Origin of the sequence: Allotamlana fucoidanivorans, assembly GCF_006265225.1 — a bacterium.
GTDB classification, from domain to species: domain Bacteria; phylum Bacteroidota; class Bacteroidia; order Flavobacteriales; family Flavobacteriaceae; genus Allotamlana; species Allotamlana fucoidanivorans.
The window spans coordinates 1-115,343 of sequence record NZ_VDCS01000013.1 but is presented as its reverse complement, the minus strand read 5'-3'; the positions used below and the strand labels follow the sequence as shown (position 1 = coordinate 115,343).

Here is a 115,343-nt window from a genome sequence, read left to right as displayed (position 1 = left end):
CTGGTGACATCAAGATCTTCATAGGTTAAAGCATCTGTTATAAACCACGTTTCAAAAGCACTTGGCGCAATATATATACCCTCATTTAAAAGGCCATGAAAGAATGCTTTAAATGTATCATTATTTCCCTTTGCAGCAGACTCAAAATCTACCACTTCAGCAGCATCAAAATGTACAGAAATCATAGATCCTACTCTATTTATGGTATGTGTAACATTATTTTCCGTTAATACCTTAGCAATACCCGTATGCAAATATTTTGTTTTCTCCTCTAATCGGTTGAACACCTCATCATCATTATTTAATGATGTTAACATAGCCAAGCCCGCTGCCATGGCTAAAGGATTTCCACTTAAAGTTCCAGCTTGATATACAGGACCTAGTGGAGCCAAATGATTCATAATCTCATTTCTAGCCGCAAAAGCACCAACAGGTAGGCCTCCACCAATAACTTTTCCGAAGCAAACAATATCTGCTGCAATACCAAAACGCGCTTGAGCACCTCCTTTTGCTAGGCGAAACCCTGTCATTACCTCATCAAAAATGAGCAAAATGTCGTTTGAAGTACATAAATCTCTTAATGTTTGTAAAAATCCTTCTTTTGGAGGTACACACCCCATATTTCCTGCCACTGGTTCTATAATAATACAAGCTATTTCATCCTTATTGGCTTCAATTAGTGCTGCCACATGCTCTGCATCATTATATCTAGCTAATAATGTGTCTTTTGCGGTGCCTTGGGTAACGCCAGGGCTATTGGGTACTCCAAACGTACTAGCGCCGCTTCCTGCTTGAATTAAAAAGGAATCTGAATGCCCATGATAACATCCAGCAAATTTTATGATTTTATCTTTACCTGTAAAACCACGTGCCAAACGTACAGCACTCATACAAGCTTCGGTACCTGAATTTACAAAACGTATTTTATCAATATTGGGCACCATAGCAACTGCTAACTCGGCTATTTCTGTTTCAATTTCGGTGGGCATTCCAAAAGACGTGCCTTTTCTTGCTTTCTCAATCACAGCATTTACTACAGGTTCAAAAGCATGCCCCAAAATCATGGGCCCCCAAGAATTAATATAATCTATCAATCGATTATCATCTTCATCATATAAATACGCCCCTTTAGCCTCTTTTACAAATATGGGTGTTCCACCTACTCCTTTAAATGCCCTCACAGGAGAATTAACCCCTCCAGGAATTACCTTTTCTGCCTCTGCAAATAAGGCACTGCTTCTTTTATATATCATAAATAAATTATTTTAATTTTAAGGTTGTACTATTAACACCTGACCAATACTGAGGTTGGTATCATGTAACCCATTTAATTTTTGAAGTTCTTTTACGGTTATATTATACCGCCTTGAAATAGAATATAAGGTATCTCCTTTTGAGACTGTGTAAACCATTTTATCACTTGTATCTGAAACTTGTTGTGATTTATAGGATTTCCCCAAAACAGCCTTATCATATTCATACAATTTATAACGCTCGATTAAACTAATAAGCTTGGCTGGATATTTTCTATCTGTAGCATACCCTGCCGATTTTAATCCTTTTGCCCAACCTTTGTAATCATCTTTTCTTAATTGAAAAAGCTTTTCATAACGCTTTCGCTCTGTTAAAAACAACGAATGATCTCTAAACGAATACTTGGCATCTTTATACTTTCTAAAGCATTCCTGATCTTCATCATCATCGTGGTAAATCTTTGCTCCAGTCCAACCATGGCATTTTATACCGAAATGATTATTGGCTTCAACAGATAACCTTCCTTTACCTGAACCCGATTCTAAAATCCCCTGAGCCAGAGTGATACTTGCAGGAATACCGTACAATTTCATTTCTTGTTGGGCTGTGTTTTTATGCAAATCAATGTAGTGCTCTGTACTGCTGGCATATACTTTAGGCGTTACCTCAATAACATCTTTTTCTTTATCTTCTTCAATAACCTCTTGAGGTTTTTCAACGGAAATACTAGTTTGATTTGACTTTTTTGTAACGATGCTTTTCTTTGACTTACAGTTCACCATAAGTAAACCCAAGCAAAAAATAAATACAATTTTTTTCATTAATCTATTTCTATTAACGGTAGTTTTTTTCTTTTCAATGCTACATTCATCCCAGTAATACCTTGTAATCCTCCTGTGTGAATGGCTAAAATTTTTGATCCCTTTGGAAAATAGCCTGTTTTTATTAAATCTACAATACCAAACATCATTTTTCCAGTATAAATAGGATCTAGCGGAATGCCTGTCTTTGATTTAAAGCTATTAATAAACGTGATTAATTCCTCATTTATTTTGGCATAACCTCCAAAATGGTACTCTGAAATCAGCTCCCAATTAGATTTTGTTGCAAATTTAATAATATCTTCTTTTAGAAAATCACCTTTTAAAGCTGGAAAACCCAAAACTTTCTGATGACTAAAAGCACTGTTGATTATTCCTGAAATAGTACCACCTGTTCCTACGGCAGAACAGATATAATCAAAATGAGAATCATCTCCATTCAAAATTTCTTCACAACCCTTAACAGCTAAGGGGTTTGTGCCTCCTTCAGGAACCAGATAAAATGCGCCAAACTCCTTAACCAAATTATCTATAAATGCCTGTGATGTTTTATCTCTATAATCGGTTCGGGAAACAAACTTAAATTGCATACCTTGATTTTGAGCAAATTGTAGTGTAGCATTATTAGGAATTTGTTTTTCCAACTCATCGCCTCTTATAATACCTATTGTGTTTAATCCAGACATTTTTCCTGCCGAAGCTACAGCTGCAATATGATTGGAATAGGCGCCACCAAACGTAAGCAACGTTGTATACTTTTTATGCAACGCTTCTTGTATGTTGTATTTGAGCTTTCTGTATTTATTGCCAGAAACAAAAGGATGTATGTCATCCTCTCTTTTCACAAATAACTCAACCCCTTGAAAAGGTAAGTTTACTTCTTGGTTTATGCTATTATTTGTATTACATATCACAAGTGCGAAGATACTTTAAAAACGCCAAAATAGGGCATTGTAATCTTTCTTTACCGCTGCTCACCATCAAAGTTTGTTTAAAATTGATTTATCTTTGTGTTCATGAAAAAGATTATTCCAATTGAAGAAGGCGATTATTATTTAACACCTGAAGGTTACCGCTGTTTTACAGAAAAATATCATTTAAAACGTGGCTATTGCTGTGAAAGTGGATGCAGACATTGTCCGTATGGTTACAATAAAAAAACAAACAGCATTAATAAGTAGTATATGCTTAGGGTTTACCACTGTAATTTGGTACGATTATTGCAGATTTTAAAAGAAAAATTGCACTTAAAATCATCTATATTAAATTTGATTTAAACCTATTATTTGAAAATCAAAATAACTATCCCTATGAAAAATTCACTAAAACCTGTTGCTTTTTTGCTTTTAACACTGCTTGTTATGTCTTGTAGTTCTATTCGCGTTACTGCAGATTATGATACCCAAGCCAATTTTGAAGACTACAGAACGTTTGCCTTTTTTAAAACAGGTATAGACCGCGCTGAAATTAGTGACTTAGATAAACGTCGAATTTTAAGAGCCATTGAAGCTGAGCTTTTAAGTAAAGGGTTTACAAAATCTGAAAACCCCGATTTATTGGTGAGTATTTTTACAAAATCAAGTCAACGTGTTGATGTTTACAATAACGCCTGGGGTTATGGTGCCTGGGGCTGGGGCGGCTGGGGACCTTATGGTGGTTTTTATGGCCCTGGTTGGGGGTGGGGCTGGAATCAGCCTAGCGTTTCAACAAGCACTGAAGGCCAGTTATTTATAGACCTGCTTGATGCTAAGAAGAAAGAATTGGTATGGCAAGGTATGGGTACCGGGTACCTAACCAGAAATATGGAAAAGAAAGATGCCCTTATAAAAGAGTTTGTTTCAAAAATTATGGAAAAATATCCGCCCCAATTAAAAAAATAAGATTTACATAATAATATCATTCTGCCAAGTGTAGGGCTTGGGTATATTGGTATCATCTATTAATTGCCTAATATCTATCTCAATACCTCTGCTTAAATCTGTAATAGGTACATCATTGGGGCCTCCTTCAAAAGGATTTTCGGTATTTTCTCCAATAATTTCCATGGTATGAAAAACCCATGATATTAAAGCACTAAATGGTACTGTAAACCAAACAAAATGTTTGGCCATAAACTCTTGCCCTCTATGAATCCAAGAGACTTGGTGTTCATGTTGATTTAACAACTCAAATATTGTGGTACCAAATGCATCAAATTCCTGCATCATACCATAAGGCAAGAATAGAATAAATACCCATACAAAAATATAATTGAGTGTTGCAAATTGTCTGGGGTAAGGAAAATTCTTAATCCGCTCACTCTTTCCTTGTAAATCATAAAATTCTACCAGCATATTCATCATTTCCATATGCCTAAAATCTTCAATCAATCCTGCTTCCATTAAGTCTTTTAGCCTCCTTGACTGAATACCCAATATTTGAGATGCCTTATTTCCTTTTGCAAAAACCTCTCTAAAATCTGAAGTGTCTAAATAAGGCTTTATAGCATTTTCTAGAGGGACACTTTCTTCTAAGACCTGATACTTGGAGTCTCGAAACTCCATATTTGAGCGTTGTTGCTTTATATGCATTTCCCATGGTCTTTCAGCTCTTAGCTGATATCTAAGTGCTGTTAACCAAGCAACATGCCTATGTACAAGCTCTTTTTTTATACTTTGCAAATCCTCATCACTCAAATTAGAAAATGTATGGTCATTGGTTATAAAATCTTTAACCATAATGGTCCAAGAACGAGAAGCATTAACTATGCCTCCCCAAATTTTCCTTGCCTCCCAGAGTCTATCATAAGAAGCATTGTTCTTGAATCCAATAATGAAGGCTACGGCAGTACCTAAAACACCGAGTGGTAACCAAGGCGCATGTAACCATTTTAACTGTAAGACATCATACAAAATCACAGGAATAGCTCCTAGAAAAAGAAATAAAAGAATATGCCGACGCGTCCATTTTAAAACGACACTTATAGGAAAAATTCGTTTCGTGTACATATTGTGCTTTTGTTATAAATATATAGAATAACTTTTTAAAACAGCCCTTAAACCACAAATTCTTAATCTAAAGAAACTCTCTGATATTTTGTATTTTTACTAGAGTACTTTATAGACTTAATCATGGAAAATCATTTTGAATCAAATGACATTTTAAAGCGATTACCCAAACACTTAAAGCAATATATAAAACCTCAGAACTATGCTCATTATTCTGCCATAGATCAAGCGGTTTGGCGCTATGTGATGCGAAAAAATGTTAATTTTTTAAGCAAGGTTGCACATGAATCTTATTTAGAAGGTTTAAAGCAAACAGGCATTTCCATTGATGCTATTCCTAACATGTATGGTATGAATAGAATTCTAAAAGATATTGGTTGGGCCGCAGTAGCTGTTGACGGATTTATTCCTCCCAACGCCTTTATGGAATTTCAAGCTTATAATGTTTTAGTGATTGCCAGCGACATCAGGCAACTTGAACATATTGAATACACACCAGCTCCCGATATTATTCATGAAGGAGCTGGTCATGCGCCCATTATTGCCAATCCTGAATATGCAGAATATTTAAGACGTTTTGGTGAAATTGGATGCAAAGCCATTTCATCAGCTAAAGATTACCAACTTTATGAGGCGGTAAGGCATCTATCTATAATTAAGGAAGCTGCAAATACCTCCCCAGAGGCTATTACAGTTGCTGAAGCTAAGGTTAAAACCCTTCAGGATAACATGGGAGAACCCAGCGAAATGGCAAGAATTCGAAACTTACATTGGTGGACGGTTGAATATGGTTTAATTGGTTCTGTTGAAGGTCCTAAAATTTATGGTGCCGGACTTTTGTCTTCTATAGGAGAAAGTGCTTATTGCATGACAAATGAGGTAAAAAAACTTCCCTATAATATTCAGGCAGCGTATAAGGATTTTGACATTACAAAGCCACAACCACAGCTTTTTGTTACGCCTAATTTTGCTCATCTCAGTCTTATTTTAGAAGAATTTGCTAACACTATGGCTTTAAGAAAAGGCGGACTTTCAGGAATAAATCAATTAATTACATCAAAAGCTTTAGGCTCTGTTGAGCTGAGTACGGGCATACAAATTTCTGGCATCTTCACACATGTTATTCCTTTTGAAGGTAGGCCCATATATGTTCAAACCACAGGAAAAACAGCGCTGGCCTATAGAGAAAAAGAACTTGTAGGTCATGGTTGTAAAACACACCCTGAAGGTTTTGGTTTTCCAATTGGGAAGTTAAAAGGTATTAATTTGGCTATAGAAGACATGAGTCCCAGGGATTTGGCTGCTTATGATATATTTGAAGGCAAAACAGTAGCTTTAGAATTTGAAGGCGGTATAACCATTTCTGGAGAAATTATTACGGGTAAACGCAACCTACAGGGTAAAATTATTCTCATTAGCTTTAAAAACTGTACGGTAAAATATCATGACACCGTTTTATATCATCCTGATTGGGGGATTTATGACATGGCTGTTGGTAAAGAAGTAGTATCTGCTTTTTCTGGTCCTGCCGATTTAAACAGTTTTAATCTTATTACACACACACCTTCGTCATCAACCATTCACATAAAAAAATCAAACGAGCGCTTAGCATTGGAGGCATTATATCAAAAAGTGCGTGATTATAGAACAAAAAAAAAACCTGATGTATCTGTCACTAAGATTTTAAAAGAACTTCAGGCATCGCATCATAAAGATTGGCTCTTAGCTATTGAACTTTACGAATTAGCCTTTCAGCATGAAAACCAACAACTTTGCTCAAACATTATGCATCATTTAAATCATGTAAAACAACAGCGTCCTGAAGTTGGTAAATTAATTGATGACGGCCTGCTTATTATTCGTCAAAAATTGTTAAAAAACTAATTATCGGAAACGCTTCAAGGTCTTTTTAGTAAACTTGCTTAACACCAAGGTTCCACTAATTTCGGCACGTTCTGTAAGCAAACTATCCCAATGTTCCGTATTTTTCCAAAAAACGGTTTTCATTTCTTTTAAAGCTTCAGGATTATACCCTGCTAACTTTTCAGCAAGGGCTTTCACGGCTTCATCTAAAGCATTCGTTGTTTCAAAAACCTCAGCAAACAACCCTTTTTCTCTAGCAAAACTAGCTGAAAAAAATGTTTCGGCATCTATGGTCATTTGAGACATAGCTGCAACACCAATTTTTCTTGACACCGCCGGTTCTATCACAAAGGGCCCTATACCTATACTAAGCTCACTCAACTTAATAGAAGCATATTGATTGGCCAAACAATAATCTGTTGCAGCTGCCAAACCTACACCACCACCAACTGCTTTTCCTTGTATTCTACCAATAATAATTTTGGGGCAGGTACGCATGGCATTGATCACTTTAGCAAATCCCGAAAAGAATAACTTGCCGGCCATAGCATCTTCTATAGATATCAACTCATTAAAACTGGCTCCTGCACAAAAGGTTCTATCGCCACCACTCTTTAAAACAATAACTTTAACCGCGTTATTCGTTCCTGCTTCCGTAATACAAGTTTCTAAGCTTGACAAGATATCACTAGGCATTGAATTTCTATTAGGATGATAAAACTCAATATATCCTACGTTGTTTTCAACCGTCATAGTCACATAAGGTTCCATAGCTTTACTTTTTTAAACCATGAATATACATAAAAAAAATGGGCGCACATCCTTTGGTAACCCATGTTACAAAGAGATAACGATATAATAACTTAATTTGCAAGAAAAATAAAGTTATGGGATTGTTAGATTCACTATTTGGTAAAAAAAATGATAAAATAAAAACGTTAAATGCTCAAGGAGCCATCATCATTGATGTGCGTACACCAGGCGAATATCAACAAGGCGCTATTCCTGGTTCTAAAAATATGCCTTTGCAAACCATTCAATCAAAAATAGCATCGATAAAAAAACTAAATAAACCTGTTATTACCTGTTGTGCCAGTGGGATGCGATCTGCCAGTGCTGCCTCTATTTTAAAAGCTAACCAAATAGAAGCTATTAATGGTGGTGGTTGGCATAGTTTATATAAAAAACTAGGGATTTAATTGCTGCAAATCATCCATACTATTCAACGATGTATCGTGATACTGAAGTGTCCAGCCCAATGAATTAGTGAGTATATAGAATTTAGCTAATTCACTGACCAATCTGTTTTTTGCATTTTGCTTTAAGTTGGATGCTTCAATTTTTTTATGGAGTGATGCTTTAACAATAGCCTTAATATTGTTATAATCTTTAGCCTCAAAAGGATTTAGAAAATCGGCCTGAACATCATAATATTCAAAATCGGGACTAATCTTTACTTCTGCTTCAGGCAGCCTTAAAACATGAAGTGTTTTAGCTTGTTCATCAACACGAAACTCAATTTTGTTTAAATCGTAGGCAATGGTTACATCAGCATTAACCACTACCAATGCTTTCTTTTCGGAAGTAAAATAATCACTTAAGATTTCTTTGGAATTTTTATAGTTAAAAACCTCACTAAAATGCCCTTCGGTTACAACGAGTTTACCTACGTTGTTAATTTGTTCTAAAATGAGCTCTGAACTTTGCTGAAGCTGGGTTGCTTTTTCCTTTTTCTCATCACAATACTTAAAAGAAAACAGCACAACCAAAGTTATAAAAACACCAAATAAAATTTTTCGCATGTACTAATTTAGGAATTATTTTTAAGTAAAGAAGCTATAGCTAAAAAACAAAAAAACATCAGTTTCCTTCGACATAAGAAGACTAACCAATGTATTTAATAAAATTTAAACTAACACCCCAAAATTACAGCTATTCTAGATTAAAAAGTTTAAATCTTTGTTAAGAAATCTTTATACAAAAAAAGCACCTGTTGTTTCTCATTTATCTGAGAATGTCAACAAATGCTTTTTAATATGAACTGATTAATAGCAAAAACTAAAATAACTTTATTCATATAATTACCATTATTTCATCGATGAAATGTTTTATAAAAAAGATTAAAAGCTAAAGACTACGCTCAGAAAAACTTAAACCTCTAACGTGTCTAAATTTTGACTAAAAAATATAGGTTTTAAAAACGAATATGTTCATATTGTCTCTGAATTTTATCTATTTTTTCTTCAAGATTATTCAAAAATTTTTGATGTGATTCTGAAGATGGATGAAACGGTTTATGCCTTAATCCTTTCTGAATGGTATCAACAAGACTCATTGTTTTATAAGATGCCTCTGATATCCAGACATCTTTAAAGTGATTCCATATATAATTGATGGCTAATGCAGATGGATGCACCATATCTTCTTGATAAAAACGATAGTCTCTCAATTCATCAAGCATAATCTCATAAGATGGAAAATAATTCGCTTTGCATGCATTGTCTTGATTATGATACGCTAAGAACTGATGAACAGCCGTCATAAGATGGGCTTTACTTTGTGTGTTTTCCACAAAGCCATCTTTCAAATGTCTAACAGGAGACACCGTAAGCAATATGGTCGCATCTTTATTCTCGTCTCTTATTAAACGAGATATATTTTTTAGCGCTTCCACGATGTCTGCAACAGACAAAAGTGTTTTTTCAAAATGTGCTTGAGGCACTTTATGGCAATTGGCTACTGCCTTTTGAGATGCAACGTGTTTATACACCCAAGCTGTACCCAACGTAATAACAATGTGGGTTGCCTTTGCCAAGTGTTGCTTAGTCACCTTTAGCTGTGTGTTTAAATGCTTAACTAAGGCTTCTTTTGTTAAATCACTTAACCTAGAATGTGCATCAAAACAATGCCATTGTTCGTTATAGAAAAACACATCGGTATCTGTATAATGTTCATGACGTATGGCGCGTGAAATTACATTTTCTATGGCCAACGGATGGAATAAAATACCAAACGGATTCTGAAAATGTTTAAACTTAAAATAGTTTAACTGTGCGGCGATATTTTCAGAAAAACAGGAGCCAAACAAAACGATATTAGAATGATAGTCTATAACATTCTCAGACCTTTTTTCTAATAGTATTTTTGTTTGGAGTTGCAAGGGTTATAAAATATACTCTTTTGCCTTTACCAGTGCTTCATCAATACCTTCTGGATTTTTACCTCCTGCGGTAGCAAAAAACGGCTGACCACCGCCACCACCTTGAATATATTTACCAAGCTCTCTTACTACTTGTCCTGCATTTAAACCTTTTTCGGCTACTAACGCTTTAGAAATATAACAGGATAATAGTGCTTTACCCTTTTGCTCGGTTCCAAAAAGCAAAAATAAATTATCATACTGGCTACCCAACTCAAAAGCGACATCTTTTAAACCACCTGCTTCTAAATTTAATTTTTTAGCTAAAAATTGAACCCCATTTATCGCTTCTAATTCATTCTTTAAATTTGCCTTTACATTTTTCGCCTTATCTTTGAGTAACGCATCAATCTCTTTTTTCAATGCGGTATTTTCTTCTTGTAAATTTTTAATTGCTTTTACAGGCTCCTTGGCATTATTGAGCAGATCTTTCATTTCAAAAAACAATCGGTTATTTTCAAAATAAAAATCTTTTACAGCATCATTGGTAATAGCTTCAATGCGTCGTATTCCTGCTGCAACGGCTCCTTCAGAAATAATTTTAAAATGCCAAATATCAGCCGTATTTTTAACGTGTGTTCCACCACAAAGTTCAATAGACTGACCAAATCTAATAGAACGTACGGTATCTCCATATTTCTCACCAAACAGACTCATAGCTCCATCGGCTATAGCTTCTTCCTTAGGAATATTTCGCTTTTCTTCTAAAGGTAACTTCCCTTCAATTCTTCGATTTACAAAATTTTCAACCTCACGCAATTCGTCTACTGTTAGTTTTGAAAAATGAGAAAAGTCAAAACGTAAATATTTTGAATGCACAGCACTTCCCTTTTGCTCCACGTGGGTACCTAGCACTTCCCTTAAAGCCTGATGTAATAAATGTGTTGCGGTGTGATTGCATTCTGTTCTGTGACGTTGTTTAGAATCTACAACTGCCTTGAAAGATTCATTAAGATGTTCTGGTAAATTCTTTGTGAAGTGAATAATAACATTATTCTCTTTTTTAGTATCTAGAATATATACTACATCTCCATGTGTATCTTCTAAATACCCTTTATCTCCTACTTGCCCACCACCCTCAGGATAAAAAGGTGTGGTATTAAAAACCAACTGATACATATCACCATCTTTTTTTGATGATACTTTTCTGTATCGGGTTATGTTTACGGTGGCTTCGAGTACGTCATAGCCTACAAAAGTTTCTTCTGATGCTTCAGATAAAATAGTCCAATCATCAGTAGATATTTCACTTGCCGCTCTAGATCTTGCCTTTTGTTTTTCTAATTCTTGATTAAACGCCTTCTCATCAAGGCTTAAACCTTTTTCCGATAAAATTAACGCTGTTAAATCTATAGGAAACCCATAGGTATCATAAAGTTCAAAAGCCTTCTCTCCTGAAACTACATCGCCTGATGTTTCTTCAACAATTTTATTAAGCAATACTAAACCTTGCTCTAGTGTTCTTAAAAAAGACTGTTCCTCTTCTTTAATAACATTTTCAATTAAATGCTTTTGCGCCTTCAACTCAGGAAACGCTTTTCCCATTCTATTACTTAGTACACCTACCAACCTGTAAATAAAAGGCTCCTTTTTATCTAAAAATGTAAATCCGTAACGAATAGCACGTCTTAGTATTCTTCTAATAACATACCCTGCTCCTGTGTTACTTGGCAATTGACCATCGGCTATTGAAAATGCTACGGCTCTCACATGGTCTGCTATAACACGAATGGCAATATCAATTTTTTCTTCCTTTTGATAAGTCTTATTGGTTATAGTTTCAATTTCTTTAATGATAGGAGTGAAAACATCTGTATCATAATTAGACTGCACCCCTTGTAACACCATGCACAGCCTTTCAAATCCCATACCCGTATCAATATGTTTATTGGGCAATACTTCCAGAGAGCCGTTTGCTTTTCTATTATATTGCATGAATACCAAATTCCAAATTTCAACAACCTGAGGGTGATCCATATTTACAAGCTCTTTACCTGAAATTTTAGCTTTTTCTGCTGCTGAACGGATATCTACATGAATTTCACTACAAGGACCACAAGGCCCTTGGTCTCCCATTTCCCAGAAATTATCTTTTTTATTTCCTGTTAAAATACGGTCTTCAGAAATATATTTTTTCCAAATATCAAAAGCCTCGGTATCCATCCCCAAACCATCTTCTTCACTGCCTTCAAAAACCGTTACGTATAATATATCTTTATCAATTCCGTAAACCTCGGTTAACAGTTCCCATGCCCAAGCAATAGCTTCTTCTTTAAAATAATCACCAAAACTCCAGTTTCCAAGCATTTCAAATAAGGTATGGTGGTAGGTATCATAGCCTACTTCCTCTAAATCATTATGCTTTCCAGAAACGCGTAAGCACTTTTGGCTATCTGCAATTCTGTTATTTTTTGGTTTAGCATTTCCTAAAAAATACTCTTTAAAAGGTGCCATTCCTGAATTGACAAACATCAATGTAGGATCATCTTTTAACACCATGGGAGCAGAGGGTACTATACTGTGCTTCTTTTCTTCAAAAAAACTTAAAAACTTTGAGCGTACTTCTTGTGACTTCATGTAATATTCTTAAAATCTTGCTACTAAATTTTTATTGCAAGTGTAACAATCTTTATTTTTTTGCTACAAATTTATTGTAAATTTAGAACAGCGTTTACATACAAATCGATTATTATTACAATAAGGGTATAATAATTTTTTTGTAGGTTTGTTCGTTATCAAAATCGAAGCTTTTGCATCGCTTTAATTTTCAGCAAAAATAGCATAATTTAAGAAATGAGTAAGGTAAAATATTATTACGATCCAGATACACTGTCTTACCGTAAAATAGAACGTAAAAAACGTACCACGTTTAAATACTTGGTATTTTTCCTTTTGGCTGCCGCTTTCTTTGCTTTTATTTTTGTTTTTGTTGGTAGCCAATATATTGAATCACCCAAAGAACGTGCCTTAAAGCGGGAATTACAAAATGCACAACTACAGTTTCAATTGTTGAACAAAAAAATGGAACAAGCAGAAACGGTATTGGCTAATATTGCCGAAAGAGACAATAATATTTACCGCGTTTATTTTGAGGCCAACCCCATTCCTGAAGAACAACGAAGAGCAGGTTTTGGTGGGATAAACCGATACAAAAACCTTGAAGGTTTTGATAATTCAAAATTGATTATTGAGAGTAATAAACGCTTAGATATTTTACAAAAGCAAATTGTTGTGCAATCAAAATCTCTTGATGAAATTGCCAAATTAGCGGAAGAAAAAGAAAAATTACTGGCCGCTATACCTGCCATTCAGCCTGTAAACAATGTAGACTTAACCCGAATGGCATCAGGGTACGGTATGCGCTCTGACCCTTTTACTAAAGTAAGAAAAATGCATTGGGGGATGGATTTTACGGCACCAAGGGGCACGCCTATTTATGCCTCTGGAGATGGTGTTGTGAAACGTGCCGATTCACGGGCTACGGGCTACGGAAAACACATTAGAATAGATCACGGCTATGGATACATGAGTTTGTATGCACACCTTTACAAATACAATGTTAGAAAAAACCAAAAAGTAAAACGTGGTGATTTAATAGGATTTGTGGGAAGTACAGGGCGTTCTCAAGCACCACATTTACATTATGAAATATGGAAAGATAAAAAACGAATTAACCCTATAAACTTTTACTACGGCAGTTTAACTGCTGAAGAATTTAACAAACTACTGGAGCACGCTTCACTAGAAAACCAATCATTAGACTAATGCATATAGACTTACCAGAAAAACGATATTACGCCATAGGTGAAGTTGCCAAAGCGTTTAACGTTAATGCGTCGCTCATTCGTTTTTGGGAAAAAGAATTTGATGTATTAAAGCCGAAAAAGAATGCTAAAGGCAACCGAAAATTCACGCCAGAAGACATTAAAAATTTAAAGTTTATTTATCATTTGGTAAAAGAACGTGGGTTTACACTTGAAGGCGCAAAAACACATCTGAAAGAAGAAAAAAAACAAGCCCTGACTAATTTTGAGATTATCAGCAAGCTTGAAGACGTAAAAAATCAACTAATTAAAATAAAACAACACTTATAAAACTTACTATCATGAAGAAATTTTTACCATGGATTATTGTAGCCCTTGTCGTTTTTGGTCTTTACTCTTGGGTAAAAGGCTTTAATAATACGGCTGTAGATTTAAAAGAAGACGCAACTAAAACCTGGGCTAACGTTGAAAGCAGTTACCAGCGTAGAAATGATCTTATTGGAAATCTTGTTAAAACAGTTCAAGGCGCAGCTGATTTTGAACGTGGCACATTAAAAGATGTGATTGAAGCTAGAGCCAAAGCCACTTCTATGAACATTGACCCCTCAAATCTTACACAAGAACAAATGGCTAAATTTAGTGAAGTTCAAAGTGGATTATCTGGCGCTTTAAAAAGCTTATTAGTTACCGTAGAGCGTTATCCTGATTTAAAGGCTAATCAAAACTTTTTAGAGTTACAGAGTCAGCTAGAGGGCACTGAAAACAGAATTAATGTGGCGAGAGACCGCTTTAATGAAGCCGTAACACCATACAACAAGCACATTAAAACTTTCCCTAATTCTTTATTAGCTGGCGTTTTAAATTTTGATGACATGGCCTATTACAAAGCTGAAGCTGGAGCTGAAAAAGCACCCGATGTTGAATTTGATTTTAAATAAGATTAAACGAGTTGAGCATGTCAAAAATTGAAGCGTTTTTAACACCCGAGGAAGAACAAGAAATTGTTGAGGCTATTCGGCTTGCAGAACTCAACACTTCAGGTGAAATACGTGTTCATATTGAAAAAACTTTGCAAGGTAAGGATGCCAACCATCGTGCTCTAGATTTATTTTATGCCCTAAAAATGGACAATACTAAACTTCAAAATGCGGTATTGATTTATATCGCTGTTGAAGATAAAACCTTTGTTATTTATGGTGACAAAGGGATAAATAACGTTGTGGAGAACGACTTTTGGAACTGCACCAAAGACATCATGCAATCACATTTCAAAAAAGGCCTATTTAAGCAGGGCTTGGTTGAAGGTATCTTGAGGTCTGGTGAACGTTTAAAACAACACTTTCCTTATTCAGACGATGACATTAATGAACTTACTAATGAAATTTCAAAAGGATAGAACGCCCCTCTACTATGCAGCAACTCGCCTATTTTAAATCATCATTTTTAAGCAGCAAAAGATTTCGTCTTTTAGTGCTCCTTTGGTTGGGTATTACATCTGTAGTATTTGCGCAGTTTGACATACCCAAAAAACCTGAATTTCAAACCAGTGTTTATGACTATGTTAACTTGCTTTCTTCAGCCGAAAAGAAACAGCTTGAACAAAAGCTCATAAAATATTCTGACACAACCTCAACGCAAATTGTACTCGCTATCATTAGTTCAACCAAAGGCGAAAATATTAATTACCTGGGAGCAAATTGGGGGCAAGCTTGGGGTATTGGGCAAGCCAAGGAAGACAATGGTATTTTAATTCTTCTTGCTAAGGATGATAGACGCATTGCTATTAATACAGGTTACGGCGTTGAACACCTCTTAACGGATGCGCTTTCAAAACGTATTATAGAACGTAACATTATACCTTATTTCAAAAAAAATGATTATCCCGGTGGATTAAATAGCGGTATTGATGCTATTTTTCAAGTCCTCAATGGCGAATACAAAGGCAGTCGGAAATCAAAAAAAGAAGAACCTCCTTTAGGCTTCATCATTTTTCTGATTATCATATTTTTCATTATCCTTATTTCCATATCTAAAAACAAACGTGGTGGCGGAGGAAAAGGCGGCCATAGACTAGACAGCAGGGATCTATTTGATGCTATTATTCTAAGCAACATGGGCAGAGGTAACTACCGTAGAGGTGGCACCAGCGGTTGGGGTGGTAGCTCCGGCGGCGGTTTTGGTGGAGGATTTGGCGGTGGTGGCTTTGGCGGTGGCGGTGCTTCTGGTGGCTGGTAGCGTAATTACAATTTAAGGCAAAGCATTATCAATAGTGGTTAAATCAACACCCAACACTTGTATGGCAATAGCATTAAGAACGTCTTTTGTGCCCTCAAAATGATAGGTTTCATGCACATGAGACAAACTTTCTCCAACCTTTAAAGTCTTAGCAGGTGATGATGTTTCTAACTCATAAAAAGGACCAAAAGGCCCGATATCTCCCCAAGTACCATCATTAAAAACATTAATAACGTCGCCCCTAAAAGGCTCCGGATTCTCTGGATGCGCGTTTACATAGTCCTGCTCTCCAGCAAATCTAAACCGAACAATGGTAAGCAAATCAAGTTCTGGACTATAGCTACCAAAATATGGCATAGTATGCTCTGGCAGCGTGCCTATTTTGTTTAAATAGTTAGCATCTGCCTTATAGAATAGGATATTATTCTTTATGTTCAGCCTAGTACTATCTACTGGTGTAAAATAAACTGTTGCATCTGTTGCCTTTCCTCTTAAAGGAATCACTACAGTAGTTTGAGGAGTAGGCTGCATACAACCTAATTCCCAAAGTGAAATAAGCCCTTGATTTTTGGACCAGTTAACCTCTCCTATATTAGTCATTGTGGTTTTAGCCTTAAAAGCAACATAATCTACTTGATTTAAATCGATTTTTAAGCGCTCTATGATTTGATTCCTTTTAATGAGTGCTATGTCTCGGACTACATCCACGTAAAAATCAAAACCTTTCACGTTCTTTATATGCATTTTTTCGCCTAAAACAATGGAGGTATTTGTTTTTTCTAAAACCTTAAACGGAAGTTCATCCAAATCTTTTGGTGCTTTCCTTACCTCTTTCTTCGTATCTGGATGAATTTCAGCAAACACATTATTCTCCCCTTGATCTGGGCCAAACCAAATTCTACTAGCGCCCCCTACTTTACTCATGTTTTGCTTGGCACTATCACTAGCCATAATACGTTTATTAAACCAACCATAACTAGTTCCATTTATCCCTTTTGATGTACTAGAAAACACTCTACCTTGAAAGTTTGGAGATACTATGATTTGTCTATCCCCATCAGCTAAAACTATTGGATTTGCATATTGTTTTAAAAAGTTTAAATCGTCTCCAAAACGCCCTGTAGGATAGGTTTTATTACAACTAGAACTTACAAGCACTACGATTAAAATCAGCGGATAAAAACAACTTCTTACTACAATCATAAATTTTAATTTATCGGTTAAAACGACCTGAAACATTGCCTTCAAGTATTCCTGTAACTTCAGCTATAGTAGCGTAATTGACATCTCCTTGATAGGTATGCTTTAGGGCACAGGCGGCACTTGCAAATTCCATAGACTTGTAGTCATCATAATGCTGTAATCCATAAATTAAACCAGCGGCGAAGGCATCACCGGTTCCTATTCTATCTACAATATGGGTAATATCAAAATCCTGTGTTTCTCTAAACTCTTTGCCATTCCACATTCGGGCTCTAATTTTATGCCAAGACGAATTTATGGATGTTCTTATTTTATCAAACACTTTGTTTATAGTTGGAAACTTTTCCATTAATAATTTACTGGCTTGAATAAACTCATCATTACTATAACTATAGTTGGTTCCTAACACCTCATTCATTTCATTAATACCGCCAATAAATACGGTTGAACATTCTAACAACTCGGTGAGTGCTTCCTTGGCATTAACACCATATTTCCATAAACCACTTCTATAGGTAGGATCTGCCGAAACTTGCATACCTTTGGCTTTGGCTAATTTTAAACCTGCTTTTAAAGTGTCATAGCTTCCTTGGGTTAAAGCGGGTGTAATCCCCGTCCAATGAAACCAGCTACCTTGTTTCAACGCTTCTTCCCAATTCACCATATCAGGCTGAATACTTGAAAATGCCGAATGTGACCGATTATAAGATATAGAGCTAGGCCGCATCACCGCACCCACCTCTAAAAAATACACCCCTAAAGGTCTGTTGGAACGGACTATTGCGGTGGTGTCAAGATCAAATTTATTTAAATAGGAAATAGCCGTGTCTCCAATAAAATCGTTAGAAATACAAGTAATATGTTTCACATGACCACCAAAATGAGCAATGGACAAACCCACGTTTAATTCCGTTCCTCCAAAATAGAATTCTAAGGTATTGGCTTGTATAAATTTTTTGTTTCCAAATGGCGATAAACGCATTAAAACTTCTCCGAAGGTAATGATAGTACTCATGAAAAATGGTATTGATTGCTAACCAAATGTAGCAATAAATCTAGTTTTAAGCACAGTTACTCATGAGTATTCAGACTAAAATTATACAAATTTTAGGGTTTGAATATTCAAATTAAGATGCAAACGGTGATGCTACGATGAATAACAGCTTGCATTAAAATAATTATGTTTTATTTTAGTATACCTTGAAACTATTTCAAAGTTAAGTTTACTTTTCCAGCTCTTCTTTTAAAATTCGCCTCAAGGTTTCATTTGACCTTGGTCTCATTTTAGACTTCACAATTGCTCCTTTTTTATCAACCAGGGTATAATGTGGTATTCCTCTGATATTAAACTTTTGTTTTAAATAATTCCATTCATCATTCGATACCCTGTAATGTTCGCCTTTAATATTGGCAATGGCATTTTTCCAGGTGCCTTCTGGTGAACTTGGGTTAGTTATGTACAAGAACACAACATCTTCATCTTTCATCATTTCTTTTAAGGGTGCAACTCTTTTTATACCCGATTTACAAGGCCCACACCAGGTTGCCCAAAAATCAACGTAAACCACTTTACCCTTAAACTTTTCAAGCATGGCATCAAACAGTTCATCGCCTTCTGTTCGCTCAACATTATGAACAGTATAGCCGCCTTTAGTTTTATTCACCGCAATAGCTTGCTTAGTCTGCTCATTCAAGCGTGCTAAATAGGTTTTAATAAAAGGCGTGTGAATACCTTTTTGAATTCGATTGAGAGTTTTATCACTGAACACCTTATAATCTTCAAAGTTTCTGTAGAAAGCCTGCATTTGCACGACATCTTGTAAAAAGGATTGTTTGGTTTCAAAATAGTCTTGAAGTTTTTCTTCTGTAATCCTCATTGATCGTTCTCTGAAAATATCGGAACTATTTGCACTATATTTCTCACGGAACAATTTAAGTTCGTTTGCAAATTGTTCATTAAACAACCGTTCTTCCTCTCTTTCTTCTGGTGTTTTTAAAGTTCTCAAAGCAGAGACCATCGCCGCTTCATCTTGGGTAATTTCTATATCTTTGGTTTTTAAATAGGATGCTGCTTTTACGATAAAAGGTTCGTTGGGATTATCCAGAGCTTTTAAGAAGTCCCCCATGTCCTTAAAGTGTTCCTTATAGTTCTTGAAAAAACCTTGTTCTATCTCACCATATATCTCTCTATAGGCGCGAACCTTGGCAAGTATTTCTGGTGTTTCTATGGTCTTACTAAACTCCACCATATTCAATTCTTCAACACTTAGTTCAATATCTAGTTCTTGAAAAAATTCAGCAATTTCAACCTTTGATAAATCTAAAGAACTCATTGATCCTGATCTAAATAAGTCTGAATAAATCAATCGATTAGTAAAAAAATAATAGTTATTTGATAAAGTTAATAGGGTATTATCTGCAATAGTTTTGGGTAGAAAACCATAATAATCATTGCTAACCTCAAACTCTTCAAAAGGCATTTTATCTTCTTCTTTTTTTGCCTTTTTATTTTGATATTGCAATGACCGCCTGTACATACCATAACCCAATAGTTGATTGTAATGTTCTAATTCAAGCTCAATATTTTTTATTTGAACTGCCTTTTTACTCAAGCTGTGTTGCCTTTGAGAATCGGATAGTTTCTTGGTGGCTGCGTCGTACAAACCGTTGCAAATGATCTTATAAGCCTCTGGTGATAAGGTGCCTATTTTCTTTCTTACATCGATATCCAAACTCAAGCGAATATCTTTTAATGCCTCAAGGTCTGTATTAACACGGGCGTTATCGCCCATAAAGAGCGAGTTCTTGCCATTAACATAATGAAAGGTTTCTGTATTTGGCTCTAAAAAAACGGTGTAAGTCCCTGAAAACATAGGTACATAAACGGTTTGCGGATGTGTTAAAGGGAATTTTACTTTAAAACTTCCATCCTCGTTAATTTTTATTAAATATGATTCTTGATCTCCTTTAAAAAGATTATTCACATGAACCATGGCGGTTTTTTGCCCCAATTTTTCAGTATAACCTTTAATAGCACCCGCGTATGTTGTAGAATCTGTTCCAAAAGTTACGGTTTCAAACGCCTTATTATTGACGAAACTATACTCCGGATTTACACTTTTAGATAGACTATACGTATTTAAGGCTTTTGACGAGCTACCGAAGGCTACATGGCCGTTTTTAGATTTTTTGGCATAAATGGTTTTTAATTGTCCTTCTCTTTCAAGTAGAATGGTGTATTTCTTTCCTTTTTGGGTTACCGATTTGTAATTCCAAACTGCAGCATCCACCAAGGCGTTTTCCCTCTGAAAAGCAAAATCCCAACGGTTACTGCCATCAGCTAAAAACCAGTTCCCTATCAATTCCTTAGGTAAGCTATTGGCGTTTTCATCTTCTTGTAAAATGATATTGTAGACAAACCAATTACCTCCTTCATTGGCTTCTCCAAAATCGATTTGTTTCACAGATTCATCGAGTTTAGGAAAATACAAGGCATATGTGACTTCTCCAGATTCATCCATTGTATGCTTTACCCCAATTTCAATGCCTTCGGCTTTTGTAACAAATAGTTTTTCACCATTATTAACATCTTGAATAAAAGATTTTTTAGGCACTGAAATCCAAATACCTGGTTTTACTTTAATGTGAAAATGTAAAACTGTGTTGGAATCATTTAATTCTATTTTAGTGATTGTACCTGGGATACCATTTAACCCACATTCAGGGTTATCTATGCTTTTTTGTTGAGCAAATAGGCAGGTGCTCAAAAAAGCCATCACTAGGGCTACGACATTGTTTTTCATGTAAAGGTGTTTAGATGATTAGTATTGATTTTTTTGTATTTATAGCTTTATTTCAAAGTCTTCATATTCCTGTATACATTGTTGGTTATCGCAGGTCATAAATTCAATTTCTCCAACTATTGCAAATGGCTTATTAGTTAAACGTTTAACCTTTTGTTTAAAAACAGCTTTATTCTCAAAATAAGTCACCTTCATTTCAAAAACTGCTTCATATACGGTTTTACCTTTCTGTTCAGCAGGTTTGCCTATGAGCTTAATATTTGAATTGTTTTCAAATACAAAAACTGTAGGGAGCGGTCCGTTTTCAGGAACCGTTTGACTGTACAAGTGCCAATGATCATCAATATTTGCTATGAATACCAGGTTGAATTCAGATGCTGAAAGTGTTTCAATAGTAGTAGTCCACTTGACAGGCTTTAAAATTTGAGCTGAAACGGTAGCCGAAAATAGAACAAATAATACCAATAGCGGCTTCATAGAGTAAGTTACTTGCATTTGTTGTTGTAGCGAATATATTACTTAATTAGTGAAATATTCTTAAACAAAACTTAAATAATGAAAATATTAACTTACAAGTATATGAAGGGTGAACTGTGAACTAAATGCTAAAAACCATCAACCAATAAATTACTTCTTCCGCATGTAAATACTTATAGGCACACCATGAAAACCAAAATTATCTCGAAGTTTGTTTTCTAAAAATCGTTTATAAGGATCTTTTATGTATTGTGGGAGGTTACAGAAAAATGCAAACTGCGGCTGTGGTGTAGGCAACTGCATGATGTATTTTATTTTCACAAACTTTCCTTTATATGCTGGTGGTGGGTAACTTTCAATAATAGGTTGCAAAACATCATTTAACTCGCTCGTTTTAATTTTTTTACTTCTATTATTATATACCTCAACAGCGGTTTCTATGGCTTTAAAAATACGCTGTTTGGTTAACGCCGAAATAAAAACAATAGGCACATCTGTAAACGGTTCCATTTGTTTACGTATCACCTTTTCATATTCCTTAACCGATTTGTGGTCTTTCTCTACTAAATCCCATTTATTAACCAAAACCACAATACCTTTTCTGTTGCGTTCTGCCAGCCAAAAAATATTTTGAACTTGACCATCAAAACCTCTATTGGCATCAAGTACCAGCAAACAAACGTCGGCATGTTCAATGGCACGCACACTGCGCATTACAGAATAGAATTCTAAGTCTTCTTTAACCTTTGACTTTCTTCTGATACCTGCCGTATCCACCAAATTAAATTCAAATCCAAAACGATTATATTTGGTATCAATGGCATCTCGTGTTGTTCCGGCAATATCAGTAACAATATACCTATCTTCACCAATTAAGGCATTTATAAAAGAGGATTTTCCGGCATTTGGACGACCAACAACTGCAAATCTTGGTAAATCTTCTTCAACAACATCTTCTTTCTCTGGCAAGGCTTCCACTAAGGCATCAAGCAATTCGCCTGTACCACTACCATTTATACTCGCAATGGTGTAGTACTCACCCAATCCTAAGGCATAAAATTCAACAGCATCTTCAGCCCGCTTCGCATTATCAACTTTATTAACCGCTAAAAAAACGGGTTTACCAACCCTTCTGAGTAGTTTTGCTACATCTTCATCCATGCCCGTAACTCCAGACTCTACATCAACCATAAAAATAATAGCATCAGCCTCATCAATAGCCAACTCAACCTGTTTATCAATTTCAGCCTCAAAAATATCATCACTCCCTAAAACGTAGCCTCCTGTATCAATCAGCGAAAACTCTTTACCATTCCAATCACTTTTACCATAGTGACGGTCTCTAGTAACTCCACTCACGGCATCAACTATGGCTTCTCTACGCTGAATTAATCGATTAAAAAATGTTGATTTACCAACGTTTGGCCTTCCTACTATTGCTACTATATTACTCATATTCTATTATTAGAGGTAACAGGTTAACACCTATAAACTTATGGTTTCCTGAAAACTTTTGCAAAAATAGGAAATATACTTAAGGCCTCATCTTTTTTAAGTGAAAGAATAAAATTTATGAATATGAAAAAAAGTAGTATTTTACCCTAAACTAAACGCATACCGTATGGCGCTTTCTAATGATATTGTTTTAAGACCTCGATTTAAAATTAAAGTGGAACGTTACAACCAATCCATTTTAAGTGATTTTAAAGCTGCTAAAACCACGCAAACCGATTTTATAGTCACTCAAGTAGATGACCATGTGTTTATTAAATTTCCAAAACATAAACAAACATTTTGGTCGCCTCAACTGCATTTAGAAATAAATAAAATAGACGATAATAGCAGTATCATTTATGGCTTATTTGGCCCCAATCCTACCGTTTGGACCCTATTTATGTTTTTACATTTTGTGGTGGCCTCCATTTTTATTGCCTTTGGTATTTGGGCGTATTCCAATTGGACTTTGGAAAAAGATATTGCTATTCAGGTAAGCATGATGATGTTTATGGTGATAATTTGGATTGTGCTTTATTTTGCTGGTAGTATTGGAAAAGCTTCAAGCAAACAAGAGATGCATGCCTTGAATGATTTTATGCACCAAGTATTAGGAACGGAACAAAAAAAAACGCCTTAACTGGCGCTTTTTCACTAATTCAAATTTGAAACGCTTTTGGCTTTTACTGAATATTTTCATAGAAACTTACCGTTCCGCTAACCTCATTTGAAATAACAAGTAAATCCTTTCCGTTGGGACTGTCGGCCGCAGGAATAACCAATAACCCTTCAGGACCTACATCACCGGTATGAGACAAAATATCCATAAAAACAGGCGCTACAGGATTGGTTACATCATACATTAACACTTGATTATTGCGTTCTAAACCAACAAATAAAATATAGCGCTGATTGCCCATATTTAATACAGTTACTGCTTCTGGCTCAGCACCTTTATCATCACTTCGTTTATCCCCACCATTAAAAGCTTCTGGTGTTTTTGCTAAAGTTTCTTTTGAAATGCTATTTCCGCTGTCATACAGTAAATTTCCAGATTCAGACCAAACACTAAAGGAACGTGCCCCGTAGTTGTATATTTGATCTACATCACCATCATTATCAATATCACCCAACGTACTCGTGGTTTTCAATCTTCCTAAATTGATTTCATTTTGAAAATCATCTGCCAGCGGATACGCTGTTTCATCTAAAGTTAAATCTTCTACTCTTAGCTCTTCACTATAGCCACCATAATCTCTAGCATCACCTTCATTGGCTGAAAAGATATACGTAGTTCCTGAAATATTTATCGACGTTATAGCATCGGGTTGATAAATACCTAATACAGGCCAATTCCTTAAAGCCTTTACCCCATCTTTATCACTGGCATCAATTGCATTTCCTACGGCATTAAAATCTTTAAACCCTAGCGGATAAATAGCTTCAATGGTTTTAGTTTCTATGTTCACCTTTGCCATACCATTATTTTCTTGCAACGATACCCACGCCGTTTTTGAATCATCAGAAACAGCTACATATTCTGGCTCTACATCTTGTGCTAATGTGGCTCCTGGGCCAAATACTCTAAACCCTTGATCTGCCAAAGCAGCTTCTTGACCGTTGAATACAGAAAAATCTAAAGTTGTTACAGAATCATCAGACAAATCTATAATGCTTACCGTTCCTAAAGGATCTATGGTATAACTATCATTAGGCTCACCTTCATTGGCTGAAATAATAAGTTTACCATCTTTTGAGAAAATGACCATATCAGGTAAAGCACCTACGATAAACTCATTCAATAACTTTAGATTAGCTGTATTATACACTAAAACTTTACCTGGATTTTGTTTTGGATCAGCCTCAACAGCCACAGCCAGTTTTCCTTTATGAACTGCTACGCTATTAGGCGCACCATATGCAGATAAATCAATTAATGCTTCTGTTACTGGGGCACTTAGGTCTGAAATATCATGCACCGAAATGGCTGTTGATTCAACATTTACAGTAAATAATCTTTTTGAAATAGGATCATATGCTGAAATTTCTGAAGCGCCCTCACCTCCTACTTTTATTGAAGATTTGTACTTAAAATTGACTTCTGTATTTACTACAGGCCCTTTAGGCACTTCGCCATCTTTTTGACATCCGAAAATTGCAGCAACGCATACTGCACTGATGATTAGTTTGTTAAATTTCATCTGAATACAATTAAATTTTAGTTATTTCACAGATGGAATTCTCCAAATTTAACTTCAGAGCATTCATATCTGCTTGTTTGTTTTAGCAAATATGAAACCCAAAGTTTATGTAAAAGTTACCGTATTAAAAAGGTTTTATTAGGATTTACTGGTTATTGTAACCAAAACGTTTCAGCTGGCTTTGATTACTACGCCAATTCTTGTTAACCTTAACGTACAATTCAAGATGTATTTGTTTTCCAAAGAAGGTTTCTAAATCCTTTCTGGCTTCTACACCAACACGTTTAAGCGCACTCCCTTTATGACCAATGATAATGCCTTTTTGTGTGTCACGCTCTACCATAATGACAGAACGCACTCTTATAATACTGTCTTCTTCATGAAATTCTTCGGTATCCACTTCTACGGCATAAGGAATCTCCTTCTTGTAATGCAGCAATATCTTTTCACGAATGGTTTCATTTATAAAAAAACGCTCTGGCTTATCAGTCAGTTGATCTTTAGGGTAAAATGGCGGCGACTCTGGTAATAATTCAATTATTCTGTTAAACACTTCTTTTACATTAAATCCTTCTAAAGCCGATACGGGATAAATCTCAGCATTAGGTACTTTCTCTGCCCATAACTGCACTTGTGTTTCTAACTGCTCTTGATCTGATTTATCTATTTTGTTTAATAGTAATAGAACTGGTATTTTAGAATGAATTATTTTATTAAAAAATGCTTCATCCTTTAGAGATTGTTCGCCTATTTCAACCATATAAAGTAACACATCGGCATCTTCAAAGGCAGATTTTACAAAATCCATCATGGAGGTTTGAAGTTCATAGGCAGGTTTTATAATTCCTGGTGTATCACTTAGCACAACCTGAAAATCATCGCCATTAACTATACCCAAAATACGATGCCTTGTGGTTTGAGCCTTTGATGTGATTATAGATAATTTTTCACCAACAAAAGCATTCATTAATGTTGACTTGCCAACATTAGGATTTCCAATGATGTTGACAAAACCGGCTTTATGACTCATTTTCATTTATTTTTTCTGGTTGCAAAGTTACAACTTGATAGAGTCTAAATTAAAATTAAGACAAAAAAAAAAGCAGGAAGCGTTGAACTTCCTGCTTTGTAAACGTTTATTTTAAAGAGATTACTTTATCTCTAATAACTCAACATCAAAAATTAAAGTCGCAAAAGGCTCAATAGCTCCTCCTGGTCTTGGGTTAGCACCATAAGCTAAATCTTGAGGAATAAAGAATTTGTATTTTGCACCTTCTTTCATAAGTTGCAAGCCTTCTGTCCAACCTTTTATCACTTGATTAACACCAAATTCTGAAGGCTCTCCTCTATCTACAGAGCTATCAAACACGGTTCCGTCAATTAAAGTACCGTGATAATGTACTTTTACTTTTGACGTTGCTGATGGCTGAGCTCCAGTTCCTTCTTTTAAAACGATATACTGTAAACCAGACTCGGTAGTTTGAACACCATCTTTTGATTTGTTTTCGCTTAAAAACTTTTCGCCTTCGGCTTTATTTTTTTCACCAGCCTCTTTTCTTTTTTCAGCCTCAGCTTGTTGTTTCTTTTGAAAATAGGTTCTTATAACCTGTTGTGCTTGAGCTTCATCCATTAAAATATCTGTTGAATCCAAAACATTTTTAAAGCCTTGAACAAACAAATCATTCTCAAAATCATCAAAACTAGCTTTAACATTTCTAGCCACATCCATTCCAATTGCATAACTTACAGAATCCAATTCTGTTGTAATTGGTTTCTTTGTTGCTCCATTCTTATTACAAGACACTACTAGTAAGACCATTGCTACTAGACTTAAAAATTTCATTATTTTCATTGTTACTTAGTTATTTTTATGAGCGCCAAAAGTAACAAATTTATAGTGAGTAAAAAAAGAATTTAAATTTTGGCTAAGTATTTAACTTTTCATTATTAAAACACAGACTACCAAACGTGTTTTTATTTTAATTTTTTTGAAGATTCTCTTACAATTAATTCTGTATCCAATACTATTTTATTCAACTTAACCGCCTTATCTGGATTATTGATTCGATCTAAAAACGTTTCAGCCGCCAACCGCCCAATCATCTCACTATGTTGTTCTATACTTGTAATTGACGGGGTAATTAAAGAAGTAAAAGGTTCATTACTAAACCCAACCAAAGCAATATCATCTGGAATTGAAATGTGATTCTCTTTAGCAACTTGCAGGGCTCCAAGTGCCGCAAAATCACCAGCTGCATAAATGGCATCGGGTTTATTGGGGAGTTTTAAAAGTTCTTCCATGATAGCTCTACCATCTTCAACTTTTAAGTTACTTTCAGAAATTAAACTTTCCTCTAATGGCAGGTTAAATTTTGTTAAGGCATCAATATACCCTTCTACTCTACTTTCATAAATTCTAGTATGCCTGTAACCACCAATATGAGCAATGCGCCTACAACCTTGATTATATAAATGCTCAACCACCTTAAAACTACTTAAATAATCATCAATACCTATATAATCTACATTTAAACTATCTTCACCCCTATCAAAAATAACAAGAGGTACGCCGTTAGCCTTTATCTTATTATAGTATTCTAAATCAACTGTTTCATTCGCTAAAGATGCTATAATACCGTCAACCTGAGTATACAACAACGACTCAATATTCTGACACTCTTTTTCATAAGATTCGTTAGATTGTGTTATAATAATATTATAACCTTCAATACTCAATCGATCTCCAATAGCTTTAACCACTGAAGAAAAAAAGTAACTATTTGCACGTGGAATAATCAAGCCCACCAAATTACTTTTTCCTTTTCTCAAAGCACTGGCTAAATAATTGGGTTCATAACCTAATTCTTTTGCTGTTTGTTTTACTGCTTGCTTTGTTTTTTCACTAATTCGACTATTGTCATTTAGCGCTCTAGAAACCGTTGAAGATGTTAAATTCAGGGCTTTAGCTATGTCTTTTATGGTTATTCTTTTTTTAATATCAAAAAATTTTATAAGTTTGTGCAAACGATTGTCTAAATTAGCATCTTTTTGATAATTACGCAAACTTATTTTTACTACAAAGCAAGTAAAATAATGAGTTTTTAATTTAAAACCATTGCGCAAACGATTGCGCAATATAATAAAATTTATGATGAAATACATTGTTTGTGAAAAACCAGGAGAATTTCAATTAAAAGAAAAAGAAGCTCCTACAAGACAAGCAGGCGAAGCCTTATTACAAATTAACAGTGTTGGAATTTGCGGAACCGATTTACATGCCTATGGCGGTAATCAAGCGTTTTTTACGTATCCAAGAATTCTAGGACACGAATTAGCTTCAGAAGTTATTGAAATTGACGAAAATGAAAGAGGTATTAAGGCGGGTGACAAGGTGGTTGTTATGCCTTATGTGAGCTGCGGTGAATGTATTGCCTGTAGAAACGGAAAAACAAACTGTTGTACTAACATAAAAGTTCTAGGCGTTCATGCTGATGGTGGTATGCAAGAGCAAATTACAGTACCAGCAAACATTTTACTTCCTGCTAACAACTTATCAAACAACGAAATGGCCATTGTTGAGCCTTTGGCTATTGGAGCACACGCCATAAGAAGAGCCGACATTAAAAAAGGGGAAACTGTTGCTGTTGTTGGATGTGGCCCCATTGGAATTGGCATCATGAAATTAGCACAAATTGCTGGCGCTAAAGTGGTTGCTATAGATATGAATGAACAGCGTTTGGCTTATGCTAAAGAACAAATTGGTGTTGATTATATTGTGAAAGCAGGAGAACAAGCTGTTGAAGCCATTTCTGAAATTACAAATGGAGATCTTTGCACGGCAGTGTTTGATGCTTCGGGCAACAAATTTGCCTTAGAAGCTTGTCCGGATTACATGTCACATGGTGGTAGATTCATTTTGGTAGGATTATCAAAAGGTGAATTAACCTATACCCACCCAAAAATACACGCCAAAGAAATGACTTTAATGTGTAGCAGAAATGCCACTACTGAAGATTTTGAACATGTTATTAGTGTGCTTAATCAGTTCCCTACGGAGTCGTTTATTACTCATCAGGTGCATTTTACAGAAATGATAGAACATTTTGACAGCTGGTTAAAACCAGAAACAGGAGTCATCAAAGCAACCGTTAGTTTCAATTAAAAAGAAAAATGTCTAAAAATTACGTTCAAATAGATCCAAAGGACAACATTATTGTTGCCATTAATCCGTTAGAAAAAGGAAAAATTACTCAAGTAGCTGGTAAAAAAGTTGTCTTAAAAGAAAATATTAAGCAAAAGCACAAATTTGCGCTTAACGATTTCAACGTTGGAGACTCTATATATATGTATGGTGTTTTAATTGGTAAAGCCACCGAACCAATTCAGGAAGGTGAAGCCATTACCATTCATAATGTAAAACACGCTTCAGCAGATTTTAACGACTCCAAGGAAAAATTTAGCTGGACACCTCCAAATGCTTCAAAATTTGAAGGGCGTACTTTTAATGGCTATCATAGAGAAGATGGCAAAGTAGGAACTGCTAACTACTGGCTAGTTATCCCCCTTACTTTCTGTGAAAACAGAAACTTAGACGTTTTAGAGGGTGCGCTTTCCGAAAAACTAGGGTATGAAACCAAAAAAGATTTTGCTGTTGATACCGATGCTTTAATTAGCAAGTTTAAATCTGGAGCCTCTTCTGAAGAACTTTTAAATACGCCTATTATCACCACAAAAGAGGAAATGTCTAAAAATAGAGTGTTTCCTAATGTTGATGGTATTAAGTTTTTAAAACATGATGGAGGTTGTGGTGGTATTCGTCAGGATTCTGAGGTGTTATGTAAACTATTAGCTGGTTATATTACTAACCCTAATGTAGCGGGTGCAACGGTATTTAGTTTGGGATGTCAAAATGCGCAAATTGAAATGCTTCAAGAAGCCATTAAAGCCATTGACCCTAACTGCAAAAAAACCGTTCATTATTTAGAGCAACAACGTAGTGCCAGTGAGCGTCATTTAATTGAAGAAGCTGTAAAGCATACGTTTATTGGGTTAACCGAAGCCAACAAAATAACCAGACAGCCTGCACCACTTAGCAAACTAGTGCTTGGGTTAGAATGTGGCGGATCGGATGGATTTTCAGGAATATCGGCAAACCCAGGTCTTGGCTATGCCTCTGATTTATTAGTAGCGCTTGGCGGAAGCCCTGTACTTTCTGAGTTTCCTGAACTAAATGGTGTGGAGCAAGAACTCATCAACCGATGTGTGACAGATCATGATTCTAAAAAGTTTTACAACTTAATGCGTGCCTACTCGGCAGCCGCAGTCGCTGTAGGTTCTGGTTTTGAAAACAATCCGTCTCCTGGAAATATAAAAGATGGCTTAATTACCGATGCCATGAAATCGGCCGGAGCGGCAAAAAAAGGAGGTACGTCTCCCGTAGTTGAAGTACTAGATTACACCGAGCAGGTAACCAAACCAGGATTAAATTTATTATGTACCCCAGGAAATGACGTGGAATCGACAACAGGACTTGTGGGTTCAGGGTGTAACGTTGTGGTTTTCACCACAGGTTTAGGCACCCCAACAGGCAACCCCGTTGCGCCAGTGTTAAAAATGTCAAGCAACACCGATTTATACAATCGCATGAATGATATCATAGATATTAATGCAGGAACCGTCATTACTGGCGAAGATTCCATTGAATCTATGGGTGAAAAAATACTAGACCACATTATAAAAGTAGCAAGTGGTGAAGTAGCGTCAAAAGCTGTACTTCACGGAAATAACGATTTTATTCCTTGGAAACGTGGCGTTTCCTTATAAACATTAAAAATGAATACATTAAATAGAACTACAGTAAACGCGAATACTTATACTGAGCGTATCATTCAATTTGGAGAAGGTAATTTTTTAAGAGCCTTTGCTAACTGGATGATTCATGAAATGAATAAACAGGCAAATTTTGATGCAGGCGTAGTAGCCGTTCAGCCTATTAATCAAGGTTTAATCAAAATGTTAAATGATCAAGATGGCCTGTATACCTTATACCTTAACGGCATAAAAAATGGTAAAGCCATTAGTGAACATGAAATCATAGACTGTATTCAGCGAGGTATCAATCCTTATGAAAATTATAGTGACTATTTAGCTAATGCAGAAAATCCTGATTTACGATTTGTAATTTCAAATACTACCGAAGCCGGTATTGCTTACAATGCTGAAGATAAATTAGACGATGCACCTCAAACCAGTTTCCCTGGAAAACTAACCGCTTTACTATACAAAAGATTCAAAACGTTTGGTGGTGCTTCCGATAAAGGTTTAATTATTATTCCATGCGAATTAATTGACCGTAACGGAGATAACCTAAAAAAGATTATACTTCAATACGCAGCCAATTGGAATCTTGGTGAAGACTTTGTTGAATGGATTAATGAAGATAACATTTTCTGCAACACGCTAGTAGACAGAATTGTGCCGGGATATCCCAAAGACAAAATAGAGGCCATCACAGAAGAACTAGGTTACAAAGACAATCTTGTTGTTGAAGGAGAGCAATTCCACTTATGGGTTATTGAAGGCCCTAAATCTGTTAAAGAAGAAATTCCTTCAGAAGTTTGCGGACTAAATATTGTATTTACTGACGATATGGAACCTTACCGTACCCGTAAAGTTCGCATCCTTAATGGCGCACACACCAGTTTAGTACCTGTAGGTTATTTATACGGCATTGATAAAGTACGTGAATCATTAGAAGACAAAGTAGTTGGTGCTTTCTTAAAAGATGCTATTTTTAATGAAATTTGTCCAACACTTGATTTATCAGAAGAAGAACTTAATCAATTCTCAAATGATGTTTTAGACCGATTTAAAAACCCGTATTTAGAACATGCTTTAATGAGCATATCATTAAATTCCATTTCAAAATATAAAACCCGTGTATTACCTTCTGTTTTAGAATATGTAAAACGAAAAAATGCACTTCCTAAAAACTTATTGTTTTCACTAGCTGCCTTGATAGCGTTTTATAAAGGCGACAGAAACGGAGAGCCTATAGCCCTAAAAGATGATGAAAAAGTATTAGCGTTCTTCAAAGACCAGTGGACCAATAATAGCGTTGCTGAAGTAGTTAATGCGGTTTTATCAAACACTGATTTCTGGGGTACCGACTTAACCCAAATTGCAGGTTTAGAAGATGTTGTCTTAACAGATTTAAATACCATTTTAGAAAAAGGGATGAAAGCCTCCCTTGATGCAAGACAATAATTTAAAGCCCAATGAAAGTATCGCACTTATGTATTACTGTTGCTGCCTCACTGCTTCTAAATTTTAGTTGTGAAAAGAAAACGGCTGGTGACTCAAAGGATAAGGAGGAAGCTAAAAACATGGCATTTACACCAGATTGGGAATCATTAGGCAAACATAATGAATCGCCCCAATGGTTTAAAAATGCAAAGTTAGGCATCTATTTTCATTGGGGCTTATATTCTGTACCTGCCTTTGGCAATGAATGGTATCCAAGATGGATGCATTTTAAAGACCATAAAATTCACAAACATCATGTTGAAAATTATGGCGACCCTTCTGAATTTGGCTATCATGATTTTGCTCCTATGTTTAAAGCAGAACATTTTGATGCTAAAGCGTGGGCCAAATTATTTAAAAATGCTGGAGCGCAGTTTGCTGGTCCTGTGGCAGAGCATCATGATGGTTATGCCATGTGGGATAGTGATATCACACCCTGGAACACCATGGATACGGGACCAAAAAGAGATATTACTGGTGAATTAGAAACCGCCATTAAAGCACAAGGTTTAAAATTCATTACCGCATTTCACCATGCCAAAAACCTGCAACGTGCAACCGAATTAGGAAAAGAAGTCAGTATTAGTCACTATCCGTATTTTGAAAATATGCCACCAAGCTCTGATGATCCTGAACTTCAGTTAATGTATGGTAATATGGAGCCAGAAAAATGGTACAAAGAAGTATGGTTAGGCAAAATGAAAGAAGTCATTGATAATTATCATCCTGACATCATTTGGTTTGACTATGTTTTAGGAGATATTCCAGAAGCTTACCGAAAAGCATTTGCTGCCTATTACCTCAACGAAGCCGCGCTTCAAAACCAAGATGCTGTTATTGTTAGAAAGCAACATGACTTGCCTCTAAATATGAGTATTGAGGATTTAGAACAAGCTAGAAAAAATGAAATAGGCACTAAAACTTGGATGACTGATGCTACCATTAGCAATGGTAGTTGGTGTTTCACAAATAACTTAGGTGTAAAAACTCCTGAGGATGTGTTACACATGCTCATTGATATAGTTAGCAAAAATGGGGTTTTACTTTTAAATGTTTCTCCTAGAGCCGATGGTATCATCCCTCAAAATCAACAAGATGTCTTGCTTAAAATAGGAGACTGGCTAAAAAAATACGGAGAAGCTATTTATGCAACGGAAGCTTGGTATACATTTGGTGAAGGACCAACAAAAGAACCACAAGGTCACTTTAAGAATCATAAAGCCTTTATGGAACTTAAGTACAGTAATAAAGATGTGAGGTACACCACTAAAGACTATAGCATTTATGCCATTATTATGGGCCAAGTTGAACCTAATCAACACATAACACTTACTTCGTTTGCAAAGAATAATATTCATGATATGACCTCCATTGAGCAGGTTGCATTTCTTGGAAGTGATGAAACAATTGAATGGACGCTATCAGAAGAAGAAGGTCTTACGCTTAAAGCACCTTCAAAACCAATAAACGACATGGCCACTGTCATAAAAATTGTAATATCTCAATAACCATATGATAATAGATTCTCATCAACATTTTTGGAACTATCAACCACAAAAACATAGTTGGATTGATGATGATATGGCCGTTATTAGACGTGATTTTCTGCCAACCGATTTAGAAACGGTCTATAAAGAAAATAATATTCAAGGATGTGTTGCAGTACAAGCCGATCAAACCATTGAAGAAAATGAGTTTCTATTAAACTTAGCAGCCAAACATGACTTTATAAAAGGCATTGTGGGTTGGGTGGATCTAAGAAGTGAAACACTTGATGCGTATTTAGAAAAATACAGTACGGAAAGCAAAATTAAAGGTTTCAGACATGTGATTCAGGGAGAGCCTGATCATAATTTCATTTTAAGACCTGATTTTACAAAAGGTATTTCAAAATTGGAGTCCTTAGGATTTACTTATGATATTTTAGTATTTCCGCATCAACTTGGAGCTGTTTTAGAATTTGTAAAACAATTTCCAAATCAAAAATTTGTCATTGATCATATGGCAAAACCTTATATAAAAGATGGGTATTTTGATGGTTGGGCTGTTTTGATGAAGGAAATTGCTAAACATGAAAATGTATATTGCAAAGTTTCTGGAATGATTACAGAAGCCGATTTTAAAACATGGCAACCAGAAGAAATTCACCCTTATATGGAACTTGTGTTTGATGCTTTTGGCACGCAACGCGTGATGTATGGTTCAGATTGGCCGGTTTGTTTAGTAGCAGGAAACTATCGCAAGGTAAAGCATTTAGTAACATCATTTATTTCAAATTTATCAGGAAATGAACAAAAAGGCATTATGGGAGATAATGCCATCAAATTTTATAATCTATAGAAAAAAATAATAATGGATTTAGAACTTAAAGGAAAAATAGTTGTAGTAACAGGTGCTGCAGGTATAAAAGGAAGTATAGGAGAAACTATTGTGCAACATTTAGCTAATGAAGGTGCTGTTCCTGTATTGGTTGACCGAAACGACAGAGGTTTTGGTTATGCAGATGAATTACAAAAAAGAGGCATAGACAGCATTTTTATTCAAACAGATTTAGCAGATTATACACAAATTGAAAAAGCAGCTCGTATCATTGAAGAGAAATATGGGCGCATAGATGCTTTAATTAATAATGTAGGTGTTAATGACGGTGCAGGACTAGAAGCATCTATGGAAGAGTTTATGTATTCCCTAAAACTGAATATGGTTAGCTTTTTTGCTATGACTAAATTCTGTTTACCGATGATAAAAAAGGTTAAAGGCAACATTTTAAACATTGGTTCAAAAGTAGCACTTACTGGTCAAGGTGGAACTTCAGGTTATGCAGCATCAAAAGGCGGGGTTCTAGGTTTAACCAGAGAATGGGCCGTTGATTTAATCAAAGAGGGTATCAGGTCAAATGCCATCATTATAGCAGAAAGCTGGACACCAGCTTATGATAGTTGGATAAAAACCCTTGAAAATGGCGAAGAAAAATTAAAATCTATTGTCAAAAAAATTCCTTTAGAAAACCGTATGACAACACCTGCAGAAATTGCAGACGCTTGCTTGTTTACCATTTCAAACAGATCATCACATACCACAGGACAATTTATTACCGTTGATGGAGGTTATGTACATTTAGATAGGTCTTTGTTAACTGAATAACAAATCATTTGTTCTGTTATAAAAACCACAGTTATCATTTTATATATGCAGTCTAGAGTATATTGCATTTCTCAAACCAAAACTAAAACTAAAAACAAATGAGTAAACAAAAAAGTATACCCGTAGTTAGAAAAGAACTACTCTTTCCTTTTATTATCATTACCTCACTATTTGCTTTGTGGGGAATAGCTAATGATTTAACAAATCCCATGGTATCTGCCTTTAAAAAAGTAATGCCAGAATTATCAAACGTACAAGCATCTTTAGTACAGTTTGCGTTTTATTTTGGTTATTTCTTTATGGCATTACCAGCTGCTTTATTTATCAGAAAGTATAGTTATAAATCTGGAATTATTTTAGGACTATCGTTATATGCTTTGGGAGCATTTTTGTTTTATCCAGCAGCAGCCTATGAGGAATTCAACTATTTTTTAATCTCGCTTTGGGTTATTACCTGCGGATTGGCATTTTTAGAAACCACTTCAAACCCTTTAATATTAGCACTTGGGGACAGTGAAACGGCAACACAACGCTTGAATTTGGCACAGGCCTTTAACCCTGTAGGCTCGCTTACAGGCATGATTATAGCTCAAGTTTTTGTTATTGGAGCTTTACGCTCTGATGACTATACTACTGAAGCCTATAACGCATTAACATCTGATGAATTAGCTGCTATAAGAGAAAATGATTTGGGGGTTATTAGCGTACCGTATATTGCCTTAGGAGTGTTAGTTTTAATCATAATGGGTGTCATTATTGCTACCAAAATGCCTAAAACCGCAGAGGAAGATAAAATGTCATTGTCAGAATCCTTTAAAAAATTAAAAAGTAACAAAAATTATATTTTCGGAGTTGTGGCTCAGGCATTTTATGTTGGGGCACAAATTATGTGTTGGACTTACATTTTTCAATATGTAGACAATATCAATGAAACTTATGGAACAGATTACACAGCTACCTACTTTAATGTAGCTGCCATGGTATCATTTTTAACAGGTAGATGGATTGGAACCGCTTTAATGAAAAAAATTAACCCTTCTAAACTACTAATGTTTTTTGGCATTGGCGGCGTTATTATGTGTACTGGTGCCGTGCTATTATCTGGATTACCAGGTTTACTATCCTTAGTTGCTATTTCAATATTTATGTCAATTATGTTCCCAACCATTTACGGTATTGCTTTAAAAGACATGGGAGATGAAGCTAAAATAGGCTCTGCAGGTTTAGTAATGGCTATTGTTGGAGGCGCTTTAATGCCTGTTTTACAAGGAAGTATTTTAGACTGGGGAGGAAGTGGTTTTTCTGATGTAAAAATATTTGGCTTTATTCCTGAAGTCAATTTTTCTTTTATTCTTCCGTTAATTTGTCTAGGTGTTGTAGCCTTTTATGGTTACACCAGTTATAACCGAAATTTAAAAAAATCATGAAAACAAAACGATATTGTTACGCCTGTGACTTAAAGGACGATTCTAAATTAATTGCCGAATACAAAGCCTATCACGACGAAGGAAAAGCATGGCCAGAAATCACCAAAAGTATTAAAGATGCAGGTATTGTTGACATGCAAATCTATCTAACAGGCAATCGTATGTTTATGATTATGGAGGTAGATGATACCTTTGATCCCAAGAAAAAAGCAGAAATGGATGCTAACAATGCAAAAGTTCAAGAGTGGGAAAACCTCATGTGGAACTATCAACAAGAGCTCCCTTGGGCTGAAAATGGTGAAAAATGGATTCCTTTAGAAAGAATCTTTAAACTCTAACAAGGTCAACAACAACTTAGTTATATAAAAAAGCATCCACTATGTATATATTGGATGCTTTTACTTTTAATAATTCTCCTCCAGAGTAAAGTCTCATATTATCTCTATCATAGCAGTCAAATGTAGTTATAAGCCTATCTCTTCATCTCAAATACTTCATGGTTTTCCACAACAAAAACCATACACCCCTTCTGCTAAGCATTAATTTTACTACCTTAGTAACACTACAAAAAACTAAATAACATTGAAACAGCTAACTATTTTTGTTTGGTTCACGTTTTTATGCCTTACTTTACCATTACAGGCACAAGAACATCCTCCCATTAAAATATATCACCCCAAAGATTATGGTGCAGAGACACAAAACTGGGGCATTTCACAATCAAAAGACAAGTTTATATATGTTGCTAACAACAAAGGCCTTTTGGAGTTCAATGGCTCCGTTTGGTCACTTTATCCTTCACCTAATGAATCCATTATGCGTTCTGTTAATGTTATTGATGATATCATTTATACTGGCTGCAATAACGAATTTGGCTTCTGGAAGAAAAATAAATTTAACAAACTTGAATACACATCGCTTTCAAATCAGCTAAATATTAACTTTCATGAAGATGAAGAATTTTGGAATATCATACATCTAGATCACCATATTCTATTTCAATCTCTTAAACGCATTTACATAGTTAATAAAAAAAATAACACCTACAACACCATAGAGTCTGATGATATTATTTACAAGGTCTTTGTAGTTAACAGTACCATATATTTTCAAAAGACAAAAAATGGCATCTATAAAATTGAAAACGGAAAAGCAATTCTGATTTCTGATGACAAAATCATAAAAAACAGCAGATTGGTCAATATTTTTAAAATGGACGAATCACTTCTGGTTCAAACAGAAAACAACGGATTTTACATCCTTAATAACCAAAAACTATCTAAATGGGATATTCCCGCAAATAATACCCTTAATAATTATAGTGTTTTTAGAAGCACTCAACTTTCTGATGGTAGTTATATTTTAGGCACTAGGTCAAGTGGTATACTGCGTATGACTGCCTCTGGAGAAATAGATTACAATATTAATATGATTGACGGGTTAGGAAACAATACCATTCACTGGATTTTTGAAGACCTTGACAAAAACATATGGCTTGCACTTGAAAATGGCATAAACTGCATCAACATTCATTCCCCATTTAAAATATACAATGATGAGAAAGGCAAATTAGGCACCGTATACACATCAAAAATTTTCAAAGACTACTTATATCTTGGCACCAACCAAGGACTGTTCTACAAGCCCTTAAATAAAAATATTGCGTTTAAAGCCGTTACTAATATAAATGCCGCTGTATGGAATTTAGTTGAAATTGATGGCTATCTGTTCTGTGGGCATGATGGAGGAACATCAATCATAAACGATGGACAATCAAAAAAAATAAATGGCACACTACAAGGCACCTGGAACATAAAACCAATAAAAAACAACCCTAATCTACTCATACAAGGTTGCTACAATGGATTAAACATTATTGAATTACAAAATGGCCAATGGACTTTTAGAAACAAAATATCGGGCTTTGAGCTGTCTAGTCGGTATTTTGAATTTTATGATAACCACATCTTTGTAAGTCATGAATACAAAGGGGTTTTCAAACTAAAATTGAACAACGATTTCACACAAGTTGAAACGGTTGAAAAGGTTCCTAACATAGACAAAGAAATCAATTCGAGCCTGATTACATACAACAACCAATTACTATTTTCTAGCAAAGAAGGCGTTTTTAAATATAATGCAAAGAGCAACCTATTTGAAAAAGACAGTCTTATAAGTTCATTATTTAATAAAAACACCTTTCTGTCTGGTAAATTAATACACAACAAAGACACTAAAACATTATGGGCTTTTTCTAAAAACACCTTAAACTATTTAGCGCCAGGAAACTTAAGCTCTGAACCTAAAATTAATACAATTGCTTTCTCAAAACTCTTACCCAAAGGGCTCACTGGATATGAAAACATATCACATATTAGCAATAAATCCTATCTTATTGGCACCTCTTCTGGTTTTGTCATTTTAGACTTAGATAAGCTAAAGCAAAAACCGTATTATTTAAACCTCAATGAGGTTGTAGTTCGAAACAACAATTATCAAAGTAGAGTCATTAACAAAAATGAAAATGGCCTTTTTAAAAACACAGAAAATGATATAACTTTTCAATATGGCGTTCCTCAATTTCAAAAATATCTAGACACCGAGTACCAATATCAATTAAAAGGCAGATACAATAATTGGAGTGAATGGAGCACAAACACCGCTGTGCTTTTTGAAAATTTATCGTTTGGGGACTATATCTTTAAGGTAAGAGCTAGAATTGGTAATGAGTTAAGCCAGAATACCATACAGTATAATTTCAAAATAGAGCGCCCATGGGCACTTAGTAATTTAATGTTAAGTCTCTATGCGCTGGCTTTTATTTTGTTCTCTTTCTTAATGCACACACTTTACAGACGATATTACAAAAAACAAAGAGAACAATTGCTTAAAAAATCGGCTCGTGAATTAGAATTAAAAGCATTAGAAAACCAGCAACAGCTTATGAAGTTTAGAAACGATAAGTTAAGACAAGATATTGATAACAAAAACAGAGAATTAGGAATTTCTACCATGAGCTTAATCAAGAAAAATGAATTTCTTAATACTATAAAACAAGAACTCTTAAACACAAAAGACTTAAAAGGCATCAAGCAAGTAATTCGTATCATCGACAGAAATTTAAATAATACTGACGACTGGCATACCTTTGAGGAAGCGTTCAACAATGCTGATAAAGATTTTCTAAAAAAGATAAAAGCATTGCATCCCAAATTAACCTCTAATGATTTAAGATTATGTGCCTACTTAAGATTAAATCTAACCTCAAAAGAAATAGCGCCTTTACTCAATATTTCACCAAGAAGTGTTGAAGTAAAACGCTACAGGTTAAGAAAAAAGATGGATTTAGAGCACGAATCGAGTTTAACCGACTACATCCTTCAAATTTAATACCCAAACACAAAACAAAAACACCTATACAATACCACAACATTTACTAAGTAAGTAGCCCTAACACTTAATTACGTGTTTACTAGCCATCACACCAAAGCCCTTTATTTTATTGGTTTTTTCTTAAAAAATAATACCATTTTTTGCATTGTATGTTTTTTGTAGAGGCTGTTTTTACCAAATCAACAATTCTGTTTTATAATTTTAAACAAAACTAAAACTGACATTTTATGAAACACATGTTAATGAAAATTTTAACCTTATTCTTCATAACATACTCTAGTGCTCAAGAAATTGGCATCAAGGGAAATGTACAAGATGAGTCTGGATTTCCCATTCCAGGAGCTAATGTTCTTGTAAAGAATACAACAAAAGGTACCACCACAGACTTTGATGGTCACTTTATTTTAGATGGGGTTGAAATTGGCTCGACAATTTCAATTAGTTACATAGGATATGTAACTCAAGAAATGATTATTTCAGATAATTCTGAATTAACTATTCAATTAAAAGAAGATTTAGCCCAACTGGATGAAGTTGTGGTAATTGGTTATGGCGCACAAAAAAAGAAAGATGTAACTGGTGCCGTAGCTATTGTTGATTCCAAAACCATTGAAGATTTAAAACCAGTTGACGCGGCACAAGCTTTACAGGGTACTTCTGCTGGTGTAGCCGTTTCTGCTCCTTCTGGATCACCAGGTGGTGGCTTTAATATTCTTATTAGAGGGGTAAGCTCAAATGGTGATAATGGCCCACTTGTCATTATTGATGGTTATAAAGGTGACCTTAATACAATTAACCCAAGCGATATTGAAACCTTCTCTATTCTAAAAGATGCACAAGCCGCTATTTATGGTATTGAAGGCGCTAATGGTGTTGTTTTGGTAACTACCAAAAGTGGAAAGAAAAACGCTGCCTTAAAACTAAGCTATAACGGATTTACGGGAGTACAACAAACAACTAGAAAATTACCTTATTTAAACGCTACAGAGTATGCTTTACTATTAAATGAGAGTCATGCTGTAAACGGCGAACCTTTACCCTACCCAGACGTAAGTGGTTTAGGTGTTGGTATAAACTGGCAAGATGAGGTATTTAGAACTTCCCCAATCATGAATCATAACTTAAGTGCTTCTGGTGGTGGTGATAAAAGCACCTATTATGTTGGAGCCTCATACATAGAACAACAAGGTATTGTGGCTCCTGAAAAATCAAATTTCCGAAGAGCAAATGTAAAAATTAAGTTAGGTTTTGATATTGGCAAGAAACTTCAATTTACAACCTCAGCCAACTATTTCAATTCTAACAGGAAAAGCATTGGTGAAAATGCCTTGGGAACACCGTTATTTAATGCCCTTAATTATGCACCTACCTATGCTATAGACCAAGAAGATACTACAGGATTTTTAGGTAACGAAGTAATCAATCCTTTGTCTCAATTGGCAAACACATATAATGCTTACACAGGAAATGCTATTGAAGGCACATTTCAACTTGTTTACAAGCCTATTGAAGGCTTATCATTTACCTCGCGTATTGGTATAAGATCATATAATGACAAAGGAAAAACATTTAATCCTATTGTTGAATATGGTTCGGGAAAAGTGTTTAATAATCCAAGAAGTACTGTAAATCAATCTCGAAACACAAACAATTCATATACTTGGGAAACCTTTGGTAACTACAAAAAGACCTTTGGAGAAAACCATAACACCGAATTCACCCTAGGTACCAGTGTTATCAGAGAGTGGGGAGACGGATTAAGTGGTACCGGTTATGATGTCCCCAATAATTCATGGGATTTTGCTGATATCTCATTAGCTGATGGCCTTAATGAAACTAAAAATGCCGGTTCATTTCTATATGATAGTAGGTTATCTTCCTACTTTGGAAGAATTCAATATGACTATAAAGGAAAATACCTTATATCTGGAATGGTTCGTAGAGATGGATCTTCAGATTTTGCCCCTGATAACAGAATCGATTACTTTTCATCAGTTACAGCTGGATGGAAAATTTCAGATGAAGCCTTTTTAGAAGATTCTAAAACCATAAACTTCCTAAAACTAAGAGGTAGTTACGGTACTCTAGGTAATAATGTTGGGGCAGACTTATACAGATCGCTTCTAAATGGTGAAGCCACTTATGTTTTGGACGGAAGTATCACAAATGGTAGAGCTGGGGGTAGAATTCCTAATCCAGATGCTACTTGGGAAACAGCAAAGAAATTTGATGTTGGTTTAGACTTAAATATGTTTGACAACAAACTAACCATTGTAGCTGATTATTTTATAGAAGACAGAGCCGATTTACTCATTGAAAACTTTCCAGTTTCTGGTATATTAGGCGGTTTTGCTCCAGGAGCAGGCTTACCAACAGTTAATGCTGGTACAACCCGAAACACAGGTATAGAACTAGCTGTTGGTTATAAAAGTCAAATTTCTGAAAATGCCTCTTTCGGTATCAATTATAACGTCACTAAAATTGATGGTGAAGTACTTGAAGTTAGAGATAACATCCCTTCAAGAGGAGGTAATTTTAGTGTAGGTCAACCTCCCATTTCTATTTTAGAACCTGGTAAACCGGTTGGTTATTTCTTAGGATATAAAACAAACGGCATCTTTCAAAATGAAGCAGAAGTGCTTAATTCGGCACAAGCGGGTACAGCAGCTCCTGGTGATATACGGTTTGTTGACATGAATAATGATGGGGAAATCACAGATGCTGATAGAACCTATTTAGGAAAACCCCAAGCAGATTATATTATGGGGCTTAATTTAAGTTTTAATTACAAAAACTGGGATTTTTCAACCTACATGTATGCTGAACTTAACAAAGAAACGGTTAGAAACTATGAGCGTGACCAAACCAATGTTAACCGATTAAAACTCTATTTAAACAGATGGACGGGAGAAGGTACTAGCAATACAGTTCCAAGGGTAACAAACGGGGCTACAACCAATAGATTGTTTTCAGACTTTTTTGTTGAAGACTCTTCATTCTTACGAATTCAAAATGTTCAATTAGGATATTCTTTAGCTCCCGATGTTATTGAAAAATTGGGGATGCATAAATTTAGAATTTATGCCTTAGTAAATAACCCTTTCACCTTTACTAAATACAATGGTTATGACCCTGCAGCCACAAATGGTGCTGCTATTGGAGGAGGTATTGATTATGGTTTTTACCCGGTAGCAAGACAATTTATTATTGGCTTAAATCTTTCAATCTAAAAAAAATACAAGATGAAAAAATACATATATAACATAACAAAAGCAGTAACAACCGTACTACTTGTATTTGGAGCACATTCTTGTGGAGATGCTTACTTAGAGGAAGTACAACAATACGCTATAGATTCAGAAAACTACTTTAATTCTGAAGCTGACTATTACAGTGCCTTAGTAGGGGCCTATGATTTGTTACAGTCTACCTATTTAAATGCCATTCTTGGTGAAATAGCCTCCGACAATACACTTTGTGGTGGCGAAAGCGCAACAGATGTTATAGGATGGCAACAAATTGACGACATGATTCATACACCAGTTAATGATAATCTTAGAGATTTATGGAACTGGATGTATGCTGGGGTTAGCAGAACAAATTTTATTCTTGAATTTCAGGATAAAACAGACTTTGAAGGTCGCATAGGTCTCATTGCCGAAGCCCGTTTTTTAAGAGCCTATTATTACTTTGAATTAGTAAAATGGTTTGGCCCTGTTCCTTTAAAAGAAACACGATTTGAAATTGGCGACGAAACAATTATTCCGCGCTCACCCGTAGCAGATGTTTATGCTTTAATTGAAAAAGATTTAAAATATGCTATAGAAAATTTAACCTACACAGCACCTCAAGTAGGTAGAGCAACAAAAGGTTCTGCACAAGCCTTACTAGGTAAAGCTTATTTGTTTCAAGAAAAATTTGCTGAAGCAACATCTGTTTTAGATAACTTGATAGAAATGGGTCCATATGATTTAGTTGATGATTATGAAATGCTCTGGGAAGCTGAAGGTGAAAATAGTGTTGAATCTGTATTTGAAGTTCAATATACAGATATTGAAGGAGCTAGTTTTGATTGCTTGCAGTGTAGCGAAGGTAATGTGGCAATTGGTTTTAGCGGCATAAGAAATTATTCTGGCCCTTTATTTTCTTCCGGATTTAGTTTTAACGTGCCTACACAAGAATCTTATGATGCTTTTCCTAATGACGATTTACGTAAGGATATTGCCATTTTAGATATTGTAGCCTGGGCTGCTCAGGAAGGTGCTGAATATAAAGAAGGTTATGAACATACCGGATATTTTAACAGAAAATACATCCCAAGAAAGCGAAGTGAAGATGCCGCTGGAGATTTAAATCTTACCAACCCTGGCAACTATAGAGCTATCCGATTTGCTGATGTTCTGTTAATGGCTGCTGAAGCCTATAATAGAGGCGGCATTAATGATACGAAAGCTCAAGAATATGTTAATAGAGTAAGAAGACGCGCTTATGGGGTTGATGATAATTCAAAAGACATTGCAACTACTGGCACGAATCTTACAGCCGATATAGCTAGAGAAAGACGCTTAGAACTAATGGGCGAAGGTCATCGCTTTTTTGATCTGGTTCGTACGGGAGAAGGCACTAAAATCCCTGGGTTTACACCAAATAAGAATGAAGTTTTCCCTATTCCAATTGAAGAAATTCAGTTTGCAAATGGGAACTGGGATCAAAACGCGAATTATTAAAAAAAACAGACTATGAAAACATTTAAATATATAACCCGTTTTTGTTTCATCGTACTGCTCATGGTTATGGGTTGTGAGAATGACGAAAACATTGATTTTGTAAATAATATCGCTGCGCCGTCTAACATTGCGGCTGGTGTAAATGTTATTCCAGACAATACAGGGCTTACTCAAATCAGTCCAACCGGTAATGGTGTTGCTAGCTTTATTGTAGATTTTGGAGATGGATCTGAAGTCTCAGAATCCATTGCTCCTGGCGAACTAGTAGAACATATTTATACTGAGGGCACTTATGAAGCCACGATTACTGCAACGGGTATTAATGGCAAAACAGCCACAGGGACACAAACCGTTAATGTATCGTTCAGAGCACCTGAAAATATTATAATTAACACGGCTATAGATGGTGGAAACCCCTTTTTACTTAATGTGTCTGCCGAAGCTGATTATGCATCTTCTTTTATTGTATTTTTTGACACAAGTAACCCTGAAGAAGAAGGCACGCCTTTAGAAATTGGCGGAACTGTAAGCAACTTATACCCAGGTGTTGGTGATTATAACATCAAAGTCGTAGCGTTAAGTGGTGGTGCCGAAAGCAGCGAGTTAGAACAAGTAGTAACTATTTCTGCTCCCGTTGTTTTCCCTATTGATTTTGAAGCTTTTGATGAATCTGCTTTGATTAGTTTTGGTGGAGCCTCAAGTGCGGTGATAGATAATCCAGACACAAATGGCAACCCATCTGCAAAGGTAGCAAGAATTGTAAAAGATGCTCCAGAAGTATGGGCTGGTACCGTAATCACCATGTCTTCACCTATAGATTTTAGTTTGAAAAAAGCCATGAAAATGAAAGTTTGGTCTCCAAGAGCAGGTGTTAAACTTTTATTCAAACTTGAAAATTTAAGCGATGGCAATATTTTTATTGAAAAAGAAGCCACATTAACGGGTACTAATACTTGGGAAGAGGTAACCTTTGATTTTTCAGATATTGATGAATCTCAATCATATCAAAAAATAGTATTCTTCTTTGATTTTGGAACCGTTGGTAGCGGAGGCTCAGATTGGACATTCTACGTAGATGATATCAACCAAACTATTCCTTCAACCGGCGCAACCGGTTTACCTGGAAAATGGGTTATGGCTCCTGAAGCTGGGGCATTAGGCGTAGGACCAACTATTGGAGACATAAGCTGGTGGAACTGTGATGCAAGCTGTGTATCTGACAGAGCATGCTATTATGACGATGTTTATATATTTGGTAACGATGGTTCTTTCCAAAACGATTTGGGATCTGAAACTTGGACCGAAGGCTGGCAAGGTGGTGGCGATTCTTGTGGAACACCAGTAGCCCCGCACGACGGATCAAATTCTGCTACCTATGCATACAATGAAAGCGCAGGCACCCTAACGCTTAACGGTGTTGGAGCTTTTATAGGCTTAGCAAAGGCATATAACGGTGGTGAACTATCAAGCCCTAGTAATGCCCCTGAATCAATAACTTATAATATTGAATTTTTAGATAACGACACTATCGCTGTAAATATCGATGTTGGTGGAGCAATCTGGCAATTTAAATTGATAAGAGCTGGCGTAGTAACAACTCCTCTAACTGGAACATGGCAAATAGCTCAAGAGCCAGGTGCTTTAGGCGTTGGTCCTTCTCTTGGTGATACTAGCTGGTGGAATTGTGATGCCAGTTGCGTTCAAGATAGAGCCTGTCATTATGATGATTTATATGTCTTTGGTGCCGATGGTTCCTTTAAAAATGAACAAGGCTCAGAAACCTGGATTGAAGGTTGGCAAGGTGGCGGTGACAATTGTGGAACGCCCGTAGCTCCACATGATGGTTCCATCCCTGCAACCTATAGCTATAATGCAGCTGCAGGAACATTTACTATTAACGGAAAAGGCTCTTACATTGTTTTACCCAAAGCCGTAAATGGCTCTGAGCTTTCCAACCCAGCAGATGCTCCAGATGCTGTTGTTTATAACGTTGAATTTATAGATAGTAATACCATTTCTGTTTATATAGATGTAGGCGGCGGTGTAATTTGGCAATATAAACTGGTTAAAATTTAAAAAGGAAAGATTATGAAAAATATTAAATTAAAATATGGCATCGGTCTAGTATTGGCATTGACACTTGTTTTTACAGGATGCCAGGATGATGATGCCTCTTTCGGGGACATAAAAAGCCCAACCGATGTAACATTATCTGCTGACGTTATTTGTGAAGACTGTAATGATCCTGAAGGAGACGGAAGTGGCTTGGTTAATCTTGTGGCAACCTCTAGTGGAGCCTTAGCTTACAAATTTGATTTTGGTGACGGATTTAGCGAAACCAATCAATCAGGACGCGTAACTCATCGATTTACAAAAGTAGACGTAAATACATATACCGTTGTTGTTAATGCCGTTGGCACTGGAGGTGTACAATCTAGCACGTCTATTAATGTTACTGTAAGAAGTGACTTTGAAGATCCTGAGGCCAAAGATTTTTTAAGTGGTGGCGCAGGTAGTAGCAAAACTTGGTATTGGGCCGCTGACAAGCCTAGTAATATTGCTCTAGGAAGCAACGTAAAAAATGTTCCAAACCCTGGAGACCACACCTTCCCTACCTACTTTAATTCTGATCCTTTTCACCCAGACAAATTATGTATGTATGATGCCGAGTTAGTATTCACTCAGGATGCAGATGGAAATCTCACATTTCAGCAAACCGTTGGTCAAGCTTATATTCCTGGAACGGTAGCTGGTAGCATAGGCGTAGATGGAGATACCTGTCATGGTAAAGATATTGTTCCGTCATTAGGAGAAACTAGTAATGTAGCATTAATTCCTTCAAGCTCAGTAGCTACTGAAGATGCCAAAGATCCTGAATACAGAGGTACCACCATCTTATTGTCTGATGATGGTTTTATGAGTTGGTATTGTAAAAATAGTTTGTTCGAAATTATTACAATTACAGATAGTAAGCTATATGTAAGAGTTGTTGATGGGGTTGATCCTGGTTTAGCATGGTATTGCACGTTCCAAACTCAAAACCCTAATGAATCTGGAGGTTTTGAAGATTTAGTATGGTCTGATGAATTTGATGTTGATGGTGCACCTAACGCTGCCAACTGGACCTATGATCTTGGCTCTGGTGGTTGGGGTAATGGAGAACTTCAAACCTACACAAATAATGCTGAAAACGTGATTGTTGAAAATGGCGTTCTAAAAATAACGGCTAAAGCTGATGGTAGCGGTGGGTATACCTCTGCCAGAATTAAAACAGAAGGCCTTCAGGAATATAAGTATGGAAAAATTGAAGCCAGAGCTAAACTTCCTGCTTCACAAGGTACTTGGCCTGCCGTATGGATGTTAGGTGCTAACTTTGCTGATGTAGGTTGGCCCAACTGCGGAGAAATTGATATTATGGAGCAAACAGGTCAGGACAAAACAAAAACGTCTGGTGCGCTCCACTTTCCTGGTAACTCAGGAGGTGATGCTATTGTTGAAGAAACTACAGTTGCTAATACAGCAACAGAATTTCATGTATATACCGTGGAATGGACAGCTGAATCTATAAAAATGTCTGTAGATGGTGACTTCTTCTTCTCGTATGATAACAATGAACAGCTTCCATATAATGCAGATTTCTTTATGATTTTAAATGTGGCCATGGGTGGCTCATTAGGCGGAACGGTAGATCCTAATTTCACCGAAGACACCATGGAAATTGACTATATAAGAGTATACCAGTAAATTAATTAATAGCACTCCGTTTGGTCTAAAAAAGTTCAGACCAAACGGAGTTAATAAAAACACTAAGAGAAATACCTCTTACAAACTAAGACTTTAAACCAACAAAAGTAGTATTCGCCATTTTTGAATTCGATTCGCTTGAATCAAGCGTTGGTTTCCTTTGAGAATAGCTTTTGTAATAATACCATAAGGTAAATGAATTCAAATACTTTAACAGCAGAAAATAACAAGCTTTCAAATCAGTACGAAAGCATCAAAGGAGAATTAATCACTTTTGAAAATGAATCTTATTATAAAATCACTAATAGTGATCAAATGAGACCATTTTTCATGAGTATTGTAAGTGACTCAAATCACTGGATGTTTATATCTAGCAACGGTGGATTAACGGCTGGTAGAAAAAATGCAGAATATGCCCTATTCCCCTATTATACAGATGATAAAATTACCGAGTTAGCTGATACAACAGGAAGTAAAACCATATTTCAAATTCACACACCACACGGTATTAAAGTTTGGGAACCATTTTCAATCAGACAAATGGGCTTATACAACACTAGAAACAACCTCTACAAAAACAGCTATGGAAACAAAATAATTTTTGAAGAAATAAATGACGACTTGGGGTTAACCTTCAGATACCAATGGTGTTCTAGTAATGAATTTGGTTTTGTAAAAAAATCGACCCTCACAAATGATTCTGAAGAAAAAATTGCCATTACTGTTCTTGATGGGTTACAGAATATTTTACCAAGTAATGTATCTTCAGAGCTACAAAACAGTAGAAGTAACTTAGTTGATGCCTACAAAAAAAGTGAATTACACCCTGAAACTGGTGTTGGGGTTTATGCTTTAAGTGCTGTTATTGTTGACAAAGCTGAACCAAGCGAATCTTTAAGTACCAATATGGTATGGTCTCAAGGGTTTACCAATCCTACCCGTTTAATATCGTCTTTACAACTTGATACATTCAGACGAGGCCATTCTGTTGAAGAAGAAATAGACATCAAAGCTGAAAAAGGCGCCTATTTTATTTCTGATACCATAAATTTAACTTCAGGTGCCAATAAACAATGGTTTTTTGTAGCCAATGTAAATCAATCCATCTCAGATATTGTTCAAATAGAAGCGCTGATTAAATCTGATGCTGAGATTGTAAAAACCATAGATAAAAGTATAGATGCAGGCACGCAAAATCTTGTAAGATTAACAGGTAATGCAGACGGATTACAAGTAACGGCTGATCCCCTAACGAATAACAGACACTTTGCCAACACCCTATTCAATATCATGCGTGGCGGTATTTTTGATAACAATTATAATATTGAAAAAGAAGACTTTACAACCTATTTAGGTAAAGCCAACAAACTTGTTTTCAAAGAAAAAACAGCCATTATAAACACGCTTCCTGAGTTATTTACACTAACGCAATTAAAAAAAATAGCAGAGGCGGATACCAACCCAGATTTTAAAAGGCTTTGTTTTGAATACTTACCTTTAAAATTTAGCAGAAGACATGGCGACCCAAGTAGACCTTGGAATAAATTCTCAATTAATACCAGAAGTGAAATTGATGGCTCAAAAATATTAGACTATGAAGGCAACTGGCGCGATATCTTCCAGAACTGGGAAGCGCTTGCCCACTCGTATCCTGAGTTTATAGAGGGCATGATTCATAAGTTTTTGAATGCAACAACATTTGACGGCTACAACCCGTATCGTGTTACAAAAGATGGTTTTGATTGGGAAGTCATTGAAGAACATGACCCTTGGTCGTACATAGGTTATTGGGGTGATCACCAAATCATTTATCTGTTAAAATTCCTTGAATTTATTGAAAACTATCAACCCAATACTCTTGAAAAACGTTTTAATGAAAACATATTCGTGTATGCCAATGTTCCTTACAAAATAAAAGGATTTCAGGATATTCTAAACAACCCAAAAGACACAATTGACTTTGACTATAAACTAGATCAAAGTATTAATGAAAAGCGAAAAACACTAGGTGCAGACGGTGCATTGTTATCAGATGGTAATTCAAATATATATCGAGTTAACCTTATTGAAAAACTCTTGGCTACTGTTTTAGCCAAACTATCAAACTTCATTCCCGAAGGCGGTATTTGGTTAAACACCCAACGCCCAGAGTGGAATGATGCAAATAACGCGTTAGTTGGTAATGGTGTATCCATGGTAACACTTTATTACCTCAATAGATTTTTTAACTTTTTTGAAAACATTATTGCTAATGCTGAAACTTCAAAAGTATCCATATCACAAGAATTATTCGAGTTTTTTAATGGCATAACAACCACCCTTAAAAACCATGAAAACCTATTAACTGGTAAAATTTCAGACAAGGACAGAAAAAACATTCTTAAAGGCTTAGGAAAGGCTGGTAGTCAATACCGAGAAGTCATTTACCAGAACGGTTTTTCTAGTAAAAAGATGGATTTAGATTTTAATACCATTTCGTCCTTTATTAAAACAACAAAAAAATTCTTAGCTCATAGTATTGAAGCTAATAAACGGGATGACAATATGTATCATGCCTATAATCTAATGACCTTAAAAGCTAATAATGAGGTATCCATATCTTACCTTTCTGAAATGCTAGAAGGTCAAGTGGCTGCTCTAAGTTCAGGATACCTATCTCCTTCTGAAGCGTTAACCCTATTAGACGGCTTAAAAAACAGTACTTTATTCAGAGAAGATCAATATAGTTATATTCTTTATCCAAATAAAAATCTTCCGCGTTTTGATAAAAAGAACAATATTCCTAAAGATAAGGTTGAAACAAATGCCCTTTTAAAACAGTTGATAGCTGATGGCAATCGTCAAGTTATAGAACAAGATGTACTTGGCAATTATCACTTCAATCAAAATTTCAACAATGCTGACAGTGTAAAAAAGGCCTTAAATGATTTAGGACCAAAATATGCTGCTTTAGTATCCAATAATATCAAAGACACTTTACAGGTTTTTGAAACTATTTTTGATCATAAATCTTTTACGGGACGATCAGGCACCTTTTTTGGATATGAAGGTTTAGGTTCTATTTATTGGCATATGGTATCAAAACTTCTATTGGCCGTACAAGAAAACTGCTTGTTGGCCATAAAATCAGGAATTGACAAGCAAATCATAGGACGATTACTTGATCATTATTATGAAATCAGTGCGGGCATTGGGGTACATAAATCACCTGAATTATATGGCGCATTCCCAACAGACCCCTATTCTCATACACCCGCCACAAAAGGTGCACAACAACCAGGTATGACAGGTCAGGTAAAAGAGGACGTGTTAAGCAGATTTGGAGAACTTGGTGTTTTTGTTGAAAACGGTCTCATCACATTCATGCCAAAACTGTTACAAACCAAAGAGTTTTTATCTAAAAACTCTGTATTTCATTATACGGCTATTAATGGTCAAAAGGAAAGCATTCCATTAAACGCCGGATCACTTTGTTTTACATATTGCCAGGTTCCTGTGATTTATAGGCTGTCTGACAACAATGATATTGAAATTATTTTTAATAACGGAAGGCGCATTGTTTCAAATGAACTCTCTCTTGACTATGCAGCTTCAAAAACCATATTTGAACGTAAAGGTGATGTAAAACACATAACAGTTTCCATCAAACAGTAAGAACGAAACATATGTTAAAACTGAAAAGTTTCATATCACTTTTAATTTTTGTAATGATGCTAGGATGCAATAAAAAATCAATAACAGCAGCTGATATATTGGGTAACCCAAATTATTTGGCTATATCTTATGGTGGCTATCGCCATGACACCAGAGATATTCAACCAACTATTGCTGAGCTAAAAGATGACATGAAACTTCTCTCTGCTATGGGTATTAAGCTATTGAGAACCTATAATGTGCAGCTTCAGCAAGCTTCTAATCTTTTAAAAGCCATTAAGCAGTTAAAAGAAGAAAATAGCAACTTTGAAATGTATGTTATGTTAGGGGCTTGGATAGATTGCCAAAATGCATGGACAGATAAAACACCTAATCATGATATAGAAAGTGAACAGAATGCAGGTGAAATAGCAAGAGCAGTAGCTTTAGCAAAACAATACCCAGACATTGTAAAAATAATCGCTGTTGGTAATGAAGCGATGGTACACTGGGCAACAAATTATTTTGTTCAACCCAAAGTGATTCTAAAATGGGTGAATCATTTACAAGATTTAAAAAACCAAGGTGATTTACCAAAGGATTTATGGATTACCTCTTCTGATGATTTTTCTTCATGGGGCGGTGGCGATCCGACCTATCATACGCCAGATTTAGAAAAGTTAATAAAAGCAGTTGACTACATTTCCATGCATACCTACCCTATGCATAACACATACTACAACCCAGAATTTTGGTTGATTCCAAACGGTAAAGAGCATACCCCAAAAGAAGAGCAAGTAAAAGCTGCCATGTATAGAGCTTTAGAGTTCGCTAAAATGCAATATGATAGTGTGTTTAATTATGTAAAAAGTCTTGGCATTAATAAACCCATTCACATTGGTGAAACTGGTTGGGCCACCACTTCAAACGGGCATTATGGCAAAAACCTATCAAGAGCTGCTGATGAATACAAGTCGGGTTTATATTATAAACTCATGAGAGAATGGACGAACACTTCAGGTATTTCTTGCTTCTATTTTGAAGCTTTTGATGAACCTTGGAAAGATGCCAAAAACCCCAATGGGTCTGAAAACCACTTTGGGCTCATCAACCTTAATGGACAAGCCAAGTATGCTATTTGGGATTTAGTTGATAAAGGGATATTTAACGGACTGACTAGAGATGGACAACCCATTACAAAAACATATAATGGTCGTTTTAATGACTTGATAAAAACAGTTGAAGCGCCGCCCAAGGTGAGTGAAATGTGGACACATTAAAAAAGTATGAATACACTTAAATACATATCAATTTGTCTTTTATCAATGCTAGTCTTAGCCTGTAGCAAGCAAACTCCGTTGGTAAAAGTTTCAGGGAACCATCTGTTAGTTGATAATACGCCTTACCTCATAAAAGGCATTTGTTATCACCCTGTTCCAATAGGAAGTAGCACACGGAATTTTGATAATTTAAATCAGGATATAGCGCTCATGAAAGAAGCCGGTGTAAACACTATAAGAGTATATGCCCCTATTGATGATATAGCTGTTTTAAACGCCCTTAACGATGCTGCAATAAAAGTTATTATCGGGTTTGGTTATGACCAGAATGGGTTTTATGATATTGTGTCTGGCTCATATCTCAATTATATAAAAAAGTACAGCAACCATCCTGCTATTTTAATGTGGGAACTGGGTAATGAATACAACTACCACCCCGAATGGTTTGAAGGAGATTTATCAAATTGGTATAAGGCACTTGATAAAGCAGCTATTCAAATTCACAATACAGACTCTAATCATCCTGTGGCTACGGCACATGGTGAGCTTCCAGATAATACCGTTTTAGCATTCTGCCCTAATATTGATGTTTGGGGTATGAATGTGTATCGTTGGGATAATCCAGAAACTATCTTTAAACAATGGAAAGCAATGAGCAACAAACCCATGTATTTATCGGAAGCTGGAGCAGATAGTTATATGACTATTACCGCCGAAGGTTTTAATCAAGGTAGCAATGAGCAAGCTCAAGCACAGGCCAATGAAAAAATTCTAAAAGAAATATTTAAGAATCTTGATGTTTGTTCGGGTGTTACTATGTTTTCGTTCACTGATGGTTGGTGGAAAGCGGGAAACCCTGATAAACAAGATATCGGAGGTTGGGCTCCAAACAGTTCAGGGGTTCCTTATGATGGATCACCAAATGAAGAATTTTGGGGTATGGTTGATATCAACAGAAATAAAAAAATGGCCTTCACTGTTCTTAAAAACATATATACTAAAGAAAATCATTAAACATGAAGCATCTTAAAAACATAGCAATGGTCTTGTGCATGACACTCGTACTCAATAGTTGTAAACATGAAAAACAAGAATTAAAAATGGAGGTGTTTGAAACTTCTGAGAGTGGTAATAGACTAAAGCAACTGACTAGTTTTCAACCAGCCAAAAACAAAGCAACCATAGAATTATTCCCAGAAATCACATTTCAAAAGATTACTGGGTTTGGAGCTGCTTTTACTGAGTCATCTGCTCATCTATTAAATCAATTAAGCAAAGCCAACAGAGACACCATACTTCAGGCATATTTCTCAAGAGAAGGCGCGAACTATTCGTTAACACGAACACACATGAACTCCTGTGACTTTAGCCTAACAAATTATTCATATGCCCCCGTTGAAGACGATTTTTCCTTGAAACATTTCAGCATTGAGGAAGACATGGATGATCTTATCCCCATGATAAAAGAAGCCATGACTATTTCAAAAGACGGATTTAAAATTTTTGGTTCTCCATGGACAGCGCCACCATGGATGAAAGACAACAACCATTGGGTTGGCGGTAAACTATTACCTAAATACTATGACACCTGGGCCTTATTTTTCTCAAAATACATAGACGCTTATAAAAAAGAAGGTATAGACATTTGGGGGTTTACTGTTGAAAATGAACCCCATGGCAACGGAAACAACTGGGAAAGCATGCATTTTACGCCAAAAGAAATGACTGACTTTGTAGAATTTCATTTGGGTCCCAAACTGGAAGCTGATGGTTATGGTGACAAAATTATTTTAGGTTACGATCAAAATCGAGCCGGGTTAAAAGAATGGGTTGATGAAATGTACCGCAGCCCCTCCTCTTCAAAATATTTTGATGGTACGGCCATTCACTGGTATGAAAGTACCTATGAGGTTTTTCCAGAAGACTTGCAGTATGCTCATAATAGAGCCCCAAGCAAATATTTAATAGAAACCGAAGGCTGTATTGATGCCGAAGTTCCAGTATGGAAAGATGATGCTTGGTACTGGAAAAAAGAAGCCACAGACTGGGGTTATGATTATGCTGAAGAAAAAGACAAACACCTACACCCAAAATATGCTCCAGTAAACAGATATGCCAGAGATATTATTGGATGCCTTAACAATTGGGTTGATGGTTGGGTAGACTGGAATATGGTTTTAAACCGCCAAGGTGGCCCCAATTGGTTTGAAAACTGGTGCATTGCCCCTGTTATTGTTGACCCTGATAAAGATGAGATTTACTTTACACCATTGTATGATATCATGGTTCATTTTAGCCGATATATTAGACCCGAAGCTAAAGTAATTAAAGTAGAAAACACTGATAAGGAGTTAATGATAACCGCAGCTAAAAACCCTGATGGTTCCATTGCTGTAGTCATTTTTAATGAGGGTATGACCAATAAAAGTTTCACTATAAAATTATTTAATCAATCAAAAGATATTCAAATAAGCAAACAAGCTATTCAAACCATTGTAATTCCCAAAACATAAACGTTTTGAACCTATAAACAAACTAAACACTAAAACCATGTCAAAATCCACATCCAAACCACAAGTTCCTTTAGGACAAAAAATAGCCTTTGGTATAGGTATGTTAGCCAATCAAATGTTTCCTGCCATTTTAGGAATATTCATGGTTGTATTGGTTCAAGACCTAGGTTTTCCTGGGTGGATGTGGGGTGTTCTGTTTTTTATTCCCCGTGTTTTTGACTCTATCACAGACCCTATCATGGGATTTATTTCAGACAACACAAAATCACGTTGGGGACGCAGAAGACAATACGTGTTTATTGGTTCCATAATTATGGGGATTTCGTTCGTAATTATGTGGCAGCTCTATCGTGAAGATGGTATAGATTACAACTTTTGGTATTTTTTATTGTGGTCTTTTGCTTTCTACTTGGGCTTAACCATTTTTAGTGTACCATATGTCGCCATGGGTTATGAAATGAGTACTGATTTTCATGAGCGCACAAATATTATGGCCGTAGCGCAATGGATAGGTCAATGGGCATGGGTCATCGCTCCGTGGTTTTGGGTTATTATGTATGACAAAGGTTGGTTTGAATCGGCCGATGTGGCCACTCGAGAACTGGCCATTTGGGTAGGTATTGTTTGCATGCTCTTTGCAATGGTTCCCGCTATTTTTATAAAAAGTAAATCCACATTGAATGAAGAAAGTTATTCTCCACTTAATTTAAAAAACATTGGAGGTAGCTTAAAAGAAATCCTTGTTGGTTTCAAAGAAGCTTTTAATTCTGTACCCTTTAGAAAATTATGCATTGCCACTTTTTTGATATTTAATGCCTTTAATACCATAGCAAGCTTTTCTTTTTTTATAGTGGTTTATTACCTTTTTAATGGTGATGCTGGAGCCGCAGGAGTTTGGCCTACCTTGTTTGGCAGCATTGGAGCTCTAGTAACCACTTTTTTAGTTATTCCTGTAGTTGCCAAAATGTCTAAAGTCATGGGTAAAAAAAGAGCGTTCATAGCCTCGCAAGGTATTTCTATTTTAGGTTATATTCTATTATGGTTTCTCTTTGTCCCTGGAAAACCATATATGTTCATTTTTGCTTTACCCTTCTTTTCTTTTGGTATTGGTAGCTTATTCACTTTGATGATGTCAATGACCGCCGATGTTATTGACCTCGACGAATTAAACACTGGACAGCGGCGAGAAGGGATTTTTGGCGCCATCTATTGGTGGATGGTTAAGTTTGGTTTAGCTATAGCTGGTTTGTTAAGTGGTGCTATTATGACTCTTGTTGGATTTGTTCCAGCCGCTGAATCACAACCCGAAAATGCCATAACAGGTTTACGCATATTTTATTCTGGCCTACCTATTTTAGGAACCTTACTTGCTATGTATGTTATGCGAAATTATGATATCACCGAGAAACGCGCTAATGAAATTAGAGCCGAACTTGAAAGTAGAAAAAAGCATTTAGAATCAGATAATAAACCAAGCTATGTCGAGTAAAAGAAATCATAAAATTATGTCGTTATCTGGCGGCAATCTCAATAACAAAACAACAAAAGGTCTTCAATATCTTTTTGAAAAGACACTAAAACAAGGTATGCACGGGTTATGCTTTAGCCCTTATGAAGAAGGTCAAAAACCAGGCACACATATTTCAGAAGAGCAAATTAGGAGACGTCTTGAATTGATTCGTCCATATACAACATGGATTCGTTCGTTTTCTTGTACAGAAGGGAATGAACTTATTCCTAAAATAGCTAAAGAGTATGGCTTAAAAACTTTAGTTGGTGCTTGGTTAGGAAAGGATTCGCAAATTAACAAAAAAGAAATAGACGGTTTAATAAGATTAGCCAAAGCGGGTTATGTAGATATTGCCGCTGTGGGCAATGAAGTCCTTTATAGAGGTGATTTAAGTGAAACTGAATTACTTGTTTTCATGGAAAAAGTTAAACATGCACTTCCAAACACTCCAATGGGTTATGTAGATGCCTATTATGAGTTTACAGATCGACCAAACATAACCAAAGCCTGTGATGTTATTTTAGCCAATTGCTATCCGTATTGGGAAGGCTGTAATTTAGAATATTCCTTAATATATATGAAAGATATGTATAGGCAAGCTCTAAAAGCGGCTAAAGGTAAAAGAGTAATTATTACAGAAACAGGCTGGCCCAGTGAAGGCACAGGACTTTATGGCGCCATACCCTCTTATGAAAGCGCCATAAAATATTTCATTAACGCGCAAAATTGGTCGAAAGCAGATAATATTGAGATGTTCTATTTTTCCTCGTTTGATGAATCCTGGAAGGTTGGTGCTGAAGGAGATGTTGGTGCATTTTGGGGTCTTTGGGATAAGAATGAAAAATTAAAATTCTCCCTTAATTCTATAAAAAAAATTTCAAGACGTCTCATTAATTTTATTTCTATAGACCCTCAATAGTAAAAACGCATAAAAAACAAGTCACCATACACCTTGAGTTTTTCGCTCAAGGTTTTTTTTATATTCTATCAAAGCACGCCATAATAACAGATAAAATTAAAAACACTAATACTACAACCTAACTCAATCTGTTGCTGCCCTATTTTATACCACAACATTACCACAACACTTAGCAAAAACACCTCGTTAACTATCAGATGCAACTCGCTAAAACCTCTTTTTTTTTGCGACTTACGCAATAAATCATTGTTTTTTTTGAAATGTATGTTTTTTGTATTGGACAAAAATAGCAATACCACAATACGCATCATCTAACTTTACAACAACTAAATAATTAAATAATTCTAAATAAAACATTATGAAAAAAATTACCTTTTTATTGATTTTAGCGATAACCTCGCTATCATTTTCTCAAAATATTCCGGTTGATTTTGAAAGTAACATTACTATTGGTGATAATTGGAAGGCCGATAGTGGTCTGGCTTCTGTTGCTGTAGTAGATGATCCTGCTGCCTCTGGAAAAGGCAAGGTGGGACAAATAAATGCCTCTGATGCCGGACAACCTTGGCAAAATGCTCAATTAAGAATGACCACAAACTACATTGACTTAACCGATGCAACAGGTAGTAGTTCTATCACCTTTGATTATTATAGCACTGTTGCTGGTGGTGGACTTTTAAAGTTAGAACAGTCACTCAATGGTGGTGGCAATGTTGAACGTGCTTTTACCACCTCAGGGACGGGATGGGAATCTATTACAGTAGATTTAGACAACCCAGATGTAGGAGATCCTGTTAATGACCAATACAAACTTCTCGTTTTCTTTCCTGGTATAGGTAACGGAAATGGAGCAACCAATGAGGTTACTTATGTAGATAATATTTCTGGTGTTGTAGGAAATCCTATTGCTCCAACAGAAACTACTAGTGTTACTGTTGATTTTGAACCTGGAGGATTAGGTCAAGATTGGTCATGGACCCCAACAGAAGTTGCACCTTCATTTACTTTAAAAACGAACCCTAACCCAAGTGGCATTAATACATCTGATAATGTTATAGAATTTATCGCTAGAACCACAGATAATAACTGGGCCTTAGCATTCACAGATGATATAGGTCAGTTTACTTTTGATGAAACAAATGCTATTGTTAAGATTATGGTTCACAAACCTAATACAAGTAAAATAGCCATAAAATTTGAAGGATTAAGTCCTGCCCATGAGATTCAAATTGCCAATACCACTACCAATCAATGGGAGGAAGTAATCTTTGATTTTTCAGGGCAAATTGGAAATACTTACAGCAGAATTGTAATTATTCCAGATTTTATTGAGCCTTATGTTAATGGAAAAGACCGACCTGAAGATCATACCCTTTATTTTGACAACATAGTGGTACCTGAAGGAACCATAGTAAATTTACCAGAACCAACAGTAGTTGCTCAAACACCCTCTCATGATGAAACGGCCAATCAAGTCATTTCTATTTTTAGTGATGCCTATGCAAATGTTCCAGATAGTAACTACAATCCAGCTTGGGGTCAATCAACATCTGCAACTATTGAAATGGTAAGTGGTGAAGAGGTTTTAAAATATGCTAGCCTGAATTATCAAGGTACGGAATATACCAAACAAAATGTTTCTGGCCTTACACACTTGCATGTTGATTATTGGACAGCAAACTCAACAAGCTTAGAATTTTTCTTGGTGACTAATAATGGGGCTGCAGCCGAATTTGGATATCCATTACCAATTACAACTACAGAATCTTGGTTAGGCGTAGATATTCCTCTTTCTGCTTTCCAAGGCGTAGACTTGGCTCACGCGGTAGCCTTTAAAGTAGTAGGTAACGGAACCGTATGGTTTGATAATTTCTACTTCTACAATGAAGTTAGTTTAAGTACTAGCACCTTTACAAAGGATGTCTTAAAAGTGTATCCTAATCCATCTAAAAATGTTTGGACCATTAAAGCTAAAGATTTAAACATCACTTCTGTTTCACTGGTAAATATTTTAGGAAAAACAGTTTTAACAAAAACACCAAACTCAGGAGAAATTAGCATCGATGCCTCCTCTTTGAATACAGGATTATACTTTGCAAATATTATAACAAGTCAGGGGTCTCAAACCATTAAACTTGTTAAGGAGTAATATTCTAAACCATATTACTTACAAAAAAATAAACTTAAGCGAATGCATTAGTAATTTTTTAATGTATTCGCTTTCTTAATATTCTTAAAAATGAAAATAGCATCTCGATCCAAACAACTTCTTTTTCTTAGTTTACTATGCCTTTCTTTTACCATTGGTGCCCAAGTTACTGTAGGCAATGGAAGTTATACTACTAATTTTCCAGGTACGGATGCCGCTGGTAGAAATGGGTATCCCTCAGGAACACCTCAATTATCAGGAAACGCCATAGGCAAACCTGTTCCAACAAATGACTGGTGGTCTAAATTAGTAAAAGATAATCATGCCGATAATTTATTCAACTATCCCATGACCATGAAAACCACTAATACTGGATTAGTGGTTACCTATATTCCTTTTGGTGTAATTGGAGACTCCGCCCCTATTAAAGTTGGACTATCTGGACTAAATGCTTTGCAAGCAACAGTTTCAGATTATTCAGATTGGACCGTTACTATGAATTGGAATGACGGTTCACATGATTTAAAGGCTACTTCGGGAATTGGTATGCCTTTTCTATATTTTGAAAAAGAATCGGACGATGTGCTAGAAATTCAAATTAACGGTGGTTCGATAACCGTTTCTTCTGAAATGCTCATCATTGAAAACGCCAGTGGTAATGCTGATTTTGTGTTTTATGCCCCATCAGGAAGCACGTGGACCAATACTGGAAACACCTACACCTCTACCCTAAACGGAAAAGATTATTGGTCTATGGCCATGCTACCACAAGATAATAGCAATGCAGCCACCGTAGCCCAAGAATATAAAAAATATGCTTATGTATTTCCTACCAATACTACAACCAGTTGGTCTTACAATGAAAATACAGGTGTGGTACAAACCAATTTTTCAGTAACCACAGAAACAAAAGAAGGGGTTGAAACGAATATTTTACAAGGACTTTTACCTCATCAATGGGCTAATTTATCGGCCATTTCAGCCACTCCAAATGGCTACAGTTACAACGGTATAAGAGGCGAGATAAAAACGCTTGATGGTAACGGTTTCATCGTTGAAAACGTTTTTCGCGGTATTCTGCCTACCATGCCTTATTTAGCAAATTATAGTGCAGGGTTTAATCCTTCTGATTTAGATGCTAAAATTGCTCAAATTGAAAATGATGGGTTAGCCACCTGGACAGATTCTTATAACGAGGGGCAAGTAATGAATCGATTGATTCAATCGGCTAGAATTGCCGATCAAACCGGAAACATTGAGGCTCGAGATAAAATGATAGCTACCGTAAAAGAACGTTTAGAAGACTGGCTAAGCTATCAATCTGGAGAAAAAGCCTTTTTGTTTTATTATAACAATGATTGGTCTGCTATGTTAGGTTATCCTGCTGGTCATGGGCAAGACACCAATATAAACGATCACCATTTTCACTGGGGTTACTTTATACATGCGGCTGCTTTTCTAGAACAATTTGAACCTGGGTGGGCTAACAACTGGGGAGAAATGATTAATCTTTTAGTTAGAGATGCTGCCTCTGACAGTAGAAACGATGCACAGTTCCCTTTCTTAAGAAACTTTAGCCCGTATGCTGGCCATTGCTGGGCAAATGGTTTTGCTTCCTTTCCACAAGGTAACGATCAAGAATCGACTTCTGAAAGTATGCAATTCAATTCCTCGCTAATCCACTGGGGTACTATTACAGGAAATGACGCTATTAGAGATTTAGGAATTTATTTATACACTACCGAGCAAACAGCTATTGAAGAGTATTGGTTTGATATGTATGAACGTAATTTTCAACCTTCACAACAATACAGCCTAGTGTCTCGTGTTTGGGGGAATTCTTATGATAATGGAACATTTTGGACCAGTGATATTACAGCATCTTATGGTATTGAATTATACCCCATGCATGGTGGTTCTTTATACTTAGGTCAAAACAAAGCTTATGTTCAAAAAATTTGGGATGAGTTAAAAACATACACTGAAATATTGAGCACCTCAAGTACCAATCCTAACCTTTGGCATGATACCATCTGGAAATATTTAACTTTTATTGATCCTCAAACAGCTATTGACCTGTACAACGCATACCCAGATAGAATTATGAAATTCGGTGTATCTGATGTTCAAACCTATCATTGGTTACATGCCATGAACGCCATGGGAACCCTTGACGCAACATTAACCGCTGATTACCCTATTGCCGCGGTTTTTAGTAAAGATGGCGACAAGACCTATGTAGCGCATAACTATTCCAGTGCTCCCATTACGGTTACCTTTTCTGATGGTTTTAAACTAGATGTACCAGCATATCAAATGGCAACCAACAAAGACGCTAGTGTTTCAGGAATCATGTCGTCAGACTTCAACCTGGCCTTTCCTAATGGCAGTGTTAATTTAACTGTACAAACATCGGGAACTGGAATTACAAAAGTTGAATTTTTTGATGGAACGAATCTCTTAGGCGAAATTCAAAATAGTCCATATGAAATGAAAGCTTCAAATCTTACCCTTGGTAATCACGGTATGTATGCCAAAGTGTATGACGGATCTAAATTTAATATCACAAATATTATTACTATTCAAGTTGGAGATCAAGTTCCTTATTCGGGAACGGCTATAGAAATCCCAGGAACTATTGAAGCTGGGCACTATGACAAATTTGAAGGTGGTGTTGGTCAGGGTATTTCTTATGTAGATGTGTCTCAAAACAACGAAGGTGATTTCAGACCAGAAGAATATGTAGATGCCGCTACGGACACTTCCGAAGGTGCAATTATTGGATGGATTGCATCGGGCGAATGGGTAGAATACACTATTGACGTGCAAACTGCTGGAAACTATAACTTGGATTTTAGATATGCCTCAGGTAACAGTGCTGGCGGTGGACCATTTTATCTTGAAATAGACGGAGATAAAATCAGTCCAGACATTTCTGTTCCCTCTACAAGCACCTCCAATTGGTCTACCTGGGCCACCAAAACCGTTAATAATATAGAACTAAACAAAGGAAAACATGCATTAAGATTAGCCTTCACAAATGGTGAATTTAACTTAGGAAAATTAACCTTTAGCTATTCTAGTCCGTTAGCTTATAATCCACCTGTAGCCCATGCTGGAGATAACGTATCTGTTATTTTGCCCGCAACAACAGCAACTTTAGATGGTTCTCAAAGTACCGATGCAGATACTCCTGTTTTGAATTATGCTTGGGAACAAATTTACGGACCATCGGCTATAAACTTCTCTAGCTCTACTGTTGTGTCTCCTAATATTTCTAATTTAGAAGAAGGTATTTACAAGCTCAAGCTTACGGTTGATGATGGTTCACATACATCGAGTAGCACCGTTTTAGTCATGGTTACGCAAACGGGAAATACCACTCCAACGGTGTCGTTAACAAGTCCGGCCAATAACTCCTCATTTAAAGAAGGAGATGACATAGCAATTTCGGCTACAGCCAGTGACCTTGACGGTACTGTATCGTTAGTTGAGTTCTATGATGGCATAACAAAAATTGGTGAAGATAGTACTGCTCCATTTAATTTCGTTTGGAGTAATGCAAGCCTTGGCAATCACCAACTTTCTGCTAAGGCCATTGATGATGCTGGAGGCCAAGGCACATCACAAACGGTAAATATATCGATTGATGAAGTAAAACGCTGCGAACAAACAGGAACCGGAGCCCTTCAAGGATCTTTCTCCATTGGTTATAAAAGTACTTTTGAAACCATTGGTACAGATGTTATCGTCACTTTTGAGCTACTTGATAATGATAAGTTCTCTGGAAATGCTTACCTCTGGCAGCAATCGCCTTTTGCGGAGTCAGGCATGGACTTTGTTGAAACCAATAAATTCACCAAAACTCTAAGTGGATTAACTAATGGACAAACCATTAGCTATGCCTGTAAATTTGAATTCACAGGAGGCTTAGCCGTTACAGAATATGTAGACTATGTAGTTGGTTCAGATTGTTCAGGTGATAATGACACAGAAGCTCCGACAAATTTTACAGCTTCAATTGGTACTGTAACCTCAAACTCAGTTGAGCTGCTATTAAACGCAACAGACAATTCTGGTACGGTAGTTTATAATGTTTCTTTTGACACAGGATCTGATGGCTTAACTGGTGAATCTGGCGTTCAAAAAGCTTTAGTAATAGCCGCCTTACAACCTGAAACCTCTTATACGTTTTCTATTTCGGCTTCTGACTTAGCTGGAAATGAAGCCACCAACAATCCTATTATCCTTCAAGCCACTACTTTAACCAGCGCTAATACCGCTTGCTCTGGAATAAGTGCTGATGCCCAGCAAGGTTCTTTTGATATTGGTTACAATTATAACTTTGAAACTTCGGGTACAGATGTCACGTTTACCTTTGAATTATTAGATAATAAAGACGGTGTTATTGCCTATTTATGGAAAGAATCACCCTTTGGTGAAACCCCAATGAGTGCGGTTTCTGGTGAACCTAAAACATTTACAACCACCATTTCTGGACAAACACCAGGAGCAACCATTAGTTATGCTTGTAAATTTGCATTTGCAGGCGGTTTAGCCGTAACTAAATATTTTTCTTATAAAGTTGGTGACAACTGTACTTTGGGTCTTGATAAACCAAAATTAGAAGATTTCAAGGTGTATCCTAATCCAAGTTTTAGTATGTGGACTATCAACAGTTCAACAAACATAACATCCATTCAAGTTTATAACGCTTTGGGAAAACAAGTGCTAAGTTTAAACGCCGATAACAGCATCACAAATATTGATGGTACACCACTCCCTTCTGGTTTGTATTTCGCTCAGGTAAGTACAGAAGCAGGCAGTACAACCATTAAATTGATTAAAAAATAGTTTTTTAGTTTAGTAGTTAGAAGAAAGTCTATCAGGTATACGCTTGGTAGGCTTTTTTGTTATGGTAGTTTTATAAGGCATAAGCTCATCTTAAAAATGGCATCTAAAGCTAACATTTGGTGTCAATCCTAACGATTTATTTTCAATCGCTATAGCAGAACTTGAATCCTCAGGATTAACTTCATAGTAGGTATTTATAACATTCTTTCTATTCAAAATATTAATAACGCCAACACGCACTGAAGATATCATACCTTTACTGAGGTTAAAACCATAATTTAATGAAGCATCCAATCGCATAAAATCTTCAAGGTTGTCGCGATTAGGATCACCATAATTCACAACAATATCATTACCATTCTGAATGGTTTCATGACCTTCAACGGGTTTGGTATAAGGTTTTCCCGAACGCCAAATACCTCCTAAAGAAATCTCTAATGGTTCTAAAATATTATAATTAAAAGCTAAGGACACAGAATGCCTGATATCCATATTATTGGGGAACACGGGCGGATTTAAAATTTTAAACTCATAATCATTTACACTATAAGTATAACTCAGCCACGTACTGTAATGACTCGCTGTTTTATTAACAAGAAACTCAAGCCCTTTTACCTTATAACGGCCCGAAGCCTTTAAATACTGAAAATTATTATAAAACCCCTCATTAGAAAGGGTAATACCATTTACCACCTTATAATAGCCCTCAACATCCAAAATCCAATTACGATGATTGTACTCAAAACCCAAAGAAGCCTGTTTACTTTTTGAGATAGGTACATTTTTAGTATTGGCTAAAATCCATCGTCTGTTTTCAACCCCTAAAAAATCATCTTGAAAGTCTATAATCTGTGTAACCGATTGGTTTTTAAACTCACCTTGTAATTTAACAGCAAACAGATGTGACAACTTCTGCCGTATATTTAATCTTGGTTCAAGGATAAACGCATTAAACTTTTGAAAATAATTAGCTCTTATATCCAATCTAGCATAAGTCTCTTGGTTGTTGAATTCCAGTTCTGAAAAGAGTGCTTGACTAATCAACACCTCTTTTTTTACCTTATCATAAGAAAACAAAACACACCTGAACAGCTAACTTATTATTTTTCGTTGTTTAAAAACAGCTGCAACTAACAATTATAGTTTTTACTTAATAAGATATGGTCAAATATCGTTATAACCCAGATGATTTTACATGATTTTTTTAAAACTTGCGTTATTTTTATCTAGTTTAAAAAACCAATATTTTTTAAACTTTTATAACGCAGTATAAATCAAAGAAAGAATGAAAAAAATCATATTGTGCATTATCTTAATAATTGCAGTACTACCAAAATTAGTAGCTCAGAAAAACAAGAAGCCAAACGTAATTATGATTTACACTGATGATCATCGATTTACAGGTGTTCATGCGCTTGGAGGTCAAGCTTTAAGTACTCCAAACTTAGATAATCTGGCTTATACAGGAATCAGCTTTACAAACGCCTATTTAATGGGAGCTTTTAGTGGAGCAACCTGCATACCAAGTAGAGCTATGTTACTTACAGGGCGGCATTTATTTGACTTAGATGGTATAGGCAACAATATCCCAACAAATCATACCATGATGGGAGAAGCTTTTATGAATGCTGGATATTACGCTTACCATGTTGGTAAATGGCATCAGGACACGCAATCTCTTGCCCGTGGCTTTACTTCTGGGGGATTAGTTATGGGAAAACCTGTCTATCTACAAGACCATTTCAGAATGCCTTTTTCTCAATGGAACAAAGCTGGCAATTATCCAAAAGAAAACGCATTTCTTATTAATTGGGATGAAAATGGTAAAGAAGTACGAAGACCCGTTACCAAAAATGATAAAAGAGGCCCTACAGGAACAGAAACTGATGGGCCACACAGTTCTGAAGTCATAGCGAATGGCGCCATAGATTTTATCTCTTCCTACAGCGAAAAAAAGAAACCGTTCTTTATGTACTTAGCCTTTCATGCTCCGCATGACCCACGACAGGCTCCAAAAGCATATAAAGATATGTACCCTGAAGCTGACATAGCGTTACCTCCATCCCATATGTTACAACACCCTTTTGATAATGGACATATCGTTTTACGTGACGAACAATTAGCACCTTGGCCAAGAACAAAGCAAGTAGCCCAGAAACAGCTTTCAGACTATTATGCCATCATCACGCATCTCGATGCTCAAATAGGTCGGGTTATTACAGCCTTAAAAGAAAGTGGTCAATATGACAATAGCATCATTGTGGTAGCAGGTGATAGCGGCTTGGCAGTTGGTAATCATGGATTAATAGGTAAACAAAATATTTATGATGAAGATGGCATACATATTCCATTTATTATTTCTGGTGGTTTCCTTGATACCTCAAATAAGGGACGACGAGAAAAAGCCTTTTGTTATAATTATGATATCTTTCCAACACTGTGTGATATGGCTGGTATAAAAACACCAGGCTCTGTTACGGGTAAAAGTTTAGTGCCAATTATAAATCATGAGGTCAATCAAGTTAGAGATTATACTTATCATGCCTACCGCCAACATCAACGAGCCTTTAGAAAAGGAGATTATAAACTCATAGAGTATGTAAGGGCTCCTGACAGCAACAATAAGAAGGGAGATTTTATTGCCGGATCAAGAGTAACACAATTGTTTAACATCACAAAAGATCCTTGGGAGACATTTAATTTAGCCGATTTCCCTGAATACACTGAACTAGTAGAACAGCTTAGAAAAGAAATGAAAACAAAAGCTGTTGAACTGGGTGATTTAGCGGACGGAAAGAGAACCCAAGTTGATTTTTGGAAATACTATTGATTGAGCAGAAAACCATGCTGTCCAGGTTTCTCATGAACTTTATCACTACTCTATTGTTCAGTCACAATAAACACCTAAGCTCTGGATGATTCGGTTGATATAAAACACATTCCGTTTTCTTTATTAAGACTGGTCAAATTAAAGGCATTCATTTTTATTCTACATATGCCACTCTCTCACTAGATATATAGACATAAATGGAACTATAAAAAAAGAGAACCTATTTCTAGATTCTCTTACTTTGTAGCGGGAACTGGACTCGAACCAGTGACCTTCGGGTTATGAGCCCGACGAGCTACCTACTGCTCTATCCCGCGATATTGGACTGCAAATATACAATCCTTTTTAGATTTTGCAAGCATAAATTAACAAAATATTATTGTTCAATACTTATAGCCTGAAAACCTGTTAGTTCTGAATTTTTAAAACGTATTTTTAATAGAAATGGGTTACAACATACTTCACAATCTTCTATGTATTGCTGTTCTGAAATTGTTTTATCTATAAGAACAGAAATACGTTGCCAGCAATGAGGACAGGTAAAATAATGCTCAATTATCATATTACCCAATATAAAAAAAAGCCATCTAAACGATGGCTTAAAAACTAAATTTATAATGTAATTACTCCTTTTCTATGTCCATGGTTGCAGTAGCACTTTGCAAATCCATTTTATTAAATACAGGCTGATTACCTGATACACTAATATATTCCATATTCAAGTTGTTGTCACTTACCATAATAGTACTAAGCTTATCCATTTGCATGAATTCAATTGGTAAATTTCCAGTAAATTGATTTGTAGACAACAATAGTTCTTGCAGGTTTTTTAATTGCGCAATTTCAACTGGAATTTCACCATCCATTTTGTTATCCATTAAACTCAATTTTTCTAATTTTGATAATGCATAGATTTCATTGGGAATATGACCTGTTAAATAGTTGCTTCCTAACAACAGTTCTTTCAGGTTTTTTAGTTCCATGAGTTCTGTTGGTATTTCTCCCGAAAACTTATTGCTATACAGTTTTAGTGATTCTAAATCTCTTAATTTACCTAATTCCGAAGGGATTTTCCCTTCAAAACCATTCATGAATAATTCTAATACTTTTAAATCAAGTAAGTTTTTTATACTTGAAGGAATAGTGCCTTTTAATTTATTGAATCCTAAATTCATTTTTCTTAAATACAATAAATCGCCTATCTCATTTGGTAAATGACCATCTAGATTATTGAACTGAAGATTAATTTCAACCACTTTTTCGCTGTCCAACTTAACGCCGTGCCAAGTTTCTACAGGAGCTTCTAAATCCCACGTGGAATTCCAGTTATGACCGTTTGTTGCCTTATATAAAGCAATTAACGCGTCCTTTTCTTTAGGTGACACATTAGCAAATGAGTGTGTAGATACAAAAAGGCATAATAAAATAAGTTTTAAGGTCTTCATGTTTTTAGTCAAATTTGGGATTAACTTTCCTACGAAACTAGATCAAAACTCGCTTAAAAACTATTTTATTCGACAAAACGCATGTTTTTTTAACATTTCAATACCTTTCAACGACATATATTAATCAAAAAAGGACTAAAAAATTAGTTAATCCTTTTGACTTTTTTAGCTCCCTAAGATATTTTTTACTACCAACATGTTCTTTATTTAATCTGAAAACACCACAACACTTTCTATCCTTCTATTAATGCCATGCTTAGCGTCAGTACAAGGTTTACTTCCATCACAATCATTTAATAATTGTGATTCTCCAAATCCTTCACTTTCTATTCTGGAATCATTTATTCCTTTACCTATCAAATAATCTTTCACAGCATTTGCCCGTGTTTCTGAAAGTTTCTGATTATATTCTCTAGTACCACGAGAATCCGTGTGTCCGTTAATTTTCAGATTAACTTCTTTATGATTTTCTAAAATTGAAATCAATGCATCTAACACTTGTTTTGAATCATTAGTTAAAGTAAACGAATCAAATTTAAAATACACCACACCCAAATTACTTATATCATTCTCAACCTGCTCCTTACGAGCTAGGATTTCTCGCTGCCTCTCTTCCTCCTTTTCTTTTGCTAACTGTTTTTTTCTTTCTGCTTCCCTTTGAAAGGCTAAAGCCTCAGCTTCTTTCTTTTTATTAATACGTTCAATAGAATCTAATTTTCTTTGATTTTCTTTTGCTATAGATTCCTTCAATTCAGCTTTTTGAAGGCCTTTTTTCGTTAATTCTTTTTTAATGCCAAACCTATAAACTACACCTGCGGCATGCTGTACATGATCTGTACCTACCCCGCCTAGTCGCCATTTACCTGAAGAACTAAAATCAAAACCCCAATGATCAGACAACCAAGTTCTAAATCCAACAACACCATTAAATGTACCTTTGGGTGTATTATCAGAATCGGTATACCCTAAACCTACCCCGACATAAGGATCAAACCAGCCTGTTTCACCAAATATTTTATTCAAATCATAGGACACCCTAGAATCTATTCCGTAATAATCAGATTCAACCGGATTAGGATTTCCATTAATATTTTGACCAACTTTATACTTATTATAAGTTCCTATTAATTCAATTCCTAGACCATTTTCAAAATAACGTCCAATACTAATTCTTGACGGAAAAGCAACCGCGTTTAAATGATTATTCACCTCTAAAGGCTTAACATAAATATCTCCCGATTCATCTACAAAATTGTAACCGAGTCCAACCATCCAAGAACTTGTTACCATGCTATCTTTAACCGTTAGTTTTAATTCTTCCTGTGATATGACCAAATTAAAACATAAAAAAACACCTAATACTATAGGCCTTAAAATTAACTTCATGATGTGCTTGGGCTTAAAATTTTACCAAAAGTAGAAAACCGCTAAAAAAGTGATTTATAAAATCTATAAAATGCTTTTTTATTCGCTCTGAAACAGCGTATAACACCTTTAAAAAGAAAACCCAAAAGCCCCAGTTATTCCAAATTTTCTAGCCATAGGGTTTTCTATTGGATTTAAATAGTTGCCTCTAAAATTAAAGTCTAACCTAAATACTTTAAAAATATTACCAACACCAAAACTATATTCATAATAGGGCACTGAAGACGGGGCTTTGTACACTAACCCTGAAGCATTAATGGCCTTGTTTTCATCGGACACACTACCCATTACTCCTCTAATACCCGCTATAGCCCTAAGGTTATATTTTTTTAAGAAAGGAATTCTTGAAAAAATACGTCCGTTAAAATTGTGCTCAATATGTACAGACGTATAAGTATCTGCAACAAATTCATAAAAGTCAAGCTGAGAAAATGTATTATAAATGGAAAAGTAACTTTGATTACCAGGTACCACACTCATTAATCCCAAAGGCACCACACCAAACGTTTTACCAGCCTCGAGTGTGGTGTATAACCGTCCAAACCCACCAATCTGCCAAGGCTTTATAAACCTAAACTGAAGTTTGGTATAGTCAAAATTATCTCCCTGCTTCCCTTTATGCCCTTTACTAACTTGAGCAAAAAGTTGTGCAAAATCATCATTAGCCGTCAAGCGTTCCACGCCGTACCCTGTCATCTTTCGATTTGGAAAATAAGCCATTAAAAAGGTACTTTCAAACTGCTTTATTTCTGAAGAAATCCCTGTAGGCGAATTAGCGTCATAATAGTCTAAACTGAAGGTAGGCGAAGCTGATTCTAATGTACGATAACTTCCTCCTAATTTTAAAATTAAATTTTTAGCAGGCTCAATTTCAAGTCCTATAGTAGATAAATTTATGTTAGTCAACTTATCATTGGTGGCCGTGGTAAACACACCTGACGACGCAAAACTTCTTCCTAACACATCATTTGATGTTGTTAAACTCGCCCCAATTTGCTCAACATCTCTTCTGTTTCCTCCTGAAATAATTAACCTAGTACGTTTATCTAGCAACCACTTACCTGAAATACCATATTTGAATTTATTGTCATTAAAACCATAGGCCATGAAACCTTCAATACGCCACAAATCATTTCGACCAAAATAGGTTCTACCACCAGCTCGTAACCGCCAGCCTTCAACATCATTATAACCCACCGTAGAATATATAGGTCCATAATCTAGAGGCAATGAATTAAATTCAATATATCCTGAAGCTAAAATGCTTCCTAAATTATAAAGCCTCTTAAATTTTTTGACAGTTTTTAAGGTATCTAGCATTTTATATACCCCTTTCTCGTCTTTGTTAAGTTTTTCTAATCTATTTTCAGACCAAAAATCATCACTTCTATCATAAACATCTTTATCAAAGAAGTTAACCTCCTTTTCATAAAACTTTTTATCCTGTTTAACATCAAACTTATAATTATCATAAAGCGTGGTTCGTTTTCCGTAAATACCCCGTGACTTCTCTTTCTTATTAAAAGCAAAATCAGACATCATATAATCGCGCTTCACTAAAAACAGCGAGTCATTTAGCACTTCAAATTCTTGTTCAATATAAATCTCTTTAACCCAATTTATATTAGCACTTTTTGAAGCCTGCATATTAATTTCTTTAATAGCATAGGTAGTGTCTGCTACCCAGAAATCGCCTTTAAAGGTCAGCTCATTTTTTCTTCTGGGATAATAAATAATATTGTAACACCACTTATTATCTATGAAAGCACTATCAGAAAGCACATAGTTGTAGGTACTGATTCCTGTTCTAGAAATGGGACTTACAAAGCTTTTATCAAAGAACTTCAAATAGTTGTCATAAACGTTAAAATCTGAATATAAATCTTTTATAAAATCAATAATAATTTGATTATCACTAAAGCCAGAGTTCTTATTACCTTCAAGAGTTTCTTTAGTTTTATGAATAACATTATCACCATATACCTTTGAAAACGACTCATTTATAAAAATAGGCAAATAGGTTTTACCCGTTACGCTCGAGGTGTCAACTTGATCAAAAATAAACTCCATGCCTTTAAAGAGTCTACTTTTTATAAGAGCGCTATCAATAGTATTGATATCAAATTCTAGTTTCTCGTATTTATCAAATTGGTATTGACTAAACTGCTTCAAGCCATTACTACGTTTATTGGCCCATATTTTTCTCAATAAATCAATAGCTGGATTGTTTTTTTTAGGTTGTTTTCCTGAAATAATGACCACCTGATCAAGCTGACTTGCTTCTTCCTTGAGTGTAACGTTTAAATTATAAGTTACTTTCTTATCTAAGGAAAGCTTTAAAGTTTCAAAACCAATAAAAGACACAGTGATTTCTTCCCAATTTTCATCAGACTCCAAATAAAATCTTCCATCTTCATTTGTTATGGTACCTTGCGTTGATTCGCTAAAAATAACATTGGCAAATGAAATTGGGGCATTATCTTCATCAAATACATAACCGCTCACTTTGGTTTGAGCCGTCATTGCAACCCCACTAAAAATCAAAAATACCTGAAGTAGTCTTATGTTCATAAATACAAAAAAACTTCACCAACAAATTTGTCAATGAAGTTTATATAACGTAAAAAATATACTTTTATTTGTACATTACCTTCTTTACAGCTTTGATAACATCATCACTGTTAGGTAACCATTCTGCCAGTAACACTGGAGAATAAGGAGCAGGCGTATCAGCTGTGTTTAACTTAATAACTGGAGCATCCAAATAATCAAACGCCTCAGACTGCACTAAATAAGTAATTTCAGTGGCTACACTACCAAACGGCCAAGCTTCTTCTAGAACTACTAATCTATTGGTTTTCTTTACAGACTCCACAATCGCTTTTCTATCCATTGGGCGCACTGTACGTAAATCTATAATTTCACAAGAAATACCTTCTTTTTCTAATTGGTCTGCGGCTTTGTAGGCTTCTTTAATAATCTTTCCAAAAGACACGATAGTAACATCATCGCCTTTTCGTTTAATATCGGCTACGCCAATAGGCAACACATACTCCCCTTCGGGCACTTCACCTTTATCACCATACATTTGCTCACTCTCCATAAAAATCACTGGATCATCATCTCTAATTGCGGCCTTTAACAAACCTTTTGCATCATAAGGATTTGAAGGTACCACAACTTTTAAACCTGGCGTATTAGCAAACCAGTTCTCAAAAGCTTGAGAGTGCGTAGCTCCCAACTGCCCTGCAGAGGCCGTAGGACCACGAAATACAATAGGGCACTTAAACTGCCCACCAGACATTTGCCTGATTTTCGCAGCATTATTTATAATTTGATCAATTCCAACTAAAGAGAAGTTAAACGTCATATACTCCACAATAGGTCTATTACCAGTCATGGTAGAACCTACAGCAATTCCTGCAAAACCAAGCTCTGCAATTGGGGTATCTATAACACGCTTTGGCCCAAACTCATCTAACATACCTTTTGATGCTTTGTATGCACCATTATATTCTGCTACCTCCTCACCCATTAAGTACACGCTCTCATCTCTGCGCATTTCTTCACTCATGGCTTCGCAAATAGCTTCTCTAAATTGAATTGTCTTCATTAAGATTGATTTTTATACGAGATGCAAAAATAGGAATTATTAAGAATAATCTAACATAAAATCAAAAAGGAAAATTATCTAGAAAATAATTTTTATTAAGTTCACAGAAATCTATAACAATAACTGAGGATATACTAAAACCCTTATTAATTGATTTTGTTGTGCTAACATCTTCATGAAAATCATTTTTAAGTCAACTAATCAAAATAACAACACATATTTACTATGCATGCATAGTAAATATTCAGAATAAAATATTTAACTTCGTATCCTAAATAAAATGAGACCTTTTAACAAATAAGCAAATGAAAATATTAGTGTGTATTAGTCATGTACCTGACACTACTTCAAAGATTAATTTCACTGAGGACAAAACAACATTTGACACCAATGGTGTTCAGTTTGTAATTAACCCCAATGATGAATTTGGTTTAACACGCGCCATGTGGTTTAAAGAAAAACAAGGCGCACATATTACTGTTGTAAATGTTGGCGGTCCTGAAACAGAACCCACATTGCGAAAAGCTTTAGCTATTGGTGCCGATGAAGCTATCCGCATTAACACCGTAGCCACTGATGGTTTTTCTGTGGCCAAACAACTTGCCGAAGTTGTAACTAATGGGGCTTACAATTTAATAATAGCCGGCAGAGAATCTATTGACTATAACGGAGGTATGGTTCCTGGTATATTAGCAGGGTTGACCAGTTCTAATTTTGTAAACAACTGTATGGGGCTTGAAATTGACGGGCATTCAGCTACGGTTATTCGAGAAATTGATGGCGGAAAAGAAACAGTTTCTACCTCACTCCCCTTGGTTATTGGTGGTCAAAAAGGTTTGGTTGAAGAAAGTGATTTAAGAATACCTAATATGCGCGGTATAATGATGGCTAGAAAAAAACCACTAAACGTTGTTGAACCTGTAGCTTCTGAAACAAAAACAAGTTCATTATCATTTGAAAAACCTGCTCCAAAAGGTGCTGTTACTTTAGTATCGCCTGATAATTTAGACGAGCTAATAAACCTACTTCATAACGAAGCCAAGGTGATTTAAAACAAGAAGCGTTCTTTCCGATACTTGTTTTCGGAATTTTTAATAACAGAATTGGTTAAATCTTATCCTGAAATGCATTCGGGAAGACAAAAAAATAAAAATTATGTCAGTTTTAGTATATACAGAATCAGAACAAGGCGCCTTTAAAAAAGCAGCATTCGAAGTTGCTTCATATGCCAAGGCCGTTGCCAATCAATTAGGCACATCGGTTACGGCGGTAGCCATAAATACAGAGGACACTTCAACATTAGGCCATTATGGTGTTGACAAGATATTAAATATAAATAACGATGCATTACAAGGTTTTAATGCTAAAATTTACGCATCTGTTTTAGCACAGGCGGCTCAAAACGAAGAAGCAAAGGTCATTATTGTAAGTTCAAGCGCAAATAGTAAATATGTAGCACCATTATTAGCGGCTTCATTACAAGCAGGCTATGCCTCAAATGTGGTTAAAACACCTTCAAATGTGAGTCCGTTTACTGTAAAACGTAGTGCGTTCACTAATAAAGCCTTTGAAAACATACAAATTAATACAGAAGTAAAAATTGTTGGTGTTTCAAATAATGCCTTTGGCATAGTTGAAAATCCATCTAATGCAACTTCTGAAAATTTCACTCCATCTATTCCTGAGTCTAGCACCAAGGTAGAATCGGTTGATAAAGCTGTAGGTAAGGTAACCATTGCCGATGCCGAAATAGTAGTTTCTGGCGGACGTGGTTTAAAAGGTCCTGAAAATTGGGGCATGATTGAAGAACTTGCCGATGTTTTAGGCGCAGCAACAGCGTGTTCAAAACCCGTATCAGATTTAGGATGGCGCCCTCATGGTGAGCATGTTGGACAAACAGGGAAGCCTGTAGCATCAAACTTGTATATTGCCATAGGTATTTCTGGAGCCATTCAACATTTAGCTGGTGTAAACGCCTCAAAAGTAAAGGTGGTAATAAATACCGATCCTGAAGCACCGTTTTTTAAAGCAGCCGATTATGGTGTAGTTGGAGACGCCTTTCAAGTAGTTCCTGAATTAATTGAAAAATTGAAAGCATTTAAAGCACAATAATAATTTATATTTTATAAATTGTGTGATACTATAGAACTGCTTAATTTAGCATTTTATACCTAAAACTGTTTACGCAGTTGGTAAAGTTCTAAATTAAACAGTTCTTTGCGTTTTTAAAGATTATGAGTTTAGTAAGATTAAATATAAAAGGGATTTCCTACAGCCAAACCCAAAATGGCGCTTACGCCTTAATTTTAAATGAAGTAGACGGAGACCGAAAACTTCCTATTGTTATAGGAGCCTTTGAAGCTCAATCTATTGCTATTGCTTTAGAAAAAGAAATAAGTCCACCAAGACCATTAACCCATGACTTATTTAAAAATTTTGCAGATCGATTTGATATTGTGGTAAAGCAGGTTATCATTCACAAATTAGTTGACGGTGTTTTTTATTCCAGTTTAATCTGCGAACGCGATAAAATTGAAGAAATTATTGACGCCAGAACGAGTGACGCCATTGCTTTAGCGTTGCGCTTTAGCGCCCCTATTTTTACTTACAAAAACATTTTAGACAAAGCTGGAATATATCTAAAAATTGATCCGAAGAAAAGCGATGACAATGACGATCATGCTGAAGACAGTGTTTTAATGGACGACGTAATGACGAGTGAATTAGAGCCTAGTACACCGCGAGAAAATCTCAAAGGAAAGTCTATTGAAGAACTTCAAAAAATGCTGGAAGAGGCGGTTGCTAATGAAGATTATGAAAAAGCCGCTAGTATTAGAGACGAAATTTCTAAGCGTGAATAACTCCAATTCTAAATCATGACAAAATACGTTCTGTTTTTTGCTTTTTCGGTATTATTACTTTCATCTTCATCAGCACAACACCCAGAAAATGCACCTATAGCAGACACTACACAAACGGTTTTGCTTTCTAAACATGCTGAAACAAATCCACAACAAAACATACAAGCCTCACAAGTTATTGTAGAAACCGCAGAGGTAGTATCTATCGATAATTCTAATAGTATTATTCCTAGTCAAGGTTTTTCTTTTCATAGCTTATGGCGTGGTATCTTAGGTATGTTTTCCTTAATATTTATTGCGTTCCTATTTAGCAGTAATAAAAAAGCGATTAACTGGAAAGTGGTGGGTATTGGACTTATATTTCAGCTCCTTATAGCCATTGGCGTTTTAAAAGTAGATATTATTAAAAGCGGGTTTGAGTTTATTGGCAGTCTGTTTGTAAGTGTTCTTGATTTTACCAGAGCAGGCAGCAAATTTCTATTTGAAGGTCTGGTTGTTGACATGGATACTTTCGGATTTATATTTGCTTTTCAAGTATTACCAACCATTATATTCTTTTCAGCTTTAACCTCTGTACTATTTTATTTAGGAATCATTCAAAAAGTAGTAAAGGGCATGGCGTGGCTCCTATCAAAAGCCTTAAAAATATCAGGTGCGGAAAGTTTAAGTGTGGCTGGAAACATCTTTTTAGGTCAAACCGAGGCCCCACTATTAATCAAGGCCTATTTAGAAAAAATGAATAAATCTGAAATGCTTTTAGTGATGATTGGTGGTATGGCTACAGTAGCAGGAGCGGTACTTGCAGCATATATTGGCTTTTTAGGTGGTGATGATGCGGTATTAAGATTGTTTTATGCCAAGCACTTATTGGCAGCTTCCGTAATGGCCGCACCAGGAGCTATCGTTATTTCCAAGATTCTATACCCTCAAACAGATAATGTCAATACAGATGTTTCTGTGTCACAAGAAAAAATAGGCTCTAATTTTTTAGATGCCATTGCCAACGGCACTACCGAAGGCCTAAAACTTGCGGTAAATGTTGGTGCTATGCTATTAGTTTTTGTTGCCTTTATTGCCATGTTTAATGGTATTTTAGGTTGGATTGGAGATATTACCACCGTAAATGTTTGGATTGCTAGTCATACCGCCTACCAAAGTTTATCACTTGAATTACTTTTAGGCTATGTCTTTGCTCCTCTGATGTGGTTAATTGGTGTAGCCCAAGACGACATGGCACTTATGGGACAATTACTAGGTATAAAACTAGCCGCTAGTGAATTTATTGGCTACATTCAGCTTAGAGACCTCAAAGATGTTAGTAATGCCATTCACCTTAATTATGAGAAATCTATTATTATGGCAACATACATGCTTTGTGGATTTGCAAATTTTGCTTCTATTGGAATTCAAATTGGAGGTATTGGATCATTGGCTCCTGGTCAGCGTAAAACCTTATCAAAGTTTGGCATGAAAGCATTAATAGGAGGAACCATTGCATCATTAGCTTCTGCAACCATAGCCGGTATGATTATTGGATAAAAAGCAAAGTATTCATAAATTAATGATATCAAAATCTTATATTTCGTTAATAACTTTTTGATATTTACTTGTTATGACCCTCTTATAATCATATCGTTTTTCTCTAAATTCGTTTCCGAAAAAATATAGATATTATAATCTAGTTACCACTACTTAAGAGCTTAAAACCACAGAAAAGACTATGAAACAATATCACGACTTAGTAAATCATGTTTTAAATCATGGTAATGAAAAAGAAGACCGCACAGGTACTGGAACAAAGAGTGTTTTTGGCTATCAAATGCGTTTTGACTTAAGCGAAGGATTTCCTATGGTAACTACCAAAAAACTGCATTTAAAATCTATCATACATGAATTACTTTGGTTTTTGAAAGGTGATACCAATATTAAATACCTTACCGAAAACGGTGTGCGTATCTGGAATGAATGGGCTGATGACAATGGTGACTTAGGCCCTGTTTATGGGCACCAATGGCGTAATTGGAATAGTGATGAGATTGATCAAATAAAGGACGTTATAGACACACTGAAACACAATCCTGACAGCAGGAGAATGTTGGTTTCTGCATGGAACCCATCTGTGCTTCCTGATACCTCAAAAAGTTTTAGTGAAAATGTAGCCAATGGTAAAGCCGCACTACCGCCATGCCATGCCTTTTTCCAATTTTATGTTGCTAATGGTAAACTATCCTGCCAACTGTACCAACGCAGTGCAGACATCTTTTTAGGAGTACCATTCAACATTGCTTCTTATGCTTTATTCACCATGATGATGGCTCAAGTTTGCGGATATGAAGCAGGAGAATTCATTCATACATTTGGTGATGCTCACATTTACAGTAACCACTATGAACAGTTAGAACTTCAGCTATCAAGAGATATTAGACCCTTACCAAAAATGATTTTAAACCCAAAGGTAAACGATATTTTTGACTTTACATTTGATGATTTTACGCTAGTAGATTACAATCCGCATCCACACATCAAAGGGGTTGTTGCAGTTTGATACCTAGCTAAAAAACGTTGTTGTCTTTTAATCTTAGTCTACAACACCATAAGGTTGCACACATACATAAAGCCAAATAACTTCTTGTGAGCCAATATTTCTACTTTCACATAGAAGCCCAAGAGAAGAAACGAGCTACACAATATATCTCGTCTATTTTTCAAATTTCATATAAATGAAGTAAAAGAAATTTGTTTCCTAGCAGAAAACGTCCTTTTACTTCATTTTATATATGATCGAGATATATTATAAATTTATAACGCTGTTTTCTGCGCCTGCAAATTCATTCCAAGCATAAGCATCAGCAGCATCATCGTTTACATAAACACCGTCAACTAAATATTTAAATTCGTAAGAAGCGCCAGTTTCTAAATCAATAGTCCCTTTAAACGTTCCGTTCTTTAACTTCTTCAAAACTGCCTTTTTTTCATTCCAGTCATTGAAAGACCCTACCACAGATACTTTTTTTGCATCTTCAGCAGGTAACGCAAAAGTTACTTTACAAACAGGTTTCGACTTTAAATATTGTTTTTTAATCGCCATAATTTCTAAATTTAATGTGTTGTTCTATGTGCAAATTTATAAACATTTTTTAACCCAAAAGGCTATAAGTGGCTTTCAATTAAAGAATTATCAATTTGTTAACTTCAGATTAAAAAAAATTATAGTACTAAAAAAAAACAGCTTAAAATTTATTAGATTAGCAATAAAATTCAAAGGGTTTTAAACTGATTTTCAGCAGGTTTTATTCGAAATCGATTTCGAAAATCCCATTTTCTCAACTATTTTATCAAATGCTATCAAGTCAATAAAAAAATTTAACTTTACAGTCTTTATAAATTGGCTATGTTCGGAAAAAGAAAACACACCCCTCAAATAGATAAAGATCAGTTAGAAATTCTTGAAAATGCACAACGACGCGTAAAACAAAAAAAAAGATTATACCTCCATTTTGTTCTTTTTTTAATTGGAAGTGTATTCCTAATTATAGCCAACACCTTTTTGGGCATTGGTAAAGACATCACATTTTTTGGTAAAGAGTGGTTTGTATTTGCTATTATAATTTGGTTCTTCTTGTTAATCTATCATGTTTTCAACGTTTTTGTCACGCATAAATTTATGGGAAAAGCATGGGAACAAAAACAACTTGAAAAACTAGTTAGCAAACAACAAGAACGCATTGAAAAGCTTAAAGCGAATTTAGTTCAAGAAGAAACCCTAAAACTAGAGCGTGAAGACTTAGCAGAAATCCAACCTAAACCAACTAAGAAAAAATCCGAATTAACCATTATTGTTGCTGCCGCAGAAAACAATGCCATAGGCAAAGGCAACCAGCTTATCTGGCATTTAAGTGATGATTTAAAACGATTTAAAGCCCTAACCAATGCGCATCATATAATTATGGGCAGAAAAACTTTTGAAAGTTTTCCTAAGCCACTTCCTAATAGAACACACGTTGTTATAACAAGACAAGCAGATTATAAAGTTCCCGATGGTGTTATTGTAGTTAATAATTTAGAAGATGCCATTGATGCTAGCCGAAATGATGTACAACCTTTTATAATTGGTGGCGGACAAATTTATGAGCAAGCACTAAACCTAGCTGATAAAATTGAATTAACTAGAGTGCATCATGACTTTGAAGCCGATACCTTTTTCCCTGAGATAGACCATAGTATTTGGAAAGAAACGCAAAACACCTTCCATCAAAAAGATGATAATCATGATTTTGAGTTTTCATTTATAACTTATGAAAGGAAATTGTAAAAACACCATACATAAAGTCAACTTTCAGGTTATCATATGGATTTCTGTTGTATTGGCTACACTGCCTTCCTGCAAATCGCAACAATGTACAGATGGTCATGCACAGTGGATAGATCTCAATGAAGACGAAAACTATACAGCCAGACATGAATGTTCTTTTGTACAAGCTGGAAATGAATTCATTATGTTTGGTGGCAGAGAATCCGCTAAAAAACTAGATATATACAATTTTAACGAAAATACTTGGCGTGCTGCAAGAAATCAAGCACCAAAAGAGTTTAACCACTTTCAAGCCACCTTTTACAAAGGCTTTGTTTGGGTCATTGGAGCATTTAAAACCAATAATTTTCCAAGGGAATTACCCGAAGATCATGTGTGGTTATACCATCCTGTGACAGACACATGGATTCCAGGCCCTAAAATACCTAAAAACCGACGTCGTGGTGGCGCTGGTCTGGCTGTTTACAACAATAAATTTTACTTAATTGGTGGTAATACCATAGGGCATGATGGCGGTTATGTAAATTGGTTTGATGAATATGACCCTGCAAAGAACACCTGGAAAATTTTGGAAGATGCGTCTCAGGCTCGAGATCATTTTAGTGCTGCCATTATTGACAACACCCTTTATGCTGTTGCGGGCAGACATTCTGGTGGTGAAGGTGGTGTTTTTGCCCCTTTAATAAAAGTTGTTGATACTTATAATTTTGACACGAAACAGTGGTCTACCTTACAACACCCCTTGCCAACACCAAGAGCAGCGCCTGGCGTTGCCGTTTTTCAAAATGAATTATTCGTTATGGGTGGAGAAGGTGAAGCAAAAGGGCCTGCCTACAACATTGTAGAAGCATACAATCCTAAAACAAAAAAATGGACTAAAAAACCTGCCATGCACTATGCTAGGCATGGCACACAAGCTATTCAATCTGGTAAAGGCATATATATTGCCGCTGGCTCCCCTAATAGAGGCGGCGGAAGACAACATAACATGGAAGTGTATCATGAAGATTCGGCAGAAGGATCTCCTATTACAGCTTCTCATATTGAAGCGCCAAAATCTATTTCAATCCCAAGGAACGCTTCAAAGACTATAACCATAAAAAATACAGGGGGCAACAGCGCTTCTTTTATCACTAGTGTCAGCATTACTGGAGAACATAGAAAGCATTTTAAATTGCTTAGTCTGCATGATTTTACTTTAGTTGATGCTGAGGCAAGCATTAAAATTGAAGTAGCAAATACAGGTCATTCTTTTGGAGTCACTTCAAAATTAAAAATTATGTATAACGGTATTTCAGAATCTGAGATTAAAATAGTTTGTGAATAATTACTTAACCTTACATTATAATTGATTGAATGCAAGGACTAATTAAAGCCCATACTGTCGATAAATATTTACATCCCGTTCGTTTACAAATTTTAGAACTTATTGAACCCAATACAACAGTTGTAGAGCTTGGGTGCGGAAACGGAGATTTACTTTTTAAACTTTCAAACAAAATAAAGGCTGGAATTGGTATTGACAAATCTGAACAACTCATAAAATACGCCTCGAATCAAATTAAAAAAAAGCAGATTAAAAACCTGGAATTTAGAGCATTTGACATATTACAAAACGCATGTTTAAATTCTAAGACAGACTATACAATAGCCTGTCTTGTTTTTCATATACTTCCTAGAAAAGAAGCCATTGTTTTGCTTAAAAAAATGATAGCTACATCAAAAACAACAATTATTTGTGGGTTTAGCAAACCTGAAAACCTAAAACAAAAAACCTTTCTTTGGTTTGATCAAAGATTTACAAGTCACTATTCTCATTTTTGCAACTTTATGGAGAATGGATTTACAGAAGGACTCTTACATCCTATTGAAAACATAAAATATCAAAAGATTGACACGTTTGACCCTGTTATTAAGATTTATAAAATAACCCAACGTCAACCAAATTCTAAATAGACCTGTTACTAGACCTATTTACTCCTTAAATTTAATCCTATAAACCAATTCAAGTTTAGCAAACATACTGCCATTTATTTTTGAGTTTAGTTGACGGCGCTGGTCTCCAAAATTAAAATCTATTAAACCAAAATCAATTTTACTACCATAGCTATAAACTTCATAGTTATCACTGGCATACCCTAATTTTAGTCGCATTAACGTATTTCTAAATAATCTATTCAACTGTCCATAGCCTGCAAATTCAAGAGAATTTAATTGCACATATTGATTGACTTTATCCTTCTCAAGATTAAAACTTCGTCCAATACCAAAATAACTAAATCCTAAAGCAAACTTACCCAGTGCGTAATTGATATCAGCTGAAATAGGCAAATACATATCCATCTCAAACCTTTTATTTTTACTCAAAGCATACCACCCTAAAATAGGTGTTGTATAAAACCCAAAAGCTTCCGATGAACTATACAATCCAAATCTGTATGATATATTCTTATGCTTTTGATAGGTAAAAACGCAATAGCCACCCAAAAACATATCATTACTGGATATATTATGATAATCTGAAGCTACTTTAGGTAAAAAAACTAAAGCCATCTCCCAAAAATCAGACAACGTCACATTGACACCCAACTTGAGTGTTGTACTATACAAATTAGTAAATGGTGTAGACTCCCCTCCTATTGAAGGAAATAATTGCACCCTATTTTGATTAAAAATAGCGCCTGTTATTAGGGCATAATTTTTATTTAATACTATGGGCAAGGTGAGATTAGCATTAAAAGAAGTTACATGGGTACTTTGGTCAAAATCTTCAAAATTGTTTTTAAAACTTCTGCTATAATCTATTTTTAATACATCAACATATTGCTGCGCAATACACAAATAGGGAGACCAAATAAAAAGGAATACACATATTTTAACACAACGACTCATATCAAGTAAGTTACAGATTTATTCAATACAAATCGGCATAAAAAAAACAAAGAACCCAAAGTGGTATATCTATTTTCATTCAGGACCATTCGTTTTGGTATCCCATATTACAAATTTCCTTAGCTTTGCCACATGGTAAAAGAGATTCAACTTCGTGTATCACTTAAAGAAGCAGAACAGAGTGATATTCTACTTTTAAAATCGTCTTTAAAATTAGACATTGACAGAAGCGAAATTCAGGGTATAAAAATCTTGAGAAAGTCAATTGATGCCCGAAAACCCAAAATCATCTTTAATTACAAAGTTGCTGTTTTTATAAATGAACCCAAACCAAGTTCTTCGGAATATCAATTTGACTACAAAGATGTCTCCAAAGCAAAACCTATTCATATCATTGGCTTTGGTCCTGCCGGCATGTATGCCGCCTTGCGTTGTATTGAACTAGGATTTAAACCTATTGTTTTAGAGCGCGGTAAAAATGTAAAAGATAGAAGACGTGATTTACGCGCCATAAACCAGAACCATTTTGTTAATGAAGATTCAAATTATTGCTTTGGCGAAGGCGGAGCGGGAACTTACAGTGATGGTAAATTATACACAAGAAGTTTAAAGCGTGGTGATGTACGACGTATTTTTGAAAATCTTGTGTACCATGGAGCCACGGATCAAATTTTGGTAGATGCCCACCCCCATATTGGCACAAATAAATTACCTAAAGTAGTTCAAAATATCAGAGAAACTATATTAAAATATGGTGGTGAAGTGCATTTTGAAACACGTGTTACCGATTTTATCATCAAAAACAACTCTATTTCGGCTATTCAACTTCAAAATGGAGAAGAACTAGCGGTACATAAAGTCATTTTAGCTACGGGCCATTCGGCAAGAGATATTTTTTACTTACTACATGAGAAAGAAATTGCCCTTGAGGCAAAGTCATTTGCCATGGGTGTTCGTGTTGAACATCCGCAGCACATTATTGATTCCATTCAATACCATTGTTCTGGTTCTAGACATGAAATGTTACCTGCAGCTTCCTACAGTTTAGTGCAGCAAGTTAATAACCGAGGTGTTTATTCCTTTTGTATGTGCCCTGGCGGATTCATAGTTCCAGCGGCTACGGCTAATGGTGAGGTTGTTGTAAATGGTATGTCGCCTTCAAAACGCAATAATTTATATGCCAATTCAGGCATTGTTGTTGAAATTAACGTAGATTCTGATTTACCTAAATATGAAAAGTTTGGTGTGCTAAAAGGTCTCGAATATCAAAAAAACTTAGAACGCTTAGCTTTTACCGCAGGAGGAAGACGTCAAACCGCACCTGCACAAAGACTTACAGATTTTGTTGAAGGTAAGTTTTCTAATGACCTAAACCCAACCTCTTATCAACCAGGATTAAAATCAGCACCATTACATTCTTTATTACCAAAATTTATTGGTAGTAGGTTGAAAAAAGGTTTTGATGCTTTTGGAAAAAAAATGACAGGCTATTATACCTCTGAGGCCAATATTGTTGGTGTTGAATCTAGAACCTCATCACCTGTGTCTATTCCCAGAACCGAAAAATTGGCGCACCCTCAAATTTTAAACTTATACCCTTGTGGTGAAGGTGGTGGTTATGCTGGAGGTATTGTATCGGCCGCCATGGACGGAGAACGCTGTGCTGAGGCGGCAATTGCAGACATGTAAAACCTATCCTGTTTTAAGCGTAAACGTTGGTTTTTATGGTTTATAAAGTCAAATCAAACATTATTCCTATAAAATAGCTATTTTTGCTGCTCTAAAAAAAGAAATAAAATGAACGCATATATTTTTCCAGGTCAAGGTGCTCAATTTTCAGGAATGGGATTAGACCTCTATGAAAATTCGCCATTAGCACAAGAATTATTTGAAAAAGCCAATTCTATTTTAGGCTTTACTATCACAGATATTATGTTTGAAGGATCGGCTGAAGACTTGAAAGAAACCAAAGTAACACAACCAGCCATTTTTTTACATTCTGTAATTTTAGCAAAAACTATAGGCGCTAGTTTTAAACCTGACATGGTAGCTGGGCACTCATTAGGAGAATTTTCGGCGCTTGTTGCAAATGGTGCTTTAACTTTTGAAGACGGCTTAAAACTTGTATCTCAACGCGCTTTAGCCATGCAAAAAGCTTGCGAGTTACAGCCAAGTACCATGGCTGCTGTTCTTGGACTGGATGATGATATTGTTGAAAAAGTATGTGCCACTACCCCTGGTGTGGTGGTTGCGGCTAATTACAATTGCCCAGGACAGTTAGTTATTTCTGGAGAAATTGAAGCCATAAATAAAGCTTGTGAAACACTCAAAGAAGAAGGCGCTAGAAGAGCATTAGTATTACCCGTTGGAGGAGCTTTCCACTCCCCTTTAATGGAACCTGCCCGCGAAGAGCTAGCAGCTGCTATTGAAAACACGACATTCAGCAAACCAAATTGTCCTATTTACCAAAATGTAACGGCTAGTGCTGTTATTGATGAATCTGCAATAAAAGCGAACTTGATTTCGCAATTAACTGCCCCAGTAAAATGGACTCAATCTGTACAACAAATGGTAGCTGACGGAGCCACCTTATTTACTGAAGTAGGTCCAGGTAAAGTACTACAAGGCTTAGTTAAAAAAATAAACAGAGCTTCTGAAACAGCTTCTGCAACTTTTGAAGCAAACAGCTAATGAAGTTTACCAAACGATCCATATACATATATGCTGTTGTTATTTTAACCATTGCTATTGATCAAATATCAAAAGTGATTGTTAGAGCAAATATTGTTGGCAGAACAGAGACAAATGCGGGAGAACAAATACCTGTAATTGGAGACTACTTTATTCTAATGAATGTTGAAAATACTGGAGCTTTCCTCGGTATGGGTAGTGATTTAAACCCTACTTTAAGAATTATTTTATTACTTATCCTGCCTATTCTAGTGTTAGGTTTAGTTTTAAGACATATTTTAAAAGATAAATCTCTAGACAACTGGTCTTTGTTTGCCTTTTCCAGCATTATAGGAGGAGGTATTGCTAATGTATACGATCGCATTGCTTATGGCTCTGTGACCGACTTTTTATTCATTGATTTAGGTGGTGTATTTAAAACAGGTATTTTTAACCTAGCTGATTTATCAGTAACTACAGGCATGATTATTCTGGTATTTACCAGCTTCAAAAAGAAAAAAACAGAAAATTAAACACAAAAATAGGGAGCTACAAGTAGCTCCCTATTTTTCATATATATGTTATAAATACTATTTAGCTCTAACTTTTTGTTCCCATTTCCAAGCTGAAAGCATAGCTTCATCAAGTGATAATTCTGTTTTCCAACCCAATTCATCATTGGCCTTATTGGTATCTGCATACGCAGAAATAATATCCCCTTCTCTTCTACCAACAATTTTATAATTGAGTTTCTTTCCAGAAACACGCTCAAAAGCTTGAACAACCTCAAGTACAGAACTCCCTTTGCCCGTTCCTAAATTAAAGGTTTCGTAATTGGCCTTGTTTTTATTTTGTAATAATCGTCCTAAAGCCACAACATGTGCTTTAGCTAAATCAACCACATGAATATAGTCTCTAATACAAGTACCATCTGGTGTTGGGTAATCATCTCCAAAAACAGATAATTCTTCACGTAATCCAATAGCCGTTTGGGTAATAAAAGGCACTAAGTTTTGAGGCACTCCAATAGGCAATTCTCCTATTTCCACAGATTCGTGGGCTCCAATAGGATTAAAATATCTAAGCGCAATTGCTTTTAACGTGGGAACCACTTTACAAGTATCTTGAATAATTTCCTCACCTATTTGTTTCGTGTTCCCATAAGGGGACTCTGCTTTCTTTACAGGAGCGTTTTCAGTAATTGGCAATTCATCAGCCTGACCATAAACCGTACACGATGAACTAAATATAAAAGCTGCTGATGGTAATTTTTTAAGTTCTTTAAGAATATAAACTAAGGTACTTATATTATTTTCATAATATAAAAGTGGCTCTTTTACACTCTCACCTACCGCCTTACTTGCAGCAAAATGAATTACCCCTTTTATATCGGCATGTCTTACAAAAAAGTTTTCTACATCAATTTTTTCTTTTAGGTCTATTTGTTCAAAAAGAGGTCTTTTACCTGTAATCGTTTCAATACCATCTAACACTTTGATGGATGAGTTTGATAAATCATCAATGATGACAACTTCGTAACCTTCATTTTGCAATTCTACCACTGTATGAGATCCTATAAACCCAAGACCTCCTGTAACTAATATTTTATCCATTAATATAGCTTGTTATAGTTGTTGTAATAAATTCTATTTGATCGTCGTCTAATTCCGTATGCATTGGTAAGGATATCACTTCTTTAACTAACTGATTCGTTACTTTAAAATCAGCTTCATTATATCGCGTATCGGCGTATGCTTTTTGTTTATGAAGCGGAATAGGGTAATACACACCACACGGAATGCCTTTTTCATTTAAGTGCTTAACTAAAGTATCTCTATCAACACCTTTTACTCTTAAGGTATATTGATGAAACACGTGGCAATCACAATTATCACAAGCCTTGTCGCAACGCTTTGTTCTTACTGGCGTAATAATGCCCTCAACAGATTTCAATACATCATCATACTTACTTGCTGCTATCTGTCTGGCTTTATTGTACTGATCAAGATGTGGTAACTTAGCATCTAACACAGCGGCCTGAATACTATCTAATCTTGAATTAACTCCTACCACATCATGATGATAACGTTCATACATACCATGATTTACAATACCTCTAATAGTATGAGCTAAATCATCATCATTTGTAAATATGGCACCACCATCACCATAGCAGCCCAAGTTTTTTGATGGAAAAAATGAGGTAGCTCCTACATGTCCTATAGTTCCTGCCTTAACTTTAGTTCCATCTTTATATGTATAACTTGCCCCTATAGCCTGTGCATTATCTTCAATTACGTATAGATTATGTGCTTTAGCTATATCCATAATAGCCTCCATATTGGCACATTGCCCAAATAAATGCACTGGAACAATAGCCTTAGTTCTTGGCGTGATAGCTTTTCTTATTGCTTCAATATTGATATTAAAATCGTCTTCATTAACATCAACCAATACTGGGGTTAAATTCAACAGCGCAATAACTTCAACTGTTGCGGCAAAGGTAAAATCCGCAGTAATAACCTCATCACCTGGTTTTAAACCTAAGCCCATCATAGCAATTTGCAAAGCATCTGTACCATTAGCACATGGAATAACATGCTTTACGTTAAGATATTGCTCCAAATTCTTTTGGAATTCATGAACTTTGGGACCATTTATAAATGCTGTATTTTCAATTACTTCTTGAATAGAAGGATTAACGACATCTTTTATATCGTCATACTGACCTTTTAGGTCAACCATTTGAATTTTTTTCATCAAAAAAAGATTATAGTCTGTTCAATTTTAAAAATTATATCGACTAATTTAATAACTTCCTGTTACAGGATTACCAACTACAAATTTACAAAAATCATCTACTGCAACCCAATGAATCTCATTTGATTTAAGCTATAAATAGCATTAGTTAGTAAAAATTAATTATTCCTGAATCATTACAACGTTTGCGTTGATTTTCTTTGAAAGAAATGTATTTTAGCATAAAGAAATAGCGTGAATATCATTTATAATATAGGCATACGAATTTTAGGTTTTTCACTTCAATTCATGGCACACTTTAATGCCAAAATTAAACTAGGAGTTGAAGGCAGAAACAACACCTATACTATTCTAAAAAACACTTTAGAGCCTAATGATAAAACACTATGGTTTCATTGTGCCTCCTTGGGCGAATATGAACAAGGTCTTCCTGTTTTTAAAGTTTTAAGACAACATTATTCCAATCATAAAATTGTACTTTCATTCTTTTCGCCCTCTGGTTATGAAATTAGAAAAAGTACACCCATTGCAGATGTTGTTGTTTACCTCCCTCTAGACACCAAATTAAATGCTAAAACATTCATCGACTTAATAAAACCTGAACTTACCGTATTTGTAAAGTATGATATTTGGCCTAACTATTTAAATCAGTTAAAACAAAATCACTATAGAGCCATACTTATATCTGCTGCCTTAAGAGCAAATCAAGCATATTTTAGATTTTATGGAGCACCATTGCGTAATGCTTTATTTGCATTTGAACATATTTTCACCCAAAATGAAGAATCAAAAACACTTTTAAAATCAATCCATTATAATAATGTAACGGTGTCTGGAGACACGCGATTCGACCGTGTATCTAGCCAATTAAATATCGACAATACCTTGTCATTTATTGAAAATTTTAAAGATGAAAAACTTTGCGTTGTAGCAGGAAGTACTTGGCCTGAAGATGAAGCCTTAATCATTCACTATATAAATAATCACGCTTCTAAAAATATAAAATTCATTATTGCGCCTCATGATATTAAACCTGGCCAAATTTCAAATATTAAACAGGCACTTCATGTTAACTATGCCACCTATTCTAATAGAAATCACCAGAACTTAAAAGACGTACAAGTATTTATTCTGGATACTATAGGAATTCTTTCTAAAACATATACATACGCAGACATTGCCTATGTTGGTGGTGCTATGGGACATACTGGACTTCATAACACTCTAGAACCCGCTGTGTTTGGCATTCCTGTCATTATTGGAAAAAATTACAGTAAATTTCCTGAAGCAGAAGCCTTAATTCATCATGGTGGTATGTTTTCCGTATCAAATAAAGAGCAATTTAACGCCATTCTTTCAGAACTTCTCAACGACACTAAAAGACGGCAAGAAACGGGGTTAAAGAACAGTAACTTTATTAAAAAAAATGAAGGTGCTGTCATCCAAATAACAGACTACTTACGTATATAGTGGTGTTGAAGCAATTTTAGTTGTTTTAGCAAAAGCCATAAATGGCAAAATAATTAAACGAATCAACACCAAAAATGAAACATATGAAAAATTTAGTTTGGAGTACAGCCTTACTTTTAATGTTAGGTTTCGCATTTACATCTTGCAGAGAAAACAAAAAGGGAGATGATGTAAATATTACCATAGAGAAAAAGGTTGAAGCAACACCTGAAGAAGAAGGAACCCTTGAGGAAGCAGGCAAAGCTATTGACAATGCTGTAAAAGAGGTAAAAGAAGCTGGTGAGGCTACAAAAGATGCCGTTAATACTTTAGAAGGCGACAAAAAAGAATAATTTTTAAAAAAACACCGTTGGTGGCTTTTATAATCCTTCCTAAACTATTATGTAGGATTGCTTTTATAACCCAATGAGATAATCAAAATAAATTAACACTAAAAACAAAAACCATGAAAAAACTTGTATTAAGTACCGCATTATTGTTAGCATTAAGTGCATCTTTCGTTTCTTGTAAAGACACCAAAAAAGCAGATTCAGTTGAAGAAGCTATTGAAAATGCAGCAGATAAAGCTGAAGAAGCTGCTGAAGCTGCAGGTGATGCTGTAGATCAAGCTGTGAATGAAGCTGAAGAAGCTATTGATGATGCTGCTGATGCTGTTAAAGAAGCGGCTGATGATACTGCTGAAGCTATAAAAGAAGCTGGTCACTAAAAATTAAATACTAATTTCAATAAAATCGTCTAAAAAGTAATTTTTAGGCGATTTTTTTTCGTAGAATTTGTTTTTTATTAAGCACATTTTTGAGTAAAAAAGCGTAAAGTAAAAAGCTGCTAAGTTGATTTATATCACTAAACAGAATTTTTTAAGATTACATCCATTGTAATAACTTCATTATTAAGGGCTCACTCTTACCTTGCACCAACCCTTTATATGGAGATTCAGACCAAAAACATGCACTATACCTTCTCAATTGATCAGGGAAAATGATAAGAATATTGGGCTTATTGTCCCTATTTACATTTAATGCATTATTTTCTTTATGAACAGATTTACACCCTGACAATAGAATAACGCTATAAAAGACTAATAGACACCAACCTTTTATTGCTTACTCCTTAAATTTTTAATCCACCTTGGAGTTTTTCCCAAACGCATTTTTAATTGCGCCTCAAATAAAGACTCTGGTTTTACGGGTGTTCCTAAACTTTCTAAAACCTGAACCTCATCTTGTTTAAAAGTAGTTCCAGCGCCATGAAACCCAACAATAATTGGAGGCACTATCCTCCAATACCAAGTGTCATGAGCTACAAACCTAAAATGTTCTTCTGCCTCATCTATTTCCTTATAATTCCACAGCACCAAATAACGTCCGTGATTAGGCAAATTAGATCTTGCTCCGCCTGCTCTACCTTGAAAAAATCCGCCTTCTACATTATCCAACAAGGTGCAACGTGGCTGAGACGCATGCGCCTCAAAACAAGTATGTGCTGGGTATTTACTCCTCCAAATAACGGTTCCTGAAGCATATCCATCAACACCAAAAGAGTGATGCATTCCAGCCATATCGTTACAATTGGCGATAAGAATTTCGGTAGATCTTGATGCATGAATAGCACTATGCCCTATAGCGCCTTCAATCTTTACGTTTAAAACTGTACATGCTGCAGAGAAGGAAATACTTGCTGCCCTATTTACATTTTTAAATACGCAGTTTTTTATCCATGAATTAGTAGCTTTTGAGATGGACAATATACTCCATCCACCATCATGTTGCGCTGATTTATGATGAACAAATTCTTTTGTCCAATGACCTTCAAAAGTTAAGTTTTCAAAACCTATATTCTCTATATTAGAGAAACGAAACACTTTCCAGCCGTGTTTAGCTTTTATGTTATAATGCATAGGAGAAACTAAGGTAATCTCATTTCCTTGAACAGAGGCTACTTGATGTTTTTCATTAACCACAACACCTTTAGTAAGCAGAGAAGTCCATGCCTTATCTACCTCTAACGGAGCTATATCTTCATCTACTAAACCTTTATCATTATTAGTTAACTGAATACTTAACCAATCCCCTTCCTTGATTTGAGAGGCATCTTCCACTGTTATATTGAATGTTTCTCGTTTAGAATCAGATAGTATGTTTGATAAAAATTCATCCTGCCCCTTTGAAGTCGCTTTTATAGCATACGGACAGGTCCATAATTTATCTGGATCTTCTGGTGGTAAATCCTTATCAAAAAACAACACCGTATTTTCTTGATCTTCTCCTCTAAATACAATATTTGATGTTGTAATTAAAATACTACTTTGATCATCTTTTTGTGTATTTATGTAATACTTCCCTCTAGGAAAATAAATAACGCCTGAACCATTTTTTATTGCTGCATCAACGGCTAATTTTATAGCATGTTTATCTGATACTTCATCATTTGGCTGAGCACCAAAATCAAGAACATTAAATACCTTATGGTGCACATAAGGAATATCCTCTTCGCTAAATTTATACCCCGCATAAGCGAAATTAGGTAAAATAGCTTCTTTACCATTTTTCTGAGCTTTTTTATACGCTTCCCAGAGGTTACTCTGTTGAGAAAAACTACTATAACAGCTCCATACGCATATTATAGTGAGTAGCAAATACCGTTTCATACCTTACTTATTTAATTGTTTTTTATACCGCATTAGTGCTTCTAAATAATAATAGTCGGCATAATTTAGTGGTACATCAATCTCATTATTATGAGGAATACTCCCTACACTGTGCTTTAAAATAAAGTTATGGTTTTCACCTAATTTTGCTGTATACGTATCTGATGCCAAAGCATTCATGATTTTATCAATAGCTACCTTATAGGAATCAGTAGAATAAGTATCCAACTCTAAAAGTGCTGATGCGGTAATTGCTGCTGCCGAAACATCTCTAGGTTCATTAGGAATATTTGGGGCATTGTAATCCCAATAAGGAATTCCATCTTTAGGAGTCCCCTTATAATCAAGTATGAAAGATGCTATGTTTTTAGCCTGATCAAGGTACCTTAAGTCTTTGGTATATCTATAACAAACAATATAGCCATATAAACCCCATGCTTGCCCTCTAGCCCAAGCACTTGTATTAGCATAGCCCTGAGCTGTTTGCTTACTTCTAACGGCACCCGTTTCTGGATCATAATCAATAACATGATAAGAGCTATTATCTTCTCTAAAATGATTTTTCAATGTTGTATTGGCATGTGAAACGGCAATCTTCTCATAAGTATCATTTCCTGTTAACTTTGACGCTTCAAAAAGCAGCTCTAAATTCATCATATTATCAATAATCACAGGAAACTTCCAATCTCTTTGTGACTGCCACCCTTTATCAACATCCCAACTTTTTATACACCCTACCTTAGGATTAAACCGCGTAATTAACGATTCCGCTGCCGTAATCATAACTTGTTTGAACTGCTCATTTTTTGTTATTCTATATCCATTCCCATAAGAACAATTAAAAATAAAACCAAGATCATGATTTGTGGTTAATTTTTTGTGTAATTCAAACTTAGCCTGAAAATGCGTTGCTGCATGTTTCCAAGTTTCATCTCCAGAAAATTCAAATAAGTACCAGCAACTACCTGGAAAAAAACCTTCTGTCCAATCAAACTTTTCATGAGTCCAATGCATATCTCCTTTTGCATTCAAGGTTCTTGGATTTTTATTCACAGATTTGGCCTCTTCTAACAAACCATTCATTTGTTTTTCAGCAGCAAGTAATCGGTCATTGATTGTCTGGATTGGCTCTTGTTTTGGTCCCTCAATACAAGAAAGCAGGCACATTAAGACCAAAATTAACCATAGAAATTTAGTTTTCATTTTAGCAAAGTGTTTCGTTTAGTGCAAATCTATGTGTAATCATAGTTTTATTTGAATAGCATTACTTTTCAGATGACGCTCTAACAATCAACTCAGAGTTAAGGACATTAAATATACTGTCATTCTCAGTATCTTTATTTTGAATTTTTTTCAAAAGCAGCTCAGAAGCTATTTTACCAATTCGGAAAGCTGGTTGATTAATGGTTGTAAGAGGAGGTTCAATCACGGCAGAAATAGGATCGTTATTAAATCCTACAACGGCAATATCTTTAGGTATAGTCACTCCTTTTGATTTTAAATATTGCATCGCTGCTATGGCAGCTGTATCATTTGACGAATAAATGCCATCTACATTTTTCAGTTCAAGAATGCGTTTGGCTGCCCATATTCCATCAGACTCAGACAAATTAGACTCAAAAATATAATCGCCATTCACTGTTAAACCATGTTTTTTTAAGGCTTCAATATACCCCGCCTTTCTTTGCCTATACAATTCAATATTTTGCGCTCCAGAAAAGTGGACAATATGTTTGCACCCCTGTTGTATAAGATGTTCTGTGGCTTCAAAACTCGCTTTATAATTATCAATATTTATATTAATACTGCCTTTAAGATTGCAAGGCCTATCAAAAAAAACAATGGGCTTTCCTAAGTTCATGTATGCTTCCAAATGTTCAAAAGACGCTGTTTGCATGGAAATACTCATGAGTATACCATCTACTCTATTTGAAATTAATGACGAAATAATTTTCTTCTCTCTCTTAAGGCTATCCAATGATTGACAAATAATAACATTATACCCTGCTTGATAAGCCTTTTCTTCAATACCGGAAATGACCGTAGCAAAAAAGTATCGAGAAATTCGCGGCAAAACCACGGCTATGGTAAAAGTTTTCTGTGTACGAAGATTGGATGCCAAATTATTTCTTTGATAGCCCAATTCCCTGGCTTTTTCAAAAATTTTGTCTTTTGTTTTTTTTGATACGCGCGGACTCCCATTTAAAGCTCTAGATACGGTTGAACTATCAATACCTAAAGCTTTAGAAATATCATGAATGGTTGCTTTTCCCGCCTTCATAGTAACACAATTTTAAATAAATAAAACAAATATAACATATCTCAACAATTAAAATACAATCGATTGTATTTTAATAAGTTTTTCATACTTTTACAAAAAATAAATCACATTTAATTATGAGTACAAATTGCGAGGTACGGTATGCGGCTTCAACTAGGGAAGTAAAAACAATGGATACTAAAGCATTAAGAGATGAGTTTTTAGTGCAAAACTTGATGACTAAAGATGGTATTAAATGGGTATATTCTCATTATGATAGATATATGATTGCAGGTGTTGTACCTGTAAATACCGAAGTAAAATTAGAAATAGTTGACGCGCTGAAAGCGGACTTCTTTCTTCAAAGAAGAGAACTTGGTATCATCAATATAGGAGGTACTGGTGTGGTCACTGTTGATGGAACTGAATACACCATAGCTCACAAAGAAGCTTTGTATCTAGGACAAGGTAATAAAAATGTGAGTTTTTCAAGTCCCTCTGCTGATACACCTGCAAAATTCTATTTAAATTCTACTCCAGCTCATAAAGCCTATCCTAATAAAAAAATTGGTATTAATGATGTTGAACAAATTGAACTTGGAGCACCAGAAACAGCCAATGCAAGGACACTTAGAAAATATATTGTTAATAGTGTAGTAGATGTATGTCAATTACAAATGGGAATGACTACCATAAAGACAGGAAGCTCATGGAATACCATGCCTGCGCATGTGCATGACAGACGTATGGAAGTCTATTTTTACTTTGAAATCCCTGAAGACCAAGCCGTATGTCATTTTATGGGAGAAACTAATGAAACCAGACATATATGGATGGGCAATGAAGAAGCTGTAATTTCTCCACCATGGTCAATCCATTCTGGGTCAGGAACTAGCAGCTATAGTTTTATTTGGGGTATGGCCGGCGAGAATTTAGACTATGGAGACATGGATGTTTGTCCAACTAATGAATTGAAATAACTATGTCTGTTACACTCTTCGACCTTAGCAACAAAGTAGCCCTAGTAACTGGAGGAACCCATGGTTTAGGTCAAGCCATGGCAATAGGGTTAGGTAAAGCTGGAGCCAAATTAGTAATAAATGGTGCTTCATCACAAGAAAAATTAAACAACGCGGTAGCTGAATATAAAACCTTAGGCCTTGAGGCTTACGGTTACCTATTTGATGTTACTGATGAAAAACAAGTCATTGAAAACTTAAATAGGATTGAAACTGAAGTTGGTGCTATTGATATTTTAGTAAACAATGCTGGTATTATAAAGCGTACCCCATTAGAAGATATGGAAGTTTCAGACTTCGAGCAAGTATTAAAAGTTGACCTAGTAAGTCCGTTTATCATGTCAAAACACGTGGTTAAAGGAATGATAAAGAGGAAAGCTGGAAAAATCATTAACATTTGTTCTATGATGAGTGAATTAGGACGAAATACAGTTGGTGCCTATGCTGCCGCCAAAGGAGGGTTAAAAATGCTTACCAGAAATATGGCTACCGAGTGGGCTAAACACAATATTCAAATTAATGGTATAGGCCCTGGGTATTTTGCCACAAGCCAAACCGCGCCAATTCGGGTAGACGGCCACCCTTTTAACGATTTTATTATAGGTAGAACACCCGCAGGACGTTGGGGTGATCCAGCAGATTTACAAGGTGCTGTGGTATTTTTAAGTTCAAAAGCCAGTGATTTTGTAAATGGCCAGATTATTTATGTTGATGGTGGAATTTTAGCTACTATTGGCAAACCATCAAATGAAGATTAGTTAAACCTATTTAAAAACCAATTCATATGAAGTCTTTATCCATTTTTGCTTTGGTAGGCATACTTTGTTTTTCTGCCTGTGCCGACAAAAACAAAACTATTCTTATAAAAAATACATTAGATTTTGATCGGTCTGTTGAAACGGTTGAATTAACAGCTGAACTCTTAAATGTTCCAACCCTTGAAACATTAGGAATTAAAGATGCCGATGATGAAACTCTTCAAATTACCCAATTAGTAGATTATGATGGGGATGGCACAATGGATGTACTACTATTTCAACCAAAGATAAAAGCCAATACTGAAAAAAAGTATGAAATTGTGAACATTAATCCAGATGACAACCCAAAAACTGAGGTTTATTGTTATTCTCGATTTGTACCTGAACGTACTGATGATTATGCTTGGGAAAACAATCGTGTGGCATTTAGAATTTTTGGCCCTGATGCACAATACCGAGCCGAAAACAACTTACCTCAACCAACCTTATCGAGTGGTGTTGATGCATGGTTAAAACGTGTTGAATATCCAATCATTAATAAATGGTACAAAAAAAACGCAGAAAAAGGAAAATCATACCACAAAGATTCAGGTGAAGGGTTAGATAATTTTCATGTAGGCATAAGCAGGGGTGTTGGAGGTATAGCTGTAAAACGCGATACCAGCTTTTATTATTCAAAAAACTTTAAAACTTGGAAAACCATTACAATAGGTCCTATTAGAACAAGTTTTCAAGTGACCTATGAAGATTGGGATGCGGACGGAAATATCATAAAAGAAAGTAAAACCATATCTCTAGATTACGGAAATAACCTTTCAAAATTTGAAACCCATATTTCAGGTACTGATATAATTTCAGCAGGGATAACCCTTCATGAAAAAGATGGTGAAGTAACTTCCAATATGAACGAAGCTTGGACTAGCTATTGGCAACCGCATGGCGATTCTGAACTTGGAACTGCCATTGTTACTACTAAAGATTACTTACAATCTTTTGAAAAGTATGATACAGAAAGTAAAGATGAAAGTAACGCCTATGCACATCTAAATATAATTAATGGCAAAACAGTATATTATGCAGGTTTTGGATGGGCTAAAAGCGGTCAATTTTCAACCGAAAAGGAGTGGCAGGATTATTTAAGTCAATTTTCAAAACAAATCAATACTCCTTTAGAAGTACGTTTAACTGAATAAACACTAATAAAAAGAGTCATTTTAGCTTTAAAGTGGCTCTTTTTTATTTGTGACATACGCCTTAATTAAAAGACCATCCAAAGCCCGTGGTAATATTATAATCTGTATCATTACCTACTACAGCAGGCTGATTATCATAATTCAGGGTAAAACCTAACTTTAAATAAAAATCAAGGGGCAAATCATATTTTAAAGTTAAATTATAATCTGACCTTACCCTTCTACTTTCTGACAAGCTGGGAAAAATACTCAAGGTAGTTTCTAAACTCAAATCTTCTAGATCAAAAACATTAAACGTTCCTGATATTAGTAATTCTGACGATGTTTTATTCAAACTATTATCTGTATAATTTTCTATATTATACGTGTAACCTAATGTAGTTGAAAAAAACAATTTATTGGTAGCAATTAAAAACCGACCTACACCAGCACTTGGACTTGTTCTTCCTACCAGTGCCTGCTCTGTATTCGACAGGAATGAGGTATTGCCTAAAAGATACCATTTTCTGTTTAAAATTCTATAAAAACTCAATTTTGCATCCGTCCTTTTAACGTTATCAACATTATCTTGCCTAGAATTCAAAACACTTATTGATCCATTTACAACCCATTTATTATCCATATAACTCAAACTACCAGCGGTTGAAAATTGTTTATAATTATTTGCCTTAGCTATATTTAGTCCTAAATCAACAGACACTTTTACTCGCTTCCAAAAACGATCATCAATTTCATCTAGAGCTACAATTTCACTAATAACATAATATTCTGGGGTTCCATCTAATAACGTAATACGGGCATAGCCATTTTTATCGGTAGTTAAATTTCCAAATCGGCGGCGCCCCTTGGTAAGCATTATCAAGCATTTTTTCTGAATGTCTAGTGATTCTACTTTACTATATTGAACACGAAAATCTTTATCACTATAAGACGTTTTCACCGTAAGAACCGCCTTTGAAAGTCGTTTAACCTCGCCTACTAAAATGCTATTATCCTTTAACCGAATAGTATCTTTCTGAGAAAAGCCAAAAACCGGAAGCAATACTAGAAATAATAAAGATTTATACAACAAGGAAATTGTTTTTTATTAGTTTGAGTATACATAAATTAAATTCTAAACACTAAACCGCCACTAAAACCACCTATAACGGTTGTGCTAGCCACACTAACACCACCATTAATACCACCTGGGCCACCCCCAACGTAGAAGCCCCCCCAATTAACAGGAAATAACAAATTACCTTGCAAATTAATCCCAACATGATCACTAAACATAATATTAACACCTGCTTTAAAAGAAAACGAAAATCTGGTTTCATTACTATAAGTGCGGTCTGTAATCTCTCTATTTTCATTCTTTGGACTTAAGAAAACAAGTCCCACGGCAGCTCCTGCAAATGGTCTAATATTTTCTTTTGGAAAATATCTCGTACCTCCAATCATCACCCAATCGGCAGCTAAATCTGCCAATCTTGTTTCATCAGGAATATCAAAATAACTATCTCTAACCGTAACCGAAGTACTGTGATGCGTATATGAAACCTCGGCCATGGTATTATCAAAGGTTTCAAAACCTAAGGTAACGCCCCATTGGTCGCTATCTTTAATTTTTATAAAATTATTGAACCCATAATTGAGTTTTGACCCAAATTGATATCCATAAGAAGGCGTGATTTCAACAGTTTGAGCGTAAGAATATGTGACCGAAAACAGTAATCCTGCCATTAATAAAAATAAAGACTTAAACGTTCTTTCTTGAGTAAAATACTTGATCATAGCGCAATTGTAATTTGATTAATTTGTTACGTGTTATAAACAAAGTTACAAATTATTTAATTCAAACAGCCTTTAAGTTTGTTCCTTAATTGGGCTGTTTATAAATGTTTTAACTAAGTTTGTTTTTAACAATTTTTGCATTGATGAATCACCATAAAACCATCTATTTTTTATTTTCCATTTGCATTTTAACTTTTGGTTGTAAAAACAAAACATACAATAATATTGAAACGCCAACCCATTCTGCGCATGTTAGCAGCAACTATATAGGCTCTAATCAATGTAAATCTTGTCATGAAGACACTTACAAAAAGTGGTCTGGATCACACCATGACCGCGCTATGGACATAGCAAACGCATCAACTGTTTTAGGTAATTTCAACAATATAAAACAGGTTATTGATGGTGTTTCCTATCATTTTTATACAAAAGATAAAGCCTTTATTGTAAATGTGACAGAGATTGACGGCAGTGTAAATGACTATAAAATTGCATATACCTTTGGTTTTACGCCTTTACAACAATACTTAGTTGATTTTGAAGGTGGAAAAAAACAAGTGTTACGAGTAACTTGGGATGCCGTTAAAAACAAATGGTTTCATCAGTATAAAGGACAAACTATAATTACAACAGATTGGTTACATTGGACTAAGGGTGCTCAAAACTGGAATACCATGTGTGCTGAATGTCATTCTACAAATTTAAAGCGCGGTTATGATCTACAGTCTGACACCTTTCATACCACGTATAGTGAAATTGATGTGACCTGTGAAAGTTGTCATGGACCAGGTAGAAACCACGTTGAATGGGCATCAAAAGACATTAAAGATAGTCATTCGTATATCATCAATGGTAAAACGCAAGAAGACCAACTTTCACTTTGCGCACCATGTCATGCAAGACGTACAAAGTTGACCAAAGATTTAAAACCAGGTGAAACTTTTGAAAATCAATATTTATTGCAAAGTATCTCTTCTACATATTATCATGCCGATGGTCAAATAGATGAAGAAGACTACGTTTATGGGTCTTTCTTGCAAAGTAAAATGTATGCTCAAGGGGTTAAATGTAATGATTGCCATGATGCACACAGCTTAAAGTTGAAATTTGATGGCAATCAACTGTGTTTGCAATGTCATGCTCCATCAGAATATAATTCACCAAGGCATCACTTTCATAACTTAGACACAGATGCTGCATTGTGCATTAACTGCCATATGACTGGTAAGATTTATATGGGTAATGATTTTAGGCGGGACCACAGTTTTAGAATTCCTAGACCAGATCAATCCGCTAAGTATGGTACACCAAATGCCTGTAACCAGTGTCATCAGGATAAATCAAACCAATGGGCAGCTCAAAAGATCAAGTCCTGGTATGGAAAAGAAAGAGCGTCACATTTCTCAGATGCCCTATTGTTAAGCAACAAATTGGCACTTACAACTTCTGAGAGACAATCATTAAATATATTCATAAATAACCTAGAATTTCCAGCAATAGCTAGAGCTACCGTTATAGAAAACTTAAGTTACTTAAATCAAGCTGAGTTTAACGTACTCTTTTTGGCGTTAAAAGACCCGTCTCCATTGGTAAGATATAAAGCGCTTTTAGAGTTTAGAAGTTTAACTCCAGAAATGAGAAAAACTATAGCTGTAGAGCACTTAAAAGATTCTACAAGATTGGTAAGAATAGCGGCTGCCCAATTGGTGTTAGATATTAATGAAACTACCTTTGATCCTAAACACCAGTCTTATGTTTATCAAGCTAAAGCCGAATATGAGCACATGATGTTTACCAATGCTGATTTTCCAGAAGGCAGACTTCAACTTGGTGATTATTATATGCAAATGAACAATGTTTCTGAAGCTATAAAGCACTATAAAATGAGCCTTTATAAAGATAGTTTGGTGTACCCAGCATATTCCAATTTAGCTACAGCCTATTCCATAAACCAAAATTATGATGAAGCGTTTACTGTTTTGAATTTATGGGAACAAAAGCAACCTAACTTAGGTAGGCCACATTATTTAAAAGCCTTATTGCATTTTGAGTTAAAAGAAGATGAAAAAGCCATTGCGCAATTGCAAACCGCCATAAGAGTTGATCCAAATGACACCAGATCAATGTACAATTTATCTACCTACTACTTTCAAGGTGAAAAAGATTTATCCTTGGCAAATGATTTTATTAATAAGGCTTTGCAGATTATGCCTAACAATAACGACTACCAGTATTTAAAGGCATTAATACTCCAAAAGCAAGGAAAAACAAAAGCTGCTAATGCCATTTTCAAGATGCTTCAGGTTAATCAATAGCTGTTGGGTTAAGCCACTTGTTATTATTGGGTTTAATCTTTTCATCTTGCAACAAATATACTTTTCTAGATTGTACTAAGGCATTTTTGAGGTGTACTATCACTTTTGTATTTGCTGATGTTTTTTTCTGAAATGCATCCTGATTATACTTTAACAAAGCATCATTTAAATTTTCAAAATTAAACTTTTGCGCAAAACTAGATAAGGTCTCGTATCTGCTGTCTAAGGTCTTTATCCAAATACGGCTTTTTATCAAAAATTGTCCAGAATCGTGCTGTTTTAAAGCTGAGAGTGCTTGTTTAAACGCGTATTTCTCAGAATTTAAATACTGTAAGCGTTTTAGTTTTATCCATCTCAATAGGCGTTTGGTGAGTTTGTAAACCACAAAAAGAAACAATAAACCAGTTAATACGTAGATGGAGAAGTTTTTTGCACTTAAACCCAAAATGGTAAACGGTTTTTCTTCTTGTTCAACTTCTGCTTCAACTGTTTTTTGAAGTGACTTTTTAATGCTAGCCAGCATTTCTAAATCAGGGTTTGGTGCTACTGTTATTGGCACAGCGTCAAGTGTTTTGGTATAAAACACTTGACTTCCTGGGTTCCAATAGGTGTATGTAGTACCTGGGATAAGTACATTGCCTTCTTTTTCAAACAAGTAATTAACTGTTTCTGTGCGACTTGCAGAGACATAGGTTTTAGCTTTGGTTGTGTTAACTGTAGCTCTCTTAGGGTAAATGCTTATTCCGGGAATGCTATCCCATGCAGTTGAAGGAATAAATTCAGATAATGTGCCACCTGCCGAGCGCGTTATAGTGCGTTGCACAACATCGCCAACTTTAACTTTTGTTAAAGGTGTCGACCATTTTTGCTGTACGGTTAAACCATTTGAAACTAACCAACTGTTTGGGTCATATCCCATTGGGATGTCGTTTACCTTAAGAGTTTCTGGTTTTGTTTTAACAGCGTGTTTTATTCCTTTATAATTGTCTGGTTTAGGAGATTCAACGTTTATAGATAAGCTAGGTATTATCAATTCACCTGTTTTATTGGGGAAGAGATTATAATAGAAGCTTACACCAGAATATTTTTTACCATTAAATGTTCTGGAATTACTTAAAGACCTGAAGTAAACCGTTAGTGCGCCATCAATTTGAATATTACCTACATCAACGCCAGAAGTGAACCAAGTTGATGTATACACAGAAACCGTAAGCTGAACGGGTTCGCCTATATACGCTTGCTTTTTGTTTAAAGTAGCATAACTGATAATGCTTTGCGCATGTAGTTGCGTGCCCAAAACCAATAGCAGAAACATGAAACCCAATTGCTTTACCATGAATGCGCTGTTTTTTCAGGTTGTACTAATTTTTTCTTGACTTGATATCTAAACTTTTTTGTTAAAAACAAAGCGGGGTCGTCATCTATTTTTCGCATCAAAATGTTTTTTGGTAAAGCGCCTTGACCTGATTTAAAATCATCAGGTAATTCATCAAGCTCCTTGCCTTTGCGTTGGCCAGTTTCTGCGGTTTCTTCTTTCCGCTCCTTTTCCATATCTTTTTTGGTAGCCTCTTGCCCGCCACCACTTAAATCTTCAGGAGAATCGTTTTGCTTGTTTTTGGCTAGTGCCTTGTCTTTTTCTTCTTTAAAGGTTTTAGGTTTATTGGCATTAAGACTATCAACGGCTTTGGCTATAATTTTTAAATTGTCTTTTGCTTTTGTGTTGTTAGGATATTTACTTAGCACCTGTTCAAAAGCTTCTTTTGATGCTTCCAGTTTTCCAAGCTTAGCATAAGTTAAACCTAAATTATACAACCCGTTGGTTGTTGTGTCTTGTTTGAAAGCTGCTTCTGCACTAACAAAATCACCAGCTTTATAGTAGGCCACACCTTTGTGCATAGGGTCATTAAATTTTAAAGCCGCATTTGCGTAATCTTTATCGTTATATAATTGCTGACCTTGATAATCTGAGGTGTACCATAAATCTTTAAATGAAGAGATTGATTTCGGTGTTTTGTCATTTGAATTACAAGAACTCAAACAAATCAATAGAAGCAAGCTGTTGATACTCCAGCCTTTTCTGAAAGAAAACGAAAACAGTATCATTAACGGAATTAAAAACCAGTAGCCTTGATCTTTCCATGACTCATCTTCTTTATCAATTTTATCTTCAAAAATCAATTCTTTACTAACACTTTTAGCCAAATCTTTTACGTCACTATCGTCCAAGGTAGCTTCTAAAAAAAAGACATTTTCAATAGCCGTAAATGCGCTTAATTTTGTGGTGTTGAGTGCTGATTTTGTGTTGTGTTTAGGAATTGTGCCTCCTGTTGGTGTGGCAAATGGGTATATAAACAGTTTTACATTATTTTCTTGTAAAAAGTTGTTAATTCTTTCAATAGAAAGGGCTTCCAAATCATCGGTAACTAGTAATATTTTAGATTGTGCAACAGGGTCAAGTGATAAGGCTTCTATTTTATCAAACAAGGCATTGAATCCTGTTCCTTTAACAGGCATCATTCTAGGTTGCAAACCATCAATTTGGTCTAAAATAATTTTGTAATCGGTTGTAAAAGGTGTAACTACATGCGATGAGGCTGCAAAAACTATTAAGTTGGTTTCAGCTCTAGGGTTTGCTTTTAACAAGTCGTGAATTTTAAATTTAGCACGTTCTAATCGGTTTGGAGATATGTCATCTACAAGCATACTTTCAGACATATCAAGGGCAATAACAAACTGAGATTTCACCTTTTTGGTAGGCGCTTTTATTCTACTCCATGTTGGGCCTAAAAAAGAAACTATTCCAATGATGAACATGATAACCACCGAAGTTCTGATAAGCATAGATTTCCATCGCGTTCCTTTTTGAATCACATAAGGTCTTAGGTGTTTGGCAATAGCATTTACCCATGAGGTAGATTCTTTATAAAACACAAAGCCTAAAATAATCAATAGTAGTCCGGAAATCATATACAAAACATAGTTTGTTCTCAAAAAATGAAAATCTTCCCAGTTAATATGTTTTAAAGTCTCTACCATGATTAAGCCTTTAAACGTTTAATTATTGTTATAATATGATTAATTAAAACTAAGAGTAAGCCGAGCAATAAGGCTATTCCTAATGGGTACTGATATAATAGTGTTTTTGGTATGTAGGTTTCTTCCTCGTACTCAACAGGTTCTAGCTGATCTAATTCGGTATAAATACGTTCTAGTTCTGCGGTATTTTTGGCTCTAAAATATTTACCGCTGGTAAGTTGTGCTATTTCAGTTAGAGTACGCTCGTCAAGGTCAGACATACTGCTTCCGGGATCGCCTATACCAACGGTGTAAATAATGGTAGAATCTTTTTTTGCTAAATTGGCTGCATCAAGAGGCAATATGCTTGTACCACTATCAACACCATCAGTAAGCAAGAGCATGACTTTGTTTTGTATGGTATCGCGTTGAAACATATCCATACCCTTTACAATAGCTTTTCCAATATTAGTCATTTGTCCTGCCATACCCACATCGGCCTCATCAAGCATGGTTTTTACGGTTTCAAGGTCGGTGGTAAAAGGCGCCTGAATATAGGCATTACTAGCAAAGAAAATAAGTCCCATTTTATCGCTTTCGCGTTTAACAATGAAGTCTTGCATGATGTTTTTTACGGCTTCCCATCGTGTTACGCGTTTATTATTAATAGCCCAATCGTTATTGGCCATACTAAATGATAAATCAGCAAGAATTAAAAAACTACGCGACGTTTTTACTTTTTTTTCAGGTTGACCAACCAATTGAGGTGACGCTAAAGCAAATAGAAGCAATAGCCAAATAACAAACATGATGACTTTTGTTAACCAAAACTGCTTTTTTACATAAGTAGATTTTTTAGGTTTTTGATGAGTAGCCTTTGCGCTTGAGTTGAAATAGGGGTAGATTAAAGCTGAACTCCTGTGTTTTATGGCAGGTAATAGCCAATATATTAAAAAGGGTATGATAACAAATACCGCCACAAACGGATATGCAAATTCAAATTTATCAGGCATGATCTTTAATCCATTTTATACTCGTTTGAATGAACTCTTCAATATCAAAGCTGCTTTCAGTATTGTACTTGTTTTGATAAACAGCGTTAGAGATTACAGCTTCGTGTTGCTCAAAATAAGAGGATTTAACTTTACTATCCATTAGTGCCAGCCAGTCCCTTCCTGAGAGTGAGGCTACTTCGTTCTTAGAATATGTGCGTAATGCTGTTTGCTTGAGTAAAAACATAACCTTTGCTATAGCGGGATAAACCTCTTGTTTGTCTTGTTTAGAAATGCTTTGTATTTCTTGTATAGCAGCTCGTCTATATCCCCGTTGTTTATAACGTATAAACATGTTATAAACTATAAATAGTACAAGAACTAAAAGCACCACGCCAATAAGTTTCCAGCCCAATGTTTCCAGGGTGAACGTAATTGGGTCTGGCTCAATAATTGGTTGTAGTGTATTTTCTTGCAGTATTAATAGCATAGTTATGTATGTCTATAGATTAGAAAAGACCTCTAGTAATTCTTCTTCTATTGGATTGCAACAGTTGACCTTAAGTAACGTGATGTTGTATTTGCTAAGTTCAGACTTAAAATCGGTAAATTCTTTTTCAAAAGTAGCTTCTACCTTTTCTTTAGTTTTTGAGTTTTTACCGTTTAAATTAATTTGCTTGGTTTTATTGGTAATGGTAAGTTGTGCATTTGGAATGTGATCTTCCAATTCATCAAAAACTTTAATCATTATGATATCATTATGCAACCCAAGCTGACTGAGGTATTTGATTACAGCCGGGTTATACCTGTGGAAATCACTGATGATAAAAACAACATAGTCATGCGTTACAATGTTGTTCACTTTTGCAAACATCTCAGCAAGAGAATTATCAAAATCTTTTATATCGTAATTATAAATGTTTTGATTGGCTTCAACTATTTTCTGAAGAAAATAAATGCTATTTCTGGCATCACGTTTTGGTGTTATGATTTCGTAATCTTCACCAAAAACTAAACCGCCTACGCGGTCTCCCTTTTTTTTTGTTTTATGTGCAATTATTGAAGCAATTTCTCCAGCCACAAAAGCTTTGGTTTTATTTTTTGAACCAAACCCCATTGAGCTGCTTTGGTCTACAAAAATGAAAACAGGTTTTTCCTTTTCTTCAGTAAAAATCTTGGTGTGCGTTTTTCCTGTTTTGGCGGTAACTTTCCAGTCAATGTTTCTAATATCATCGCCAAAAATATAGGGTCTAACTTCTTCAAAATCTAAACCACGTCCTCGTAGCTTAGAAGCGTACTGCCCAGAAAGTATACTGTTTGATTTATTCTTACTGTCACTTATTTGTAATGTTGAACTAAACACCTCTAATTTTAAAAGGTGTTCAAGTGATAAAAACACATTGGGCGGACTATATTTTTTTTTGTAGAGCTTCATACGGTTGATTTAAGCAATTACTGCAACAACCTCTATAATTTTGTCGATAACCTCATCTACACTTACGCCTTCTGCTCTAGCTTTGTAACTTAAAGCAATACGGTGTCTTAACACATCTTTGATGACTTGGTGTACGTCGTCTGGCATGACATAATCTCTATTGTTCATCCAGGCATTTACACGGCTGCATCTGTCTAAGGCAATTGTTCCTCTAGGGCTTGATCCAAAACTTATCAGCTCACTGAGACTGGTATCGTATTTTTCTGGATATCGTGTTGCAGAAATAAGGCTAACCACATATTTTTCAATATCTTCAGAAACCTTTATTTGAGCAATCTCTTTTCTAGCCTCAAAAACTGATGTTTTAGGAATAACCTCATTGCTCGCAACATTTGGTTTTACTAAAGCTTCTTGTTTATTTAAGCGCATGATTTCAAGTTCTGCATCATCATCAGGATAGCTTATTATGGTATGCACTAAAAATCGATCCATTTGAGCTTCAGGCAAAGGATAGGTTCCTTCTTGTTCAATTGGATTTTGAGTGGCCATTACCATAAATAATTCATCCATTTTATAGGTTGTACCAGCTACCGTTACTTGACGTTCTTCCATGGCTTCTAGTAATGCCGACTGTACTTTTGCCGGAGCTCTGTTAATCTCATCGGCTAAAATCAAATTATTGAAAATAGGGCCTTTTTGAAAAACGAATTTTTCTTTTTCATTGGGAATATAGATCTCTGTTCCTGTAATATCTGAAGGTAATAAATCTGGTGTAAACTGAATTCTACTTAAACCACAATCTAGGTTTTTGGATAGCGCATTTATTGCTCTTGTTTTTGCCAATCCTGGCAAACCTTCAAGTAACATGTTGCCGTTTGCTAAAAGCACCAATATAATTCGATCAATAAGATGTTCTTGGCCAATAATTGACGCAGCCATTTTTAACTTTAGGGTTGAAATGGATTCAAATGGAGACATAGCGTTTGTGTTAATAGTTTTACTCTTTTTGAAAAGGGTAGATAACTTTCCAATCTTTTTTCATGTCAATTACCGTCCACCCATTAGCATTGGCATAATCTAAGCCTTTATCGAGTTTGCCAATATGCGAGTCTCTATCATAAGCCCATTCGCGTTCGGCATCGGTATGATGTAAATACAATTGAAATGATGGATAAGTGTTAGAATCTGTGTAACGCAGCATAGCAAAATCACCATCAGAATTCCCAGAAGCGAAAACTGGTTTTTTGCCAATAAAGCGTTGTATACCTACTGGTTTTCCTTCTTTATCGTCAATAAAATCAATCTTTGGTAAACGTTTTATTAAAGGTTTGTCCTCTTCAATAACAAACTCTGTTTTAACACTACTTCCCACAACTTGATCAACAGGTATACCGTAAACGGCTTCAATCCATGGTCTCATAAAATCTATACCACCCCCAGATACAATGTAAGTTTTAAAGTTATTGGCTCTTAAATAATCTAGAAGCTCTAACATAGGTTGGTAAACAAGCTCATTATAGGGCTTATTAAACCTAGGGTGACGAGCTGTTTTTAGCCAGTTTTTTACAATGGCGTCAAACGCTTCAACGGTCATTCCAGCATGTGTTGCCATGACTATTTCAAGAATACCATGTTCACCATAACTCATAAGCGTTTTCATGTCGTCTTCAAGAACCGCTTTATAAGGTTGTTTAGTTTTCCATTCAGGATGTTCATTAGCCATTGCTTTAATTCTGTCAATCGCAAAGAATAATTGAAAATACAAAGGTTGCTCTGACCATAGGTTACCATCGTTGTCAAACGTAGCCACACGATTAGAAACTGGAATAAACTTTGCACTTTCTGTATTTGTAACCTCTTTAACGTAACTTATAATAGCTTGTTTAGTAGGCGTATCATGCCAAGAAGAAAGTGGGTCTGTTTGTTTACTTTCTAGTACAGTTGACTCGAGTAAACTTGCTTTTTGTTCTTTACACGAAAAGGTTAAGAACATTAAACAACTACATATTATAACGTGCTTCATGGTTGTATTAAAAAAGGCAGCATTAGCTTATTAAAGCTAAAAACTGCCTATATTATTCAGATTACCTCTTAATTTTGCGGTCTGCTTTTCATTTTAGCTATTACAGCATCAACACTTAAAGTGCCTCCTTCAACTGGAGGAAAGTCTTTAAAAGAACTTAAAAAATTAGCAACATATGCTTGAGCTGGTACGAACATCCACATATTATCACCATACCATCTTGTGTATAAGGCTGATTTATAAGATACTTCAAAGGGATCTGCCCTTAAATTAATGACGATAGGCCATGAAGGCGTTTTTCTATAGGCTTCATTAATACTACCCTCCATGATTGCAAAGTGAATCTTCCAGTTTTGATACCTTAGCGCATTAAGGTTTCCTCCTGCATCAAAATAGAATATTTCTTTCCTTGGAGATTCCTTTACCTCTCCTTTCCAAAATGGCAACATATTATAGCCATCTAAATGGGCTTTAAAAGTTTTTCCGGCAGCTACATATCCCGTTAAAAGTTTTTCTTTAACATCTGGTACACCAGCGGCTGCAAGCAATGTTGGCATCATATCTTCGTGAGAATGAATATCATTTATAATTGTTCCTGGTTTTATAACTCCCGGCCATCGAATAACACAGGGTGCTCTAAAACCACCTTCCCAAGTAGAACCTTTTTCTCCTGCAAACGGTGTTGTCCCTCCATCAGGCCAAGTGAATTTCTCTGCTCCATTATCAGTAGAATACATCACTATAGTATTATCAACAATCTTCAATTCTTTAAGTTTGTCTAATACTCTACCAATAGCTTTGTCATGTTCCACCATGCCATCTGGGTACAAGCCAATACCTGTAACACCTTCGCTTTCTTCCTTTAAATGCGTCCAAACATGCATACGTGTAGCACTTAACCAAACAAAGAATGGCTTACCTGCCTTATGTGCTTTTTCAATAAAGGCAATTGCGGCATCAGTAAACTCTTCATCAGCCGTTTCCATGCGCTTACGTGTCATTGGTCCTGTATCCTCTATTTTGCCATCGGCATAAGAATGCAATACACCCCTTGGTCCAAATTTTTTGTGAAATTCGGGATTTTTCGGGTAATAATAGGTTTCAGGCTCTTCTTCTGCGTTTAAATGATAAAGGTTCCCAAAAAACTCATCAAAGCCATGATTTGTTGGCAAATGTTCATCTCGATCTCCTAAGTGGTTTTTACCAAATTGACCAGACACATAACCTTGAGGCTTAAGCAATTCTGCAATTGTTGGCTGATTTTCCTGAATACCTTGCTCTGCTCCAGGCATTCCTATGGTAAGTAATCCTGTTCTAAAAGGATGCTGCCCTAAGATAAAGGCCGCACGACCAGCTGTACAAGACTGTTGGGCATACCAATCGGTAAATACGGCGCCTTCTTTTCCAATGGCATCAATATTTGGAGTTTGATAGCCCATCATACCTTGACTGTTGATACTGATATTGGAATACCCAATATCATCACCCCATATAACCAAGATATTGGGTTTTTTGTTTTTTTGAGCAGACATTACCTGCAACCCACAGACTACTAAAAAGCCTGCCAATAGTTGTTTTATTTTCATAAATTTCAATGTTTTTTCTAAAAATAGAATATTTTTTTGAAATTTTAGACATCGATTTTAAATAAAACAAAAAACTTATAATTTCTTTACCAAACTGTTAGATTAGCATAAACTTGCCTTAACAAAATGTCTAAACTTTTGTTCGCTCCCCAAAAGTCCAATACTCTAACATTCTATACATAACAGCCAAAACAACAGGACCTATGAACAAACCTATAATACCATGTAAAAGCATACCGCCTATAGTACCTAATAAAATCAAAATAGTTGGAGTTTTTAAACCTTTTCCTAAGAATATGGGTTTTAGAACATTGTCTAATAGTGCTACTAATATGGTATAAATGGTAAAAATGATAGCCGAAGTGGTATCAGCCATTGAAAATGAAAGCATTATTGCGGGTAACATAACCAGTAATACCGGAATTTGAATAATACCAAGTACCAAAACCAAAAAAGTAAAAACACCTGCTGCAGGAATACCTATAACTCTAAAACCAACAAAAGCAAGAGCCGATTGAATCAAAGCTACCAATAATACCCCTTTAACAACACTTTTTATTACCTTACTTGAAATGGATATGATTTCTTCTCCATCATTATTTGTAAGCTTATTAATAATTAAAAGCATCCTTTGTTTAAGGTATGTGGCATTATACATCAATGCAATAGACACTATAAAAGACACAAAAAATGTAAAAAAAGTTCCAATAAACCCTTTTAAACCGGAAAGAATATTTGGAATCTTATCCAGAATAAAAGCACTGTGTTTGATAAGATAATTTTGAATATCAGAAGACAAGTCGCTCCAATTTTTAAAGACCGTTTCACCTATAAAAGGCCATTGCTTAACACTCTCACTAGGCAACGGAATAGCTAGAGTATGATTTCTTATACCCTCAATAATATCAACAAATGAATTTGCCAAAGATGTTGATATAGCATAGGTTGGAGCAATAAATACTACAGTGGCCGATAAAGCAAAAATTAGAGTGATATGCTTTTTGTTTCCTTCGCCTGCTTTTTTGATAAAATAATTGTAGACGGAAAATAATGATATGGCTAAAATAATGCCCCAAACCATAATAAGCACAAACGGCTTGATTATTGTAAAACACCATACCAGTAAAACTAATAAAACCAATGTTTTTAACGTGGTAGTTATGGTGTCATTATTTTTCATACTTACTTATATTTTACTTTTTGTTTAATTCCTCAACTACTTTTGGCACAATTTTACTTGCTACCTTATGAGCATCTTTTGGATCATAAAGTTTGGTGGTTACAACCCCTACTAATTGTTTATCTGCGGGCTCATCAAGATTATAAGCCACAGTCTCTAAAACATAATCTGTACTTACACTAGTAGATGTTGAACTGGTTACATAGCCTCCAAAAGAATTATAATAGGAGCCATAAGCATATGGGTAACTAAAGTAATTGTAGAAATTACCATAATAACCCGGGTAGAAATTATTATAGCTTGCTCCCATATAAATACCATTATGGCTTTTTGTTACCGTTTGTTGTTTATCTTTTATAACGGTAAGCATTACCCCATTATAACCTTCACTTTCCATAAGGCTTCTAATAAACGCTACGCGCTCTTCAGTAATTTCTTTATTCGGATAAATTTTAGGTGCTTTAGTATAGCTTTCTGTAGCTTTTATTCCTTTTGCTCTTAACGCATTGGCAATTTCAACTTCAAAAGCTATACGTCCTTGATCATTTGCTGTTCTGGCAATGACTAAAACATTTTTTTCTTTAAATGCATTAACTATTGATTCTTCAGCTTTCCATGCATTAACTACTTTTGTGCTTTGACAACTTAACGTGACTAAAAAAAGAAAGCATAGGGTACGTACAAAATAGATGTTCTTCATAATATGTAATAGTGTTTCAGTGATTTAGATTATTAGCTATGTAAATTAAAGTAAAAAACTTCAGTTATAAGAAAATAAAACACCTTTTCTATATTATTATTTCTTCAATCTGAACATGTTATTCACGATGCAATAAAACAACTGGACTTCCTATATTAGACTGGACAAAAAGATGAGAGAATATGTTTGCTAGTTATTAACTTAGCAATTATGAGAAGTAAACCCAAACATTACACTTTAGAATTTAAACAAAAGGCAGTTGAGTTG

General features: G+C 35.5%; 92 protein-coding genes and 1 tRNA gene (1 of these 93 running past the window's edge). 50 read left to right on the top strand and 43 right to left on the bottom strand.

The window, feature by feature from the left end:
• The 3 genes in view from hemL to FGF67_RS13945 are tightly spaced (at most 18 nt apart) and all read right to left on the bottom strand, a layout consistent with a single transcriptional unit that may run on beyond the window.
• Positions 1-1,253, bottom strand: the 5' portion of a protein-coding gene (hemL, locus tag FGF67_RS13955; RefSeq protein ID WP_139698375.1) for a glutamate-1-semialdehyde 2,1-aminomutase. The gene continues 34 nt to the left of window position 1, outside the view; 1,253 of the gene's 1,287 nt are visible here — the first part of the coding sequence; it begins with the start codon at positions 1,251-1,253; its stop codon lies beyond the left edge, outside the window.
• A gap of 18 nt (positions 1,254-1,271) precedes the next feature.
• On the bottom strand, positions 1,272-2,075 hold the full coding sequence (locus FGF67_RS13950) for a glucosaminidase domain-containing protein (protein ID WP_139698374.1): 804 nt from the start codon (positions 2,073-2,075) through the stop codon (positions 1,272-1,274).
• Complete coding sequence (locus FGF67_RS13945) at positions 2,075-2,989, bottom strand: 1-aminocyclopropane-1-carboxylate deaminase/D-cysteine desulfhydrase (protein WP_394344305.1); 915 nt, start codon at positions 2,987-2,989, stop codon at positions 2,075-2,077. The genes FGF67_RS13950 and FGF67_RS13945 overlap by 1 nt, the downstream gene beginning before the upstream one ends.
• Before the next feature lie 102 nt (positions 2,990-3,091).
• Between FGF67_RS13945 and FGF67_RS17270 the strand changes: the two genes are divergently transcribed.
• Together FGF67_RS17270 and FGF67_RS13940 are read left to right on the top strand one after the other, a co-directional pair.
• Positions 3,092-3,256, top strand: coding sequence for a DUF5522 domain-containing protein (locus tag FGF67_RS17270; RefSeq protein WP_158293222.1), 165 nt, complete (start codon positions 3,092-3,094; stop codon positions 3,254-3,256).
• 129 nt (positions 3,257-3,385) lie between these two features.
• A complete protein-coding gene (locus FGF67_RS13940; protein ID WP_139698373.1) occupies positions 3,386-3,955 on the top strand; it encodes a DUF4136 domain-containing protein in 570 nt (189 codons plus the stop codon).
• 3 nt (positions 3,956-3,958) lie between these two features.
• Here the strand turns inward: FGF67_RS13940 and FGF67_RS13935 are convergent, their stop codons facing one another.
• On the bottom strand, positions 3,959-5,062 hold the full coding sequence (locus tag FGF67_RS13935) for a bestrophin family protein (RefSeq protein ID WP_139698372.1): 1,104 nt from the start codon (positions 5,060-5,062) through the stop codon (positions 3,959-3,961).
• Between the two features lie 123 nt (positions 5,063-5,185).
• Between FGF67_RS13935 and FGF67_RS13930 the strand changes: the two genes are divergently transcribed.
• Positions 5,186-6,946, top strand: a complete 1,761-nt coding sequence (locus FGF67_RS13930) for an aromatic amino acid hydroxylase (RefSeq protein ID WP_139698371.1) — start codon at positions 5,186-5,188, stop codon at positions 6,944-6,946.
• Here the strand turns inward: FGF67_RS13930 and FGF67_RS13925 are convergent, their stop codons facing one another.
• Positions 6,947-7,696, bottom strand: coding sequence for an enoyl-CoA hydratase/isomerase family protein (locus tag FGF67_RS13925; protein ID WP_139698370.1), 750 nt, complete (start codon positions 7,694-7,696; stop codon positions 6,947-6,949).
• Between the two features lie 116 nt (positions 7,697-7,812).
• On the opposite strand from FGF67_RS13925, the gene FGF67_RS13920 reads away from it, so the two are divergent.
• Complete coding sequence (locus FGF67_RS13920; RefSeq protein ID WP_139698369.1) at positions 7,813-8,124, top strand: rhodanese-like domain-containing protein; 312 nt, start codon at positions 7,813-7,815, stop codon at positions 8,122-8,124.
• Here FGF67_RS13920 and FGF67_RS13915 read toward each other — a convergent pair.
• The 3 genes from FGF67_RS13915 to alaS all read right to left on the bottom strand — a co-directional run bounded on the left by FGF67_RS13915 (position 8,113) and on the right by alaS (position 12,701).
• On the bottom strand, positions 8,113-8,727 hold the full coding sequence (locus tag FGF67_RS13915; RefSeq protein ID WP_139698368.1) for a DUF4230 domain-containing protein: 615 nt from the start codon (positions 8,725-8,727) through the stop codon (positions 8,113-8,115). The two genes, FGF67_RS13920 and FGF67_RS13915, sit on opposite strands and share 12 nt — an antisense overlap.
• Positions 8,728-9,119: 392 nt before the next feature.
• Positions 9,120-10,085: a GSCFA domain-containing protein gene (locus FGF67_RS13910; protein ID WP_139698367.1), complete on the bottom strand. Its 966-nt coding sequence runs from the start codon at positions 10,083-10,085 to the stop codon at positions 9,120-9,122.
• 3 nt (positions 10,086-10,088) lie between these two features.
• Positions 10,089-12,701 carry an alanine--tRNA ligase gene (gene alaS / locus FGF67_RS13905; RefSeq protein WP_139698366.1) on the bottom strand — a complete coding sequence of 871 codons (2,613 nt, stop codon included), beginning with the start codon at positions 12,699-12,701 and terminating at the stop codon, positions 10,089-10,091.
• A gap of 216 nt (positions 12,702-12,917) precedes the next feature.
• Here alaS and FGF67_RS13900 point away from each other — a divergent pair, with 216 nt between their 5' ends.
• The 5 genes from FGF67_RS13900 to FGF67_RS13880 are packed head-to-tail and all read left to right on the top strand — an operon-like array spanning position 12,918 to position 16,123.
• Complete coding sequence (locus tag FGF67_RS13900) at positions 12,918-13,889, top strand: M23 family metallopeptidase (RefSeq protein WP_139698365.1); 972 nt, start codon at positions 12,918-12,920, stop codon at positions 13,887-13,889.
• A complete protein-coding gene (locus tag FGF67_RS13895) occupies positions 13,889-14,218 on the top strand; it encodes a MerR family transcriptional regulator (protein ID WP_139698364.1) in 330 nt (109 codons plus the stop codon). Before FGF67_RS13900 ends, FGF67_RS13895 begins: the two co-directional genes overlap by 1 nt.
• An 11-nt stretch (positions 14,219-14,229) precedes the next feature.
• Positions 14,230-14,826 carry a LemA family protein gene (locus FGF67_RS13890; protein ID WP_139698363.1) on the top strand — a complete coding sequence of 199 codons (597 nt, stop codon included), beginning with the start codon at positions 14,230-14,232 and terminating at the stop codon, positions 14,824-14,826.
• A gap of 17 nt (positions 14,827-14,843) precedes the next feature.
• On the top strand, positions 14,844-15,284 hold the full coding sequence (locus tag FGF67_RS13885) for a TPM domain-containing protein (RefSeq protein WP_139698362.1): 441 nt from the start codon (positions 14,844-14,846) through the stop codon (positions 15,282-15,284).
• Between the two features lie 14 nt (positions 15,285-15,298).
• Positions 15,299-16,123, top strand: coding sequence for a TPM domain-containing protein (locus FGF67_RS13880; protein ID WP_139698361.1), 825 nt, complete (start codon positions 15,299-15,301; stop codon positions 16,121-16,123).
• Positions 16,124-16,135: 12 nt separating this feature from the next.
• Here the strand turns inward: FGF67_RS13880 and FGF67_RS13875 are convergent, their stop codons facing one another.
• From FGF67_RS13875 to der, 5 genes are all read right to left on the bottom strand, one after another.
• Entirely contained in the window at positions 16,136-17,326 is a 1,191-nt protein-coding gene (locus FGF67_RS13875) for a DUF6786 family protein (RefSeq protein WP_139698360.1), read from the bottom strand.
• A 10-nt stretch (positions 17,327-17,336) separates the two neighbouring features.
• On the bottom strand, positions 17,337-18,341 hold the full coding sequence (locus tag FGF67_RS13870) for a sugar kinase (protein ID WP_139698359.1): 1,005 nt from the start codon (positions 18,339-18,341) through the stop codon (positions 17,337-17,339).
• 208 nt (positions 18,342-18,549) lie between these two features.
• Positions 18,550-21,129, bottom strand: a complete 2,580-nt coding sequence (locus FGF67_RS13865) for a TlpA family protein disulfide reductase (RefSeq protein ID WP_139698358.1) — start codon at positions 21,127-21,129, stop codon at positions 18,550-18,552.
• 39 nt (positions 21,130-21,168) lie between these two features.
• Complete coding sequence (locus FGF67_RS13860) at positions 21,169-21,624, bottom strand: protein-disulfide reductase DsbD domain-containing protein (RefSeq protein ID WP_139698357.1); 456 nt, start codon at positions 21,622-21,624, stop codon at positions 21,169-21,171.
• Between the two features lie 132 nt (positions 21,625-21,756).
• On the bottom strand, positions 21,757-23,061 hold the full coding sequence (gene der, locus FGF67_RS13855) for a ribosome biogenesis GTPase Der (RefSeq protein WP_139698356.1): 1,305 nt from the start codon (positions 23,059-23,061) through the stop codon (positions 21,757-21,759).
• Between the two features lie 166 nt (positions 23,062-23,227).
• On the opposite strand from der, the gene FGF67_RS13850 reads away from it, so the two are divergent.
• Positions 23,228-23,740 (top strand): GTP-binding protein, encoded by a 513-nt coding sequence (locus FGF67_RS13850; protein WP_139698355.1) that lies wholly within the window; start codon positions 23,228-23,230, stop codon positions 23,738-23,740.
• A gap of 43 nt (positions 23,741-23,783) precedes the next feature.
• Here FGF67_RS13850 and FGF67_RS13845 read toward each other — a convergent pair whose 3' ends face one another.
• The 4 genes from FGF67_RS13845 to FGF67_RS13830 form a co-directional block, all read right to left on the bottom strand.
• Positions 23,784-25,301 (bottom strand): choice-of-anchor I family protein, encoded by a 1,518-nt coding sequence (locus FGF67_RS13845; protein ID WP_139698354.1) that lies wholly within the window; start codon positions 25,299-25,301, stop codon positions 23,784-23,786.
• Between the two features lie 145 nt (positions 25,302-25,446).
• Entirely contained in the window at positions 25,447-26,331 is an 885-nt protein-coding gene (gene era / locus FGF67_RS13840; protein WP_139698353.1) for a GTPase Era, read from the bottom strand.
• Positions 26,332-26,451: 120 nt separating this feature from the next.
• The gene (locus FGF67_RS13835) at positions 26,452-27,120 is read right to left on the bottom strand and encodes an FKBP-type peptidyl-prolyl cis-trans isomerase (protein WP_317128560.1); all 669 of its coding nucleotides are present in this window, start codon (positions 27,118-27,120) and stop codon (positions 26,452-26,454) included.
• Between the two features lie 155 nt (positions 27,121-27,275).
• On the bottom strand, positions 27,276-28,364 hold the full coding sequence (locus FGF67_RS13830) for a LacI family DNA-binding transcriptional regulator (protein ID WP_317128559.1): 1,089 nt from the start codon (positions 28,362-28,364) through the stop codon (positions 27,276-27,278).
• Between the two features lie 88 nt (positions 28,365-28,452).
• Between FGF67_RS13830 and FGF67_RS13825 the strand changes: the two genes are divergently transcribed.
• From FGF67_RS13825 to FGF67_RS13725, 21 genes are all read left to right on the top strand, one after another.
• A complete protein-coding gene (locus FGF67_RS13825) occupies positions 28,453-29,463 on the top strand; it encodes a zinc-binding alcohol dehydrogenase family protein (RefSeq protein WP_139698391.1) in 1,011 nt (336 codons plus the stop codon).
• An 8-nt stretch (positions 29,464-29,471) separates the two neighbouring features.
• Entirely contained in the window at positions 29,472-31,124 is a 1,653-nt protein-coding gene (locus FGF67_RS13820) for a UxaA family hydrolase (protein ID WP_139698350.1), read from the top strand.
• Positions 31,125-31,133: 9 nt separating this feature from the next.
• Positions 31,134-32,567: a tagaturonate reductase gene (locus FGF67_RS13815; RefSeq protein ID WP_139698349.1), complete on the top strand. Its 1,434-nt coding sequence runs from the start codon at positions 31,134-31,136 to the stop codon at positions 32,565-32,567.
• Between the two features lie 11 nt (positions 32,568-32,578).
• The gene (locus FGF67_RS13810; RefSeq protein ID WP_139698348.1) at positions 32,579-34,114 is read left to right on the top strand and encodes an alpha-L-fucosidase; all 1,536 of its coding nucleotides are present in this window, start codon (positions 32,579-32,581) and stop codon (positions 34,112-34,114) included.
• A gap of 4 nt (positions 34,115-34,118) precedes the next feature.
• Entirely contained in the window at positions 34,119-34,946 is an 828-nt protein-coding gene (locus FGF67_RS13805; RefSeq protein WP_139698347.1) for an amidohydrolase family protein, read from the top strand.
• A 12-nt stretch (positions 34,947-34,958) separates the two neighbouring features.
• On the top strand, positions 34,959-35,750 hold the full coding sequence (locus tag FGF67_RS13800; RefSeq protein ID WP_139698346.1) for an SDR family oxidoreductase: 792 nt from the start codon (positions 34,959-34,961) through the stop codon (positions 35,748-35,750).
• A gap of 98 nt (positions 35,751-35,848) precedes the next feature.
• Positions 35,849-37,177 (top strand): L-fucose:H+ symporter permease, encoded by a 1,329-nt coding sequence (gene fucP / locus FGF67_RS13795; RefSeq protein WP_139698345.1) that lies wholly within the window; start codon positions 35,849-35,851, stop codon positions 37,175-37,177.
• Positions 37,174-37,515, top strand: coding sequence for an L-rhamnose mutarotase (locus tag FGF67_RS13790; RefSeq protein WP_139698344.1), 342 nt, complete (start codon positions 37,174-37,176; stop codon positions 37,513-37,515). The genes fucP and FGF67_RS13790 overlap by 4 nt, the downstream gene beginning before the upstream one ends.
• A 244-nt stretch (positions 37,516-37,759) precedes the next feature.
• The gene (locus FGF67_RS13785; protein WP_233244086.1) at positions 37,760-40,567 is read left to right on the top strand and encodes a helix-turn-helix and ligand-binding sensor domain-containing protein; all 2,808 of its coding nucleotides are present in this window, start codon (positions 37,760-37,762) and stop codon (positions 40,565-40,567) included.
• Positions 40,568-40,797: 230 nt separating this feature from the next.
• Positions 40,798-43,800 carry a SusC/RagA family TonB-linked outer membrane protein gene (locus tag FGF67_RS13780; RefSeq protein ID WP_139698343.1) on the top strand — a complete coding sequence of 1,001 codons (3,003 nt, stop codon included), beginning with the start codon at positions 40,798-40,800 and terminating at the stop codon, positions 43,798-43,800.
• Between the two features lie 12 nt (positions 43,801-43,812).
• Entirely contained in the window at positions 43,813-45,297 is a 1,485-nt protein-coding gene (locus tag FGF67_RS13775) for a RagB/SusD family nutrient uptake outer membrane protein (protein WP_139698342.1), read from the top strand.
• A 12-nt stretch (positions 45,298-45,309) separates the two neighbouring features.
• Positions 45,310-47,373 (top strand): PKD domain-containing protein, encoded by a 2,064-nt coding sequence (locus FGF67_RS13770; RefSeq protein WP_139698341.1) that lies wholly within the window; start codon positions 45,310-45,312, stop codon positions 47,371-47,373.
• Between the two features lie 12 nt (positions 47,374-47,385).
• Complete coding sequence (locus tag FGF67_RS13765; RefSeq protein ID WP_139698340.1) at positions 47,386-49,041, top strand: family 16 glycosylhydrolase; 1,656 nt, start codon at positions 47,386-47,388, stop codon at positions 49,039-49,041.
• A 195-nt stretch (positions 49,042-49,236) separates the two neighbouring features.
• Positions 49,237-52,695 carry a hypothetical protein gene (locus FGF67_RS13760; RefSeq protein ID WP_139698339.1) on the top strand — a complete coding sequence of 1,153 codons (3,459 nt, stop codon included), beginning with the start codon at positions 49,237-49,239 and terminating at the stop codon, positions 52,693-52,695.
• 11 nt (positions 52,696-52,706) lie between these two features.
• Positions 52,707-53,954: a glycosyl hydrolase family 17 protein gene (locus FGF67_RS13755; RefSeq protein WP_233244085.1), complete on the top strand. Its 1,248-nt coding sequence runs from the start codon at positions 52,707-52,709 to the stop codon at positions 53,952-53,954.
• Between the two features lie 6 nt (positions 53,955-53,960).
• Positions 53,961-54,968, top strand: coding sequence for a glycoside hydrolase family 2 TIM barrel-domain containing protein (locus tag FGF67_RS13750; protein WP_233244084.1), 1,008 nt, complete (start codon positions 53,961-53,963; stop codon positions 54,966-54,968).
• A 2-nt stretch (positions 54,969-54,970) separates the two neighbouring features.
• Positions 54,971-56,467 carry a glycoside hydrolase family 30 protein gene (locus FGF67_RS13745; protein ID WP_139698337.1) on the top strand — a complete coding sequence of 499 codons (1,497 nt, stop codon included), beginning with the start codon at positions 54,971-54,973 and terminating at the stop codon, positions 56,465-56,467.
• A gap of 37 nt (positions 56,468-56,504) precedes the next feature.
• Positions 56,505-57,956 (top strand): MFS transporter, encoded by a 1,452-nt coding sequence (locus FGF67_RS13740; protein ID WP_139698336.1) that lies wholly within the window; start codon positions 56,505-56,507, stop codon positions 57,954-57,956.
• A complete protein-coding gene (locus FGF67_RS13735; protein WP_139698335.1) occupies positions 57,946-58,896 on the top strand; it encodes a glycoside hydrolase family 17 protein in 951 nt (316 codons plus the stop codon). Before FGF67_RS13740 ends, FGF67_RS13735 begins: the two co-directional genes overlap by 11 nt.
• Before the next feature lie 358 nt (positions 58,897-59,254).
• A complete protein-coding gene (locus FGF67_RS13730; protein WP_139698334.1) occupies positions 59,255-61,045 on the top strand; it encodes a T9SS type A sorting domain-containing protein in 1,791 nt (596 codons plus the stop codon).
• A 90-nt stretch (positions 61,046-61,135) separates the two neighbouring features.
• On the top strand, positions 61,136-65,899 hold the full coding sequence (locus FGF67_RS13725; protein WP_139698333.1) for a glycosyl hydrolase: 4,764 nt from the start codon (positions 61,136-61,138) through the stop codon (positions 65,897-65,899).
• A gap of 90 nt (positions 65,900-65,989) precedes the next feature.
• Here the strand turns inward: FGF67_RS13725 and FGF67_RS13720 are convergent, their stop codons facing one another.
• Entirely contained in the window at positions 65,990-66,943 is a 954-nt protein-coding gene (locus FGF67_RS13720; protein WP_233244083.1) for a TonB-dependent receptor domain-containing protein, read from the bottom strand.
• 241 nt (positions 66,944-67,184) lie between these two features.
• Here FGF67_RS13720 and FGF67_RS13715 point away from each other — a divergent pair, with 241 nt between their 5' ends.
• Positions 67,185-68,729, top strand: a complete 1,545-nt coding sequence (locus FGF67_RS13715) for a sulfatase-like hydrolase/transferase (protein WP_139698331.1) — start codon at positions 67,185-67,187, stop codon at positions 68,727-68,729.
• A gap of 244 nt (positions 68,730-68,973) precedes the next feature.
• Here the strand turns inward: FGF67_RS13715 and FGF67_RS13710 are convergent.
• The 6 genes from FGF67_RS13710 to FGF67_RS13685 all read right to left on the bottom strand — a co-directional run bounded on the left by FGF67_RS13710 (position 68,974) and on the right by FGF67_RS13685 (position 75,212).
• Positions 68,974-69,046: transfer RNA gene (locus FGF67_RS13710), tRNA-Met, on the bottom strand.
• Positions 69,047-69,105: 59 nt separating this feature from the next.
• Positions 69,106-69,291, bottom strand: a complete 186-nt coding sequence (locus FGF67_RS13705; protein WP_317128558.1) for a CPXCG motif-containing cysteine-rich protein — start codon at positions 69,289-69,291, stop codon at positions 69,106-69,108.
• Positions 69,292-69,352: 61 nt separating this feature from the next.
• Positions 69,353-70,174 (bottom strand): leucine-rich repeat domain-containing protein, encoded by an 822-nt coding sequence (locus FGF67_RS13700; protein ID WP_139698330.1) that lies wholly within the window; start codon positions 70,172-70,174, stop codon positions 69,353-69,355.
• A 207-nt stretch (positions 70,175-70,381) separates the two neighbouring features.
• On the bottom strand, positions 70,382-71,560 hold the full coding sequence (locus FGF67_RS13695; RefSeq protein WP_139698329.1) for an OmpA family protein: 1,179 nt from the start codon (positions 71,558-71,560) through the stop codon (positions 70,382-70,384).
• Positions 71,561-71,668: 108 nt separating this feature from the next.
• On the bottom strand, positions 71,669-74,170 hold the full coding sequence (locus FGF67_RS13690; RefSeq protein WP_139698328.1) for a DUF5686 and carboxypeptidase-like regulatory domain-containing protein: 2,502 nt from the start codon (positions 74,168-74,170) through the stop codon (positions 71,669-71,671).
• A gap of 64 nt (positions 74,171-74,234) precedes the next feature.
• Positions 74,235-75,212: a pyruvate dehydrogenase complex E1 component subunit beta gene (locus FGF67_RS13685; RefSeq protein WP_139698327.1), complete on the bottom strand. Its 978-nt coding sequence runs from the start codon at positions 75,210-75,212 to the stop codon at positions 74,235-74,237.
• 305 nt (positions 75,213-75,517) lie between these two features.
• Here FGF67_RS13685 and FGF67_RS13680 point away from each other — a divergent pair, with 305 nt between their 5' ends.
• The 5 genes from FGF67_RS13680 to FGF67_RS13660 all read left to right on the top strand — a co-directional run bounded on the left by FGF67_RS13680 (position 75,518) and on the right by FGF67_RS13660 (position 80,618).
• Positions 75,518-76,264, top strand: a complete 747-nt coding sequence (locus FGF67_RS13680) for an electron transfer flavoprotein subunit beta/FixA family protein (RefSeq protein WP_139698326.1) — start codon at positions 75,518-75,520, stop codon at positions 76,262-76,264.
• 103 nt (positions 76,265-76,367) lie between these two features.
• Positions 76,368-77,324 (top strand): electron transfer flavoprotein subunit alpha/FixB family protein, encoded by a 957-nt coding sequence (locus FGF67_RS13675; protein ID WP_139698325.1) that lies wholly within the window; start codon positions 76,368-76,370, stop codon positions 77,322-77,324.
• 122 nt (positions 77,325-77,446) lie between these two features.
• Positions 77,447-78,073: a bifunctional nuclease family protein gene (locus FGF67_RS13670; protein ID WP_139698324.1), complete on the top strand. Its 627-nt coding sequence runs from the start codon at positions 77,447-77,449 to the stop codon at positions 78,071-78,073.
• Positions 78,074-78,088: 15 nt separating this feature from the next.
• On the top strand, positions 78,089-79,612 hold the full coding sequence (locus FGF67_RS13665) for a NupC/NupG family nucleoside CNT transporter (protein WP_139698323.1): 1,524 nt from the start codon (positions 78,089-78,091) through the stop codon (positions 79,610-79,612).
• A 181-nt stretch (positions 79,613-79,793) separates the two neighbouring features.
• Complete coding sequence (locus tag FGF67_RS13660; protein ID WP_139698322.1) at positions 79,794-80,618, top strand: thymidylate synthase; 825 nt, start codon at positions 79,794-79,796, stop codon at positions 80,616-80,618.
• Between the two features lie 246 nt (positions 80,619-80,864).
• Here FGF67_RS13660 and FGF67_RS13655 read toward each other — a convergent pair whose 3' ends face one another.
• Positions 80,865-81,161, bottom strand: a complete 297-nt coding sequence (locus FGF67_RS13655) for an isoamylase early set domain-containing protein (protein ID WP_139698321.1) — start codon at positions 81,159-81,161, stop codon at positions 80,865-80,867.
• Between the two features lie 303 nt (positions 81,162-81,464).
• Here FGF67_RS13655 and FGF67_RS13650 point away from each other — a divergent pair, with 303 nt between their 5' ends.
• Genes FGF67_RS13650 through FGF67_RS13640 form a run of 3 tightly spaced genes read left to right on the top strand, consistent with a single transcriptional unit; the run spans position 81,465 to position 84,341 of the window.
• Positions 81,465-82,385, top strand: a complete 921-nt coding sequence (locus FGF67_RS13650; RefSeq protein WP_139698320.1) for a dihydrofolate reductase — start codon at positions 81,465-81,467, stop codon at positions 82,383-82,385.
• Positions 82,369-83,712, top strand: a complete 1,344-nt coding sequence (locus FGF67_RS13645; RefSeq protein WP_139698319.1) for a Kelch repeat-containing protein — start codon at positions 82,369-82,371, stop codon at positions 83,710-83,712. Before FGF67_RS13650 ends, FGF67_RS13645 begins: the two co-directional genes overlap by 17 nt.
• A 29-nt stretch (positions 83,713-83,741) precedes the next feature.
• Positions 83,742-84,341 (top strand): class I SAM-dependent methyltransferase, encoded by a 600-nt coding sequence (locus FGF67_RS13640; protein ID WP_139698318.1) that lies wholly within the window; start codon positions 83,742-83,744, stop codon positions 84,339-84,341.
• An 18-nt stretch (positions 84,342-84,359) separates the two neighbouring features.
• On the opposite strand, the gene FGF67_RS13635 is transcribed toward FGF67_RS13640, so the two are convergent.
• Positions 84,360-85,277: a DUF6268 family outer membrane beta-barrel protein gene (locus FGF67_RS13635; protein WP_139698317.1), complete on the bottom strand. Its 918-nt coding sequence runs from the start codon at positions 85,275-85,277 to the stop codon at positions 84,360-84,362.
• A gap of 132 nt (positions 85,278-85,409) precedes the next feature.
• Between FGF67_RS13635 and FGF67_RS13630 the strand changes: the two genes are divergently transcribed.
• From FGF67_RS13630 to lspA, 3 genes are all read left to right on the top strand, one after another.
• Positions 85,410-86,966: an NAD(P)/FAD-dependent oxidoreductase gene (locus FGF67_RS13630; RefSeq protein ID WP_139698316.1), complete on the top strand. Its 1,557-nt coding sequence runs from the start codon at positions 85,410-85,412 to the stop codon at positions 86,964-86,966.
• 108 nt (positions 86,967-87,074) lie between these two features.
• Entirely contained in the window at positions 87,075-87,968 is an 894-nt protein-coding gene (gene fabD, locus FGF67_RS13625) for an ACP S-malonyltransferase (protein WP_139698315.1), read from the top strand.
• Positions 87,968-88,480, top strand: coding sequence for a signal peptidase II (lspA, locus tag FGF67_RS13620; protein WP_139698314.1), 513 nt, complete (start codon positions 87,968-87,970; stop codon positions 88,478-88,480). The genes fabD and lspA overlap by 1 nt, the downstream gene beginning before the upstream one ends.
• Before the next feature lie 57 nt (positions 88,481-88,537).
• Here lspA and galE read toward each other — a convergent pair whose 3' ends face one another.
• Both galE and FGF67_RS13610 read right to left on the bottom strand, forming a co-directional pair.
• The gene (gene galE / locus FGF67_RS13615; protein WP_139698313.1) at positions 88,538-89,560 is read right to left on the bottom strand and encodes a UDP-glucose 4-epimerase GalE; all 1,023 of its coding nucleotides are present in this window, start codon (positions 89,558-89,560) and stop codon (positions 88,538-88,540) included.
• Positions 89,553-90,707, bottom strand: coding sequence for a DegT/DnrJ/EryC1/StrS family aminotransferase (locus FGF67_RS13610; RefSeq protein ID WP_139698312.1), 1,155 nt, complete (start codon positions 90,705-90,707; stop codon positions 89,553-89,555). The genes galE and FGF67_RS13610 overlap by 8 nt, the downstream gene beginning before the upstream one ends.
• Positions 90,708-90,941: 234 nt before the next feature.
• Here FGF67_RS13610 and FGF67_RS13605 point away from each other — a divergent pair, with 234 nt between their 5' ends.
• The 3 genes from FGF67_RS13605 to FGF67_RS13595 all read left to right on the top strand — a co-directional run bounded on the left by FGF67_RS13605 (position 90,942) and on the right by FGF67_RS13595 (position 92,883).
• On the top strand, positions 90,942-92,177 hold the full coding sequence (locus FGF67_RS13605) for a 3-deoxy-D-manno-octulosonic acid transferase (protein ID WP_139698311.1): 1,236 nt from the start codon (positions 90,942-90,944) through the stop codon (positions 92,175-92,177).
• A gap of 83 nt (positions 92,178-92,260) precedes the next feature.
• Positions 92,261-92,509 carry a hypothetical protein gene (locus tag FGF67_RS13600; RefSeq protein WP_139698310.1) on the top strand — a complete coding sequence of 83 codons (249 nt, stop codon included), beginning with the start codon at positions 92,261-92,263 and terminating at the stop codon, positions 92,507-92,509.
• A 113-nt stretch (positions 92,510-92,622) separates the two neighbouring features.
• Positions 92,623-92,883, top strand: coding sequence for a hypothetical protein (locus FGF67_RS13595; RefSeq protein WP_139698309.1), 261 nt, complete (start codon positions 92,623-92,625; stop codon positions 92,881-92,883).
• 390 nt (positions 92,884-93,273) lie between these two features.
• On the opposite strand, the gene FGF67_RS13585 is transcribed toward FGF67_RS13595, so the two are convergent.
• The 3 genes from FGF67_RS13585 to FGF67_RS13575 form a co-directional block, all read right to left on the bottom strand.
• Positions 93,274-94,824, bottom strand: a complete 1,551-nt coding sequence (locus FGF67_RS13585) for a DUF4955 domain-containing protein (protein ID WP_139698307.1) — start codon at positions 94,822-94,824, stop codon at positions 93,274-93,276.
• Positions 94,825-94,827: 3 nt separating this feature from the next.
• Positions 94,828-96,027, bottom strand: coding sequence for a glycoside hydrolase family 88 protein (locus FGF67_RS13580; protein ID WP_139698306.1), 1,200 nt, complete (start codon positions 96,025-96,027; stop codon positions 94,828-94,830).
• A 61-nt stretch (positions 96,028-96,088) separates the two neighbouring features.
• A complete protein-coding gene (locus FGF67_RS13575) occupies positions 96,089-97,105 on the bottom strand; it encodes a LacI family DNA-binding transcriptional regulator (RefSeq protein WP_139698305.1) in 1,017 nt (338 codons plus the stop codon).
• A 116-nt stretch (positions 97,106-97,221) separates the two neighbouring features.
• On the opposite strand from FGF67_RS13575, the gene kduI reads away from it, so the two are divergent.
• From kduI to FGF67_RS13560, 3 genes are read left to right on the top strand one after another with little or no spacing between them, the layout of a single operon-like run.
• Positions 97,222-98,064, top strand: coding sequence for a 5-dehydro-4-deoxy-D-glucuronate isomerase (kduI, locus tag FGF67_RS13570; RefSeq protein ID WP_139698304.1), 843 nt, complete (start codon positions 97,222-97,224; stop codon positions 98,062-98,064).
• Between the two features lie 2 nt (positions 98,065-98,066).
• Positions 98,067-98,861: a gluconate 5-dehydrogenase gene (locus FGF67_RS13565; RefSeq protein WP_139698303.1), complete on the top strand. Its 795-nt coding sequence runs from the start codon at positions 98,067-98,069 to the stop codon at positions 98,859-98,861.
• Positions 98,862-98,887: 26 nt separating this feature from the next.
• Complete coding sequence (locus FGF67_RS13560) at positions 98,888-100,054, top strand: DUF4861 family protein (protein ID WP_139698302.1); 1,167 nt, start codon at positions 98,888-98,890, stop codon at positions 100,052-100,054.
• A gap of 61 nt (positions 100,055-100,115) precedes the next feature.
• Here the strand turns inward: FGF67_RS13560 and FGF67_RS13555 are convergent, their stop codons facing one another.
• A complete protein-coding gene (locus tag FGF67_RS13555) occupies positions 100,116-101,123 on the bottom strand; it encodes a DUF481 domain-containing protein (protein WP_139698301.1) in 1,008 nt (335 codons plus the stop codon).
• A gap of 38 nt (positions 101,124-101,161) precedes the next feature.
• Positions 101,162-101,830, bottom strand: a complete 669-nt coding sequence (locus tag FGF67_RS13550; protein WP_139698300.1) for an outer membrane beta-barrel protein — start codon at positions 101,828-101,830, stop codon at positions 101,162-101,164.
• A gap of 143 nt (positions 101,831-101,973) precedes the next feature.
• Here FGF67_RS13550 and FGF67_RS13545 point away from each other — a divergent pair, with 143 nt between their 5' ends.
• Entirely contained in the window at positions 101,974-104,145 is a 2,172-nt protein-coding gene (locus tag FGF67_RS13545; RefSeq protein ID WP_139698299.1) for a multiheme c-type cytochrome, read from the top strand.
• Here the strand turns inward: FGF67_RS13545 and FGF67_RS13540 are convergent.
• The 10 genes from FGF67_RS13540 to FGF67_RS13495 all read right to left on the bottom strand — a co-directional run bounded on the left by FGF67_RS13540 (position 104,135) and on the right by FGF67_RS13495 (position 115,076).
• Entirely contained in the window at positions 104,135-105,481 is a 1,347-nt protein-coding gene (locus FGF67_RS13540) for a BatD family protein (RefSeq protein WP_139698298.1), read from the bottom strand. The two genes, FGF67_RS13545 and FGF67_RS13540, sit on opposite strands and share 11 nt — an antisense overlap.
• The gene (locus FGF67_RS13535) at positions 105,475-107,181 is read right to left on the bottom strand and encodes a VWA domain-containing protein (protein WP_139698297.1); all 1,707 of its coding nucleotides are present in this window, start codon (positions 107,179-107,181) and stop codon (positions 105,475-105,477) included. Before FGF67_RS13535 ends, FGF67_RS13540 begins: the two co-directional genes overlap by 7 nt.
• A gap of 2 nt (positions 107,182-107,183) precedes the next feature.
• Entirely contained in the window at positions 107,184-108,173 is a 990-nt protein-coding gene (locus tag FGF67_RS13530) for a VWA domain-containing protein (RefSeq protein ID WP_139698296.1), read from the bottom strand.
• Entirely contained in the window at positions 108,166-108,642 is a 477-nt protein-coding gene (locus FGF67_RS13525; RefSeq protein WP_139698295.1) for a DUF4381 domain-containing protein, read from the bottom strand. The genes FGF67_RS13530 and FGF67_RS13525 overlap by 8 nt, the downstream gene beginning before the upstream one ends.
• A 12-nt stretch (positions 108,643-108,654) precedes the next feature.
• Positions 108,655-109,587, bottom strand: coding sequence for a DUF58 domain-containing protein (locus tag FGF67_RS13520; protein WP_139698294.1), 933 nt, complete (start codon positions 109,585-109,587; stop codon positions 108,655-108,657).
• Positions 109,588-109,596: 9 nt separating this feature from the next.
• Positions 109,597-110,565 carry an AAA family ATPase gene (locus FGF67_RS13515; protein ID WP_139698293.1) on the bottom strand — a complete coding sequence of 323 codons (969 nt, stop codon included), beginning with the start codon at positions 110,563-110,565 and terminating at the stop codon, positions 109,597-109,599.
• Positions 110,566-110,584: 19 nt separating this feature from the next.
• Positions 110,585-111,610, bottom strand: coding sequence for an HAD family hydrolase (locus FGF67_RS13510; RefSeq protein ID WP_199240690.1), 1,026 nt, complete (start codon positions 111,608-111,610; stop codon positions 110,585-110,587).
• A 68-nt stretch (positions 111,611-111,678) separates the two neighbouring features.
• Entirely contained in the window at positions 111,679-113,196 is a 1,518-nt protein-coding gene (locus FGF67_RS13505; RefSeq protein ID WP_139698292.1) for an arylsulfatase, read from the bottom strand.
• A gap of 130 nt (positions 113,197-113,326) precedes the next feature.
• Positions 113,327-114,376, bottom strand: a complete 1,050-nt coding sequence (locus FGF67_RS13500; protein WP_139698291.1) for an AI-2E family transporter — start codon at positions 114,374-114,376, stop codon at positions 113,327-113,329.
• A gap of 13 nt (positions 114,377-114,389) precedes the next feature.
• On the bottom strand, positions 114,390-115,076 hold the full coding sequence (locus FGF67_RS13495; RefSeq protein ID WP_139698290.1) for a hypothetical protein: 687 nt from the start codon (positions 115,074-115,076) through the stop codon (positions 114,390-114,392).
• Positions 115,077-115,343: the final 267 nt, after the last annotated feature.

What these genes read in the sequence shown, in the direction of transcription:
- FGF67_RS13915 (WP_139698368.1), bottom strand. Translation starts at nt 8,727, where the DNA reads ATGCGAAAAATTTTATTTGGTGTTTTTATAACTTTGGTTGTGCTGTTT.
- FGF67_RS13755 (WP_233244085.1), top strand. Translation starts at nt 52,707, where the DNA reads ATGTTAAAACTGAAAAGTTTCATATCACTTTTAATTTTTGTAATGATG.
- FGF67_RS13580 (WP_139698306.1), bottom strand. Translation starts at nt 96,027, where the DNA reads ATGAAAACTAAATTTCTATGGTTAATTTTGGTCTTAATGTGCCTGCTT.
- FGF67_RS13495 (WP_139698290.1), bottom strand. Translation starts at nt 115,076, where the DNA reads ATGAAGAACATCTATTTTGTACGTACCCTATGCTTTCTTTTTTTAGTC.
- FGF67_RS13745 (WP_139698337.1), top strand. Translation starts at nt 54,971, where the DNA reads ATGAAGCATCTTAAAAACATAGCAATGGTCTTGTGCATGACACTCGTA.
- FGF67_RS13825 (WP_139698391.1), top strand. Translation starts at nt 28,453, where the DNA reads ATGAAATACATTGTTTGTGAAAAACCAGGAGAATTTCAATTAAAAGAA.
- FGF67_RS13810 (WP_139698348.1), top strand. Translation starts at nt 32,579, where the DNA reads ATGAAAGTATCGCACTTATGTATTACTGTTGCTGCCTCACTGCTTCTA.
- FGF67_RS13735 (WP_139698335.1), top strand. Translation starts at nt 57,946, where the DNA reads ATGTCGAGTAAAAGAAATCATAAAATTATGTCGTTATCTGGCGGCAAT.
- FGF67_RS13520 (WP_139698294.1), bottom strand. Translation starts at nt 109,587, where the DNA reads ATGAAGCTCTACAAAAAAAAATATAGTCCGCCCAATGTGTTTTTATCA.
- FGF67_RS13685 (WP_139698327.1), bottom strand. Translation starts at nt 75,212, where the DNA reads ATGAAGACAATTCAATTTAGAGAAGCTATTTGCGAAGCCATGAGTGAA.
- kduI (WP_139698304.1), top strand. Translation starts at nt 97,222, where the DNA reads ATGAGTACAAATTGCGAGGTACGGTATGCGGCTTCAACTAGGGAAGTA.
- FGF67_RS13870 (WP_139698359.1), bottom strand. Translation starts at nt 18,341, where the DNA reads ATGAGTACTATCATTACCTTCGGAGAAGTTTTAATGCGTTTATCGCCA.
- FGF67_RS13515 (WP_139698293.1), bottom strand. Translation starts at nt 110,565, where the DNA reads ATGTCTCCATTTGAATCCATTTCAACCCTAAAGTTAAAAATGGCTGCG.
- FGF67_RS13640 (WP_139698318.1), top strand. Translation starts at nt 83,742, where the DNA reads ATGCAAGGACTAATTAAAGCCCATACTGTCGATAAATATTTACATCCC.
- FGF67_RS13610 (WP_139698312.1), bottom strand. Translation starts at nt 90,707, where the DNA reads ATGAAAAAAATTCAAATGGTTGACCTAAAAGGTCAGTATGACGATATA.
- FGF67_RS13805 (WP_139698347.1), top strand. Translation starts at nt 34,119, where the DNA reads ATGATAATAGATTCTCATCAACATTTTTGGAACTATCAACCACAAAAA.
- FGF67_RS13750 (WP_233244084.1), top strand. Translation starts at nt 53,961, where the DNA reads ATGAATACACTTAAATACATATCAATTTGTCTTTTATCAATGCTAGTC.
- FGF67_RS13895 (WP_139698364.1), top strand. Translation starts at nt 13,889, where the DNA reads ATGCATATAGACTTACCAGAAAAACGATATTACGCCATAGGTGAAGTT.
- der (WP_139698356.1), bottom strand. Translation starts at nt 23,061, where the DNA reads ATGAGTAATATAGTAGCAATAGTAGGAAGGCCAAACGTTGGTAAATCA.
- FGF67_RS13845 (WP_139698354.1), bottom strand. Translation starts at nt 25,301, where the DNA reads ATGAAATTTAACAAACTAATCATCAGTGCAGTATGCGTTGCTGCAATT.
- FGF67_RS13650 (WP_139698320.1), top strand. Translation starts at nt 81,465, where the DNA reads ATGTTCGGAAAAAGAAAACACACCCCTCAAATAGATAAAGATCAGTTA.
- FGF67_RS13565 (WP_139698303.1), top strand. Translation starts at nt 98,067, where the DNA reads ATGTCTGTTACACTCTTCGACCTTAGCAACAAAGTAGCCCTAGTAACT.
- FGF67_RS13695 (WP_139698329.1), bottom strand. Translation starts at nt 71,560, where the DNA reads ATGAAGTTAATTTTAAGGCCTATAGTATTAGGTGTTTTTTTATGTTTT.
- FGF67_RS13725 (WP_139698333.1), top strand. Translation starts at nt 61,136, where the DNA reads ATGAAAATAGCATCTCGATCCAAACAACTTCTTTTTCTTAGTTTACTA.
- FGF67_RS13715 (WP_139698331.1), top strand. Translation starts at nt 67,185, where the DNA reads ATGAAAAAAATCATATTGTGCATTATCTTAATAATTGCAGTACTACCA.
- FGF67_RS13675 (WP_139698325.1), top strand. Translation starts at nt 76,368, where the DNA reads ATGTCAGTTTTAGTATATACAGAATCAGAACAAGGCGCCTTTAAAAAA.
- FGF67_RS13545 (WP_139698299.1), top strand. Translation starts at nt 101,974, where the DNA reads ATGAATCACCATAAAACCATCTATTTTTTATTTTCCATTTGCATTTTA.
- FGF67_RS13950 (WP_139698374.1), bottom strand. Translation starts at nt 2,075, where the DNA reads ATGAAAAAAATTGTATTTATTTTTTGCTTGGGTTTACTTATGGTGAAC.
- FGF67_RS13740 (WP_139698336.1), top strand. Translation starts at nt 56,505, where the DNA reads ATGTCAAAATCCACATCCAAACCACAAGTTCCTTTAGGACAAAAAATA.
- FGF67_RS13550 (WP_139698300.1), bottom strand. Translation starts at nt 101,830, where the DNA reads ATGATCAAGTATTTTACTCAAGAAAGAACGTTTAAGTCTTTATTTTTA.
- FGF67_RS13890 (WP_139698363.1), top strand. Translation starts at nt 14,230, where the DNA reads ATGAAGAAATTTTTACCATGGATTATTGTAGCCCTTGTCGTTTTTGGT.
- FGF67_RS13770 (WP_139698341.1), top strand. Translation starts at nt 45,310, where the DNA reads ATGAAAACATTTAAATATATAACCCGTTTTTGTTTCATCGTACTGCTC.
- FGF67_RS13775 (WP_139698342.1), top strand. Translation starts at nt 43,813, where the DNA reads ATGAAAAAATACATATATAACATAACAAAAGCAGTAACAACCGTACTA.
- FGF67_RS13835 (WP_317128560.1), bottom strand. Translation starts at nt 27,120, where the DNA reads ATGGTCTTACTAGTAGTGTCTTGTAATAAGAATGGAGCAACAAAGAAA.
- FGF67_RS13700 (WP_139698330.1), bottom strand. Translation starts at nt 70,174, where the DNA reads ATGAAGACCTTAAAACTTATTTTATTATGCCTTTTTGTATCTACACAC.
- FGF67_RS13925 (WP_139698370.1), bottom strand. Translation starts at nt 7,696, where the DNA reads ATGGAACCTTATGTGACTATGACGGTTGAAAACAACGTAGGATATATT.
- FGF67_RS13535 (WP_139698297.1), bottom strand. Translation starts at nt 107,181, where the DNA reads ATGGTAGAGACTTTAAAACATATTAACTGGGAAGATTTTCATTTTTTG.
- FGF67_RS13595 (WP_139698309.1), top strand. Translation starts at nt 92,623, where the DNA reads ATGAAAAAACTTGTATTAAGTACCGCATTATTGTTAGCATTAAGTGCA.
- FGF67_RS13885 (WP_139698362.1), top strand. Translation starts at nt 14,844, where the DNA reads ATGTCAAAAATTGAAGCGTTTTTAACACCCGAGGAAGAACAAGAAATT.
- FGF67_RS13920 (WP_139698369.1), top strand. Translation starts at nt 7,813, where the DNA reads ATGGGATTGTTAGATTCACTATTTGGTAAAAAAAATGATAAAATAAAA.
- FGF67_RS13690 (WP_139698328.1), bottom strand. Translation starts at nt 74,170, where the DNA reads ATGAACATAAGACTACTTCAGGTATTTTTGATTTTTAGTGGGGTTGCA.
- FGF67_RS13760 (WP_139698339.1), top strand. Translation starts at nt 49,237, where the DNA reads ATGAATTCAAATACTTTAACAGCAGAAAATAACAAGCTTTCAAATCAG.
- FGF67_RS13645 (WP_139698319.1), top strand. Translation starts at nt 82,369, where the DNA reads ATGAAAGGAAATTGTAAAAACACCATACATAAAGTCAACTTTCAGGTT.
- FGF67_RS13655 (WP_139698321.1), bottom strand. Translation starts at nt 81,161, where the DNA reads ATGGCGATTAAAAAACAATATTTAAAGTCGAAACCTGTTTGTAAAGTA.
- FGF67_RS13680 (WP_139698326.1), top strand. Translation starts at nt 75,518, where the DNA reads ATGAAAATATTAGTGTGTATTAGTCATGTACCTGACACTACTTCAAAG.
- FGF67_RS13865 (WP_139698358.1), bottom strand. Translation starts at nt 21,129, where the DNA reads ATGAAAAACAATGTCGTAGCCCTAGTGATGGCTTTTTTGAGCACCTGC.
- FGF67_RS13505 (WP_139698292.1), bottom strand. Translation starts at nt 113,196, where the DNA reads ATGAAAATAAAACAACTATTGGCAGGCTTTTTAGTAGTCTGTGGGTTG.
- FGF67_RS13575 (WP_139698305.1), bottom strand. Translation starts at nt 97,105, where the DNA reads ATGAAGGCGGGAAAAGCAACCATTCATGATATTTCTAAAGCTTTAGGT.
- FGF67_RS13665 (WP_139698323.1), top strand. Translation starts at nt 78,089, where the DNA reads ATGACAAAATACGTTCTGTTTTTTGCTTTTTCGGTATTATTACTTTCA.
- FGF67_RS13815 (WP_139698349.1), top strand. Translation starts at nt 31,134, where the DNA reads ATGAATACATTAAATAGAACTACAGTAAACGCGAATACTTATACTGAG.
- FGF67_RS13800 (WP_139698346.1), top strand. Translation starts at nt 34,959, where the DNA reads ATGGATTTAGAACTTAAAGGAAAAATAGTTGTAGTAACAGGTGCTGCA.
- FGF67_RS13630 (WP_139698316.1), top strand. Translation starts at nt 85,410, where the DNA reads ATGGTAAAAGAGATTCAACTTCGTGTATCACTTAAAGAAGCAGAACAG.
- FGF67_RS13880 (WP_139698361.1), top strand. Translation starts at nt 15,299, where the DNA reads ATGCAGCAACTCGCCTATTTTAAATCATCATTTTTAAGCAGCAAAAGA.
- lspA (WP_139698314.1), top strand. Translation starts at nt 87,968, where the DNA reads ATGAAGTTTACCAAACGATCCATATACATATATGCTGTTGTTATTTTA.
- FGF67_RS13705 (WP_317128558.1), bottom strand. Translation starts at nt 69,291, where the DNA reads ATGATAATTGAGCATTATTTTACCTGTCCTCATTGCTGGCAACGTATT.
- FGF67_RS13850 (WP_139698355.1), top strand. Translation starts at nt 23,228, where the DNA reads ATGGCGCTTTCTAATGATATTGTTTTAAGACCTCGATTTAAAATTAAA.
- FGF67_RS13525 (WP_139698295.1), bottom strand. Translation starts at nt 108,642, where the DNA reads ATGCTATTAATACTGCAAGAAAATACACTACAACCAATTATTGAGCCA.
- FGF67_RS13585 (WP_139698307.1), bottom strand. Translation starts at nt 94,824, where the DNA reads ATGAAACGGTATTTGCTACTCACTATAATATGCGTATGGAGCTGTTAT.
- FGF67_RS13670 (WP_139698324.1), top strand. Translation starts at nt 77,447, where the DNA reads ATGAGTTTAGTAAGATTAAATATAAAAGGGATTTCCTACAGCCAAACC.
- FGF67_RS13930 (WP_139698371.1), top strand. Translation starts at nt 5,186, where the DNA reads ATGGAAAATCATTTTGAATCAAATGACATTTTAAAGCGATTACCCAAA.
- FGF67_RS13820 (WP_139698350.1), top strand. Translation starts at nt 29,472, where the DNA reads ATGTCTAAAAATTACGTTCAAATAGATCCAAAGGACAACATTATTGTT.
- FGF67_RS13500 (WP_139698291.1), bottom strand. Translation starts at nt 114,376, where the DNA reads ATGAAAAATAATGACACCATAACTACCACGTTAAAAACATTGGTTTTA.
- FGF67_RS13875 (WP_139698360.1), bottom strand. Translation starts at nt 17,326, where the DNA reads ATGATTGTAGTAAGAAGTTGTTTTTATCCGCTGATTTTAATCGTAGTG.
- FGF67_RS13900 (WP_139698365.1), top strand. Translation starts at nt 12,918, where the DNA reads ATGAGTAAGGTAAAATATTATTACGATCCAGATACACTGTCTTACCGT.
- galE (WP_139698313.1), bottom strand. Translation starts at nt 89,560, where the DNA reads ATGGATAAAATATTAGTTACAGGAGGTCTTGGGTTTATAGGATCTCAT.
- FGF67_RS17270 (WP_158293222.1), top strand. Translation starts at nt 3,092, where the DNA reads ATGAAAAAGATTATTCCAATTGAAGAAGGCGATTATTATTTAACACCT.
- FGF67_RS13540 (WP_139698298.1), bottom strand. Translation starts at nt 105,481, where the DNA reads ATGGTAAAGCAATTGGGTTTCATGTTTCTGCTATTGGTTTTGGGCACG.
- FGF67_RS13600 (WP_139698310.1), top strand. Translation starts at nt 92,261, where the DNA reads ATGAAAAATTTAGTTTGGAGTACAGCCTTACTTTTAATGTTAGGTTTC.
- FGF67_RS13780 (WP_139698343.1), top strand. Translation starts at nt 40,798, where the DNA reads ATGAAACACATGTTAATGAAAATTTTAACCTTATTCTTCATAACATAC.
- FGF67_RS13730 (WP_139698334.1), top strand. Translation starts at nt 59,255, where the DNA reads ATGAAAAAAATTACCTTTTTATTGATTTTAGCGATAACCTCGCTATCA.
- fabD (WP_139698315.1), top strand. Translation starts at nt 87,075, where the DNA reads ATGAACGCATATATTTTTCCAGGTCAAGGTGCTCAATTTTCAGGAATG.
- alaS (WP_139698366.1), bottom strand. Translation starts at nt 12,701, where the DNA reads ATGAAGTCACAAGAAGTACGCTCAAAGTTTTTAAGTTTTTTTGAAGAA.
- FGF67_RS13935 (WP_139698372.1), bottom strand. Translation starts at nt 5,062, where the DNA reads ATGTACACGAAACGAATTTTTCCTATAAGTGTCGTTTTAAAATGGACG.
- FGF67_RS13660 (WP_139698322.1), top strand. Translation starts at nt 79,794, where the DNA reads ATGAAACAATATCACGACTTAGTAAATCATGTTTTAAATCATGGTAAT.
- FGF67_RS13560 (WP_139698302.1), top strand. Translation starts at nt 98,888, where the DNA reads ATGAAGTCTTTATCCATTTTTGCTTTGGTAGGCATACTTTGTTTTTCT.
- FGF67_RS13940 (WP_139698373.1), top strand. Translation starts at nt 3,386, where the DNA reads ATGAAAAATTCACTAAAACCTGTTGCTTTTTTGCTTTTAACACTGCTT.
- fucP (WP_139698345.1), top strand. Translation starts at nt 35,849, where the DNA reads ATGAGTAAACAAAAAAGTATACCCGTAGTTAGAAAAGAACTACTCTTT.
- FGF67_RS13860 (WP_139698357.1), bottom strand. Translation starts at nt 21,624, where the DNA reads ATGCAAGTAACTTACTCTATGAAGCCGCTATTGGTATTATTTGTTCTA.
- FGF67_RS13790 (WP_139698344.1), top strand. Translation starts at nt 37,174, where the DNA reads ATGAAAACAAAACGATATTGTTACGCCTGTGACTTAAAGGACGATTCT.
- era (WP_139698353.1), bottom strand. Translation starts at nt 26,331, where the DNA reads ATGAGTCATAAAGCCGGTTTTGTCAACATCATTGGAAATCCTAATGTT.
- FGF67_RS13530 (WP_139698296.1), bottom strand. Translation starts at nt 108,173, where the DNA reads ATGCCTGATAAATTTGAATTTGCATATCCGTTTGTGGCGGTATTTGTT.
- FGF67_RS13635 (WP_139698317.1), bottom strand. Translation starts at nt 85,277, where the DNA reads ATGAGTCGTTGTGTTAAAATATGTGTATTCCTTTTTATTTGGTCTCCC.
- FGF67_RS13765 (WP_139698340.1), top strand. Translation starts at nt 47,386, where the DNA reads ATGAAAAATATTAAATTAAAATATGGCATCGGTCTAGTATTGGCATTG.
- FGF67_RS13510 (WP_199240690.1), bottom strand. Translation starts at nt 111,610, where the DNA reads ATGAAGCACGTTATAATATGTAGTTGTTTAATGTTCTTAACCTTTTCG.